Below are 88,867 nucleotides of genomic sequence, written 5' to 3'. Positions count from 1 at the left end.
GGGGCGGATGCTGCCGGTGATGGTCCACGTGCTGGGCGCCGTCACCGAGTTGCGCCGCGCGCTGCCCGGAGCGGAGTGGCGTGTGCACATGGACGACCTCGACGTCCCGTGGGACGAGCAGGACGGCTACGCCTTCCCCGGCATGCACGACGCGGATCTCGCAGCCGCCTTCGGCGACTTCTGACGGCCGCTCCTGCGGTGTCGGGGAGGGTTCCCCGACACCGCAGGGCGCGCGACGCGGAGCGGGCCGTCAGCCGGTGAGGCGGTCGGCGGCCTCGTCCTCGCTCAGGGCCTCGATCTCGGCGATCAGCAGGTCCTCGACGCGGGCGGCGAGGGCGGCTGCGGTGGAGAGTTCGAAGGCGTCGCGGATCGGTACCTCCAGGCCGACCCCGGCGCGGATGCGGGCGACGACCCGGGTCACCAGGAGCGAGTCCCCGCCGAGGGTGAAGAAGTCGTCGAGCACCCCGACCCGGGGCAGGCCGAGGACCTCCTGCCAGAGCTGCGTGACGAGGTGTTCGGCGTCGGTGCGCGGGGCCAGGTACTCGGCCCCCGCGGTCGGGTCGGGGGCGGGGAGGGCGGCGGTGTCCAGCTTGCCGTTCAGGGTCAGCGGCAACCGGTCGAGCAGGACGACGGTGTCCGGGACGGCGTAGGCGGGCAGGCGCCGGGCGAGGTGTTCGCGCAGGGCGTCCGGTGCCGGCTCGGCGCCGGACGCGGGGACGGCGTAGGCGACCAGACGACGGCCGGCCAGGACGACGGCCGCCGCCCGGGCGACCTCCGGGTGGTCGGCCAGGGCGGCCTCGATCTCGGCCGGTTCGATCCGGTAGCCGCGCAGCTTGACCTGCTCGTCCGTGCGGCCGAGGTACTCCAACCGCCCGTCGGAGCGCCAGCGGGCACGGTCCCCGGTGCGGTACATCCGCGTCCCGGTGAACGGGTCGGGGCGGAAGGCTGCGTCGGTGAGGTCGGGGCGGCCCAGGTAGCCGCGGGCGAGGCCGGTGCCGCCGATGTGGAGCTCGCCCTCGGAGCCGCGGGGGAGCAGGGCGCCGCGCTCGTCGAGCACGTACAGCCGCACCCCCGGCAGGGGCCGGCCGAGCGGCGGGCGCCGGGCGGCGTCCGGGGCGGTGAGGTCGCCGGCGGTGGCGATGACGGTGGCCTCGGTCGGGCCGTAGGTGTTGACCAGCCGGACGGTGTCGCCGTGCCGGTCCCGCCAGCGTCCGACGGCGTCGGCGCGGGCCTCGGAGCCGCCGAGCACCACCAGGCGCAGGGCGGCCGGCCACGGGGTCTCGCCGTCGAGCGAGACCAGCTCCTCCCAGTACGCGGTCGGCAGGTCGAGCACGGTGACGGACGGCCCGTGCGGTCCGCGCAGCAGCTCGGGCAGGGTGCGTCCGCCACCGGGCAGCAGCACGACGCACGCGCCGGTGGCGAGCGCCGGCCACACCTCCTCGGCGTGGGTGTCGAACCCGATCGAGGCGAACTGGACGATCCGGTCGGCGGGCGTGAGCCGGTAGCCGTCGGGCCCCGCCATCCAGTCGACCCGGGCGGCGAGGGCCGCGTGGTCGACGGCCACCGCCTTGGGGGTGCCGGTGGACCCGGACGTGTAGAGGACGTACGCGAGCCCGGCCCGCTCGTCGCCGGGGGCGGGGTCGGAGACCGGCCGGACGCGGAGTCCGTCGCCGTCCTCGTCGGTCAGCAGGAGGACGGCGCCCGATTCGCGGAGCATCAGCCGCCGCCGCTCCTCCGGGTGGGCCGGGTCGAGCGGGAGGTAGCCGGCGCCGGCCTTCCAGACCGCCAGCAGCGCGACCACGAGGTCGAAGGACGGCGCGATCCGCACCGCCACCAGCTGCCCGGCGACCGGGCCGAGCCGGCCGGCCAACTCGTCCGCCAGGCGGTTCAGTTCGGCGTAGGAGAGGGTGTGGCCCCCGCACTCCAGCGCCGGCGCGTCCGGCGCGGTGGCGACCCGCTCGGCGAACCGCTCCAGGACCGGCGGCACCGGTCCGGACGCCGGCCCGGTGCCGAGCGCGAGCAGCTCGGCGCGTTCGTCCGCGCCGATCAGCCAGTCGCCGTGCAGCGGCAGCACCGCGTCCTCGACCACGGCGACGAGCAGGGCCCGGCACCGGTCGCCGAGCGCAGTGACGGTGGCCTCGTCGAAGACCTCCCGGTCGAAGCAGAAGGAGAGCGTCAGCCCGCCGTCCGGGGTGCGCCAGCTGTCGAGCAGCAGGTCGGTCTTGGCGCGTTCGAACCCGGAGTCCATCGAGGCGGTACGCACCCCGGCCGGCAGGTCGGACCCGCCGTCGCCCCCGGCCAGGTCGTACTGGCTCTGGTGGACGAACACCGCCTGGTAGAGCGGCGCCGCGCCGGCCTCCGCGGGCAGGCCCAGGTGGGCGGCGAGCCGTTCGACCGGCACGTCCTGGTGGCTCAGCGCGCCCAGGGTGGCGGCCCGGGCCCGGTGCAGCACCGTCCGGAAGTCCGGCTCCCCGGTGAGGTCCGCGCGGATCACGCCCGTCCGGGTGAAGTAGCCGACCAGCGCCTCCTGGGCGGCCTCGGTGCGGCCCGCCAGCGGGGTGCCGACCAGGAAGTCTCCGGTGCCGGTCCAGCGGGCCAGCACGCACTGGTAGGCGGCCAGCAGCACCATGAACGGGGTGCAGCGCTCCCGGCGCGCCAGCGCGTCCAGGGCGGCGGTGAGGCCGGGGTCCAGGCGCACCGTGGCGAACCCCGCCGGGTGCAGCGGCTCGGCCGGACGGGGACGGTCCAGGGGGAGCCGCAGCCGGCCGGTGCCGGCCAGCTTCTCGGCCCAGTAGCGGAAGGCCGCCTCGGCCCCGCCGTTCGCCGCGCGGTCCTGCTCGGCCCGGGCGACGTCGCCGTACCGCAGGCCGAGCGGTGCCAGGCCGGCCGGCCCCTCGCCGGTCTCCTCCCGGTAGAGGGCGAGCAGCTCGCTCCAGAGGATCCGGAAGGACCAGCCGTCCGACACGATGTGGTGCACCACCACGGCCAGCGCGTGCTCGTCGGGCCCGGACGAGATCAGGACGGCGCGCAGCGGCGGGCGGGCGGCCAGGTCGAACGGCGCGTTGACGGCCGGACGGCAGGCCTCGGTGAAGTCCCGCTCCCCGGCGCCGGGCGCAAGCTCGACCAGGTCGAGCGGGACCGGCGCGGGCGGCTCGACGAGCTGGACGGGCGCCTCGCCGTCGAGGGCGAAGCGGGTGCGCAGGGTCTCGTGCCGGTCCGTCAGCCGGGTGAGCGCGGCGCGCAGCGCCTCCCGGTCGAGCGGGCCGCTCCAGCGGCGGCAGAGGTACATGTTGAAGCCCGCGTCGGCGGGGTGGAGCTGCTGGAGGAACCAGAGGCGCCGCTGCTCCTCGGTGAGCGGGTGGGCCGCCCCGGTGGGGCGGTCGGCGCCGGTCGTGCGGTCGGTGGGAGTCATCGGGCGGCGGCCTCGGTTCCGGTACGGCGCGCGGCCGCGACGGCTGCGGGCGAGGTGAGGACGGGAGCGGGAGCGGGGGCTGGTGCGGTGCCGGGTGCGGCGTCGGTCGCGACGGTGCCGGGTGCGACGGCGTCGGCGCGGCCCGAGAGGGTGGCGAGACCGATCAGGTCGTCGGGCTCGGCGTCCGGGACGTCGCGGTCGAAGTGCCGCAGGGCCGGGACGGCCAGGCAGACCAGCACGAGCAGGGCCATGGCCAGGCCGAACAGCAGGTAGAGGAGACCGATGCCGCGTCCCTCGCCGGTGCCGATCAGCCGTCCCACGGTGCCCGCGAGCGGGCCGTCCTCGTCGACCCACGGCTGGACCAGGCGGGGGCCGAGCGGAGCCACCAGGGCGAAGCCGACCGGCAGGGTGGACCAGGCGACCATGGTGTTCACCGCGATCACGCGGCCGTGGAACCGGAGCGGCACCTTGGTCTGGACGATGGTCGCGTAGACGCCGTTGACCAGGCCGAGTCCGTAGGCCATGCCGAACGCGCCGATCGAGACCGTGAGGACCGAGGGCCGCAGGCCGGTCACCAGGCAGGCGACGGCCAGGCCGAGGGTCGCGACCAGGACGCCGCGCAGCCGCAGCCGTCGGGGACCGCCCCAGACGAGCAGGGTCAGGCCGCCCAGGACGGCGCCCAGGCCGGCCGCGACGGAGACCCAGCCGGCCGCCGCGAGCGGGGCGAAGGAGAGCACCAGCGGGGTGGTGAGCAGGAACAGCGGCGAGAGGAAGATGTTGAGCACCGCGAAGAACAGCAGCATCGCGCGGAAGTGCCGGCTGCCGAGCGCACGCCGGAACCCGGCGCGGATCTCGGCGGCGACGCTCTCCCGCCGCCGCGCGGCCATCACGTCCGGGAAGCGCACGGCGAGGGTGACCGCGGTGGCCACGACGTAGCTGGCGACGTCGAGCGCGAGGATGCCGCCGAGGCCGAGCACGGAGAGCAGGCCGACCGCGAACAGCGGCACCAGGAACTGGGCGAGTCCGAAGGCCATCTGGACGATGCCGTTGGCCCGGCCGAGGAAACGTTTCGGTACGAGCTGCGGGACGGCGGAGTTCCAGGCGAGCCGCTGGAACGTGAGCGCCGTGGAGAGGAGCGCGATCAGCACGTACGCGTGCCAGACCTCCAGACCGTCGGTCAGGTACAGCAGCAGCATCACCGCCTGGGTGAGGCCGGCCGCCACGTCGCCGTACAGCATGATCCGGCGCCGGTCGCCGCGGTCCACGACGGCGCCGGCGATCGGCGCGGCCAGGATGCCGGGCACCAGCCCGCAGGCGGCCAACAGGCCGAACTGGGCGAGCGATCCGGTGGTCAGGTAGATCCACACCGGCAGGGCGAACTCGGTGAGCGCGGAGCCGATCATGGAGATCTGCTGGCCGGCGGCGACGCCGAGGAACCGCCGCATGGTCGGCCGGGTCGACGGCGCCTTCGGGCCCCGGGAGGCAGGCGAGGTGCCCGCGGCGTTCGGCGAGGCGTCCGGGACGCCGACCGGCTGCTCCGCCCCGTCCCGGGAGAGCCCGGCCAGCCACCAGGTGGCGCCCTCGCTCCGCCGGTGCCGTTCCTCCTCGCCGGCCGCCACCGAGCGGTGCACGGTGGTCAGGATCTCGGCGAGCTCGGCGGCCCGGTACTTGAGGTAGAAGTGGCCGGCCTCGTCGAGCACCACCACGCCGGTGGTGTCGCTGAGACGGTGCCACTCCCGGTACCGCTCCTCGTAGAACTCGGTGGCCGGGTCCCGGTCACCGCAGACGGCGATCACCGGTGCGGCGATCCGGCCGTCCTCGCTCTCGAAGAGCCGGGTGAAGTACTGCTCGGCCTCCTTGGTGCCGATCCGGCGGTTGCCGACCATCAGGCGCAGCTGCTCGGTCCCGACCTCGTCGGTGTCCAGACCGGCCGCCGCCAGGGCGTTGATCATGCCCTGGTCGCTGCGGAGCCGGTCGGCGACCCTGGCCCACCACTCGCCCACGGCGGCGCCGCGTCCGCGCGGCCGGGCGAACGGGAAGATCCCGCCGAGGTGGACGGCCTCGATCTCCCGTCCGGCCGCCTCCACCCGCCGGGCGATCTCCACGGCCAGCCGGACGCCGACGCCGCAGTGGCCGTAGAGGACGATCCGCCCTTCCACGGTGTCGACGATCTCCTGCGCGCAGAGGGCGGCCACCTCGTCGATGTCCATCGCCTCCTCGCCCAGCTCGTGGCCGGGGACGGCGAGCGAGTGCAGTGCCCAGTCGGCGGGCAGGGCGTCGGCGAGCGGTTTGTAGATGAGCGCGCTGCCGCCGCCGTACGGGGTGCAGACGATGCTGGCGGTCGTCCGCCGGCCCGCCGGGGTGAGCCGGTGCAGCAGGCTGCGCGGTCCGCGGTCCGCGTGCGGGTCGCTGAGCAGGGCGGCGAGGCGCCGGACGGTCGGGTACTTGAAGAGGTCCATCACCCCGACCGGGGTGGGCAGTTCGGGGTAGGTGCGGCGCAGCCGGGCGACCACCTGGGTGGCGAGCAGCGAGTGGCCGCCGAGTTCGAAGAAGTCGTCCAGCGCCCCGACCCGCGGGACGGCCAGGAGTTCGGCCCAGAGTCCGGCGAGGTACTGCTCCTCCTCGCCCTCCGGTTCGACGTACTCGCCGGTGGCTGCGGGCTCCTCGGGCTCGGGCAGCGAGCGCCGGTCGACCTTCCCGTGGGCCAGCAGCGGCAGCCGGTCCAGGACGACGAAGCGGGCCGGGACCATGTAGTCGGGGAGGACCTCGGCGAGGGCCTCGCGCAGGTCGGCGGGTGCCGGGGCGGGACCGCCCCCCGGGTGTTCGAGGTAGCCGACCAGGGCCTGGCGCAGCCCTTCGCCGCGGGCCAGCACGACGGCCTGGGTGATGCCGGGCAGGGCGGTGAGGGCGGCCTCGATCTCCCCGGGCTCCACCCGGTAGCCGCGGACCTTGATCTGGTCGTCGGCGCGCCCCAGGTAGTCGAGGGTGCCGTCGGGCCGCCAGCGGGCGAGGTCGCCGGTGCGGTAGAGCCGGTCGCCGGTCGCGCCGAACGGGTCGTCGACGAACCGCTCGGCGGTGAGGTCGGGGCGGCCCAGGTAGCCGCGGGCGAGCCGGTCGCCGCCGAGGTACAGCTCGCCGGTGACGCCGGGCGGCACCGGTTGCAGCGTCTCGTCCAGGACGTGGCAGCGGGCGCCGGCGAGCGGGGCGCCGATGGGGGTGCTGCCCGGGCCGTGGGCGCCGGCGGTGACCTCGTGGACGGTGACGCCGACGGTCGCCTCGGTGGGGCCGTAGTGGTTGAAGACGGCGCACCGGCCGAGGGCGGCCAGCTCGGCGGCCCACGGCCAGGCCGAGGCCTCCCCGCCGAGCACCAGCGCCCGGCGCGGCAGCAGCCGCTCCATGGGGGCGTCGGCGCCGAGCGCGGCCAGGTGGGAGGGGGTCATCTTGAGGTAGTCGAGCTCCAGCGCCTCGATCTGGTCGGCGAGTTCGGCGCCGGCGATCCGGCGCGGCAGGAGGTGGACCCGGCCGCCGGTGGTCAGGGCGAGGTAGAGCATGGTGATGCTGAAGTCGAAGGACAGCGACTGGAGCAGCCCGTACGCGGCGCCCGGCTCGATCCGCAGCCGTTCCCGCACGCCGGCCAGGTAGTTGAGGATCTGGCGGTGCTGGACGGCGACGCCCTTGGGCGCGCCGGTCGAGCCCGAGGTGTAGATCACGTAGGCCAGGTGGTCCGGGCCGGAGACCTCGTCGAGCGGTTCGGCGTCCGGGGCGAGCGGATCGGGGCCGGGCGCGGCGCCGTCGGCCGGTCCGGTGTCGAGCAGCAGTTCGGCGCCCGCGTACCCGGGGAACCGCTCCCGCAGCACCGAGTCGGTGACCAGGACCCGCACCTCGGCGTCGGCCACCAGGTGGGCGAGCCGGGCGGGCGGCTGCTCCGGGTCCAGCGGCAGGTAGGAGCCGCCGGACTTCAGGACGCCGACCAGGGCCGCCGCCAGCTCGGGGGACTGCTCCAGGCAGACCGCGACCCGGTCGTCCGGGCCGACGCCGAGTGCCCGCAGGCGGCGGGCGAGGCCGGTGGCGCGCTGCTCCAGCTCGCGGTAGTCGACGGTGCGGTCCTCGAACACCAGGGCCGGGCGCTCGGGGTGGGCCCGCGCGGTGGCGGCGAGCAGCGCGGTCAGCGTGTCGGTGGCGGTGGCACCGCTGTCGGCGCCGGTTCCGGCAGCGGTGACGGGCAGCGGCGGGCCGGCGGCCCAGGTCTCCAGGACGTCCCGCCGCTCGCCGGGGGTGAGCAGCGGCAGCCGGGAGACCGGCCGGCCCGGGTCGGCCGAGGCCGCCGCGACCAGCAGTTCGAAACGCTCGACCAGCCGCCGGACGGTGGCCGCGTCGAAGAGGTCGGTGCGGTAGGTGAGCAGCCCGTACAGGCCGCCGTCGGACTTCTCCCGCATGTAGAGCGCGAGGTCGGTGCGGGTGGTGGCGGCCTCGTGGCCGAAGCTCTCGCCGGTCAGCGCGCCGGTGGCGGCGTCGGCGCCGGTACCGGCGCTGCGGTCGCCGTAGTTCTGGAAGGCGAAGGTGACCTGGAAGACGGCGGACCGGCTGACGTCGCGCTCGATCTCCAGGTCGGCCACCATCTGCTCGAACGGCACCTCCTGGTGGGTGTACGCGTCGAGGGTGGTCTCGCGGACCCGGCCGAGCAGCTCGCCGAAGGTCGGGTCGCCCTCCAACCGGGCCCGGATCGGCAGCATGTTGACGAACAGGCCGACGACGTCCTCCAGTTCGCGGTGGAGCCGGCCGGCGACCGCCGAGCCGACCGCGAAGTCCCGCCGTCCGGAGTGCCGGCCGAGCAACACCTGCAGGGCGGCCATCAGCACCATGTAGGCGGACGCGTTCGACGACCGGGCCAACTCCTTGACACCGTTGCCGAGTTCGGTGCCCCAGTGGAATTCCAGGGCGGCCCCGTCGAAGGTGAGCACCGGCGGGCGCGGCCGGTCGGTGGGCAGGTCGAGTGCGGGGACGTCCCGGAGCGCGGTCCGCCAGTACGCGCGGGAGGAGGCCAGCGCGTCGCCGTTCAGGCGCTCGCGCTGCCAGTGTGCGTAGTCGCCGAACCGGACGGCGGGGGCGGCCAGGTTGTCCGGGGTGCCGTGGGCGTGCCGGGCGTAGAGCGCGTCCAGCTCGCGGTGGAGGATGTCGAGGGACCAGCCGTCACTGACGATGTGGTGCATGACCAGCGCGAGCACGTGCTCCTCGGCCGCGGTGCGGACCAGCAGGGCGCGCAGCAGCGGACCGCTGGTCAGGTCGAACGGCTCCCCGACCAGGGCGGCGAGCTCGTCGGCGGCCTGCCCGGCCGGGTCCGGTGCGGCGCAGGCGTCGACGAACCGGACCGGGCAGGGGGCCGGTTCGGCGACTCGGACCTCCGCGGTGCCCTCGGGGGTGCTCGGGAAGGTCATCCGCAGCGCCTCGTGGCGGGCGACGAGGTCGGTCAGGGCGGCGTCCAGCGCCGGACGGTCGAGCGGGCCGCGCAGCCGGCGGGCCGGCGCCAGGGTGAAGGCGGTGGACTGCGGGGCGAACTGGTCCATGAACCAGAGCCGTTCCTGCCCGCTGGAGAGCGGGGGCGCGGTGTCGGACGGCCGGGCGGGCACGGTTCTGGCGGGGGCCGAGGCGGCGCGCAGCCGCTGGGCGAGCAGCGCGCGCTTGGTCGCGGACAGCCCGGTGGCAGGGTCCTGGGTGTCGGTCATCGGTGTTCCATTTCGGCGCACGTCGGTGGCGGAGGTGCCGGTGGGGCGGATCCGTCGCGGGAAGGGGAGGGCGGCGCGCGGTGGAGCGCGCGCCGCCCGGGAAGGTCAGCGCAGTTCGCGGACGGCCGCGGCGATGCCGAGCGGGGTGGGAGTCGCGAAGAAGACGTCGAAGTCGAGCTCGACGCCGAGCAGGTCGCGGATCCTGGCGGTGATCTGAATGATCGTCAGGGAGTGTCCGCCGAGTTCGAACAGATCCTCCTCGGGCCCCAGGTCGGGCAGCCCGAGGACCTCGGCCCAGACGCCGAGGACGGCCGTGAGCACCTCGTCGCGCTCCTCGGACCCTGCTCCCTCGGCCGTGCCCGCGGCCCCGGCGGGCGTGCCGACCGGCACCGGCGGGACGGGCAGGGCCCGGCGGTCCAGCTTGCCGTTGGGCGTCAGGGGCAGCCGGTCGAGCACCGCGAAGCGCTGGGGGACCGCGGCGGCGGGCAGCAGCCTCTGGAGGAAGGCACGCAGCTCGGCGGTATCGGGCGCGGTGTCCGGGGTTGCGGCGTCCGGGGCGGCGGTCCCGGTCGCGGGGACGAGGTAGCCGGCCACGAACGGCTCGCCGTCGTCCCCCTGGCGGACGGCCGCGGCGGCCTCGGCGACGCGGGGGTGGGCCAGCAGCGCCGCCTCGATCTCGCCGAGCTCGATCCGGTGGCCGCGGATCTTGACCTGGTCGTCGAGCCGCCCGAGGAACTCCAGTTCGCCGTCGGCGGTCCAGGCCGCGAGGTCCCCGGTCCGGTACAGCCGGCCGCCGGTGCCGGAGGTGCGGGCGGCATCGAACGGGTCCTCGACGAAGCGTTCGGCGGTCAGCCCGGGGCGGCCGAGGTAGCCCTCGGCCACCCCGTCCCCGCCGAGGTGCAGCTCGCCCGGCACGCCGATCGGGAGCGGCCTGCGCCGCCGGTCCAGCACGTAGGCCCGGGTGTTGGCGATCGGCCGGCCGATCCGGACGGCCTCCGGACCGGCGGGTATCTCGGCGCAGGTCGACCAGATGGTGGTCTCGGTCGGCCCGTAGACGTTGAACAGGCGGTCCGTGCCCGCCCGGAGGTCCCGGGCCAGCGGCAGCGGCAGGGCCTCCCCGCCGGCCAGGCCGGTCAGGCCGGACGGCAGCGGTCCGGCGCCGAGCAGGACCCGCCAGCCCGAGGGGGTGGCCTGGACGTGGGTGACGCCCTCGCGCTCGATCAGGGCCCGCAGGCCCGGTCCGTCGACGGCGAGGCCGTCCGGCGCCAGCACCAGCCGCCCGCCGGTGACCAGCGGCAGCAGCAGTTCGAGGGCGGAGATGTCGAACGAGAGGGAGGTGAGGCCGAGCCAGACGTCCCGGGGCGCGGAGCCGAGCCGGTCGGCGAAGGCCGAGAGCAGGTTGACCAGTGCGCGGTGGCCGATCTCGACGCCCTTGGGGCGGCCGGTGGAGCCGGAGGTGTAGAGCACGTAGGCGAGTCGGCCCGGCGCGGTTCCGCCGTCCGTGGCCGCCCCGCCGGCCGGGCGTGCGCGGTCGGCCCCGGCGCCGGGCGCGGGGTGGGCCCCGGGCGCGGACGCGGCTTCGGCCGGCCGGAGCACCCGGGGTGCCGCTGCCGCGACCTCGGGGGCCGGTTCGCGGTCGGCCAGGAGCAGGACGGCGCCGGAGTCGGCCAGGACGAACGCGAGCCGCTCGGCCGGGTAGCCGGGGTCGAGCGGCAGGTAGCCGGCGCCGACCGCGTGCACGGCGAGCAGGGCGGCGGGCAGGTCGGCGGTGCGGCTCAGGTGCAACCCGACCAGGTCGTCCCGGCCGACGCCCGCGGCGGACAGGGCGTCGGCCAGCCGGTCGGCGCGCCGCAGGAGCTCCCGGTAGGTCAGGCGTTCCACGCCGGCCACCACGGCGACGGCGTCCGGCGTGGCGGCGGCGCGCTCGCGGACCAGGTCGAGCACGGTCCGGTCGGCGGGGTAGGCGCAGGCGGTCTCGTTCCACCCGGTGGTGACGAGGTGTTCCTCGGAGGCGTCGAGCAGCGGCAGGTCGCCGAGCACGGTGGCGGGGTCGGCCGTGGCGCCGGCGAGCAGGCAGGCCAGGTGTCCGGCGATCCGCCGGGCGGCGTGCGGTGCGAGGACGGCCGGGTCGTACTGGAGGGAGAACACGACGGCCTCGGCGTCCTCGACCGCCTGGAGGTGGAGCGTGTTGCGGGACGCGTGGTGGAACACCGTCCAGTCGATCCGGGTGGCGCTGTCCGGGAAGACCGGGTCGGCGGCGGTGCGCCGGCGGTAGCCGAACGACACCGGCGCCAGCCCGACCCGGGGGGTGAGCCCGGGCACGGCCTCGCCGAACGGGACGGCGCGGTGGGCGGAGGTCAGCCGGACCTCGGCGCGGACGGCCTGCGCGTACTGCGCGAACGTGCTCTCCTCGCCGGCGTCGGCCGGTGCGTACACCGGCAGCTCGTTGACGAAGAGGCCGATCTCGCCGGGCCGGTCCGGACGGCGGGTGGCGAAGGGGACGGCGACCGGCACCGACTCGCCGCCGTAGCGCCGGAGCAGGCCGTGCAGGGCGGCGAGCAGGAACTCGAAGACGGTGACCCCGCTGTCGCGCGCGGCGTCGGCCAGGGCGGCGCGGCCGGGGCCGTCGAGCCGCCAGGTGACGGCCTCGCCCGGCCCGGCGTCGGTGGTGGCCCGCGGACCGTGGGGCAGGACCGGCTCGGTGGCGGCGGCCCAGCGGGGGCCGTGGAACGCGGCGGCCCGACGGACGAGGTCGGGGTCGGGGCCGGCCGGAGCGCCGTCGGCGACCGCGGCGGCGTCGGCCGTGCCGGGGCCTTCCGAACCGGTGCCGGCGGCCGGGCCGGGCGCCCCGCCGTGCCGGGCGGCGTGCTCGGCGGTGTAGGCGGCGGCGAGGTCGGCGGCCAGCACGTCCTTGGAGTTGCCGTCGAACACCGCGTGGTGGGCCACCACCAGCAGCTCCGCCGCGCCGTCGGGCCGCCGGTGCAGGGTGAAGCGCGCGAGCGGTCCGGTGGCGAGGTCGAACGGGAGGGTGATCTCCTCGGTCAGCCGCTTGGCCAGGCCGTCACGGGTGTCGGCCGTCGTGTCGACGACGGTGAGGGCGGGCGGGCTTGCGGCCGGGACCAGTCGGACCAGGCCGTCCCGCTCCACCAGGGCGGAGGCGAGGGCCGGACGGCGGCCGACGGTGGCGGTGACCGCCCGTTCCAGGGCGCCGGTGTCGACCCGGTCGAAGGAGAACCGCAGCGCGAGGTGGAAGGTCTCCGGCGTGCGGGTCAGCCGGCTGGTCAGCCAGATCCCGTGCTGGGCCGGGGAGGCGGGGCGCCCGGTCGGTGCCGGGGTGTGCGCCGTTCTCGCGGGTTCCTCCGAGGTGGCGACAGGGCCGGGTGCGGCGGGGGAGTCGGACATGGCGTGCTCGATTCGGGAGTCGGAGACGGAGCTGCGTGACACGCGTCCGAGCGGGGCCGCGACGGTGCGGCCCGGGTGGACGGCGCGGCTGCCGAGTGGTGCCCGGCCCGCTCCTCGGACCGGTCGGCAGGCCGCTGTGGCAAGGCCGACCCGACTCCCAGGTTTCCCCCCTGATGCGTCAGGCGGTTCGATCCCCTCCCCCGTCGGAAGATCATTGGCCTGGACCTGCCGAGAGATTTCCACAGACCACATGCCTCGTCAAGGGTTGTCCACGACCTGGCCCGGACAGTCCAACGGTTCGTCAACTACCTTCTGTGACGTGCCAGCTGGGCCGCGCTCCGGGCGGGGTGCGGAGGCCCCTGCGGAGGCGCCCGCGGGCGCCTCCGCAGGGGGTGTCAAGTCGTGTCAAGTTGTCTGTACAGCTCTGGGTTCACTGTCCGTCATCGAAGCGCCATCGAACGGGTCCGTTCCCGTCCATCTCGGGGCCATAGACATAACGGGTCTGGGCCGAACGGAGGCCCAGTGCCCGTGTACAAGGAGTCACCCCCGATGAGTCCGAAGCCCGAACTGTCGCGCCGCACCCTGCTCGGTGGCGCGGCGGCCGCCGCCGTGCTGTCCGCCCTCCCCCTCAGCGTCCGCGAGGCGCTGGCCGCGCCGGCCAAGCCCGGCCGCCTGGCGGACATCCAGCACGTCGTGGTGTTCATGCAGGAGAACCGCGCCTTCGACCACTACTTCGGCACGCTGCCCGGCGTGCGCGGCTTCGGCGACCGGACGGCGGTGCGCGGGGTCAACGGGCGCTCGGTGTTCCACCAGCCCGACCCGAGCCGCAAGGAGGGCCACCTGCTGCCCTTCCCGATGAACGCCGCGCACACCAACGCGTACCAGCAGGGCGCCCCCGCGTTCGGCTTCGTCGACTCGATGAACGCCTGGAACGACGGCCGCGCCGACGGCTCGGTCACCCGCCGCTCCGGCGGCTGGCTCGGCCAGGGCTACTACGAGTCCGCCGACATGCCGTTCTACAACGCGCTCGCCTCGGTGTTCACCACCTGTGACGCCTACTACGCGTCGGTGCAGTGCAACACCAACACCAACCGCGAGCACCTGATGACCGGGACCAGCGGCGGCACCGTACGGGACACCCCGGTGACCGACAACACCGAGATCCCCGGCGGCTACGAGTGGACCACCTACGCCGAGCGGCTGGAGCGGGCCGGCATCAGCTGGAAGACCTACCAGGCGCTGGACAACTTCGACGACAACGCGCTCGCCTGGTTCGCCCCCTTCGTCAAGGCCAAGCCCGGTGAGCCGCTGTACGAGCGCGGCATGCGCGCCGTCGGCGACCCGGCCAAGAAGAGCGACCCGTTCGCGATGGGCGACGCCCTGGTCGAGGCCTTCGCCGCCGACATCCAGGCCGACACGCTGCCGCAGGTCTCGTGGATCGTCGCCCCCGCCGCGCTCTCCGAGCACGCCAACTACGCCCCGCCGAACGGCGAGCACCTGACGGCCCGGCTGCTGGCCGCGCTGGCCGCCAAGCCGGAGGTGTGGGAGAAGACCGTCTTCATCCTCAACTACGACGAGCACGGCGGCTTCTTCGACCACCAGCTGCCCCCCGTCCCGCCGCTGGCCGCCGGCCGCGGCAAGTCCACCGTGTCGGTCGACGGCGAGGTGGTCGTCCGGGTGAGCAAGGGCGGCTCCACCTACCACCGGGTGGTCAGCCAGGAGGGCAAGTACCGGGTGAAGGCGGCCGACGGCTCGCTCGCCTGGTCCGACACGCTGCCCGCCGGGGAGACCCTGGTCTCCGGCCCGTACCCGATGGGCCTCGGCGTCCGGGTGCCGATGATCGTCGTCTCGCCGTGGACCCGTGGCGGCGTGGTGGACTCCACCGTCTACGACCACACCTCGGTGCTGCGCTTCCTGGAGCAGCGCTTCGGCATCCAGGAGCCCAACATCAGCCCCTGGCGCCGGTCGGTCTGCGGCGACCTCACCAACCTCTTCGACTTCTCGGGGCGCGACCCGCGCTGGCCGCAGCTGCCGGACACCAGCGGCAACCGGCAGAAGGTCGTCGACACCGGCAAGCTGCCCGCGCCGACCGTGCCCAACCCGCAGACGTTCCCGCAGCAGCAGCGCGGCACCCGCGCGGCCCGCCCGGCCCCGTACAACCTGCTGGTCAAGCCCCGGCTGAAGGGCGACCAGCTGACCGTCGACTTCGTCAACCAGGGCAAGCAGGGCGCCGTCTTCGCCGTCTACCCCGCCCCCGGTGCCGCGCCGCGCCACTACACGGTCGGCGCGAAGAGCCGCCTCTCCGACGTGTGGACGGTCGGCCAGGACGGCTACGACCTGCGGGTGCACGGCCCCAACGGCGCCTTCTGGCACCTGCGCGGCGACCTCGCCTCCACCTACGAGATCTCGCTCTCCGAGGAGCAGAACGGCAAGGTCCTGGAGGTGGACGTGATCAACCGCTCGCGCACCGCCCAGACCTTCCTGGTCGGCGACCTCGCCTACGGCGACGGGCTGCGCGAGGTCCGGGTCGCGGCCGGCGACGACAAGACCGTCAACGTCAAGGTCGGCCCCGAGGGCTGGTACGACGTGGCGGTGGGCCTGCGCGGCGACGTCTCCTTCCGCCGCCGGATCGCCGGCCGCTTCCCCTGGGACGGCGAGCACCTGTTCACCGACCCGGCGATGGGCCTGACCGACCCGCTGGCGCTGGACGTCGCCCTCAAGGCCGCGTCGACCACCATCGACGAGGCGATCCTGCTGCCCGGCCGCCCGGCCCGGGTCACCGCGCGCTTCACCGCCACCGCCGCGCTGACCTCGATCGAGGCGCAGCCGGTCGTCCCGGCCGGCTGGACGGTCGCCGCCGTCACCGCGCCGCCGGCCGCGCTCGCGGCGGGCGCCACCGCCACCGCGGAGTGGGACGTCACCCCGCCGGCCCAGCTGCCGGACGGTGCCACCCACCGGATCCTGGTCACCGCCCGGGCGCTGGCCGACAACCGGTTCGCCGTCGCCGACGGCGAGATCGCCGCCCGCACCGCGCCGGTGATGGCCGGCCACCTGCTCGGCGAGGACTTCGAGTCGCTGGCCGGCGCGCTCCAGCCGATCTCCGGTGTCCTCGGCTGGACGCCGCAGGCGCCGCAGGGCTGGTCGGTGGTCAACGCGCCGGCGATGCCGCAGGGCACCACCCGGCTCCAGGGCTGGACCTTCCACACCAAGCGCGCCTGGTCCACCCCGGCCGGCCAGGACCGCGGCAACTTCACCCGCGGCCTCGGCATCCTGGCCGTCGCCGACCCGGACGACTGGGACGACACCGGCTCGCCGTCGCGCAAGGGCGTCTTCGACTCCACCCTGGTCTCGCCCGCCGTGCCCGTCCCGGCCGGCACCACGACCCTGCACCTGGCCTTCGACTCGCACTACCGCCAGGAGGCGCCGCAGAAGGCCGCGGTCAGCGCCGTGTTCGACGACGGCTCCGAGGTCCGGCTGGTCCACTACAGCTCGGACGCGACCGGCAACGACAACGCCGGCAAGGACGTCCAGAACACCTTCGTGACCCGGAAGTTCGCCGTCCCGGCGGGCGCCCGCACGGTCACCCTGAAGTTCCGGATGTACGACGCCGGCAACAACTGGTTCTGGGCCGTCGACCACGTCCGTCTCGACACCAAGCCCATCACCGGCTGACCTCTCCCCGCAGGCCGGCTTCCCGGCCGCGGGCCCGACGGCCCGTCCGCACCCCCGCCCCGGGGCGCGGGCGGGCCGTCCGCCGTCGCCGGGCGCTGTCAACAGGCGGAAACCCGTCCCGGGGCGCGGCGGACCGGACCGGAAAGTCACTGTCCGCAGCCGCCCCCTCACCGGTAGGAAAGGGGGGCCGGTGCGGACCGCCCGCACCCGCGAGAGGAGCCGCCTCGTGTCCCGTCTCCGCGCCGCCGCCCTGACCCTCGGCGCCGCCGCCGCCGCGCTCACCCTGACGGCGACCACCGCGCACGCCGCCCCCGGCGACACCCAGGACGTCTGCAACAGCCAGTTCACCCCGAGCGGCTGGGCCGACGTCCAGTGGTGGAACAGCTACGCCTGCGGCCCGGGCTTCAACCCGAACAGCCGAAGGATCATGCAGCTGACCGGCTACCCGATCGGCACCACCGTGAACGTCTGCTCCTCGGCGCTGCCGCCGTCCGGCTGGGTCGAGGTCAGCGCCTTCTACAGCAGCAGCTGCCGCTACTCGGTCACCCCGAGCTTCAACAACAACTCCTGGCAGCTCAAGCGCATCGCCTGACGACCGCCCGCGTGCGAGCGGCGACGGCCCACCGGTGCGGGACCGGTGGGCCGTCGCCTGTCCGGGGCGGACCGGCCCGCGCCGGGCCGCCCCGGGCCGGGTCGGGGGCCGGGTCGGGGCGACGTGGTTGCAGCCCGGACGGCGCGGCGCCGGGGGACACTGCTCCGGACGGGCCGCAGCGGGCTCCGGTCCGTCCGGACGGCCGGCGATCCGACCCGTCCGGGCGGCCCGCCGCTCCGAACCGCCGGGTGGGCCTGCGTGCCGCGCAGCCCGACTCGCCCCTGATCCGCCCCCGAACCGCCCCCGAACCAGCCCCGAGCGCCTCTGTCGCCGACCCGGGAGGTCCCGCCATGAACCAGCGCCTGCTCCGCCTCACCGGCGCCGCCACCGCCGTCTACGGTCTCGCCGTCGCCCGCCGCCCCGCCCTGCTCGCCCGCCCGTCCGGCCTCACCGCGCCGGACGGCTCGGTCCCCGCCGCCGTCGCCGCGTGCGTGCGCCCGCTGGCCTTCCGCGACGCCGCCTGCGGCCTCGCCATGGCGCTGGCGCCGAACGACTCGGCGCTCCGCGCCGCCACGGCCGTCCGGATCGCCTCGGACTTCGGCGACGCCGCCCTGCTCGCCACCGCCCTCCCGACCCGCCGGCACCGCGTGATGGCGGTCGCGGTCTCGGTCGGCTGGGGCGCACTCTCCGTCGCCGGCCTGCTGACGTCCGGCCGGGATCTCTCCATGCGTCAAGTCTCTTGATGATCGAGAGATAGGATGCGGGCTGTCCACCACCCGCCCCTTGTCCGGAGGGCGCCCCGCCATGCCCACTGCCCGTCCCGCCGCCCCGCCGAGCGCGCCGTCCCCCGTCACCCCCGGTGGCCGGCGGCGCCTGCGCCTGCTGGTCCCGCTCGCCCTGCTCGTCGTCTGGCTCGGCCTCGGCGGGGCCTTCGGCTCGTACGCGGGCCGGCTCGGGGAGGTCGCCACCAACGACCGCGCCGCCTTCCTGCCGCGCAGCGCCGAGTCCACCGAGGCCGCGCGCCTCGGCGAGGCGTTCCGCACCACCGACGCGATGCCGGTCGTCATCGTCTGGGAGAGTCGCACCGGCCCCGTCGACGACACCCGCCGCGCCGCCGCCGAGCAGGCCCTCCGGGCCGCCGCGGCCCTGCCCGGAGCCACCGGACGGGTCTCGCCCGCCGTCCCCGCCGAGGACGGCCGAGCCCTCCAGGGCGTCGTCCAGCTGCGCGCCGACCTCGGCCGGGAGACCGCGGACACCGTCCGGGCCGTCCGCGACCTCGCCGCCCGGGTACCCGACACCACCGTCGGCCTGACCGGGCCGGCCGCCATCCTCGCCGACCTGGGCGGAGCCTTCGCCGGCATCGACGGCCTGTTGCTCGGCGTCGCCCTCGGCGTCGTGCTGCTGATCCTGCTCGCCGTCTACCGCAGCGTGCTGCTGCCGCTCCTGGTCATCCTCGGCGCGGTCTTCGCCCTCGGCGTCGCCTGCGCGCTGGTCTACCTGCTCGCCGACCACGACCTGGTCACCGTCGACGGCCAGATCCAGGGCCTGCTGTCGATCCTGGTCATCGGCGCCGCCACCGACTACGGCCTGCTGCTCGCCGCCCGCTTCCGCGAGGAGCTGCACCTGCACGGCGACCGGTTCGCGGCCATGCGCACCGCCTGGCGGCAGTCGGTCGAACCGATCGCCGCCTCCGGTGCCACCGTCGCCCTCGGTCTGCTGGTGCTGCTCCTCTCCGACCTCACGAACAACCGGGCCCTCGGTCCCGTCGGCGCCATCGGCATCGGCTGCGCCGTACTCTCCGCGCTCACCTTCCTGCCCGCCGCGCTGGTGCTGACCGGCCGCGCCGCCTACTGGCCGGCGCGGCCCGCCGCCGACGGCCGGCCACCGGTGCACGCCGTCTGGGGGCGGATCGCGGCGCTGGTCGCCCGCCGCCCGCGCGCCCTGTGGGCGGGCAGCCTCGCCGTCCTCGCCGCACTGGCCGCCTTCGCCCCGGGACTCGACGCGGGCGGCGTCCCGCAGACCGAACTGTTCGTCAAGGCCCAGCCCTCCGTGGCCGGCCAGCGGCTGCTCTCCGCGCACTTCCCCGGCGGCAGCGGGAACCCCGCCGTGGTGATCGCCGCCGCCGACCGGGCCGAGGCGGTCGCCACGGCCGCCGCCGTCCCCGGCGTGGCCGCCGTCCGCACCGTCACCGCCGGCGCCCCCGGCGGCCCGCCGCTGGTGGTGGACGGCCGGGTCCGCCTGGAGGCGACGCTCGGGGACCCGGCCGACAGCGACGAGGCGATCGCCACCGTGCAGCGCCTGCGGCAGGCCGTGCACGCCGTCCCGGGCGCGGACGCGCTGGTCGGCGGGTACACCGCCCAGCAGTACGACACCCGGGTCACCGCCGACCACGACCGCACACTGATCACCCCGGTGGTGCTGCTCTGCGTCCTAGCCGTGCTGGTCCTGCTGCTGCGCTCGCTGCTCGCGCCCGTGCTGCTCGCCGCCACCGTGGGGCTCTCCTACCTGGCGACGCTCGGTGTGAGCGCGGTGGTGTTCCCGCACGTCTTCGGCTTCTCCGCGGTCGACCCGTCGGTGCCGCTCTACGGGTACGTCTTCCTGGTCGCGCTGGGCGTCGACTACAACATCTTCCTGATGACCAGGGTCCGGGAGGAGGCGCTGCGCATCGGCACGAGGGAGGGGGTGCTGCGGGGGCTCACCGCCACCGGCGGGGTGATCACCTCGGCGGGCGTGGTGCTCGCCGCGACCTTCGCCGCGCTGGGGGTGATCCCGCTGGCGTTCCTCGCCCAGATCGCCTTCATCGTGGCCTTCGGCGTGCTGCTGGACACCCTGCTGGTGCGCTCGCTGCTGGTGCCGGCGCTGGTCCGGGACCTCGGCGACCGCGTCTGGTGGCCCGCCCGGATCGGCCGGCCGGCCTCGCGTCCGGCGACGCAGGATCCGACGGTGGAACGGGTCTGACGGCGGGCCCGTCGGGAGGCGGAACCCCCCGGCCGCCCCGGCGCGCGTCCGAGAGCGTGCGCCGGGGCGGCACCGTTAGGCTGAACGGATTGTCACCCCGTACGCCGGGCAACCCCCGTACCGGCTCGTACCCGACCGGAAGAAGAGCCCTTGCCCGAGCAAGAGGAACAGCAGGGGCGGGAGAGGCCGGAGCCCGGCACGGCGCCGACCGGTGACCACCCCTCGGCCGGCGACCGCTCCTCGCCCGGCACCCCGGCGCTCGGCCGGCTGCTCCAGGACCTCGCCTCCGAGATGAACCTGCTCGGCCACGGTTTCGCCGCCGCCAGCGGTCTGCACACCACCGACGTCCAGGCGCTGCTGGCGGTCATGCGGGCCGCGCCCGGGCCGGGCGGCGACCCGGGCGGGATCACCCCCGGGAGGCTCGGCGAGGAACTGGGCCTCAGCTCCGGGGCGGTCACCGCCGTCCTGGACCGGCTGGAGCGGGCCGGGCACGTCCGGCGGACCAGGGACGCCGCCGACCGCCGGCTCGTGGTGGTGCACTACCTGCCGGGCGCGGGACGGATGGCGGCCGAGTGGTTCGCGCCGGTCGCGCGCCGTACCGAGGAGGTACGGGGGGAGTTCACCCCGGACGAGCTGGCCGCCGTGGCGCGCTTCCTCGGGCGGATCACCGGCGAGCTGGAGGAGCTGCGGCACTCGCGCTGAACGGCCCCCGGCCCCCGGGCGGCCCCCGGCCGGGAGGCCGGGGGCCGGACGGCGGGCCGGGATCAGCGCGGAGGGGCGATCCGGGCCCCGCCGTCCAGGACGGCCTCCACGGTGACGGCGCTCCGGGCCGGGCGTTCGACGGCGACGGCGCGGTCCGGCGCCGGCCGGTCGGCCGACCAGTCGGGGCCCTTGACGGCGATCCGGGCGGTCCGGCGGCTTCCGGCGGCCAGCAGGTACTCGGTGCCCTGCGGGGAGCGCCACCACGTCCAGCCGACGGTGTCCTGTTCGAACCGGCTGCACGCCCGGCCGGGCCCGCCGCCGGTCCGCTGCGCCGTCCTGGCCCCGGGCAGCAGGACGGCGGTCGCGGCGCTGCCCTCGCCGTCCCAGCGGTCGGCGCGCAGGCAGACCCAGGCCGCCGTCCCCGCGTTCTGCGGCAGCTGCTGCACGGCGAAGGTCCAGAGGTTGACCTGCCGGACGCCGGGCGTGCCGTCCGGCGCGGCGCACCCGGCGCGCGCCCAGGCCCGGAGCGCGTCCGGGCCGACCGCCTCGCGCGGTGACCCGGCGGGCTGGGTCCGGTCCGGCGGCGGCGTGTAGGTGAGGTGGGCGGGGAGGAGACCGCCGACGTCGGCGAGGAGGAAGGCGTGCTTCTCGGCGATCGCCGGGGAGGAACGCAGTTGGAGCACGGTGGCGCCCTGACAGGTGGCGGTTCCCGGTCCGGCGGCCGGCGGGACGGCGGGGGCGCCGGGCGGTGAGGCCGCCGAGGTACCCGTCGGCCGGGCGGTCGGGGAGACGGCCGGCGCCGTGTCCGGTGCGGACAGCGCCGCGGTCACGCCGTCCGACCGGTCCACCGGGCGGGCGGGGGAGTCGGGCTGGTCGAGCCGGCGGCTGTCGGCCGCCTCGACCCAGGGCGCGAGCAGGTAGCGGGCGGTGGCGCCCCGGCGGCGCAGCACCACCGCCGCCGTGGTGACCGAGGAGCCGTCCGCCCGGGCGAGGTCCAGCCCGCCGCCGCGGCCGTCGGTCCACCGGGCCAGCGTCCGGCCGTCGAACAGCACCACGACGGCGGCGCCGTCGACGGTGCCGGCGAACAGCAGCTGGGGCGGTCCGGCCGGCGGGGCGGCGACGGTGCCCGGTTCCGCCCGGCGCTGCGGGCCCGGCTGGGCCCAGGCGGTGAGCGCCCGGCCGAGCAGGGCGGCGTCGGCGAGGCGGTCACCCCGGACGGGCCAGGCGGAGAGGTCGATCCGGGCGGTGCGCCGCCAGCGGTCCGCGGCCACCCGGACCAGCCGGGCCGGGTCGGTCGTCGCGGCCCCGGCCGGTCCGGCCGCGTCGCCCGCGGGCGGGCCCGGCAGGGCGCGGGCGGCCGGGGCGCGGTCGTCGGCGGGGGCGCCCAGGACGGCCGCCGTGGTGGTGAGCGCCAGTGCCGCGACGGCGAGCACGGCGCCCAGCGTGCGGCGGCGCCGGATCAGGTCGGTGGGCTGGACGCGGACCGCGCACGGGTCGAAGGCGGCCGGCCCCGCCGTGCCCCCGGCGTCCGCGGCGGACCCGTGCTCGGCGAGCAACCGGGCGGCCCGGTCCACGGCCCCGTCGGGGTGGTCGACCCCGGCGCGTTGCAGCACCGCGGCGGCCCGGCCCGGGGCGACCCCCTCGACGGCGAGCAGCGCGAACGCCGCGCGGACGGGCGCCCCGGTCTCGGCGAGGGCCCGGTCGAGTGCCGCGTCCTCCTCGCCGCCGGTCGGCGTGAACAGCCGCAGTCCCCAGACCCGTGGTGCCAGCAGCCGGCCCGCCGGGCGCGGGCGCAGGGCGGCGCGCAGCACCGTCAGCCGGAGGGCGTCGTACAGCGGGTCCCCGCCGTCGGCCGTCCCGTCCTTGGCCGTCCCGCCGTCGACGGGGTCGGCACCGGGCTCGTCGGGGGCATCTGCGGGGTCGACGGGCCGCGTGCGACGGTACGGCAGGGCGTGCTGGACGGCGGTGTGCGCGGCGAGGACCCGGCTGTGCCGGTCCCGGTCGGCCGGCAGGGCGAGGTAGGCGAGCCGGACCAGTCGGCGGTAGTGCCGGACCAGCGCCGCCTCGGCCAGTGCCACCGGTCGAGGGGACGCGCCCGGTCGCCCCTCCCGGGCCGGCTGCGGGTGGCCGTCCGGCTGCGGGTGGGGTCCCGGCCGCACCGGCCTCCCGGGCTGCGGGTCCCGGTCGGGCCGCCGGCTCCCGCTGCGGCCCCCGGTCCCGCCCCGGACGCGGCCCGGTCGCCGGATCCGGTCAGGTCCCGCGGGTTCGTCCGGCCGGGCCGGTCCGCCGGCGTTCCGTCGCAGCAACGTGCCCTCCCGAGCCGTGAGATGGATGGTGGCGGAGGGTCCAACGAGTCGATCATGTGATGGTTGCGCCGATCGGGGGAGCCGTCCGTGCCCGTCCCGCCGGGTGGCGGCTCACCCGCCGTGGCCCTGGGTGCCCTCCAGCTGCGCCCGCTCGGTGATCCGGCGCGCCATGCCGCCGAAGACCACGGCGTGGAACGGCGCCACCGACCACCAGTACGCGTGCCCGGCCAGCCCGTGCGGGTGGAACAGCGCCCGCTGCCGGTAGTGGCTGCCGTCCCCGTCGGGACCGACCGACAGCTCCAGCCAGGCGAGGCCGGGCAGCCGCATCTCGGCCCGCAGCCGCAGCAGCCGGCCCGGTACGAGCTCCTCGACCCGCCAGAAGTCCAGCGAGTCGCCGACCCGCAGCCGGTACGGGTCCCGGCGGCCCCGGCGCAGGCCGACCCCGCCGACCAGCCGGTCCAGCCAGCCGCGCAGTGCCCAGCCCAGGGGGAAGGAGTACCAGCCGTTCTCCCCGCCGATGCCCTCCACCACCCGCCAGAGGGCGGCCGGTCCGGCGTCCACCCGGAGCTCCCGGACGTCCTCGTAGAGGCTCCCGCCCGCCCAGTCCGGGTCGGTGGGCAGCGGGTCGCTGGGCGCCCCGGGCAGGGAGGCGGAGGACCAGCGGGTGACGACCTCCGCGTCCTGGATCCGGCGCAGCGCCAGCCGGACCGCCTCGTCGAACCCGGTGGCGCCGCCGGGAGGGTCCGGCAGGTAGCGGACGAGGTCGTGTTCCGCGCAGACCACCTCGTACCGCAGCGACTCCACCAGCGGGCGGGCGATCCGGTTCGGCACCGGTGTGACCAGGCCGACCCAGTGGCTGGAGAGGCGGGGCGTCAGGACCGGCACGGCGACGATCAGCCGCCGCGGCAGCCCGGCGACGGCGGCGTAGCGCTCCATCATCCGGCGGTAGGTCAGGACCTCCGGGCCGCCGATGTCGAACGCCCGGTTCACCTCGGGGGGCAGCGTGGCCGACCCGGTCAGCAGCCGCAGCACGTCCCGGACGGCGATCGGCTGGATCCGGGTGTCCACCCAGCTGGGGGTGACCATCACCGGCAGCCGTTCGGTGAGGTGACGGAGCATCTCGAACGACGCCGAACCGGAGCCGATGATCACGGCGGCCCGCAGTTCGGCCGTCGGTACGCCGCTCTCCCGCAGCATCCGGCCGACCTCGGCGCGCGAGCGCAGGTGCGGAGAGAGCCGGTCGGGGTCCACCCCGGCGGGGACGAGCCCGCCCAGGTAGACGATCCGCCGCACGCCGGCCCGGGCCGCCGCCTGCCCGAAGGCCCGGGCGGCGTCCCGGTCGGTGGCCTCGAAGCCGGGGCCGGTGCCCAGCGAGTGCACCAGGTAGTACGCGACCTCGACGCCGGCGAAGGCGTCCGCGAGGCTCTCCGGCCGGGTGACGTCCCCGGCGACGGCCTCGACCCGGGCCCGCCAGGGGTGGTCGCGCAGCCGTCCCGGGTCGCGGGCCAGGCAGCGGACGGAGTGCCCGGCGGCGAGCAGTTCCGGTACCAGCCGGCCGCCGATGTAGCCGGTGGCGCCGGTGACCAGGCAGAGCCGGCCGGGTGCGCTCCGGCCGCCGTCGGCGGGGTCGGGGGCCGGGTCGGCGGCGTCGGCGGTGGTCCCGCCGCCGACGGGGCCGGTGCCGCCGGTGGATCGCGGGTCGGCGGGGGTGCTGTCGGCGGCGTTCACGGTGGCTCCCGGGAGGGCGGGGACAGGGGTCAGAAGGCGTACCTGACGCGCAACCAGGGCGCGTGCCGCCCGATGAGCGTTCGCAGCTCGTCGAGCGCGGCGGCCTTGGTCCCGAGGCGGTAGCGGACGTTCAGGTCACCGTTCTGCGACCGCTTGGGCTCCTGGAGGGCGGGGCGCCACAGCACCTCCTCGGCCCGGGGGTGCCAGCCGAGGTTGACCTCGTGGAGCGCGCGGTTGTGGGTCAGCATGATGATCTCCGCCGCCGCCTGCGCCTTGACCGCCGCGGGCAGGGTGTCGTCCATCCGGCGCAGCAGCTCGGCCCAGTCGGCCTGCCAGCCGGCGCGCAGCACGACGGGCGACAGGTTGAAGTGCACCTCGTAGCCGGCCGCGAGGAAGTCGCCGGTCGCCGCGATCCGGTCCGGCACGGGTGCGGCGCGGACGTCGAGCAGCCGCGCGTCGGCCGGGGGCATCACCGAGAAGCGGATCCGGGTCCGGCCGCGCGGGTCCAGGTCGAGCAGCGCGGGGTTGACCCACTTGGTGGCGAACGAGGCCTTGGCGGTCGGCCAGTGCCGGAAGGCGCGGACCAGGTCGGCGGTGTTCTCGCAGAGCAGGGCGTCCACCGCGCAGTCGTTGTTCTCCCCGATGTCGTAGACCCAGGCGGCGGGGTCGCACTGGTTGGGTGCGGGCTTGCGGCCCTGGCGCCGGACGTGCCCGGCGAGGTACCCGATGATCCTGTCGATGTTGGTGAACAGCGTGACCGGGTTGGCGTAGCCCTTGCGGCGGGGGACGTAGCAGTACGCGCAGGCCAGGGCGCAGCCGTTGGCGGAGCTGGGCGCGATCCAGTCGGCCGAACGCCCGTTGGGCCGGGCCGCCAGCGACTTCTTCACCCCGAGCACCAGGACCTCCCGCTTGATCCGGGCCCACCGCTCGACGTTGCCGGCGTTGCCGTGCAGGTGCGGGATCTGCCAGTGCGAGGGCACCTCGATCACCTCGGCCTCCGGGAAGCCGGCCAGCACCTCGCGGCCCCGGACGGAGGCGGCGGCCTCGGGCTCGGCGTAGACGTAGCGGATGTCGAAGGGCTGGGGCGGCCGGGGCGGCCTGACGGCGGGTGGCACGGGCGGGGACCTCCTGACAGGGTGATGCTGTTCGATCTTCGGAGCCGGCGCCCCCGTGGACGGGTCCGGCCCCGCAGGGTCTGTCCGGTCAGGTCCGCCCGTGCGTTTCGGTCCGCCCGGCGCGGGCCCGTCCGGTGCGGGCCCGTCCGGACGGCCGGTGGCGGGCCGTGGCGGGCCGGACCGCCGTGCGTCCCCTCGGGGCCTGGACGGATCCGCCCGCCGCGTCGCGCCGGGAAGCGGGAAGGCCGTTCCGGAAAGTCGGGGCAATCCACCGGGCACGCGGCCTCGAAGACCCGGTGCCCCAACCGTACGACCGTCCCGGCCGCCCCCGCGCCGCCGGGGCACTGGAGGAACGATGCCGACCAACCGCCCACCGGGCGGCCAGCCCGTCCGTGCCACGCGACCGGGGGTGGCCGCGTGAGCAGCGTCGTGCCCCTGCCGATGCCCGGACGGCGCGGTCCGGACCTCGGGGACCTGGTGGCCCGGACCGCCCGGGGCGACCAGGACGCCTTCTCGGCCCTCTACGACGCCGTGGCCGGCCCGGTCCTGGGCCTGGTCCGCCGGGTGCTGCGGGACGCGGCACAGTCGGAGGAGGTGGCCCAGGAGGTCCTGCTGGAGGTCTGGCGGACGGCCGCCCGCTACCAGCCGGAGCGCGGCGAGGTGATGACCTGGGTGCTGACCATGGCCCACCGGCGCGCCGTGGACCGGGTGCGTGCGGCCCAGGCGGCGGCCGACCGCGACCGGCGGGACGCCGCCCGGTCGCACACGCCCGCCTTCGACGAGGTGGCGGAGCAGGTCGAGAACCGGCTGGAGCGCGAGCTGGTCCGGCGCTGCCTGCGCGCGCTCACCGAACTGCAGCGCGAGGCCGTCACGCTCGCCTACTACCGCGGCCTGTCCTACCGCGAGGTGGCCGACCTGCTCTCCGCCCCGCTCGGCACGGTGAAGACCCGGATGCGGGACGGCCTGATCCGCCTCCGCGACTGCTTGGGGGTGGCGTCATGACGACCGGAGCGGACCTTCACACGCTGACCGGCGCCTACGCGGCGCACGCGCTGCCGGATCCGGAGCGCGAGGCCTTCGAGGAACACCTCGCCCGGTGCGCGTCGTGCGCCCAGGAGGTCGCCGAGTTCGCGACCACCCTGGCGCGTCTCGGCGCGGCCGAGACGGTGACCCCGGCGCCGGAGCTCAAGGCGCGGGTGATGAGCGGCATCGGTTCCGTCCGTCAGGTCCCGCCGCCCGCCCGGGCCGCCGTGGCGCGGCCCGGCCGGGCCGGTCGGGTGCGCCGCCACTGGCCGAAGCTCGCGCTGGCGGCCTCGGTCGCCGTGGCCGCCACGCTCGGCGGGGTCGCCGTCCACCAGCACGACGAGGCGCGGCAGGCCCGGGCACGGGCCGACCGGCTGGTCGAGCAGCAGGCCGCCCTCGGCTCGCTGTTCACCGCGCCGGACGTCCGGACCACCTCGGCGACGGCGGGGACGGGCAAGGCCACCGTGGTCTGGTCGGAGAGCCGAGGCCGGGCCGGGCTGCTGGCGGCCGGCATGCCCGCGCTGCCGCCGGACCGGACGTACGAGCTCTGGTTCGACGACGCGGGCACCATGCGGCCGGCCGGGCTGTTGCCCGCGGGCACCGGCGCGGTGCTGCTCGACGGTCCGATCGCCGGGGCTGCCGGCGTCGGTGTGACGGTCGAACCCGCCGGTGGCTCGCCGCACCCGACCGGGGCCCCGGTCATGCTGCTGCCGTTCGTCTGACGACGGCCCGGGACCGCCGCCGCCCCGTTCGTCCACGAGGGGCGGCGGCCCTTCACCGCCGCCCGGCGGTCCGGTTCGGCTCCGGTCCCCGGCCGGGCCAATCCGGGCGGGCGGCGGCTCCGAAGCACGGGTGAACCCGACGTCCGGCCGGCCCGGACACGACGGGTGAGCCCGAGAGGACACCAGTGCACATGACCGGAGCAGTCACCCGCAGGACGGCCACCGTGGGACCGCCGCGAACCGGCGACCGCCGGCGGATCGCGGTCGTCGGCGCCGGGGTGGCCGGTCTCACCGCGGCGTACGAGCTCGGGCGCGGCGGCGCCCACGTCGAGCTGTTCGACGCGGCCGACCGGCTCGGCGGCCACGCCCACACCCAGCACGTCAAGGCCCTGGACGGCCGGACCGTGCCGCTCGACACCGGCTTCCTGGTGCACAACCGGCGCACCTACCCCGAGCTGACCCGGCTCTTCGCCGAACTCGGCGTCCGCACGCGCGAGAGCGACATGAGCATGTCCGTCAGGTGCGGGGGCTGCGGCCTGGAGTACGCCGGAGCGCGCGGCCCGGCCGGTCTGCTGGCCCAGCCCGGCAGCCTGCTGCGCGGCCGCTACCTGAGGATGCTCGCCGAGATCCCGCTCTTCCACCGCCGGGCCCGCCGCCTGCTCGCCGGCCCGCCCGGCGACGAGCCGACCCTCGCCGAGTTCCTCCACCGGGGCGGCTTCACCGGCTACTTCGCCGCCCACTTCATGCGCCCGCTGGTCTCGTCGGTCTGGTCCTGCGCCCCGGACCTCGCGGGCGACTACCCGGCCCGCTACCTCTTCACCTTCCTCGACAACCACGGCCTGCTCGGCGTCACCGGCTCCCCGACCTGGCGCACCGTCGTCGGCGGCTCGCACACCTACGTCGACCGGATCGCCGAACGCACCGCCGCCGTCCACCGCGGCGCGCCCGTCCGCGCCGTCCACCGCCACCCCGACGGCGTCACCGTCACCACCGAGGACGGACGCCGCACCGAGGCCGACGCCGTGGTCGTCGCCACCCACGCCGACCAGGCGCTGCGCCTGCTCGGCGACCCGACCCCGGCCGAGAGCCGCGTGCTCGGCGCGTTCCGGTACTCCCGCAACCCCACCGTGCTCCACCGCGACGCCGGGCACCTGCCCCGCGCCGTCTGGGCCCGCGCCTCCTGGAACTACCTGACGCCCGACTGCCACGGCCGCTCCGGGACGGCCCGGGTCAGCTACCACCTCAACCGCCTGCTCGGACTCGACACCCCCGAGGACTACCTGGTCACCCTCAACGAGGACCTGCACCAGCCCGTCCCGGAGGCCCTCGTCGTCTCCCGGACGGTCTACGAGCACCCCCTCTACACGACCGAAACCGTCGCCGCCCAGCGCCGGCTGCCCGAGCTCACCACCGCCCGCACCGCCTACGCCGGCGCCTACCACGGCTGGGGATTCCACGAGGACGGCTGCCGCTCCGGACTCGCCGCGGCCCGCGCCCTGCTCGGGGCGGCGGCGCCGTGACCGGGCCCGCCCGCACCCGCCCGGCGGAGCCCCGCCCCGCCGCCGCCGTCCCGCTGCCCGGGCCCTGGGGCGCCGCCCTGTACGAGTGCCGCATCACCCACGTCCGGACCACCCCGCTCCGGCACGCCTTCCACCACCGGACCCGTCTGTGGCTCACCGACCTCGACCACCCGCCCCGGATCCCCGCACCGCTGCGCCCCCTGGCCGCGATCCGCGCCGCCGACCACCCCGGCGACCCCCGGCACGGCCTGCGCCGCACCCTGGACGCCTACCTCGCCGGCCGGGGGATCCACCTCGACGGCGGGCAGGTACTGATGCTCACCCAGGCCCGCTCGCTCGGCCACGTCTTCAACCCCCTCACCGTCTACTGGTGCCGTGACCGGACCGGCCGCCCGGTCTGCACCGTCGCCGAGGTGCGCAACACCTACGGGCAGGCCCACCGCTACCTGCTGCGCCCCGACCAGGACGGCGCCGCGACCGCCGCCAAGGAGTTCCACGTCTCGCCGTTCTTCCCCGTCGACGGCGCCTACCGGCTGCACCTGCCGGAGCCGGACGAACGGCTCCGCCTCACCGTCCACCTCGATCTGCCCGCCGGCCGCGCGTTCACCGCCACCGTGCGGGGCACCCGCGTCCCCGCGACCGCGTGGACGGTCCTGCGCGCCGCCCTCCGGCACCCGCTGGCCACCTACGCGGTCAGCGCGCACATCCGGTTCCAGGGCATCCGGCTGCTGCTGCGGGGACTGCCCGTCCACCCGCGTCCGGACCGCCCCCGGCCGCCCGCCCACCGACCCGACCGACGAGAGGCGCACCTGCCGTGACCGCCCCTGCCCACCCACCCGCCGTCCGGCCCGCGGCCGTCGACCCGCTCCGCTGGCCGGACGTCGCCGCCCGCCCGCACAGCCCGGTGCGAGCCGCCGTCGCCGGCCGGCTGCTCCGCCGGGCCGCCCGGCTGCGCGGCGTGCGCGTCGACCTGCCCGGCGGCCGCCTGCCGGTCCCGGCGCCGCGCGACGCCCCGGTCCTGCGGCTGCACCACCCCGAGGCCTTCCTGCACCGGATCGGTGCCGCCGGGCTGATCGGCTTCGGCGAGTCCTACCAGGCCGGGGAGTGGGACTCGCCCGACCTGGTCCGGCTGCTCACGGCGCTCGCCGCCGACCCCGCCGCCCTGGTCCCGCCCGGCACCGCCCTGCTGCGGCCCCTGGTGTGCCGGCGCCGGCCGGCCCACGACCTCGGCACCGCCGACAACGCGCGGCAGAACGTCCACCGCCACTACGACCTCTCCAACGACCTCTTCGCGCTCTTCCTCGACCCGACCATGACCTACTCCTCGGCGCTCTTCCCCACCGGTCCCGACGGCGCCCCGCACGCCACCCGGCCGGACCTCCCGGCGGCCCAGCACCGGAAGATCGACCGGCTGCTCGACCTGGCGGCCGTCGGGCCGGGCAGCCGGGTCCTGGAGATCGGCACGGGCTGGGGCGAACTGGCCCTGCGCGCCGCCGCCCGCGGCGCCACGGTCGTCAGCCTGACCCTCTCCCGGGAACAGCTGGTGCTCGCCCGCCACCGGATCGCCGCAGCCGGGCTCGCCGACCGGGCCGAGGTGCGGCTGTGCGACTACCGCGAGGCCGAGGGCCGGTACGACGCGGTGGTCAGCGTCGAGATGGTCGAGGCGGTCGGGAGGCGGTTCTGGCCGGACTACTTCCGCGCCCTCGACCGCGCCCTCGTGCCGGGCGGCCGGGCCGCCGTCCAGTCGATCACCATGCCGCACGAGCGGATGACGGCCGCCGCCGACACCTACACCTGGATCCTCAAGTACGTCTTCCCCGGCGGGCTGATCCCCTCGGTCCGGGCCCTGGGCGAGGCGGCGGCCGGCCACAGCAGACTGCTGCTGGCCGACTCCGCGGGCTTCGGCCCGCACTACGCCGAGACGCTGCGGCTCTGGCGCGAGCGGTTCACGGACCGGGCCGCGGAGGTGGCCGACCTCGGCTTCGACGAGGTGTTCCGGCGGACGTGGGAGTTCTACCTGGCCTACTCGGAGGCCGGCTTCCGCAGCGGCTACCTCGACGTGCGGCAGCTGCTCTTCACCCGGCCCGGCGAGGTCCCGCCGCCGCGCCGGGAGGCCGGGGGCGACCGATGAACGCGGCGGCCTCCCAGGGCGCCGCCGGCCTCGGGGACCTGTCGGCCTTCGCGGTCGGTACCGCCGGCGCGGCCGGTGCGGCGCTCGCGGTCATGGCCGTCGCCGCCGCGGTCGGGATCCGGACCGGCCGGCACCGCGTGGTGGACGTCGCCTGGGGCCTCGCCTTCACCGCCGTCGCCCTCACCTGCTTCGGCCTCTCGGCCGGCCACGGCGATCCGGTACGGCGGGCTCTGGCGGCCGGACTCACCACCGTCTGGGGCGTCCGGCTGGCCGTCCACCTCGCGCGCCGCGCCCGTGGCGCACCGGAGGACCCGCGCTACGAGCGGATGCTCGGCCGGGTCCCGGCCGAGCGCCGCACCGGCTACGCGCTGCGCAAGGTCTACCTCCTCCAGGCGGCCCTGGTCTGGTTCGTCTCGTTGCCGGTGCAGGCGGCCGGGTACCTCCCGGGACCACCCGGGCCGGTGGTCTGGGCCGGCGCCGCCCTGTGGGCGGTCGGCCTGGCCTTCGAGGCGGTCGGCGACCACCAGCTCGCCCGGTTCCGCGCGGACCCCGCCAACCGCGGCCGGATCATGGACCGGGGACTGTGGGGCTGGACGAGGCACCCGAACTACTTCGGCGACGCGTGCGTCTGGTGGGGCCTGTTCCTGCTCGGCGCCGACACGGCCGTCGGCTGGGCGTTCACGGGCAGCCCGCTGCTGATGACCTGGCTGCTGGCCTACGGCAGCGGGCGGCCGATGCTGGAGCGCCAGCTCGGCGCCTCGAAGCCGGGCTGGGCCGCGTACGCCGCCCGGACCAGCTCCTTCCTGCCGCGCCCGCCGCGGCGGACCCGCCCGACCGGACCGGCGCGCTGACGGATCCGGGCCGGAAGCAGGCCCCGCTTCCGGCCCGTTCGGGGTACGTTCGATGGCAGGGCCATTGGTCCCCGGCTGTCAGCCCCTTGGCCCCTGGCGGTTCCCCCGCCCGGGGGAGATGCTCCAGGTGTACCGGCCGGACGTCCGGCTGTCCGGCCGAACGACGCTCGTGGACGAGGTGAACCGGCGTGCACCACGCCAACGTCGCATCAGTGATGACCACCCCCGTGGTCCGGATCGCCCCCGAGACCGGCTTCCGGGAGATCGTCGCGCTGCTGACCGAGTACGACATCACCGGTGTGCCGGTGGTGGACGGGGACGGCCGGCCGCTCGGCATCGTCTCCGAGGCGGACCTGCTGCTCACCCTGGCCGCGCAGGAGGACCAGGGCAGCCTGCTGCCGCCCCCCGAGTTCTCCCGCACCGGTCCCGGCGGCGCGGTGACGGCCGTCGACCTGATGACCGGCCCCGCCGTCTGCACGACCCCCGACACCAGCGTGGTCGCGGCGGCCCGGCTGATGAGCCGGCACGGGGTGAAGCGCCTGCCGGTGCTGGACGAGGACGGCCGGGTCTTCGGGATGGTCAGCCGGGGCGACCTGCTCCGGGTCTTCCTGCGGGAGGACCGGGTGATCCGCCGGGAGATCGTCGAGGAGGTGCTGGGCGTGGTCGAGGGCGTCAGCCCGGCCGAGGTCGGCATCGAGGTGGACCAGGGCCGGGTGGTGCTCAGCGGCACCGTGCCGGAGCCCCACCTCATCCCGATCGTGCTGAACCTGTGCCGCTCGGTCGACGGCGTCGTCTCGGTCACCGACCGGTTGAGCGCCGAGACCTTCGGCGGCGAGCCGGCGAACGGTGAATCCGCCGGGGACGAGCCCTCCGGGGAGCCGCCGGTCGGCGACGGGCCCTTCGGTGGCGGATCCGTGTCCGCCGGTAGGGGCGTGCGCGGTGGCAACGCGCGCGGTAGTGGTGCGCCCACGCCCGTCGGCTGATCCCGTGCGCCGGCGCACCCGGCCCGCCCCGCCCCGACCGGGGGGCGCCAGGTCTGGACCCGGAGCCTCCGGTTCGCATACTGCGCTTCGTGCCGGGTAAATCACTCTCCGTGTGCGGCGGTATCCGGCCGCCGCGCCGCCGGGGCACCGGGGAGGCAACCGTGGCCGTCGTGTTCGACGCCGACTTCACATCGACCAGCCAGTGGATCGCGGGCCGCAGCAGCGCCTATCCCCGGATGGGGCCGACCAACCGGGGCGATCACAAACTCGACTTCCTCAGCCGCGCCCACTGCCCCGGAGGGGTGTTCGCCGCCACCCGGCGGCACGGCGGTGACCTGTGGACCTGCAACCTGCTGACCACCGAGGGGAGCCCGGAGGGTTTCCAGGCCCGCACCGGTGACACCCTCACCGCGCGGGTCACCCTGCCCGTCGAGCTGGGCGCCTGGCCCGCGATCTGGACCTGGCGGGAGGGTGGCAGCGAGGTGGACGTCTTCGAGTACCACCCGAACCACCCCGACCTGCTGGAGATCTCCAACCACGTCCGGGGCGGGTACCGGTACTGGCACGGCGCCGACGCCGGGATAGCCCCCGGCGCGACCTTCGACCTGCGGACCGTCTTCGGCGCTCACTCGGTGGACTGGTTCGTCGACGGCACGCTCATCCACGCCGACCGGCGCGGTGTCGGGCCGAACTGGCACGCCTTCCTGATCGTCAACCTCTCGGTCGCGGACGGGACCTACCACGACCGGCCGCCGGTCCTCGGGCCGGACCGGCTCAGCTGGGTCTGCCACAGCCTCCGCGTCGAGCGCTGAGCGGCGAGGCGGTGAAGCGGCGGGTGTCGAGCCGTGCCGCGAGCCGTCGGGCTGTGCCGCGAGGCGTCGGGAGGCGTCGTCCGCGGGTCAGGACTCGGGCGGGAACATCGCCGTGATCAGGCCGCGCGGGCCCGAGCGCTGGAACCAGACCACCCGGCGGTACGGGCCGATGTACGCCGGGTACGCGACGTACAGATCGTCCCGCGGGGCTCCCTCGTTGCCGGGCGCGAGCGCGGCGTCGACCGCGTCGGCGGCGATGGTGCGCAGCAGTGCGTGCGCCGTCGGGGCGGCCGCGGCGGGCGCGATGGCGAGGGCGGTGAGTTCGAACCAGAGCGCGGTGGAGACGTAGCTGACGGGGGAGTGGCGCAGGGTCGGGTGCGGCTGCGGGTCCTGGTAGCGGAGCAGCACCCCGGCCGCGACCTGGCGCTCGCGGTCGTCGGCCGGTGGGTGGTGGTTCATGGGTTGCCACGCTACCCCTCCGGGCCCGGGCGGGCAGCGCCCCGGCGGTGGCGGTGGCGGTGGGTGACGGGTGCCGGCATGCCGACGGGCCCGCCGCACTCGCGTGCGGCGGGCCCGTCCCGTTCCCTGCGTCCCGTTCCCCGCGTCACCGCGTTTCGCGGCGGTGTGCCCCGGGGGCTGCGGCGCCTCTGGGTGTCGGCGCTCCGGGGCCCCGTTGCGGAGGCCCCGCCCGGCTACTCGACGACGAGCTCGACCGGGATGTTGCCGCGGGTGGCGCGGGAGTAGGGGCAGACCTCGTGCGCCTGCTTCACCAGCAGCTCGCCGGTCTCGCCCGCCAGCGAGTCGGGCAGCTCGACCCGGAGGACCACCGAGAGGCCGAACCCGGCGCCGTCCTTGCCGATGGAGACCTCGGCCGTCACCGAGACCTCGCCGGTGTCGACCCGCGACTGCCGGCCGACCAGGCCCAGCGCGCTCGCGAAGCAGGCGGCGTAGCCGGCGGCGAACAGCTGCTCCGGGTTGGTGCCCTCGCCGTTGCCGCCGAGCGCGGGCGGCATCGCCAGGGCGAGGTCCAGCCGGCCGTCGGAGCTGACGGTGCGGCCCTCCCGGCCGTTCGCGGTGGCGGCTGCGGTGTAGAGCGCGTCCATGGTCCGTTCCTTCCGTCCTGCTGTGGTCGGTGTCTTAGGTGTCCCGGTGTCGGGTCGGCTGCCGTTTCCGGGCGTCCCGACGAGGACAAGTAGAGCACGCAATTAAGTTGCGCACAACTCAATGGCGTGGGAGGCATCGCTACCATGGAGACATGACCACGCTCCCCGACCGGCCGGACGCCGAGTTGCTCCGCCTCGACCAGCAGATCTGCTTCTCGCTGAACGCGGCCTCGCGCGCCTTCGGCGGCGTCTACCGGGTGCTGCTCAAGGACCTCGGGCTCACCTACCCGCAGTACCTGGTCATGCTCGTCCTCTGGGAACAGGGCGAGCTGCCCGTCAAACGGATCGGCGAGCGCCTCCGGCTGGACTCGGGCACCCTGTCCCCGCTCCTCAAGCGGCTGGAGGCGGCCGGCCTGGTGCGCCGCGAGCGCAGCCCGGAGGACGAGCGATCGGTCACCGTCAGCCTCACCGAGGACGGCGCCGCCCTGCGCGAGCGGGCCGGTCAGGTGCCGCGCCGCCTCCTCACCGCGACCGGCCTTCCGGTCGACGACCTCGCCGAACTCCGGGCCCTGCTCGACCGGGTCACCGTCGCCCTCGACGCGGCCGTCCCCGACCTGACCGAGGGGTGACCGAGGGCTGACCGGCACCGACGTCCGGCAGCGACGTCCGACCGGCCACCGCAGTCCGGCCGGGCTGCGGCGGCCGGTCGCCGCAGCCGGGCGCGGGCGCACGGCAGCGGTCCCCGGCCGGGGGGTGTCGGCCGGGGACCGCGGTCGGTGGGGACCCGTCAGGAGGCGGGCATCAGGACGGTGTCCACGATGTAGACCGTCGCGTTGGCGGTCTGCACGTCACCGCAGAGGACCTTGGCCGCGCCGTTGACGGTGAACTCCGGGACGGCGCCGGTCACCGTGACGTCGTGGGTCTCCAGGGTCTTGTGGCCGCCGGTCAGCGCGGTGGGGGCGAGGCGCTGCGGGACCACGTGGTACGTGAGGATCTTGGTGAGCTTCTCCTTGTCGGCGAGGACGGCGTCGAGGTCCTTCTTCGGGAGCTTGGCGAAGGCGTCGTTGGTCGGCGCGAACACGGTGATGTTCTTCGCCGAGTTGAGCGTGTCGACCAGGCCGGCCTGCTTCACCGCCGTGACGAGCGTGGACAGCAGCGGGTTGTTGGAGGCGGCGGTCGCGACCGGGTCCTGTGCCATCCCGTCGAAGGAGCCGGCGCCGTCCTTCGGCACGGCGGAACACGCGGCACCGAACGGCCGGCCGGCCGCCGCCTGGACGGCCGGGGATCCCATCCCCGGGTCGGGGCTGGTGGCGGCGGACGTGGAGCCGGCGGCGGTCGTCGCGGGCGCGGCGGACTTGGCCGTGTCGGACGCCTTGGTGCCGTCGTCGCTGCCGCAGGCGGAGAGGGCCGCGGCGAGGAGGCCGGCGGCGAGCAGGGCGGTGACGGGCTTGCGGCTCAGGATCGGGTTCATCGGACGGACTTTCTGTGAGGTGTGCCGGCCGGTTGCCGGCGACGGTCGAGGTGGTCCCGCAGGGGACCGGGGTTGGGACGGTGGGGGTCGGGTGGGGCCGCCGTTCGGGCGGCCGGGGAGTGGTTCAGACGACGGTGACGACCGTGCTGTGCCAGCCGGTCGCCCCCGACGGGTAGGGCGGTCGGCGGGCCTCGTCCTGGACGGCGCCGGCGGCGTCGGTGGCGCGCACCTCCAGGCGGTGCGTGCCGGGCGCGGCGCCCGTCCAGCGCAGGCTCCACTGCCGCCACACGTCGGGACCGGCGTCGACGGCGAGTGACGCCTGCCGCCACGGGCCACCGTCGACGCGGACCTCCACGGCGGCGACGCCCCGGTGGGTGGCCCAGGCGGTGCCGGCGACCGTGACGTCCCCGGCCGGGACGCGGGCGAAGGCGGCGGGAACGTCGATCCGCGAGGCCGTGCGCACCTCGCCGGTGCGGTCCCAGCCGCGCCGCACCCAGTACGGGTCGTGGGCGGCGAAGGTGGTGACCTCCAGGTCGACCAGCCACTTGGTGGCCGAGGCGTAGCCGTAGAAGCCCGGCACCACCGTCCGGCAGGGGAAGCCGTGCTCGACGGGCAGCGGCTCGCCGTCCATCGCGACCGCCAGCAGCGCCGTGCGGCCGTCCAGCACCGGGTCCAGCGGGGTGCCGATGGTCATGCCGTCCTTCGAGGTGCCCAGCAGCTGGTCCGCCCCGGCGCGCACACCGGCCCGGCGGAGGAGGCCGGGCAGGGAGGCGCCGAGCCAGCGGGTGGTGCCGACGTACGGGCCGCCCACCTCGTTGGAGACGCAGGACAGCGTGTGGTCGAACTCGTCCAGAGGCAGCGCGAGCAGGTCGTCGAAGTCGAGGAGAAGCGGTCGGTCGACGAGGCCGTGGATGCGCAGGGCCCAGTCGCGCGGGTCGATCCGGGGCAGTGCGAGCGCCGTGTCGACGCGGTAGAAGTCGGCGGTCCCGGTCCGGAAGCCCGGCATTCCGGGGAGCCGGAGGTCGGCGCCGGCCGGGAGCGGCGGCGCGGGGCGGGCCGGTGCCGGGAGCCGGACCGCGCGGCGGGCGGTGGTGACGTCGTTGCGGCGGTCGGACAGCGTCCGGCCCCCGGTTGCGAGTCCTGCGGAGACGGCGATCACGGCGCCGGCGGCGAGGACGGTCCGGCGGGCGGGTGGTGCGGGGTCGGGTCCGGCGGCCGTGGCGGTGTCGCGTGCCCGGTCGGGGCCGTGGCCGTCCGCCCTCTCCCGGTCCGTGTCCTGATCGGGGTCCGGTTCGGAGTCCTGCTCGGCGCCGGACCCCTCACGCGCCGTGCCGGTCCCTTCTCCGCCCCGCTCGCCGCCGCGTCCGTCGGTCCGTCCGTCGTCCGCTGCGTCTCCGCCGTCGCCTGCCCGGCCCTGTCCGTCGCCGGCCCGCGCTTGCGGGACGGACCGGACCGGCGGGGCGGGCCTGCGACGCAGGAGCGCGAGGAGTACGGCGGCCCCGGCCAGTGCGGCGGCCGACGACGGTAGCACGTCGGCGGGTCCGGCGTCCGGCCGGGCGAGTGCCGCCCAGACCCCCAGGGCGCCGAAGCCGACCGGAAGGAGGATGCCGAGGGCGCGGCGGCGGGCCGCGACCGGTCCGAGTGCGGCGGCGAGCACGGCGAGCACGGTGAGGATCCCGGACAGCAGCACCGTCTTGTCGGCGGTGCCGAAGGACCGCACCGCCCACTCCTTGACCGCCGTGGGGGCGAGGTCGATGGCGGTGGAGCCGATCGCGAGCACGGGCGCCGCCGCCGGCCGGCCGAACGCGGCCACGGCCTCGCCGACCCCGACGGCGGCGGCTGCGGCGGCGAGGCCGCACAGCATCGGAACCGCTGTCCGGCCGGGGCCGCGGGTGCTTCCCTCCGCTCCGCCGGGCGCTCCGCCGTGCACCGCGTCGCGCGCCTCGCCGCTCGCGTCGCGGTCGCGGCCCGGCGGCCGGATCCCTCGGGTGCTCGTCGTGTTGCTCACACCGCGCATTCGGCCCAGCCGCCGTGGCGGATGGGTGAGATCGGCACACTCACCCGATCGGGTGAATCGGGACCTCTGGAGCGACCCCCGGGAACTCTGCGGCCCCAGGGGCCTCCTGAGGCTCCTACAGCTTCTTGGCGCTGTGTGCCGGGCGGCTTCCGCTTCCGTCGGAGGCGCCGTTCAGGCATAATAAACGAACGTTCATTTACTAATGGTGGAGGTGGCCGGTGGCCGGTCGACCGAGAGGCGTCGACGACGCGGTGATCCTGCGTGCGGCGGTGGAGGTGATGGGCCGGGTCGGCCCCGCCGGGCTGACCCTGGCGGCCGTCGCGGGCGAGGTCGGGCTGGTGCCGGCCACCCTCGTCCAACGGTTCGGCTCCAAGCGCGGCCTGCTGGTCGCGCTGGCCGAGCACTCCGTCCGGGAGGCGGAGGCGCGCTACGGCGAACTGTCGGCCGAGCACACCTCACCGCTGGCCGCGCTGACGGCGCTGGCCGTGGACTCGACGGCCGCCATGGAGACGCCGGACGGCTACGCCAACCACCTGGCGTTCCTCTGTGCGGACCTCACCGACCCGACGCTCCGCGAGCACGCCCTGGCCGTCCACCGGAAGCAGCGCGAGGCGCTGGAGAGGCTCCTGGCCGAGGCCGTCGCCGCGGGCGAACTGCGCGCGGGGACCGACCCGGCGGCGATGGCCGGATCCGTCCAGGCGGTCGCCGCCGGCGCCGGACTGGCCTGGGCCCTGGACCGCGAAGGCACGCTGCCGCAGCGGATCGAACGGGAGATCGACACCCTGCTGTCGCCCCGCACGCCGTCGTGGGGCGGCACCGAGACGGAGGGATCATGACGCACGACACGCAGCCGCTCGCGGGGAAGGTCGCCCTGGTCGCCGGAGGCACCCGGGGCGGCGGGCGGGGGATCGCCGTCGAACTGGGAGCGGCCGGGGCCACGGTCTACGTCACCGGGCGGTCCAGCTCTGCCGGACGGTCCGAGCTGGACCGCCCGGAGACCATCGAGGAGACCGCCCGCCGGGTCACCGAGGCCGGCGGCACCGGGATCCCGGTCCGCACCGACCACAGCCGCCCCGAGGAGGTCCGGGCCCTGGTCGACCGGATCGCCGCCGAGCAGGAGGGTCGGCTCGACCTGCTCGTCAACTCCGTCTGGGGCGGCGATCCACTGACCGACTGGCAGCACCCGCTGTGGGAGCAGGACCTGGACACCGGCCTGCGGCTGGTCCGGCAGGCCGTGGAGACCCACGTCATCACCAGCCGGTACGCGCTCCCGCTGATGGTGGCGCGCGGCAGCGGCCTGGTCGTGGAGGTCACCGACGGCAACACCGCCCGCTACCGCGGCTCGTTCTTCTACGACCTCGCCAAGTCGTCGGTGATCCGGCTCGCCGTCGCCCAGGCGGCCGAGCTGAAGCCGCACGGGGTCGCAGCGGTCGCCCTCACCCCCGGCTTCCTCCGCTCGGAGGCGATGCTGGAGCACTTCGGCGTCCGCGAGGAGAACTGGCGCGACGGGGCCGCCGCCGACCCGGACTTCGCCCACTCCGAGACCCCCGCCTACCTGGGCCGGGCCGTCGTCGCGCTGGCCGCCGATCCGCACGTGATGGCCAGGACCGGCCGTGCCCTGGCCACTTGGGGCCTCTACCGGGAGTACGGGTTCACCGACGCCGACGGGACCACGCCGGACTTCGCCGCCCACTGGGCCGACGCCCTGGAGGCGGAGCACGGCCCGCTCGGCGAGCCGCTGTAGCGCCGGGCGCAGGCGGCGGCGGGGCGCCGGACATCCGGCGCCCCGCCCCCGGCCCGCTTCACCGGGCGGCGTCCCGCCCGTTCACCTCGGCCCGCCCTGCGTCGGCCCGCCCTGCGTCGGCCCGCTTCACGTCCGCTCGTTCACGCAGAGGATGTTTCCTTCGCTGTCCTTGAACCAGGCGGCGCGCATGCCGTCGGCCTCCACCACGCCGTCGACCGTCTTCAGCCCCGGCAGGTCGTACTCCTCGAACGTGACGCCGCGGCTGCGCAGCGTCGACATCTCGGCATCGAGGTCCGCGACCTTGAAACTGGCCAGGGTGTGCGCGGCCTGCCCGGCGGTCGGGGTCTCGTAGAGGCCGAACTCCGTGCCGCCGCACTCGAATGTGACGTCGTGCGAGCCTTCCTCGCTGAGCTTCACACCGAGGGTTTCGGTGTAGTAGCGCTTCGCCCGGTCCAGGTCGGCCGCCGGGATGATGGGGATCAGCGGTGCGTTTCCAAGCATGTCCATCGCCTCCTACTACCACCAGGCTAGTTCTCCGACCCGGCACGGCCACCTGGTGGTGCGGCGAGGGTCCCGGCCGCCCCGGCACCGTGGACGTCCGGCCCCTGCCTCCGCCCCTGCCTCCGCCCCTGCCTCCGCCCCTGCCTCCGCCCCTGCCTCCGCCCCTGCCTCCGCCCCTGCCTCCGCCCTCGGCTTCGGCCCGGCCGTGACCCCGGGGCGCGAGCGGTCGACGACCGCCGGTCACGATGCGCCGAGACGCCAGAGGGAGGTCACCTCGGCGGCGCGGGCGGCCCGGAGCGGGTCGCTCGGCCGGGTGCCGTCGGAGCCCCGGGTGGTCCCGGCGGGCTCGGTGGCCCCGGCGGGCCAGGAGGGTTCGGCGGCGCGGGCGGCCTCGACGGCCCGGCGGTGGCGGGGGCGGGTGTCGAGACGGCCGAGGACACGCAGACCGGCCTTGGTGAACGCCGCGTTCAACTCGTCACGGGAGCGCAGGCCCAGGTGCTCGGCGAGGTCGGAGAGGATCAGCCAGCCCTCCCCGCCGGGTACGAGCCGGTCCGCCAGGCCGTCGAGGAATCCGGTCAGCATGCGCCCGTCGGGATCGTAGACACCCTGGTCGAGGGGAGAGCTCTGCCGGGCGGGCAGCCAGGGCGGGTTGCAGACCACCAGGCCGGCCCGTTCACCGCCGGGTGGGTAGAGGCCGGTGCCGACCGGCCGGACGCGGTCGGCGAGCCCGAGCCGGTGCGCGTTGTCGAACGCGCAGGCGAGCGCGCGCGGGTTGACGTCGGTGGCGAGCACCCGGCCGATCCCGCGCCGGGCCAGCACGGCCGCCAGGACCCCGCTGCCGGTACCGAGGTCGAACGCCGTGCCGTGACCGGGGCCCGCAGCACGGACGGCGGAGGGCAGCGGAGCACGGGCGACCAGGTCGACGTACTCGCCGCGGACGGGGGAGAACACGCCGTAGTGCGGGTGGATGCGTGCGCCGAGCGCGGGCACGTCCACGCCCCGCTCGCGCCACTGCTGCGCGCCGAGGACGCCGAGCAGCTCGCGCAGCGCGACGACCCTGGGTCCGTCCGGCGGGCCGTAGGCCTCGCGGCAGGCCCTGCGCACATCCGGCGCGCGTCGCAGACGGAGTGAGTGATCGGCTTCCAGCAGCACCAGGAGCGAGCCGGCCACCCGGGCGGTCCGGGCGCGTTCCTCCCGGTGGAGCCGGAAGGCCTCGGCCGCGGTGGTCGGCGCCCTACCGCCGGGCACCTGCGGGCGGTGCGGGTCGGCGCCGGCCCGGCGAGCCAGGGCGGAACACAGCTGGCGGGCCCCGTGGTAGTCGCCCTGCCAGAGCACGGCGGTACCGCGCACCGCCCACGCGTGGGCGGCGTCGGCCCGCAGCCGGTCGTCGGCGACGATCACTCCGCCGGGCGGCGGCGCACCGTTCTCGGAATGCCAACGGGCGGGCAGGGCGGGAAGGGCGGCGCCGGTGATGACGCCGGGGGTGTCGGTCCGGTCGAGCTCGGACACCGGTACTCCTCGTGGTCGAACGTGCGGATGGGCACGAAGAGCACTTCGACGAGGAGGGGGAGCTGACAGCAGGTCAGGACGGGCGCGGCTCCCCGGTCGAAGTGCGGACCGTGGAGTCGCCGAGCACCATGCCGGGCACCGCGCAGCCTGTCATGAGCAGCCCTTTCCGGAAACGGGTGGATCCCGCCGTGGGTGGGCGGAACGCGGCGAGGGTGTCACGTCGTCGGGCTGCTCCGCAAACGAATTGCCACCCGCCGTACCGGACACGCAGGCGCTCTCCGTCCGCCAGCCGGCCCTCGGGCGGCCGGGTGGAGGGGGCGCGGGGAGGAGAGACACGGTGCTCCACCTCCCCGCGCCCGTTCACCCGTCACGGTCGGCCACGCCCGTCATCCGGCGGTGAGGAAGTCGGCGACCAGGGCGGCGAAGTCCTCGGGCGAGAGGACGCGGATGCCGAGCTCCTCGGCCTTGGCCAGCTTGGAGCCGGCCTTCCCTCCGGCGACCAGCAGCGTGGTGCGCTTGGACACGGACGAGGACGCCTTGCCTCCCGCCCGTTCGATCAACTCGTTCATCTCGTTCCGGGACAGCGCGGCGAGGGGCCCGGTCATGCTTCCCGTCACGACGACGGCCTCGCCCGCCAGCGGTCCTTCGCCCTGCGTCCCCTCCGTTCCCTCCGTCTCCGCCGTGGCCACGGCGGCCCGCACCGGCTCGGTCGTCGCGGTGCCGACGTTCTGCGCGATCAGCTTGTCCAGGACGGGCGCGAGTTCGACGAGCTCGGCGACGATCACCCGGGCCTTCTCCGGGCCGATGCCGTCGACGGTGGCCAGGGTCTCGGCGTCCGCACTGCGGATGGCGGCCATCGACCCGAAGTGGGCGGCGATGCGCCGGGACATGGTGCGTCCGGTGCCTCTCACTCCCAGGGCGCAGAAGACGCGGTTGAGCGGGCGGGCCCGGGCGGTCTCGATGGCGGCGAGGAGGTTGTCGGTGCTGGTGTCGCCCATGCGTTCCAGACCGAGGAACTGCTCGCGGGTCAGGGCGAACAGGTCCGCCACGTCGGTGACGAGCCCGGCTTCGACGAGCTGGACGGCGCGGGTGCCGCCGAGGCCCTCGATGTCCAGCTGGTCACGGCCTGCGGCGTAGCGGATCGAGGCGACCGCCTGGCAGTTGCGGCCGCGTGCGCAGCGCCAGCGCTGCTCGGTGGTGTCGATCGCGTCGCCGCAGCGCGGGCAGCTCTCCGGGAAGACGATCGGCTTCTCGTCTCCCGTGCGCTCGTCCACCAGCGGCGCCTCGACGCGCGGAATGACGTCGCCCGCGCGGTAGACGAAGACGCGGTCGCCGATCATCAGGTCGCGGCGGGTGATGTCGGCGGGGTTGTGGAGGGTCGCGTAGGTGACGGTGACGCCGTCGATGACGACGGGTTCGAGAACGGCGCGCGGGGCGATGATGCCGGTGCGGCCGACGTTCCACTCGACCTCCAGCAGACGCGTGACGCTGTGCTGGGCGGGGAGTTTGCGGGCGATCGCCCAGCGCGGGGCGCGCGAGCCGGAACCGGCCAGGGCCCGGTCGGCGGGGGAGTCGGCCTTGACCACGATGCCGTCGATGCCGAACGGCAGGGCGGCGCGCAGGGCGGCGATCTCCTCGACGCGCCGCTGGACCTCCTCGATCGTGGCACAGCGGGCGGGGCCGACGGCGGTGGAGGCCGCGGTGTTGGCGCCGAGGGCCGCCAGTCGCTCCAGGAGGGCGCTGTGGGTGAGCTCCTCGCCGAGGCCGGGGCCGAGGGCGTCGTAGGCGAAGAAGGTCAGCTCGACGCGGTAGGGGCGGTCCTTGGCCCGCAGGGTGCCCGCGGCGCCGTTGCGGGGGTTGGCGAACGGCGTCGCGCCGTGTGCGGTCCGGACCGTGTTGGCGTGCTCGAACTGCTCGGCGGTGAGCAGGACCTCACCGCGCAGTTCGACGTCGACGGGGGCCGCGAGTTCGGCGGGCAGACCGAGGATCGCGCCGGCGGCATGGGAGATGTCCTCCCCGGCGAGGCCGTCTCCACGGGTGAGGATCCGGTGCAGGCGGCCGGCGCGGTAGCGGGCGGCCACCGCGAGCCCGTCCAGCTTGGGCTCCACGCACCAGCCGTCGACGGGGTGGCCGAGGCGGCGCTCCAGCCCGGCCGCCCAGTCCGCGAGTTCCTCCGCGGTGAAGACGTTGTCGAGGGACAGCATCGGCACGCTGTGCGGGACGTCGCCGCCGACCGCGCCGCCGGCGACCTTCCCGGTGGGGGACTCCGGCAGGGCCTGGTCGGGGTGTGCGTCCTCGAACGCGGCGACGGCGCGGAGCAGTGCGTCGTACTCGTCGTCGCCGAGCGGTGTCGAGCCGTCCGTGTAGTACGCGGCGGAGGCCTGGAGGGCCGTCCGGACGGCGGTGGCGTAGTCGGCGGGGGAGAGCACTGCGTCTGTCATGTGGCCATCCTGACCTGTGCCACTGACATCTCCGGTCGGCGCCGCGGACGGCCGTCCGCGCCGTCGGGGCGGGCCGGCGCAGTGCCCGGGACGGTGGCCGGGACAGCGGCCGAGGGGGCGTCCGAGGAGGCCCGGAAAATTCCTCGCAACCGACCTGCAACCCGGGGCGCCGCCACACGTCTGTACGGATGAGAGGCGGGAAGCCGCCTCGGTGAGGGTTCGGGCCGAGCGCGGGCCCGCACCCGAAGCACCGCCACCCGGGGCCGGCCGGCGCAGCCGCGCACCCGTGGAACACCCACCCGCACCGCCGATCGCTGCTGACGCCTGCCCGCAGCCGGAAACCAGAGGACCCTGCCATGCTCTCCGCCGTCCGTCTCCCGCACCGCCTGCGCCGCTCCGTCGTGCGCACCGCCACCGCCGTCGTCCTGGGAACCGTCCTGGCCGCCGGGCCGGTCCTGCTGTCGGCGCCCGCGGCGTCCGCCGACGCGCCGCCGTCGGCCGTCCTCACCGTTCAGCCCCCGGCCTCGGTCGGCTTCGCCGGCCAGCCGGTCGAGTTCACCGAGACCGTCACCAACACGGGCACCGAGACCACCTCGTACGGCCTGTCCCTGAGCACCACCAGCGAGGCGGGCACGCCGACCCCGGACGCCATCACCATCGACTACCGGGACCCGGCCGACGGCGCCTGGAAGCCCGTACCGCTGGAGACCGGCACCACGGGCGGGCGGGTCGGCTACCAGGGCACGCTCCCCGGCGACCTGACCGTCGCGCCCGGGGCCACCGCCACCGTCCGGCTGCGCATCGGGGCCCCCATGGGCCGGCCCCACAACGGGTACAGCAACGGCGGGTTCCGGTCGATGGACCTGCGTTCCGCGGTGGCCGCCCTCGACGGGTCCTGGGTCGCGCTGGCCCAGGAGACCCGGACGATCGGCGTCGACTCGATCTCCGCCTCGCTGGGCCCGGTGCCGGCCACGGCCGTCGCGGGCGGCGAGCCGATCGAGTTCGACGCCGTCCTGGCCAACCCCACCCCCTCCGCGTACGCCAACCTCGGCCGCGTCCTGTTCACCGACCCGCACGCCACCGTCCAGGTCCGCCGGGCCGACGGTTCCTGGAACACCCTGGCGCCGGTCCGCGGGAGCGACCCCGACGGGAAGCCGGGTGTCTACCTGGAGGGCCGTGACTCCGGTATCGGCGCGGGTGCCACGACGACCACCCGCGTCCGGGTGTCCTACGACGCGACCACCCCGGTCGGTGCGACCCCGCTGACCCCCTGCACCTTCGTCAACGAGCCTGCGGCCCAGCCGTTCCAGGGGACGACCATGTGCGTCCGGGGCGCCGTCGTGGAGATCACCGCCCCGAAGGCGACCGCCTCACCCGAGCCGACCGCCACCGCCACGGCCACCGCCACTGCCACCGCCACTGCGACGGCCACGCCCGTGCCGACCGCTCCGGCCCCGGCGAGCAGCAGCGCCACTCCTGCGGCGGCCGTCCCGTCCGCCACGAGTTCCCCGGCCCCGGTCCGTGCTGTCGCCCCGGCCCCGGCGGTCCCGGTGGCGGTGGCCCCGGCGGCGGTGGCCGCCCCGGTCGGAGGTGAGCTCGCCAGCACCGGTTCCGACGGGTCCGCGGCTCTCCTGGGCACGGCCGGCGGCCTGTCCGTGATCGGTGGCGGCGCCCTCTGGCTGGCCCGCCGCCGACGCGCCTGAACCCCGGCGACACGGGGAGCGCCGGAACACGGCTCCCCGGTGGCCGGGCCCGCTGACGGCGCGCTCGGTCACCGGGGCCTCCCGGCGGTGGGCGCGGGCGGCTCCGCCGCCGATCGGTCGGGCGTGCCGCCGGATTCACCGGTTCCGTCCGTCAACCAGCGTACTTAATAGCCGAGTTGGCGCCCGGTGTGCCGGTTTGGCCGGGCGCGGACACCATGGCGGCCAGGTGTTCGACGAACTCCTCCCGGCCGAAGAAGCAGTCACCGTCCTCGGACCGGAGGGATTCCTTGCCGGGATAGGAGGAGCCTGCCTCGTCGACCGGGCGCGCCTCCGGCCCCGTCGACCGGCTTGCCGTGCGAGGTCCGGGGTCCGCCGCTCGCGGCCTGCGGTCCGCCCTCAGGCGTCGATCCGCCGGACGACGACCTCGTACTGGTCGACCGAGCCGTCCCAGCGGGCCACCAACGGCCCGCCGTCCTGCTCCTCCTCCATCTCGTAGAGGCAGAGGGCGAGGTCGTGCGACTCCGGGTCGCAGAAGGCCGCCAGGTAGTCGCGCAGGCGGTCGTCCTCGACGGCCGCGATCCGGTCGTGGGCCTCGCCGTCCACCTCGTCGGCTGAGTCGCCGAGACCGGCGGGCACGTCGCCCGGGCCGGTGGCGCCCAGGAGGCCCGTGGCGGCGCGCAGCGCGTCGAGGAGGGTGTCGGCGGAGGCTATCCGGCCCTCCCACAGCCTCCACGCCCCGCCTGGCAGGTCGGCCGAGGCGAGGTCGAGCCCGTGACGGTCCGCCAGCCGACCCAGGTCGGCTCCCAGGACCGCGCCGGTCCAGGACGGCGACAACGCGACGAGGTCGTCGGCGAAGGCGTCGGGAAACTTCGTCGGCTCGACCAGGAAATAGGAGCGGCTCGCGTCGAAGACCAGCTCCGTGGCGTCGAGGTCGCCGGGCGGGGTGAGCAGCAGGTGCGCCGTGACGACGGGTTCCCTCCCCGCCAGCGCGGCCCCGCCCACCCAGACCGGATCCCGGTCCAGCTCGCTTTCCAGGATGAAGTTGCCGCTGAAGTAGGCGCCGTAGCGGGCGGCGGGGTCGTACGCGGAGAGCGGTCGGCCGAGGACCTGGCCGAAGGAGTGGGCGAGTACGGCCTCCCAGTCGTCGGGGGCGGCGGGGCGGGTGGTGTCCTGCGTCATGGTCGGGGCTCCAGGGGCAAGGCGGGGTAGCGGTGCGTCGGAGGAATTGAACCGCACGGGTCCGACAATCGGGCCGAGGAACCGGACGGGCCAACCGGCGTGCGGACGGGCGGCTTTGGATGATGTCCGGCACGGCAGGGGCTCGCCGGGAACCGGCGCGCGGACGGTCTCCTCGCGCCGAGAGAAGGGCGTTGTCGTCGACCGACGCACTGTGAGCGCGGCCCGGTGGGTGGTTGACTGGACCGTATGGACCACGCGCGAGCGCTTCCTGGACGCACCGCCCTCGTTCGACGGGGCGCCGCGTCATGACCGCCGGTGGTGTGCCGTCCCGTTCCGGCCCTGCTCCCGAGGCCGGCGGCGCTCCCCCTTTCGATCCCGAACTGAGCGCGGCCCTGGCGGCTTTGGGAGCCGGGGTGAAGGATCCGTTGACCCCGGAGAACCTGACGGCCCGGCAGGAGGCGGACGTGGCGGCGCGGCCCGCGCCGACGGACCGGGAGCTCGGCGCCGGCGGCCGCTTCGAGGTGGACGAGCTGCGTGTGCCTGGCGCGCCGGGCGGCCCGGACATCACGCTCGTGCGTGTGAGGCCCACCGGGGTCGCCGGGCCGCTGCCGTTCCTGTACTACATGCACGGCGGCGGGATGGTCATGGGCAACGCCCGGTCCGTGCTTCCTCCGCTGCTCGGTGAAGGGGCCCTCCCGCCGGAGCTGGCCGTCGTCTCGGTCGAGTACCGGCTGGCCCCGCGGACGCCGTACCCCGGGCCGGTGGAGGACTGTTACGCCGGATTCGCCTGGACGGTCGAGCACGCGGCCGAACTGGGCCTCGACGCGGACCGCGTGGTCGTCGGGGGCAAGAGCGCCGGCGGCGGGCTGGCTGCCGCGCTCGCCCTCCTCGCGCGCGACCGGGGCGGGCCCGTACCGATCGGGCAACTGCTGCTGTGCCCGATGCTGGACGACCGCAACGACACCTTCTCCGGCCACCAGATGGCCGGCATCGACACCTGGGACCGAACCTCCAACGCGACCGGGTGGCAGGCGCTGCTGGGGGACCGGTGCGGCGCCGCCGACGTGCCGCCCTACGCGGCTCCCGCCCGCGCCACCGATCTCTCCGGGCTGCCCCCGGCCTACCTCGAGGCCGGGTCGGCCGAGACCTTCAGGGACGAGGGCGTCGCCTACGCCGATGCCATCTGGCGGGCCGGCGGCCAGGCCGAACTCCACGTCTGGTCCGGTGCGTTCCACGGCTTCGACACCCTCGCTCCGCAGGCGGCGCTCAGCCAGGACGCCCGGAACGCCCGCGCCCGCTGGCTCCGGCGCATCCTGGCGCAGCCCCGTCCGGGCGGCGGATCCGGCGGCTGAGCAGGGTGGACGGCGGCCGGGCGGTCCGCCCCCGGAGGCCCCGACGGGCACCACCGGCCTCCTCCGCCGGAGGAGTGGACGTGACGGTGCGGGACCCGGCGCCCCGACCCACGGAGGGCTCCGACCCGGCGGTCCGGCACGGGGCCGCCCTGGGGCGTCCCGTCGGGGAGGACGCGGTGCTGTCCGGCGAGCCCCGGCGACCCGGGGTGTCCGGCGAACTCCCCCGGCCGACCCGTTGACGAGGCCGGCGGGCGGGCCGCGGTCACCAGCCGTGCGGCACGCGTTCCAGGACGCCGCCCGCGAACACGTCGTACAGCGGCAGGGTCTCCAGGTGCACGTATCCGATGTGGCAGTCGCAGACCGGGAGCGGGCAGGCGCGGGGACCGAGCCGGGCCCGGTAGGAGTCGTCGTAGAGGTTGCCGAGCTCCTCACGGACGAAGTGGCAGCGGCGGACGGTGCCGTCGCCGTCCACCGAGAGGACGGACTCGCCGGTGCGGCAGGGGCGGCCGGCGCTGGGGTGGGCGTGCCGGCTGTAGCCGAAGTGCGGATCGACGGCGGCCCAGCGGGCGGCCTCGGCGTCGGTGTAGGTCAGGCCCTCGGCGGCGTTGATCCACAGGTAGACGGCCGGCGACAGCTCGGCGCGCAGCCGCCGGGCCGCCTCCAGGTGCTCGGGCTGCCCGACCACTCCGACGCTGTAGCGCACGCCCAGCGCGTCCAGTTCACGGCACTTGCCGAGGAAGCGGTCGTGGTCCGTCTGCCCGGGGTGGTAGGTGACCCAGAGTGCCAGGGTGGCGAGGTCGGCCTCGGCCAGCCAGCCGGTGCGGCAGCTGAGGTTGGTCTGGATCGCGACCCGTCGGACGTGCGGCAACCGGCTCAGCTCGACCAGCGCCCGCCGGTACCAGGACCGGACCAGCCCCTCGCCCCAGGGGGTGAACAGTACGGAGAGGGTGTCGCCGGTGCCGGCCCGGCCGGTGGCCCAGGCGCTGAACCGCTCCAACGCGGCGCGGTCGGAGCGCAGTTGTCCGGGGGTGTCGCGCTGCTTGGCGAACGGGCAGTAGGGGCAGTCGTAGTCGCAGGAGGAGAGCGGGCCGCGGTAGAGGAGGGTGAGGTCGAGCCCGGTCGCCGGCCCTGCTGAATTCCCGGCCGCCGGCTCGGGCTTGGGGCCGGTCGTCGGGCCGGTCGCCGGGCGGGCGGAGGGCATGCCGAGGAAGGTCATTTCGCCTCGTACGCGGCCATCAGCGTGCGGACCTCGGGCGAGAAGAGCATCGGACCGACCGCGTCCGAGTGCGCCAGCCCCTCGGGGGAGAGCGCCAGCCGGCCGGGGGCGTCCACGCCGGTGGAGAGCCAGCCGCGGGCCTCGAAGTCGGCCAGCTCGACCGGGAAGTCCTCGGCGGGGGTGCTGCCGAACCGGGCCCGGTACTCGGCCACCGGGAGGCCGTCGGCCTGGAGCAGCGACTGGACGAGGTGCCTCCGCCGTGCCTCGTCCGGGGTCATCGCCCGGCCGACCACGGCGTGCCGGAACTCCTCGGTGGCGACGTAGTCGTCGATGATGCGGCGGACCTCGGTGGCGTCGACCGCGTAGTCGAAGGAGTAGTGCAGCCGGGAGGTGTAGGAGCGGGCCCCGCAGCCGAGGCCGACCATGCCGTCGGTCTGGCAGGCGTACTCGCCGCTGCCGGCCTGCGGGGAGGCGGCGCGGCGGAACATCCGCATCGACACCTGCTGGTAGCCGTGGGCGAGCAGGTGGTCGCGGCCGGCCCGGTAGAGCGCGAGCCGCCGGGCGTCCCACTGGGCCGTGCTCTCCGGCTCCGCGCGTCGGGCCAGACCGGTCAGCGGGCGGACGTAGAGCGGGTAGAGGTACAGCTCCTCCGGCTGCCAGACGAGTGCGGCGTCCAGTGAGTGGAGCCAGCTGGCCTCGGTCTGACCGTCGATGCCGTAGATGAGGTCGATGTTGAGGACGGGGAATCCGGCGGCGCGGATCCGTCCGAGCGCGGCTTCGACGTCGGCGCGCTTCTGCGGGCGGACCGCCGAGCGGGCCTCGGCGTCGACGAAGGACTGCACGCCCAGACTGAGCCGGGTGGCGCCCCGGGCGGCGAGCACCTCCAGGCGGTCGGCGGTGGCGGTCGCGGGTGAGGCCTCCACCGAGAGCGGGATCGCCCGCAGGTCGGCGCCCATCCGGTGCTCGGCGATGTCGCAGAGCCGTTCCAGCTCCGCCGCGTCGAGGTAGGTGGGGGTGCCGCCGCCGAACGCGGCCAGCGCGAACCGGGCCCCGTCGTCGAGCGCCGCGCGGACGGCGTCGGCCTGGCGGTCGAGGGCGTCCAGGTAGGCGGTGGTCAGGCCGTCCGGGCCGCCGATCCGGGTGAAGAGGTTGCAGAAGCCGCAGCGCACCTCGCAGAACGGGATGTGGAGGTAGAGGGAGAGCGCGTGCTGGGGCTCGCCGGCCCACAGGTCACGCAGCGCGGGGCGGTCCGACAGCGTGCGGTACGCGGTCTTGTGCGGGTAGGCGTAGACGTAGGACCGGTACGGCGATTCGGGTGCCACGGGGCTCGAAGGAGTCGCGGGGGAGGCCCGGTGCGACGGTCCGGCGGGCCGGGCGGGGGCGGTGGTCATACGGTCTCCTCGGCGGCGTCGTCGTCGGTGGTGGCGGCCGTGGTGGCGGCGTCGGTGGCGTCGACGCGGGCGTCGGCCGCCTCGGTGTGCGCGGGGAGCGTGAAGTGCGCGTACGGGACGGTCCAGACCACCTCGTGGCCGATCCGGTGCCCGGTGTAGCCGTCCTCGCCGTAGGCCGTGCCGTGGTCGGAGCAGACGATCGCGAAGCAGGGGCGGCGTGCGCTCATCGCCGCGAAGAGGCGGCCGATGTGGGCGTCCACGTAGGTGAGGGCGGCGGCGTGGCTCTCCCGGCTGTCGCCGTGTTCGCGCGTGGCGCCGGGCAGGTGGAACCAGTTCGGCTGGTGCAGTGCCGAGACGTTGAGGAAGAGGAAGAGCGGCCGGTCGGCGGGCTGTTCGGCGGCCACCTGCTCGGCGCGGGCGACCTGTGCCTCGAAGGAGGTGGGCGAGGGGACTCCCATCTCCGGTGCCCAGTGGCTCTCCTGGAAGAGGCCGGGCAGTACCGAACCCAGCGGTCCCTGTTTGTTGAAGAAGCCGACCCCGCCGATGCAGACCGTCCGGTACCCGGCGGTGCCGAGCGCACCCGGAAGGTCCGCGGCGTCGAACACCCAGGTGAGCGGCGCGGTGGTCTCGGAGCCGGCGAACCGGGCGGCGAACAGACGCGGGTGCGGCCCGTCCGGCGAGGCCGGGGTCGGCAGGAACCCGGACAGGATCGCCTGGTGGGAGGCGTAGGTGAAGCTGCCGGGGGAGTGCCGCTTCTCCCAACGCCCCCCGGGGAGGTGGGCGGCCAGGTTCGGGAGCCGCCCCGCGGCGGCCAACTCCTCGGCGACGTCGAACCGCAGGGTGTCCAGGGTGACGAGGAGCAGGTCGTGGCTGCCCACGACGGCGTTCATGTCCGGGCCGCCCGCCGGAGCGTCTCCGGGCACGACGACGGGCGCGGGGGCGACGGGCGCGGGCATGGTGGGCGTGGGCGCGGTGGGCCGGGTGGTCCGGTGGTTCATCGGGGCTGTTCCGTACCTGGGTGGTGCGTCGGATCCTGCCCGGGGCCGGGCAGGAGGAGGGCGGCGAGCTGGGCGGCGTAGGTGTCCAGGCCCTCGGCCGGCCCGCCGGGCAGACCGGTGAGGTTGGGCAGCAGGTCACCGAAGGCGTTGACCTCGCCCACCAGTGCCCGCCGCCAGTCGGCGACGGGAAGCACGTCGACACCGACCATCGGGGAGTTCGGGAAGCACCGGGCCGCCCGCTCCGCCGTCTCCAGGAGCGCGGGCCACGCCGGGCCGGCGGCCTCCCGGGCCAGCGCCAGGCTGCCGCGGGAACCGCCGAGGTGCAGGTTGGTCATCGGCTGCGGGCTGGTGCGGACCACCACGTGGGTGGCCCGTCCGGCGATCACGACGACCCGGAGGTCGGCGGAGCGGCCCGACTGGGCGGCCTTCGGGACCCACTGCTCGACGTGCAGTCCGTCCGGGGCGAGCCGGTCCACCAGCTCGGCCACCACGGGCTCGTCCCGGTAGCGGCGGACCTGCAGCGAGTTGTGGAGCTCCCCGCCGGCCAGCTCCACCGAGGTGGTCGCCTGCACCTGGCCGCGGGGGCCGAACTCCAGCGCCACCACCCCCGAGGCGGAGGAGCCGTGGGAGGGCTTGAGGAAGACCCGCCGCAGCCCGGCGACCGCCAGCCGCTCGCGCAGGTCCTCCCAGCCGGTGACGGCGGCGCCGCCGAGCGCCCGGGGCACCGGTACGCCGGCCGCCGACAGCAGCGCGTGCGTGCGCCGCTTGTCGAACATCACGGCGATCTCCCCGGGGTCGCCGAGCAGCCGGACACCGGGTGCCTGCTCCAGCGCGCGCAGTGCGGTCGTCACCCGCGCGTACCAGGCCGCTCCGCCCTCGACCCTGGTCGGCGCGTAGCCGTCGCCGAGGGCAGGCCCGCGCAGCAGCGCGTCCACGGCCTCGTCCTCGCCGGGCGACTCGATCCGCACCAGGCTCCCCCCGGGCAGCCGGTGGGTACCGTGCAGCACGTCGATCCAGGGCAGCACGGTGGGTTCCGGCAGCCCGGCGGCACGTGCGGCGGCGGCGAACAGCGTCACCCGGCGGTGGCCCGGGTTGCCGAGCACGGTCAGTCGCCCGGACGCCGGGAGCCGGTGGCCGCCCCGGGCGGGGCCGGTGGTGCCCGCCGGGCGGGTAGCCGCGGCGTCGATGCCCGTGCCCGTGGCGATGCCGCCGCCCGTGGCGGTGTCCGTGTGCGCGGTGGGGGCCGCGGCCGGAGGCGGGGGCCCGGGGCGGGAGGTCGTCATCGCCGCCCGCCTACTCGGCCACCGCGACGTAGCGCCACTCGCTGTCCGGATCCTCCGGCTCGGAGAGGTCGATCGCCACGCCGGGCAGGGAAGCGCGAATCCGTTCCTGCATCGCGTCGGTGAGGTAGTGGTGATGCAGGTCGAGCGTCTTGAGGTGGGTGAGCGGCTGGCCGTCCAGGAGCGCGGCCGCGCCCTCGTCGGTCAGCGTGCCCATCGAGAGGCCGAGCGTCCTCAACCGGGCCACCACGGGGGCGTGGGCGACGGCGGCGGCGATCTCGTCCTGGAACATGCTGTTCTGCAGCCGGAGGTGGCGCAGCGCCGGCAGCCGGGTGCCGTCGAGGAACGGCGTCAGGTCGTCGACGTCGGAGCTGCCGCCGTGGTCGTCGACACCGAGCCAGAGCTCCAGCCCCTCCAGGGCCGGCAGCTCGCTCGCCGCGACCCCCCGGACCAGCTCGGCCGACAGGCCGCCGGCCTCGAAGCGGAGGTCCACCAGGCGGTCGTGCCGGACGGGGCTGAGCCGCAGCCCGTTGCCGCCGCGCACCACCAGCTCGGTCAGCTGCGGGAACGCCGTCACCACCGGAGTGATGTCCGACATCTCCAACCAGGAGATCTCGCAGTCCTCGTACGTCACGTCGGCGATGAAGAGCGCCTCCAGCGCGCTGAGCCGCGTGGCGTCACCGACCAGGGTGGCGAGCATCTGCTCAGCCGGTCCGTGGTCGTGCGGCCACCACGTACCGATGACCAGTGCGCGCACGGAGGCCGGGTCGACGGTGGCCAGGAAGTCCGCCCAGAGCGCGTCGAACCCGCCCTCCGCGGCGTACTCCACCGACAGCCGCCACGCGACGGCGCCGGGCTCCGGGAGGGTGTCCGGGCCGCTCCGGTCGGTGGGGAACCCGACGACCGGCAGACCGTGGAACTGCTCGTTGGTAGAGGTGATCATGGTGCCCCCCTGGGCTGGACGACTGACGGGTGGTGGGGAGGTGGTCCTTCCGCGGCCGGGTTACTCGGAGACCGCCACGTAACGCCACTGGTCGTCGGGCTTGCCGCCCCCGGAGAGGTCGACCGACACCCCGTGCAGCGCCTCGCGCAGCCGCTGCTGCATCGCGTCGGTGAGGTAGTGGTGGTGCAGGTCGAGCGTCTTGAGGTGGGTGAGCGGCTGGCCGTCCAGGAGCGCGGTGGCGCCCTGGTCGGTGAGCACGCCCATCGAGAGGTCGAGCGACTCCAACCGGGCCACCACGGGGGCGTGGGCGACGGCGGCGGCGATCTCGTCCTGGATCGCGCTGTTCTGGAGGCCGAGGTGGCGCAGCGCCGGGAACCGGGTGCCGTCGAGGAACGGCGCGAGGTCGTCGAGGGCGGTGTCGCCGCCGTAGTTCGGCACGCCGAGCCAGAACGCCAGCCGCTCCAGCGCGGGCAGCTCGCTCGCCGCCACCGCCCGCGGCACCCCGACCGGGAGCCCGCCCGACTCGAAGCGCAGCGCCCGCAGGTGCTCGTGGCGCACCGGCTTCAGCGACACCCCGTCCCCGTCGACGCTCTCCCCGGAGGCGCCGCGCACCACCAGCTCGGCGAGCAGCGGGAACGTCGTCAGCAGCGGCGTGACGTCGACCATGTCGATCCAGGAGATCTCGTTCTCCTCGTACGTGATGTCCCCGACGAACAGGCCGCGCAGCGCCGGCAGCCGGTCGGCGGCGCCCAGGATCGCGGCCAGCGGCTCGGCGAAGCTCTCCGGTCCGTCCTTCGACCACTCGCCCACCACCACCGCGCCGACCCGGCCCGTGTCGACGGCGTCCAGGAACTGCTGCCAGCGCTCGACCCAGCCCGTGGAGGCGTCGAACTCGACGGCGACCTTCCAGGCCACCGCGCCGGGCTCCGGCAGCTCGCCGCCCTCGTCGACGGCCGCGACGAAGTCGAAGACCGGCAGACCGTGGAACTCCTCGATGTGCTTGTTGACCGTCATGCGCTGCTCCTGGAGGTGTCGGTGCGGGCCGAACAAGTGTCTACCAGGCGGGTCGGACAATCCGGTGGCCGGGGCGGAAACCGGGCGCGTCACGGCGCCGGCGCCGGCCGCCGGCGGGCCCCGCGCCCGGCCCGGACCGGCCGTTGTCAGTCCCCTGTCCTAAGGTCCGGGGCGTGGGATTCCGATGGTCCGTCGGACCGGTCGAGGAGGACTGATGTACCGCCAGGGTGACGTGCTGATCGTGCTGGTGGAGGAGTCGGCGGTGCCGACACGGGTGGGCTCGCTGGCCCCGCAGCCCCGGGACGCGCGGGGCAGGCTGGTCCTCGCGCTGGGCGAGGTGACGGGCCATGCCCACGCCGTGGTCGGCCCGGGGGAGCTGCGTCGCGAGGCGGGGCCGTTCGGCGCGGCCTGGCTGCACCTCGTCGAGGGCGGCCGGGTCGTGCACGAGGAGCACGCGGCGATACCGCTGCCCAAGGGCTGGTACCGGGTGGTCCGCCAGCGCGAGTACGTGCCGGGATCGGTCCGCGTCGTCGCGGACTGACGGCGGTCGGGCGGCCGGGCCGCCGGGTCCACGGTGCCCGCGACCTCGGCGGGGCCCGGGGTGCACGGCGGTACAGGGCGCTGAACGCAACGGAACGACGGAACGGAACGGACGTGGGGTGCCCGGGTCGGGTGCCCGGCCCGGGATCGGAGTGTGTGATGACGGCGGCGGAAGCGGTGGAGACGGTGCGGACGGCAGTGGACCGCGGGGTGGCCGGACCGGCCGAGGTGACGGCCCGTTGGCGGGCGGGAGCGGCGGCCACCGGCCCGGCCGACCGGGACGGGGTCGAGCGGGCCGTGCGGGCCGCGTACCGGGCCGTGGGGCTGGCGGAACCGGCCGACATCCGGTGGTTCGGCTCGCCGCTGGCGGCTGCGGCGACGGCGCTGGAGCTGCACGGCTCCGGCGCGGTCACCGTGCGCGAGACGGTCCGGACCAGGCCGTGGGACGCGGTCCGGGGCCGCGCGGTCGAGCGGGTCGGCGCGGGCGGCTGGGCACCGCTCTGGGCGCTGACCGGCGGTGAGCTCGGCCCGGTGACGAACGCGCTGGCCGACCGGATCCGCAACGCCGTGCTCGACCGGCTCGCCCCCGAACCCGACACGGAGGAGGAGCCGGACGAGGTGGTCGATGCGGCCCTGCAGCGCCGCACGGCCGCCCGGCTCGCCCTGCTGGAGGCCGTCCGCGGCCAGCACGACGCACCGTGGTTCGCCGCGTTCGAAGCGGCCGGTGTCCTGGGACCGGCTCCGGCCGATTCGAGCGATTCGGGTGATTCGGGTGATCCGAGCGGTGCGGCGGACCGGGACGGCGCCGGTGGGGCGATCGCCGCGCTGGCCGAGGTGGCGCTCGGTGTCGGCTGGTGGTGGCCGTACGAGGACGTGGTGCTGATCAGCGAGCGGCCGGTCGAACTGCACCGTGACGAGGCCGGCCGCCCGGACCGGGCCGACGGACCCGCCGTCGCGTACGCCGACGGCTTCGCCCTGCACGCGTGGCGCGGCATGCCCGTCCCGGCCGAGTTCCTGGCGGGTCTCGGCTCCGTCACCGTCGAGCGGATCCGCACCGAGGAGAACGCCGAGCTGCGCCGTGTCCTGCTGGAGCACTACGGCTACGAGCGGTACCTCGCGGACTCCGGCGCCGAGCCGCTGCACCGTGACGGGACCGGGGTGCTCTGGCGGATCCAGCTGCCCGACGACGAGCCGGTGGTGATGGTGGAGGTGGTCAACTCGACCGCCGAGCCCGACGGCACCTTCCGGACGTACTGGCTGCGGGTCCCGCCCGGCACCCGCACCGCCCGGGCCGGGGTGGCGTGGACCTTCGGGGTGCCCGAGGAGGAGTACCACCCGCAGCGCGAGACCTGATCGGGCTGGGGGAGGGACTCCAGGTCGGTCGAGTACCGGCGCGAGGCCCTGCGGACGCTCCACCGGCTCCGGAAGCCGGTGCCGGCCGAGTGAGGTCCCGGCGCACACGACACCGCCCGCGCCGGAGGGGGGCGCGGGCGGTGTCGTAGGTCAGAGTGGGGGAGTCAGGAAACGTTGTTGGCGTTGAAGGCGCCGATGATGGCGTCGCCGCCGGTGTTGTAGATGTCGCCGCCGGCGAGCTGGTTGCCAGTGCCGATGACGGTGATGGTGGTGACGGTGACGGTGTCGCCGCCGTCGGCGAAGGCCTGGGTCGGGACGGCGACGGCGCCGACGGCGGCGAGGAGAACGGCGAAGGTGCGGACGGTGCGGTACATGGTGGTATCCCTTCGTAGACCAACTGTGTGGTGAACACTAGGGACCCGGGTCGGGCCACCGGAGGGAATGTCACTCGAATGGGGTGAGCTGCGTGTCGTCCAGGCCCTTCCGGCGTTGTCGGCGGTCGCAGCGCCGCCGCACGCGGGCCGCACGTGGGCCGGGCGCGGGGCCGCTGCGACGGTCCCCGACTCAGTCCAGGGCCGGCCGGTACACGGTGAGCGCCTGGCGGGCCTTGGCCAGCCGCAGCGCACCGGCCGCGGGGACGGACTCGCCGTCGACCGCGATCCGGTCGGCGCTCCCCAGCGCGTCGAGGTCGAGGGCGCCGAGACGGGCGGAGTGGTAGACCCGGGAGCGGGAGAGGGTCCCGGAGAGGAAGGCGGCGGCGAGCCTGGTCCGGCCGAACGGGCTACCGCCGTCCACGATCCGGATGTCCAGCAGGCCGTCGGCGAGACCGGTCCGGTGGGTGGGGGCGAAGCCCGGCGGGTCGTACGCGCCGTTGCCCGCGAACAGCAGCCAGAGCCGCCGGTCGCGGCCGCCCGCCCGGACGGTGACCGGTTCGGCGGCGGCCAGCACCCGGACCACCGCCACCGCGAGCGCCGGCCACTTGCCCAGCCGCCCCTCCAACGACTCCCGCACCCTGACCAGCTCGGGGTAGACGCCCAGACTGAAGGTGTTGAGGAAGTGCCGCCGCTCGGTGTCGTCGGCGGCGATACCCAGGTCCACCCCGCAGGCGGTCCCGGCGGCCACGGCCGCCGCGGTCGCCTCCGGCCCGTCGATGCCGAGGTCCAGGGCGAAGTGGTTGAGCGTGCCACCGGGGAACACCGCGAGCGGGAGGTTCCGCTCGACCGCGAGCCCGGCGGCCAGGTTCACGCTGCCGTCGCCGCCGCAGACCCCGAGCGCCCCGCCGGCCGCTGCTGCGCGGTCGGCCGCCTCGGTCAGCAGCGTGGGAAGGTCGTCGTCGGGTCCGCAGACCCGGACGTCGGCCCGCGTCAGGAGCGTGCGCAGCAGCTCCGCGGTCTCCTCCGGTCCGGCGGGCGTCAGGGCGCCGCTGCCGGAGCCGCTGTTGACCACGACCGACAGCCCGGCTCCCTCGGGCAGCGCCGGGGCCGCGCGGCGGGGCGGGCCCGCGGGCGGCGGCACGTCGGACGACCTGGGCCACCATCGCAGGGTGAGCGCGGCGAGCGCGGAGCCGAGCGCGAACCCGGCCAGCACGTCGCCCGGGTAGTGCGCACCGGTGTAGACCCGGGACGCCCCGACGGCCAGCGCCACCGGCACCACCACGGCTGCGGCCGCCGGGGACTCGATCGCGACCGCGGTGGCGAAGGCGGCGGCGGAGGCCGAGTGGCCCGAGGGGAACGAGGTGGTGATCGGCTGGCGCAGCAGGCGGCGGGCGGCCGGCACCGGGTCCAGCTGCGGGCGCGGACGCCGGGTCAGCTGTTTGGCGGCGATGTTGGCCACCGTGGAGGCGAGCGCCAGCGAGCCCACCCCGCGCAGGGCCGCCCGCCGGCCGGCCCGTCCGCCGACGGCCCCCAGCACGGCGGCGGTGCCGAACCAGAGCACGCCGTGGTTGGCGGCCCGGCTCAGTCCGCGCATCCACGGCGCGGTCCGCCGCCCGGTGCCGCGCGAGCGGGCCGTGGCGATCCGCGTGAACAGGGCTTGGTCGAGTACGTCCAGTCGCCTCATCCACGTGAGCCTAGACAGGGTCGGCCCGGAATGCGAGGTCGGGACCTGTTCCGGAGCGTCTCGCAACCGGAGGTGGACCGGGGGAGTCGTTCGGGGAACGCGCCCGGACGGCCGGGGCACCCCACCGGCGACGGCCGGTCGGATCCGTCCCGGTCGAAGCTGAGTACGGGTACTCAGGCGCACCGCAGCGGGCTCCCGCAGACTGGCCGACAACACTGCGAAACCGTCACAAGGACCACGCCACCGCCATGATCAGTCGCACCGCAGCGTTCCTCGTCCCCGCTCTCGGCCGTCTCCAGGTCACCGCCGAAGGCTCCGAACTCCCCGCCCCCGGCAGCATCGTCGCGGCCAACCACACCTCGCTCGCCGACCCGGTCGTCGTGTTCGCCGCCCTGCACCGTCTCGGCATCCGGCCGGTCGTGCTGGCGACGGCCGGGCTCTGGCGGATCCCGGCGCTCGGGCAGCTGCTGCGCCGCGAGGGGCACATCGCCGTCCACCGGGGTACCGCGCGGGCCTCCGAGGCCCTCGACGCAGCCGCGGAGGCACTCGCCGCCGGGCGGGTCGTCCTGATCTACGGAGAGGGCGGGCTGCCCCGCCGCCGGGACTCCGGTGAGCAGCCGCCGGGGCCCTTCCGCAGCGGCCTGGCGCGGCTCGCCCGCGCCGCCGACGCTCCGGTGGTCCCGCTCGGGCAGGCGGGCTCCCGGCGGCTCACGTCGGGCGGCTCGTTCAAGCAACTGGCGGGCCTGGCCACCGCACCGGTCCGCCGTCCGACCCTCCACGTCCACCTCGGTGCGCCGGTCCGGCTGGCCGGCGACGCCGTCGAGGCGACGGCCGCGGCCCACCGTGCCGTCACGGCGGCCTGGACCGTTGCCGCGCGCCGGGCCGAGGCCGCCTGAGCCGGCGGGGTCCGGGGGCGGTTCCGGGCGGTTCCGGTCGGGCGGGTGACGGGCCGTCGACGGCCGGGGACCGGCGCGGGAGCGGCAGTGTCAGTGTCGGTGCCCTACGGTCGCGGCACGGCCGGGGGGCGCAAGGAGACGAACGGACTGTTCTCGGCGATCGCCCGCACGGTGGTGGTGGTCGACGACACGGAGGCGGCGCCGACCTTCTACCGCGACCTACCGCGACGGGCTGGGCCTCACGGTGCTCCTCGACGGTGCGGCCGACGGCCACCGTCCGCCGCACGCGGGGCTGCCGGACGGGGCGGGGCTCTGGCTGATGCCGGCGGAGTCGCCCGAGGCGCGGGCGGCGGCGGGGCGGCAGACCGGCGGGCTGCCGTTGCCGGTCCTCCACACCGCGGACCTCGACCGCGTGAGGCCCGGCTCGCCGAGCTCGGGGTGTCCACCACACCCGGGGTACCGGACGGTGGCCCGGACCGTTCACTGCACTTCCGGGACCTCTCCGGCAACGAGCGGGTCGCCGCCCGGCTCGCCTGAGCCGGAGGCGGCCGGTCGGGAACCCTGCGGTCCGGAACTCCGCCGTCGGGAGCCGCGCGGGCGGTGACGATCCGGCGGCAACGATCCGGCGGCGACGATCCGAGGCCGGGGCGGGGTCGGACGCGGCCGGGGGAAGCAGGGCGGACCGGAGCGGGGCAGGATGGGCCCATGGAGCGGACGTTCGAGGAACTGGTGGCCGAGGCCGAGGCGGTGTCGGTCGACGGGTGGGACTTCTCCTGGCTGGACGGCCGGGCGACCGAGGACCGCCCGTCGTGGGGGTACCAGCGGCTTGTGGGGGAACGGCTGGCCCGGGTGTCGGCGGCCCTGGACGTGCAGACCGGCGGCGGTGAGGTGCTGGCGGGTGTGGCCGGGAGCTTCCCGGCCACGATGGTGGCCACCGAGTCCTGGCCGCCGAACGTGGCCCGCGCGACCGGGCTGCTGCACCCGCTGGGCGCCGTCCTGGTCGCCGATCCGGACGAGCCGCCGCTGCCGTTCGCCGACGGCGCCTTCGACCTGGTGACCTGCCGGCACCCGGTGACGGTCTGGTGGGAGGAGATCGCCCGGGTCCTGCGTCCGGGCGGCAGCTACCTGGCCCAGCACGTCGGGCCGGCCTCGGTGTTCGAACTGGTCGAGTACTTCCTCGGGCCGCAGCCCGAGGCACGCCGGGCCCGGCGACCGGAGGACGAGGCCGGGGCCGCCCGGGCCGCCGGACTGGAGGTCGTCGACCTGCGCTCGGAGCGGCTGCGGACGGAGTTCCGCGACATCGGTGCGGTGGTCTACTTCCTGCGCAAGGTGGTCTGGATGGTTCCGGGCTTCACGGTCGGCGCGTACCGGGACCGGCTTCGTGAGCTGGACGCCCGGATCCGGGCGGAGGGGCCGTTCGTCGCCCACTCCGCCCGGTTCCTGATCGAGGCCCGGAAGGCCCGGGACCCCGGCCGGCCGAGTGCCCCGGACGACCGGGGCGGGCCGGTCAGCCTGCCGTGACCAGGTCGAGGTAGCCGTCGTTCCACAGGTCCTCGTCGCCGTCCGGCAGCAGCAGGACCCGGTCCGGGCGCAGCGCCTCGACGGCCCCGGGGTCGTGGGTGACCAGCACGATCGCGCCGGGGTACGTGCCGACCGCGGCCAGGACCTCGGCGCGGGAGGCGGGGTCGAGGTTGTTGGTGGGCTCGTCCAGCAGCAGGACGTTGGCGCCGGAGTGGACCAGTCCGGCCAGGGCGAGCCTGGTCTTCTCGCCGCCGGAGAGGACTCCGGCGGGCTTGTCGGCGTCGTCGCCGCGGAAGAGGAACGCGCCGAGCACGTGCCGCAGTTCGCCGTCGGTGAGGTCGGGCGCGGCCCGGGAGAGGTTCTCCCGGACGCTGTGGGCCGGGTCGAGGGTGTCGTGTTCCTGGGCGAAGTAGCCGAGCCTCAGCCCCGGGCCGGGGACGACCCGGCCGCCGTCGGGGTGCTCGTGACCGGCCAGGATCCGCAACAGGGTGGTCTTGCCGGCGCCGTTGTGGCCGAGCACGACCAGCCGGGTGCCCCGGTCGACGGCGAGGTCGAGGCCGGCGAGCACGCGCCGCCCGTCGTAGGACTTGGCGAGGCTGACGGCGCCGAGCGGCATCCGGCCGCAGGGCGCCGGGTCGGGCAGCCGGATCCGGGCCGTGCGCTCGGCCCGCCGGGCCGGTTCGAGGGCGGCGAGCATCCGGTCGGCGCGGCGGGCCATGGAACGGGCGCTGACGGCGGTCGCGACGTTGGCCCGCATCCGGTCGGCCTGGGCGTGCAGCGCGGTGGCCTTCCGCTCGGCGTTGGCGCGTTCGCGGACGCGGCGGCGTTCGTCGGCGTCGCGTTGGACGAGGTAGGCGGCCCACCCGGTGTTGTGGACGTCCACGGCGGCACGCTGCGGGTCGAGGTGGAAGACCCGGTTGACGGTGGCGGCGATCAGCGGCACGTCGTGGCTGATCAGCACCACGCCGCCCGGGTAGCCGGCCAGGAAGTCCCGGAGCCACTCGACGGCGTCGGCGTCCAGGTGGTTGGTGGGCTCGTCGAGGAGCAGGGTGTCGTGGCCGGCGAAGAGGATCCTGGCCAGCTCGACCCGGCGGCGCTGACCGCCGGAGAGCGCGCCGAGCGGGCCGTCGAGGACTCGGCCGGGCAGGCCCAGGCCTGCCGCGACCCGGGCGGCCTCGGCCTCCGCCGCGTAGCCGCCGCGAGCCTGGAACTCGGCCTCGGCCGTGGTGTAGGCGGCCATGGCCCGGCGTTGGGCCCGTTCGGGAGCGGGAGCGGCGGTCCCGGTCGCGGGATTCCTCGCTGAACGGCCCGTCGCCGCGACCACGGCGGTGGCGGCCTCGGCCAGCGCGGTCTCGGCGGCGCGCAGGGCGCGGACGGCGGAGTCCAGACCGCGCGCGGACAGGATCCGGTCCGTGACGGTGACGGCCGGGTCGGCGGCCCTGGGGTCCTGCGCCAGGTAGCCGACCGGGCCGGTGCGGGTGACGGTCCCGGCGGCGGGCCGGATCCGGCCCGCCAGGGTGGAGAGCAGGGTGGTCTTGCCGGCGCCGTTGCGGCCGACGAGGCCGATACGGTCGCCGGGCGCGATGTGGAGGGTGACGTCGGACAGCAGCAGACGGGCGGCGACGCGCACGTCGACACCACGGGTGGTGATCATGGGATGACGCTCCGGAACAGCGGACGGACACACGGGTGGCGTGGAGGCGGGTCCGTCAGCTAGGAGATGCGGGGCGTCGACATGGGGCCGACGGTAGCGCGGGAGGCCGGTGCTTCGCATCCGGATTTCCGTCCGGCCGGGGCGGAGGGGGCGTGCGTGCGGGACACGGTCTTGCCTGACCATGTCCGCGACATGTTCCATGGCTCCATGGGGCGCAGCGAGCTCGTTCTGATGACCGATCACAGTTCGTCCGAGGGCAGTCGGGAGGCGCTGGCCTCCGCCGTGCACAGGCTCACCGGCCGGGCACCCGTGCTGCTCGACGCACGGCACTTCATGGCCGGCGGTCCCGGCCTGGTGCGCGGCGTCGACGGCGGGGTCAGCCTTGAGGTGCCCAACGAGGGCCTGGCCGTGGCCGCCACGGCGGTGCTCCTCTACGAGATACCGCCGCACCGGCGGACGGAGCTCGCCGACTGCCAGCGCGCGCTGCGCGAGCACGGTGTGCGCTCGCTGGGCACCGCCGTGGACGGCTGGCGGGTGGCCACCGACAAGCGCCTCGCGGTGGAGCGGTTCGCCCGGGACGGCGTCCGCCAGATGGCCACCCTCACCCTCTCCCGGCCCACGCCCGAGGAGGCGGCCGAGGTCTTCGACCGGCTCGGCGGCGACGTCTGGGCGAGGCCGGCCGTCGGGATGAGCGGCCAGGACGTGTTCCACGTCACCACCCGGGCCCAGCTCGCCGACGCCGCCCGGTGCTACGCCGAGGCCGGCACCGACTGGCTGCTCGCGAGTGACGCCGGCAACTTCACCGCCGACGGACGGCGTCACCAGTTCCGGGTGACGGTGCTGAACGGGCGGGCGATCCGCGCGGTCGAGCACGTGCAGGCAGACCCGGACGCACCGTGCAACCTCGCCCGGGGTGCCGTCTCCACCCCGCTTCCGGTCGACGACCTGCCCGCCGGACTGGCGGAGCTGGCGGTCGAGGCGACCGGAGCGGTGGGGCTACCGTTCGCCGCCGTGGACCTGGCGGCCCAGAGCGGCGGTGTGGTCTTCGAGGTCAACGTCCACCCGGCGTTCGGTTCGCCGGGCGCGCTGGAGGCGGTCGCGGTCCCGTACGTCGCCGCCCACCTCGAACCGTCCCTCTGAGTCGTCCCTCTGAACGGTCGCACTGAACGGTCGCACCGAAGTCCCGGTCGAACGGTCCCACCGAGCCGCCGTACCGAGCAGCCGCGGACGGCTGCCGTCCGGTCGGCATCCCCGCCGGCCCGTCGCCGATCACCGCCGCCGTGCCCCGTTCGGGAGCCGTCCGGCGGGTCGTGCCGAAGGAAGCCGCACTACCGAGCGTAGTCGACCGAGTGTGGATCCACTTCGGCGTCACGAGGTTCGCCCATCGTCTCAACGCTGCTACAACACAAGAATGCTGACGTTTCGAAAGGTGTGAAGGGAGGGTCGCGCGGAAGGGCTTTCGCCGCCGTCGCGCGCCCCTTCGGGCGTGTTCCGCCGGATCGGGCGCGGGCCCCCTGGTCGAAGGGAGTCCCCGGTGGGTACTAGACTCATTGAAGTTGTGAAGGCACCTCGTTCGGTGAGGCGTCGCCACGGACACAGGCCACTGACCCCACGACGTCGAGAGACGCCCAGGGTCAGGACAGGTCTCCCCGGCCTAAGGGGTGACCCCAAGTGGCTGCACCCCCGGGTGCTACGCCGTGGCGTGCCAAAGCTCTGACGAGATCAGGGGTGCCCACCCGTTTCTGTCGCGGGCACGTGTGCGTGCGGCCGGACGGTGTGGATCCTCCTGGTGGCCCGGTCACGGTGACCCTGCGCGGGCGCCCCGACGGCGAGGAGGTGAGATCGGTGGAGAGCGGTAGCCCGGGTCGAAGTCGGCCCTGCCCCAGGACGTCCCCCCCATCTCCTGGCCCCCGGCACTTCTCCTCCCGCACCGCTTCCGGCTCCCGTCGTCGCACCGCCCGCCGCTGATCCCGGCAGGCGGCACCGCGCGGCCGGGCGCCGTGCGTGGTGGAGGGCGGCCGGGCGTCTCCCGCCTGCCCCGCCCCGAGCCTTCCGGCCGGGTGCGGTGGCCCCCGAACAGCGGAGGTACCCCGCCATGTCCGACTGGCGTGTGCGCGCCGTGCGCGCAAGCAAGCGTCCGTTCTCCCGTTCCGCCGTCCCGACCCGCTCCACCGACACCCAGCCCGCCCCCGAGCACTCGATGGACCCGCGCCCGGACCAGCCGGCCGAGGACGTCAGCCTGGAGCGTTCGGTCGTCGACGCCGCCGTCTACCGCGAGGGCCGCCGGATGCCGACGCCGGCCAACCTGGCGGACGTCTACCGCGAACTGCCCGGCAAGCCCGGCACGATGGCCTGGATCGGGCTCTACCGCCCGGCCGAGGCACAGCTGCTGGAGGTCGCGGAGCGGTTCAACCTGCACGAGCTGGCGGTCGAGGACGCCATCGTCGCCCACCAGCGGCCGAAGCTGGAGCGCTACGGCGACACGCTGTTCGTCGTGCTGAGGGCCGCCCGGTACCTCGACGACGTGGAGGAGGTGGACTTCGGCGAGATCCACCTCTTCGTCGGCCCCGACTTCGTGTTCACCGTCCGCCACTCGCAGGCCCCCGACCTCTCGGCGGTGCGGCGGCGCCTGGAGGCCGACCCGGAGCTGCTCGCGCTGGGCCCGGAGGCCGTCCTGTACGCGGTACTGGACGCGGTCGTCGACGGCTACGCGCCGGTCATCGCGGGCCTCCAGCACGACATCGACGAGATCGAGACCGAGGTGTTCGGCGGGGACCCGCAGGTGTCCCGGCGCATCTACGAACTCTCGCGCGAGGTCATCGAGTTCCAGCGCGCCACCCGACCGCTGCTGGAGATCATGAAGAGCCTGGAGGCCGGCTTCGGCAAGTACGGCACCGACGACGAGCTCCAGCGCTACCTGCGGGACGTCGCCGACCACGCGACCTACGCCGCCGAGCGGGTCGACGGCTTCCGGCAGATGCTGCAGAACATCCTCACCGTCAACGCGACCCTGGTGTCGCAGCGGCAGAACGAGGAGATGAAGCAGCTCGCGGAGGCCGGGCACGCGCAGAACGACGAGATCAAGAAGATCTCCTCCTGGGCGGCCATCCTCTTCGCCCCGACGCTGATCGGCACCGTCTACGGCATGAACTTCGACTCGATGCCCGAACTCAAGTGGGCCTTCGGCTATCCGTTCGCGATCGCCCTGATGGCGTTGGTCTGCACGAGCCTCTACCTGGTCTTCAAGCGCCGCAACTGGCTCTGACGGCCGCGGCGCAGGCTCTTCGTCCCGCGCGCGTCCGCCCCTGCGCCGTCCGCCGCGTCGCTGCCCGCCCCTGCGCCGTCCGCCGCGTCGCTGCCCGCCTCGGCGTCGTCCACCGTGCCGCCGTCCGCCGCATCGCTGCTCGCCCGGCCGTCGGCCGGTGGGCGGAGCCAGAGGAGGACGGCCAGGGTCAGGGCGGCGACGCCGAGGAGCCAGCGGGGCGGTCCGGCCGGGAGCACCCCGAGGGCGAGGCCGGCCAGGGCGCCGACCAGTTGCAGGGCGAGCGACTGGACGGAGAGCGCGGTGGCCCGGGCGTCCGCCGTGACGGCCCGGTGGAGCAGGGCGCCCTGGCTCGGTCCGGCCGTGCCCAGCCCCAGGTAGGCCAGGCCGTACCCGATCGCGGCGGACGCGGCGGCGGCCGGGCCCGCGGTGTTCGCGGTGACGGCGAGCAGCAGGAGGCCGGTGGCGCAGAGCACGAGGCCGACCGGAACGGCGCGGGCGTCGCCGAACCGTTCGGCGGCGCGCGGGGCGATCCTGGCGCCGAGCGCGGAGCAGAGGAAACCGGCGCAGGCCAGCCCGCCGACCAGGACCGCGCCGGACTCCACGGTCCCGGTGAGGTCGGCGGCCCGCCCGGGGGTGAGCAGTTCGACCACCGCCAGGCCGGCCCCGGTGGCGGCGGCGGTCAGCACCACGCGCCGGACCACGGCGTTCCGCCTGCCCAGCCGCAGGCCGGTGGCGATGGTGGTGGGGACGTCGGCGACCACCGTGCGCAGCGTCGCCGGCGGCCGTGGGGGTTCGGCGAGGGCGGCCAGGACGTAGCCGGCGAAGACGGCCGCGACGACGGCGCCCAGGAGGACCGGTACCGCGAGCGGCAGGACCAGGCCGCCGGTCGCCAGGGTGAGGCGGTCGCCGAGGTCACCGGAGAGCAGCCACGGCACGGCCCCGCCGACCAGGGTGCCGACGGCCAGGGCGACGGAACCGGTGGCGCTGCCCCGGGCCAGCCCGGGTCGGAGGTCGCCGTCGGCACCGGTCCGGGCGTGCACGGCGTCGACGTACCAGGCTTCGGCCGGGCCGCTCGCCAGCGCGCGCGAGGCACCGAGCAGCACCATGCCGGGGAACAGCAGCGCGGGGGAGTCGCCCAGGGCGAGCAGGGTGAAGGCGGCGACGCCGACCAGACCGGCGGCGGCCAGGACGGGTCGGCGGCCGAGGACGTCGGAGAGCCCGCCGGTGGGCAGCTCCAGGGCGGCGGTGGTGAGCGAGTGGGCGGCGAACAGCCCTGCGACGGTGCCGAGCGGGAGGCCGCGTGCGGTGAGTAGCAGCACCAGGGGGGCGGTGGCCAGGCCGAGCGGTAGCCAGTAGAGCAGGCAGGTCGTCAGGTATCGGCGGCGGGCCGCGTGTTCGTCCGGCGGAACGGTCATGCGGGATCGTCCTGGCCGGTGGATGCGGGCGCGGGCGCGGGTGCGACCGTGGGCGCGGCCACGGACACGGGCGCGGCTGCGCGGGCGGCCGTGGGGACGCCCCCGTCGGTGGGTGCCGGGGTGGGTGCCGGGGCCGGGGCGAGCGGCCCGGCGGCGGTGATCGACGCGACCATGGGAGGAGGGTAGACCGCTCCGGGCGCTCTGCAGAAGGAGTCCCGCAGCGCCGGTTCCCTCCCGTCAGGGTCACAACTCGGTTGCACCACAGGTGATCTGACGGTCCGGAGGGAATGGGTGCGAGGGACTGTTCGGAACGAGGGGGCGGGCCGTGGGCGGGCGGGGGCGGCTGCTGTGGCGGCTGGTCGGGGCGGCGGTGCTGTTCGGAGTCCTGGCGGGACTCGCGGCATCGCTGGTGGTGCTGGCGCTGACGGGGCCGGTCGACGGGATCCGGGAATACACGAGAGAGCACTGCGTCGTGATCTGGGGGCGGAACTGCTGACGCTCCCTCAGGGGCGGTCGAACAGCGGGGCGCCGCCGGCCAGACGGGACCATTCGGCGTCCGGATCGCGCTGGGTGCGGTAGACGAGGTGCAGCCGCACCGCGCCGTCGGGGGAGGCGAAGCGTGCGAGCGGCCCGTCGGCACCGGGCAGCGCGCGCGGCTCGGCCCACTGCTGGGCGAGAACGGCCAGGGGCGCGCCTCCGTCCACGGTCAGCACCCAGGTGGCACGGCCGCCGGAGACGGACGCGGGGTAGCGGGCCGCGAGCAGCGCGAGGCCGGCCTCGTGCACCGTCGCGCCCTCCCGGAGGGCGAGTTCGGCGGCGTGCGGGGCATCGGTGTCGTCGCCCATCGCGACGCTGTCCCGGGTGAGTCGGACCATCACGAGGATGAGAATACGCTGCTCCGACCCCTCCCAGAGGCGGATGCCGAACCCTCCGTCAGGCGCATGGGAGGGTGGTGGGTATGCATGCTAGCTTCCGGCGCATGGGATCACGTGGGGCACGTGGAGCAGCGGCACAGCAGGCGATCGAGGGGCTGAAGGAGCTGGTCGGGGAGGGTCTGGCGGTCGAGGAGCTGTTCCGCCGGGCGGACGAACTCCTGCGCGGCGTCCTGGAGTACGACGCCGTCTGCTGGCACTCGGCGGACCCGGCGACGGGCCTGGTGACGTCCGTGCTGAGCGACGACCTCAGCCTGGCGACCTTCGAGGACGCCGTCCGGCTGGAGGTGTGGGAGGACGACTACGCGACCTTCCCCAAGATCCGTCTCAGCGGTGTCCGGGCGGAGACGCTCAGCCGGGCCACGCGGGGGGAGCTGAGCGAGAGCATCCGGTTCCGCGAGCTGATCAGCCCCGCCGGGTTCGGCGACGAGCTGCGCGCGGTGTTCGACGCGCACGGCGGGATGTGGGGCTGCGCGGCGTTCATGCGGGGCGCCGACCGGGGGCCGTACCTCGGCCAGCAAAGGGAGTTGGCCGACCTCGCGGCGCGGCACCTGGGCAACGCGCTGCGCGCGTGTCACCTCCCGGCCGTCGGCGAGACCGGTCCGGGGGCCGGCCCGGGAGAGGGGGAGCCCGGTCCGGCCGTGGTCGTGCTCGGCCCGTCCAACCGGCTCCTCGCGATGGCGGGACCGGCCGAGGACCTGCTGCTCCGGCTCGCGGACCCGAGCCGGACGTCGCTCGGCGTCCCGACCGCATTCGCGATCGCGGCCGAGCAGGCGCGTCGGACCGCCTGCGGGCTGCCGGTGCCGCAGACGAAGATACGGGTGCAGGACCGGGACGGTCAGTGGTACGTGCTGCACGGGTCGGCGCTGAAGGGCGGCGCGGCCGGCGAGGTGACGGTGGTGGCGGCCCCGGCGACACCCGCCGACGCCATGCCGCTCTACCTCTCCGCCTACGGGCTGACGGTGCGGGAGCAGGAGGTCGCGCTGCTGCTGGTGCGCGGGTGCGACACCCGGGACGTCTCGCGGCTGCTCGCGATGACGCCGTACACGGTGCAGGACCATCTCAAGTCGGTGTTCGCGAAGGCGGGCGTGGCCAGCCGCCGCGAACTCGTCGCCCGGATCATGCTCGGAGGCGGGGCCCCGTAGGGGCGTGAGCGGGTGTACGTTCTGACGGGTCGGCAGGCGCCGGACCGGTGACCGTGACGGGAACCACCGTTCGTTAGCTGACCATGGGGGGTTCCGCACCGGGCCCGCCGGGCCGTCCGGAGGGGGCCAGGAATGAGCATGGACGAGACCGCAGGTCCGGCGGGAACCGGTGGTGGCGGCGGAAGCGCCGGAGGCGTCGGGGGAGACGGCACCTCCACCACGCCCGGAACGGCGACCGCCGTCGACGGCCCGGGCGGCCCGGGAGGCCCGGGCACGCCGGAGCAACCGGGCGGTGACGGCGGCCCGGGCGGAGGCGACGTCGGTGACGGCGGGGCCGGCCGCCGGGCGGGGAAGGAACGGCGGAAACGTCCGCTCTGGCAGGAACTGCCGCTCCTGATCGGCATCGCGATCCTGCTCTCCCTGGGCATCAAGACCTTCTTCGTCCAGGCTTTCTCCATCCCCTCGGGCTCGATGCAGCACACCCTGGAGAAGGGTGACCGCGTCCTGGTCGACAAGCTCACCCCGTGGTTCGGCGCCGAGCCGGAACGCGGCGAGGTGGTGGTCTTCAGGGACCCGGGCGGCTGGCTGGGCCCGGTGCCCAGGTCCGAGGGCAACGGCTTCGTCGAGGGCATCCGTACGGCGCTCAGCACCGTCGGCCTGCTGCCGTCGGACGACGAGCAGGACCTGATCAAGCGCGTCATCGCGGTCGGCGGCGACACCGTCGAGTGCAAGGAGGGCAGTCCGGTCAGGGTCAACGACGTGGCGCTGGACGAGCCCTACCTCTTCCCCGGGGCGACACCCTGCGGGGACGCGCCCGTCGGCACCGTCACCGTCCCCAAGGACCACCTGTGGGTGATGGGGGACCACCGGAACGACTCGCGCGACTCGCGTTTCCACGTCAACGAGCCGAGCGGCGGCTTCGTCCCGGTGAAGAACGTGATCGGCCGGGCGTTCGTGATCGCCTGGCCCCTGACGCGCTGGGACACCCTGCCCGTGCCGGACACCTTCGACCAGCAGGGCCTCGCCGCCGGCAGCACGTTGGGCGGGTCGGCGGGTGACCCGCTCGGAGGGCCTCCGGCGCCGGAGGCCGCCGTGACGGCCGTCGCCGTTCCCCTCGCCCTGTGGGCGCGCCGGCGCACCGCCCGCAGGGGGCGCTGACCCCCTCGCACCGCCGGCCCGTCCGGCTCGCCCCGGTCAGGCGCGGCGGGCGCCGTAGCGGGCGAGGAAGAGGTCGATCCCCGCCTCGATCACCACGGCGAGCTCCGCGTCGTCGACCGGGGTTTCGGGGGCGAAGGTGTGCGCCAGCTGCGGGATGCCGACGGTGATGGCCACCAGTTGCTGGACGGCGAGTCTGGGATCGGGCACGTCCAGCTCGCCCCTGGCGGTCAGCTCGGTGAGCGCCTCGACCAGGGGGCCGTTGTTCATGTCGTAGGTGACCTGGTACCAGAGCCGGCCGAGCTGGGGGAACCGGTCGATCTCGCCGATCACCAGGCGGCGCAGCGACATGATCTCGGGGCGCAGCAGGATCCGGGCCAGCTCGGTGGCGTGCCGGACCAGCGCGCCGCGCAGGTCCGGGGAGTCGGTGACGGCGCGGCCGGCCGGCGTCAGATCGGCGTAGGTCCTGGGCAGGACGCCGCCGACGACGGCCAGGAACAGGCGTTCCTTGCTGCCGAAGTGCTTGTAGATGGTGGCCTTCGAGACGCCGGACCGGCCGGTGATGGTGTCCATCGAGGCCGCCGAGTAGCCCTCGGCGAGGAACTCGGCGAGCGCGGCGTCGATGATCGCCCGACGCTTGCGGGAGGCGGCGTCGGAGGGGTCCGGGATGATCGGGATGCCGTACTGGTCGGTCGCGTCCTGGGGGTCGGCTCCCATGGCTGTCCTTCGCGCGGTGGTGGGGGGTGCGGGGCGGGGTGGCGGCGTCGGACCGCCGGTGGCGTCCGGTACCGGGCACCGAGGCCGGAATCAGGAGGAACCGGGCACCGGGAACGGGCGCCCAGTATATGAACTGAACCGTTCGGTCGGCAAAGGAGGGCGCCGGTCGTACCGGTGGCGACGCGGGCCGGGAGGGCCGGGTGCCGTCACGTCCCGAATGAACTACACCGCCCGGCGCACTGTCAATACTGAACTGTTCAGTTGACACTCTGAACTGATCGGTTTAGTTTTCTCGGTGTCGGCAACGACGAGCACGAAACGACCACCTCCACCGAAGGAGCCCGCCATGACCGCCTCCAGGATCTTCGCCATCTCCGGCTCGCTGCGTGCCGACTCGCACAACACCCGACTGCTGCGCGCCGCACAGAAGTTCAACCCGGGCGGCCAGGAGATCGAGATCTACGAGGGCCTGCGCGACATCCCTCCGTACGACCTGGACCTCGACACCCCCGAGCTGCGGCCCGCCGTCGTCCAGGACCTGCGCCGCCGGGTCCAGGAGGCCGACGGCCTGCTGATCGCCACGCCGGAGTTCAACTACTCCATCCCCGGCGTGCTCAAGAACGCCATCGACTGGCTGAGCACCGACTGGACCCGCACCGAGGGCCTGCCCCTGCACCGCAAGCCGACCGCCATCCTCGGGGCCGCCCCGACCAACTTCGGCACCGTCCGCGCCCAGCTGGCCCTCCGTCAGGTGTTCGTCTGGACCGAGACCGACGTCGTCGTGAAGCCCGAGGTCATCGTCTTCCGGGCGCACGAGCGCTTCGACGGGGACGGCAACCTCACCGACGAGACCACCGTCGGACTGCTCCAGGGCCTGCTCGCCGCGCTCCAGGAGAAGATCGACGCCCGCGCCGCCCGCCCGGCGAGCTGACCACCGGCGCCGACGACGGCAACGGGACCGGCGCCGAAGACGGTTCGAAGCAGGATCCGTCCCTCATACCGTCGGCGCGGGCGCCGGGTTGCCCTGGTGGGTGAAGGCGGCCCAGTGGTGGAGGTGGTGGAGGTCCGACCGGGTGGCCTCGTGGCGGAGGGGACCGTCGAGGGCGGGCGGGAACGCGCGGCCGGGGTCGATCATCCACATCTGGGCGGCGCGCAGGGCGTCGGGCGGAGCCAGTCCGCCGGCGGTGAGGTGGTGGTGGAAGACGGCCGTCATCACGGCGGTCGGACCGTCGCGCACCGCCCAGCGGGATCCCACGACGTCCGCGGCGCCACCCGTGACCAGCGCGGTGGAGAGGGTAAGCGCCTCGTCGTGGTGGCGCGTACTCAGATCGGTCTCGCAGGCGCTCAGCACGACCAGCGGGCCGGCGTCGCCCGGCCGGCGGCGGGCGGCGCAGTCGAGGATGCCGGCCACGGTGAGCCGGCCTGATCCCGGGGCCGCACCGGGAGGGTCGGCCAGCCACAGCGCGGAGTCGGTGGGGCGCGGTGCGGCCAGGGCGTGGCAGGACAGGTGGACCACGGAGGCCGGTAGGTCGCCTCCGGGCAGCGCCGCGAGGATCTCCGCCGGTGTGCCCGCGGCGTCCGGTGCCTCGTCCGCGGAGAAGAACTCGCCGTAGCGGAGCGCGTCGGGGTAGCAGGCGGCGCGCAGCGCGGCCGTCTCGATCTCGGCCCACGGGAGGCTCAGCCCCGGGTCGGCGACCAGTACCTGCCGGCCGGCGGCCGGGGGCATCCGGCGCCGGGTGGTCGCGGCCAGGAACCGGGCGCCGGACGGGGCGTAACTGAGGACGGCCTCCTGGCAGGCGTACCGGTGACCGTGCTCGCCGTGCCCCCGGACGTACGCGGCGTGCCACGGCACGGCGCCGAGCCGCTCGCAGGGCACCAGCACGATCCTGGGCGGCTGGGGCGCCGTACCCTCGGGCACCGGCCCCCGGGGCTCCGGCGGAGGGGGCACCGCCGCGAGGACCGGGCCCATCACGGCCCGCCCGGCCCACTCGCACAGCGCGCGCAGCGCGTCCTGCCACCGTCCCTCGCAGGCCGCCCGCGACGACGCGTCCGCCGCCGGATCGGCGAGCGCGCGGGAGCGCTCTGCCGCGGCGTCGAGGTAGCGTTCCAGCGGCGGGCTGCCCGTGGCCAGCAGCTCCGGCAGGGGGAGCAGGACGGGACCGGTGGAGGGCCGCAGGATCAGTGCGAAGCCCGGCAGCGTGCGGTCGGGCAGCGGCATGCCGGGCACCAGGTAGACCAACGCGTCCGTGTCCGTGGCCGCGAGGCCGGCGACCAGATCGGCCACGTCGGCGGTGTCCGCCGGCTGCCCGGTGCGGGGGGCGTCGGGGGTTGCGCGACGGACGAGGCCGAGCACGGCCAGCGCCTGGCGCCGCAGGCTGCCGGGGATCGGCGGGCCGTCGGTCGCTGTCGACGGCCCGCCGGCGTCCTCCGGCCGCAGCGGGCCCGCGGTGACCTGGGCGCGCCACCGCCGGGCCAGGTCGGGACGGCCTGCGGCGTCAAGGCGTTCGGGGATGCCCCGGGACGCGTCGGCGGCCTGGAGCACCAGGGTGCGCCCCTTCTCCAGGTCGGCCACCGCGTCGGCGGGCCGCCGGGTGAGGAAGGCGGCGAACGCCAGCCGCCGGGCCAGCACGGCACCGGCGAGGGCCGCCGACAGGCCGTGGTCGGCGCCGATCTGGAGCAGGACGTCGGCGGCCAGCTCGTCCAGCGCCTCGCGGGTGATCTCCACGAACGCCCGGGCGTCCTCGCGCCCGCCCGGGCCGCCCCGGGCGGCGCGCATCATGTGGGCCTCGGCCAGCTTCGTCAGGACGTCCACGCGATGCGTCCCGCCGCGCCCCTCGGCGAGCAGCGCGCGGGCACCGGACAACTCCGTGACGGCCTCGTCCAGGAGCGCCGGATCGTTCTCGCCGCGCATGACGGCGAACAGCAGACGCAGGCCGAGCGTGGCACGGCGGCCGTACTCGTGATCGTGATACCGCTCCGGTTCGTCGAGTGCCCGGCGGAACGCGGCGAGTGTGCGGTCCAGGGCGGTGCGGTCCTCGGGCCCGGCGAGCCCGGGCACCCCGGGCGTGCCGGCCTGCCCGGGGTCGGCGAGCAGGTCGTCGATCCGGCCGAGCCGCTGCGTCAGTTCGCCGCGCAGGCCGCTGTCCGGTGGCAGCGCGTCGTACCGGCCGCGGAGCTCCTCGACCAGGCGCGGCAGGGCCTCGTGGTCGCCGGTGCGCTGCGCGTACTGCAGCTCACGGTCCGCGGTGGAGAGCGCGATGTCGACGGCGAACGGTGAGTCGGGCGGCACCGAGCCGTCGCGTTCCAGCGCGGCGCCCAGCCCGCGCAGGGTGACCAGCGAGGCGTCGGCGTCCTGGAGACTCCCGCCGTACGTGGCGGCCTGCTCCAGCACCGCGACCAGGTCCGCCTTCAGGACCAGGGACCACCAGGACCCTGCGGCGGCTGCCCCCACTGCCTCCCCGAGCAGGGTGGCGGCGTCCTCCAGATAGCCGGGATCGCCGGTCCGATAGGCCAGCAGCCGGTCGAGAAGGGCGGCCTGGCGCCGCTCGCGCAGCCCGACATGGGTGACGAAGTCCATGACGTGGCCGGGGAGATGGGCTGCCAGGCCGGGCTCCGGGATGACGCCGGCCGGCCACTCCGTCAGACGGATGCGGTCGTCGTCCGGATCCGGTGCGGGCCGTTCCGTGGTGCCGAAGTCGACCGATCCGGGTTCCCGGATCTCCGCGGCCAGGAGCAGGTAGGCATGGAGTCTGGCGACCCGGGCCCGCTCGGGTGCGTTCGACGGCAGCGCGCGGAGCGCCCGCAGCGCTACGTCGGCGACCCGGCGAACCCCGGCGGCGCCGGTGCCCCCGCCCGTGGCGGCCAGGCACAGCAGCGACGAGGCCTCCGCGTCGATCCCCAGCTCCGTGTGCGACCCGCCGTTCGCTCGGGTGTGCGTCGCGACGGGCAGCCAGCACAGGAGACGGGTGAACTGCGGCGTGCTGCGCGCACCGGCCAGGGTCACCAGGCCGCGGACGGCCTTGAGCAGCGCGTGCTCGGCGCGGTCGACGTCGTCGGCCGCGCCGCCGGTGTCCCGCTCCCGGTCCCGGTCGGATGCGGCAGCGTCCGCGGCCCCACCGCCCGCCGACGGTTTGGCGTCCGCCGCGCCGGCGGTGAGCATCCGCTCGACTTTCCCCTTGATCCTTGCGTACATCCGTTCGAGCTCCGGGTCTAGCGACGCCGCCGTGATGCGGTCGACCACGTCCCGGGCTTCGACGAGGTCCCGGCGCGCCGCATCGGTCAGCACCCGTCCGTCCGTCGCGTCGAGCAGCGCGTGCAGCAGGGCGGTGCGGGTGCCGTCGGTGCGGAGCAGGGCCCAGGGCGTGAGCAGGAGGAACAGCACCATGCGGGCCTCTGCGGCGAGCATGCCGGTCGGCGGCCCGTCGCGGTCCACGAGCCGCAGGCGCCGCAGCGCCTCCGCCCGTTCCGCGGAACTCGCGGGCGAGGCCCCGGACGTTCCGCACCCGGTCGTGTTCAGCCAGCGGATGCCGAGCAACATGCCCAGGTGTACGAAGACGATGGCGAAGTCCGCCCCGTCCTGCGCCAACGCGACCTCGACGCGGGCCAGACGGTCGATCACCGGCCCCAGGGTCTCGGCGGTCTGCCCGTCTCGCGACCGGTGTAACAGCCGTCGGGCCTCCAGGACGGCGTCTGCCGCGATCTCCGGCAGTCCCGCCGACCCGGTGCCGTCGTCGTCCCGTACGTCCTCGCCGACCATCGGTTCCCCTACCGTTGCGCGCGCCCCGTCCCCGTTCTCCAGGGGCCGGTGTGCCGCGCGCGTCGGCCGACGCTCCGACGGTATCGGGCGGGCCGTGGCTCCTGGTCGAACGGGCAGATCCGCATCATGCACGTCACGCGGCCGGTTGACCACCGTGGCCGCGCGTCGGGGCGGCGCGGTGTCGGTGACGGCGGCCGGTCGTCGGTCTGCGGTCCGCGGCCGGACGTCTCAGCCGGCGAAGCGCGGGACGACCAGGCCGGACTCGTACGCGATCACCACCGCGTGGGTGCGGTTCTGGGCGCCGAGCTTGCTCAGCACGTTCCCGACGTGGGTCTTGACCGTCTCCAGGCTCACCGTGAGCGAGTCGGCGATCTCCGGGTTGGACAGGCCCGTGGCCATCGACCGCAGCACCTCCTCCTCCCGGCCGGTCAGCGCCGCCCTGGGCAGCGCCTCGGAGGAGTCCAGCGGGCGCGCGGCGACCATCCGGCGCAGCGCCGCCGGGAAGAGGATCGCCTCGCCCGCCGCCACGACCCGCACCGCTTCGGCGATCTGCCGCACCGGGAGCCGCTTGAGCACGAAGCCGCTGGCGCCCGCACTCAGCGCGGCGGTGACGTAGTCGTCGTTCTCGAAGGTGGTGATCACCACGACCTTCGGGGGTTCGGCCGACTCGGCGAGCAGCTGCCGGGTGGCGTCGATCCCGTTGCGGCGGGGCATCCGCACGTCCATCAGGACCACGTCCGGCCGCAGCCGCTGCGCCAGCTCGACCGCCTCGACGCCGTCGGCGGCCTCCCCGATCACCGAGATCCCCGGTTGTACCGACAGCAGCGTGCGCAGTCCGCTGCGGGTCACCTCGTCGTCGTCCGCGATCAGGAGCGTGACGGCGGTGACGGCGGTGACGGCAGTGTCGGTGGGGCCGGCCGGGCCGGTGGTTCCGGTGGCTCCGGTAGTGGAGGAGGGGGAGGCGGTGCCGTGGCCCGCGTCGGCCGCCCCGGCCGGGTGTGGGGCGGGGCCGGTCGGGCCGGCCGCGCTCGCGTCGGAGCCGATCATGCGGACAACCGTACCGGCAGCCGGACCGCCAGCCGCCAGTGCTGCGGACCGTCCGGGCCGGTCTCGATCTCACCGTGCAGCAGCCGAACGCGCTCGGCCAGTCCCGGCAGGCCGTGTCCGGAGGTGGGGAAGGAGCCCGGGCTCCGGCCGCTGCCGGCCCCGGTCCCCACGGCGGTCCGGTTGACCACGCTGAGCTCCAGGCCGTCCGGAGCGGCCGCCACCCGGACCTCGATCGGGCCGCCGGTCCCGTGCCGCAACGCGTTCGTCAGACCCTCCTGGAGGATCCGGTACGCCGCCCGGGAGAGCGTCCCCTGCACCTGCGTCAGCTCGCCGGACAGCTCCGGCTCCACCAGGGCGCCGGCGTGCCGGATCCGGTCCAGGAGCTCGGGCAGGTCGGCCAGGGTCCGGGTCGGCGCGGTGCCCGCCTTCTCCTCGCGCAGCACGCCCAGCACGTAGTCCAGGTCCTCCAGGGCGGCCCGGGTCGACTCCTCGATGCTGCGCATGGCGGCCCGCGCCGCCACCGGGTCCGCGGCCAGTACCTCGCCCGCCACCGCCGCCTGGACGGTGGCGGCCGTCAGGGTGTGCCCGATCGAGTCGTGCAACTCGTGGGCCAGTCGGTTGCGTTCGGCGAGTCGAAGTTCGCGCTCGGCCGCCAGGGCGAGTCGCTCGGCCGACGACGGACCGAGCAGCCTCGGCGCCGACCACCGCAGAGCGCTCGTCACGGCCCCGCACACGACCGCCGCCAGGAGCAGGCAGACGGCCGCCAGCACCCAGCTCCAGACACCCGTCACGCGTATCGACCGGTCGAGCAGCGTCAGCTTCGCGTCGGTGCCGGTCCAGTTCTCCGGCATGGCCACGGCGGCGGCGACCAGCACGGTGCTCGCCAGGCCGCCCGTCCACCCCAGCGTGACGTGCAGCAGCAGCCAGGCCGGAGTCCGCCAGCGGTCGGCCCGCGACGGTGCGGCGGGGGCCGGTGCGGGAGAGGGCTGTGCGGCGGACGTCGGCGCGGTGCCGGCCGGGCGCGCGGGCCGGGGGGCGGCCACGGGATCGGGCAACGGCACCTTCAGGAGCCGGCGGGCACCCGCGATCAGCGCCCGCCGCGTGGTGCGGAGCAGCCCGACGGCACCGACCAGGACCGCCCAGACCAGCAGGCAGAGAGCGGCCTGCACGCCGAAGGGCGCGGACGGCCAGGCCAGCGCCGGCAGGATCGCGAAGGGCAGCAGGGGGAGGCTCGCCAGCGCGCCGCAGTAGGCGAACAGCACACCCGAGTACGTGGAGCCGCGCAGGAGCGGCCGGAGTCCTTTGATCATGGTCGTCAGTATGGCCGCGCAGCTCACAGGGGACCTCCCCCGATCGGGGGAGCGCTCTCTCCCACCCTCCCGGGGCCTGTCGTCCCGACCTCCCGCCGTCCGGCGGTGTGCGACCGCGACCGCGACCGCGACCTCGGGGATCGGGATCGTGTCCCGACCGACCGTCGGATCGCCGGCCCGCCACGTGCGTCGGAGTCGGGGTCGGAGTCGGAGGGGGAGGGGACGGGGGCGGGGGTGGCCGTCCGAACCGCGTCGATTATATTTCTACACGCCTGTAGAAGTTTGTCGAGGGGGCGGCCCGTGGGTCGACGACGTGACGCTCCCGCGCCTGGATCGAGGAGCACGATGACGCACCGGATCGCCCGTTGGACCGCCGGATTCCTGGTGGCGCTCGTCGCCGCCGCCGGACCGACCGCCCTGGCCGCCGGCACGGCGGAGGCCGCGCCCCGGAGCTCCGCGCCGGTGGCGTCGGTGACGGACCCGGCTGCCGGATCGGACCGGCTGCCGCAGTCGACGCACGTGACCCTGGCGGATCGGGCGGCGCGGACGGATCCGGCGGACCAGGGGGATCGGACGGTTCGCGCGGCCGGGGTGTCGCAGGCGGGTCCGGTGGCGGCCGAGAAGGAGAAGAAGAAAGGTTTCTTCGCCAAGCTGGGCAAGTTCCTGCTGGTGGTGGTCATCCTGGTGATCCTCTTCTTCGTCCTGCTCGTCGTCGCGATCGTCTACACCGCCAAGCGCATCCTCGGTCGCCGCCGCTGACGGGCCGTAGCGCCCGCACCACCGGTGGTGGGCCGGCCGGGGACGACCCCGGGCCGGCCCGCGACCGTACGGACCGCGGCCGTTTCGGCCCGCCACCGTTTCGCGCCGCCGCCGTTTCGGGCCACCGGGGTCGAATTGGCCCTGGCCGGGCCCGTGCCCGCCCGGTGAGGATGGGCGGCATGAGCGACTTCCACCACGCGCTGCACCCTGAGAGCCGGATCGTCCACCCGCCCGTCGAGGAGGTGACCGGCAGCCGGCCGCTGGGGGTGCCGCTGCACCAGGGCCACGTCTTCGCCTTCCCCGACAGCGACGCGCTGGCGCACGCGTTCACCGGCCCCGGTCAGGCCTTCCTCTACAACCGCTACGGCAACCCGACGGTCCGCTCGCTGGAGAACGCGGTGGCCGACCTGGAAGGCGGTGCCGGCGCGCTGGCCACCGCCTCCGGGATGGGCGTGATCAACACCGTGCTGCTTGCGCTGCTCCGCTCCGGCGACCACGTGATCGCCCAGCGGAGCCTGTACGGCGGCACGTTCGCCACGCTCGCCGACCTGGCGGAGCGCTGGGGTGTGGAGGTCACCCACGTCGGGGGCGACGACCCGGAGGAGGTACGCGCCGCCCTGCGGCCCACCACCCGGCTGCTGCACCTGGAGACCGTCTCCAACCCGACCACGCGGGTCACCGACCTTCCCGCGCTGATCGGCGTCGCCCGGGAGGCGGGCGTGCTGAGCGTGGTGGACAACACCTTCGCGACCCCGCTGATCTGCCGGCCGATCGAGCACGGCGCCGACATCGTGGTGCACTCGGCCACCAAGTACCTGGGCGGTCACTCCGACGTACTGGCCGGTGTCGCGGTCTTCGCCGACGCCGAGCTGCACCGGCGGGTCTGGCAGCACGCGATCGAACTGGGCTCCTCCCTCGACCCGTTCGCCGCCTGGCTGACGCTGCGCGGGATGCAGACCCTCGGTCTGCGGCTGCGCCGGCACTGCGAGACGGCGTCCGACCTGGCCGGCCGGCTCGCCGCGCACCCGGCCGTCACCACCGTCCACTACCCGGGCCTGCCCGCCCACCCCGACCACGAGCTCGCCCGCCGGCTGCTGCCCGACGGACAGGGCGGCGTGCTCGGCGGCGGGGTGCTGGCCTTCGACCTGGCCGGTGGACGGGACGCCGCCCGCACCTTCACCGAGTCGGTCCGGCTGGCGGCGCTCGCGCCGTCGCTCGGCGGGGTGCACACGCTGGTCATGCACCCGGCGAGCACCTCGCACCGCCAGCTCGACGACGCCGAGCTGGCCGCCGCGGGGATCAGCCCGGGCACCGTCCGGGTGGCCGTCGGCATCGAGCACCCCGAGGACCTCTGGGCCGACCTGGAGCAGGCGCTGGCCAAGCTCTGAGGTCCGCCACCGGCCGGGCCCGGCGCGGCGGTCGGGACGATGGGAGGGGCGGCGGGAGGGGCGATGGGAGGGGCGGCGGACGGGGCGGTGGGTGAAGCGGCGCGGGGTCCGGCCGGGCACACCCCTGGAGCGGGGTCACGGCCGGGCCCGGGGCCGCGCGGCCAGGACGGCGACGTCGTCCTCGGCCGGGCCGGCGCCGGGGGAGTAGGGGCCGAGCGCGTGCAGCACCGCGTCCAGCAGGTCGTCCAGGTCCCCGGCGGTGGGGAGCCGTAGTGCGGCGAGCCGGGCGAGCGAGGCGTCGATGTCCTCGCCGCGCCGCTCCACCAGGCCGTCCGTGTAGAGCAGGAGGGTCTCGTCGGGCAGGAGCTCCCGGCCGACCTGTTCGTAGCCGCCGACGCCGGTCCCGAGCGGTGGACCGGTCGGGATCCGCAGTAGTTCGGTCGGCCGGTCCGGAGCGATCAGGGCCGGCGGCAGGTGGCCCGCACTGGAGAAGGTCCAGCGGCGCCGGCCGGGGTCGGCCAGCGCGAGCAGGCAGGTGGCGGGGCGGGCGGACTCGTTGGCGGCGATGACGGTGTCGAGCTGGCGCAGGATCCGGTGCGGCGGCAGGTCCGTGCCCGCCACGTCGCGCAGCGTGGAGCGGTAGTTGCTCATGTCGACGGCGGCCTCGACGCCGTGGCCCATCACGTCGCCCATCACCAGCAGGGTCCGGCCGAACGGCAGCCGGACCGTCTCGTACCAGTCGCCGCCGACCACCGAGCTGGTGCCGGACGGCAGGTAGCGGGAGGCGAGTTCCAGGTTCTGGTGCGGGTGGCCGGGCTCGCTCAGCAGGGCGCGCTGGAGGTCGAGCGCGATGCCCTGCGAGTGGCTGTACCGGCGGGCGTTGTCGATGCCGGTGGCGGCCCGGGCGGCGAGGTCGCCGACGAGGACGGCCTCGTCCGTGGTGAAGACGGGGGCGGTCGGGGGTGCGGTCGGCGCCGTGGCGTCACCGGTGCCGGCCGTGCCGGCCCGGGCCAGGGTCATCAGCCCGACCAGCCGGCCGCGCGCGGTCAGCGGGACGACGAGGACCGACGTCACCCCGGCGGCCCGGTACGCGGCGAGGCTCGCCGGGTCGGGTGCGGCGTCGGCCAGCTCCTCGGGGGAGCGCGGCCCGACCAGGACCGCTACGCCGGAGGCGAGGGCGCGGGAGGCGGCCGAGCCGTCCCGGTGGCGGACCGACTCGCCGGGGTGGGCGAGGCCGGCGACCGCGCCGCGCAGCCGGTCCGCGCAGCCGACGGCGGCGCGGCGCAGTCGCAGCCCGGACGCGCCGTGGCCGTGGACGGCGGTCTCCGTCGGCAGGAGGTCGACGGTGACCAGATCGGCGAGTCGGGGCACGGCGAAGGCGGCCAGTTCGGCGCACGTGGTGTCGACGTCGAGGGTGGTGCCGATCCGCTCGGCGGCGGCGTCCAGCAGCGCCAGCCTGGTGCGGGTCTGCGCCAGGTCGCGCCGCAGTTCCTGCACGGGGTCGGGGTCGTCCAGGACGACGACGACCACGCCCGTGACGTGCCCGGCGGCCGACAACGCCCGGTAGCGCACGCGGAGCCCCGGCGGTACGGGGGCGCCCGGGCCCTCCGGGCTGCCGGTGGTGTGCTCGCGGTCCCGGCCGTCGGCGACGATCCGGCGCAGCGTGCCCGCCGCGCCCCCGAACGACGTCGACTCGACCGGCCGGCCGAGCAGGTCGGCCCGGCGCAGCCCGGTGGCGGTGGCGAACGCCGCGTTGAGGTACTGCCAGCGCAGGTGCTCGTCCAGGATCGCCACGCCCGCCGGCAGCACCGCCAGGAGGTCACGGAGCAGGTCGGGCATGTCACCTTCGGTGAGGTCGCCGCCGCTCCCGGCGAAGGCCGCCGCCGCTGCCGCGAACGCCGTGGCGTCCGCGCCTGCGGGTGTGGCGCCCTCTCCTCCGCCGCCGTTCCGGAACCGCATGCCCCCATGATCACCCGCCCGGGCGCGGCACGCCCACGGTCGGTCGATCCTTGACCGATCGGGGGTGGGTGTTGTAGGAGGCCGCGACCGCTGCCGCGGAGGCGCGGCCGGCTCCGGGGCCCGCCGCGGGCTCAGGCGGTCGGCGGCTGCTTGAGCTTGGCCCAGACGGCTTCCAGGGCGGCGATGTCGGCGTCGTCCAGCCGGTCGTCGAAGGCCTCGGCGAGCGCGGTGCGGCGGGTGGCGTCGGCGGCGGCGAAGAGCGAGCGGCCCTCCGGCGTGAGGGCGATCCGCACCGAGCGGGCGTCGGTGGGGGAGGGGACGCGCTCGACGAGAGCGCGGGCCTGGAGCGAGTCGGCGACCCGGGAGACCTGGCTGCGGCTGAGCAGGGTCTTGGCGCCGAGGTCGGAGGCGGCGACCGGGGTGTCCTGGGCGTGCAGCCAGAGCATCACCTCGAACCAGGAGAGCGGCAGGTCGTGGGCCCGGGTGAGGGCCTGGTCGACGAGGGTGCTCAGGGTGGTGCCGGCCCAGACCAGGCCGTAGAAGGCGTGGTCGCGGGCGGTGAGGTCTCCCAGGGTGAGGTCGGTGCGCGCCATGCCGGCCACTCTACCGGTGTGCGTGTGCGTGCACGCATCCTGCTATGGTGTGTGTGCACGCACACAAACTCCAGGGAGTTTCGATGGCCACTCCGACGACCGGCCCGGCGACGGGCCCGGCGACCACTCCGGCGATCACTTCGGCGACCGGTCCGGCGACCGGTCCGGCGACCGCCGACCGCACCGTCCTGATCACCGGCACGTCCTCCGGCATCGGTCTCGCCGCCGCGGTGGGGGCGGCCCGCGCCGGCTACCGCGTCGTCGCGACCATGCGGGACACCGGCCGCTCCGGCGCGCTGACGGCCGCCGCCGCCGACGCCGGGGTCGCCGACCGGGTCGAGGTCGCCCGGCTCGACGTCACGGAGCCCGGATCCGTCGCCGCGTGCCTGGACGCGCTGATCGCCCGGTACGGCCGACTCGACGCCGTGGTCAACAACGCGGGCGCCGGCCGCGTCGGCACCGTCGAGCAGGACGGCCTCGACCCCGTCCGGGCGGCGATGGAGGTCAACTTCTTCGGTGTCGTCGAGGTCACCCGCGCCGCCCTGCCGCACCTGCGGGCGAGCGGCGGCCGGGTGGTCACCGTCACCAGCGTCGGCGGCGTGGTCGGCCAGCCCTTCAACGAGGCGTACTGCGCCGCCAAGTTCGCCGTCGAGGGCTTCATGGAATCCCTCGCCCCGGTCGCCGCGACCGTCGGCGTCCACGTCACCGTGGTCGAACCCGGCGCGGTGGCCAGCGAGTTCGTCGCCAGCCAGGCCATCGACCTGCCCGCCCTGCTGACCGCAGCCGGCCCGTACGCCCCCGCCCTGCAGTCGTACGCCGAGCGCACCCTCGCGGCCTTCGGCCAGGCCCAGAGCTCGGAGGAGGCCGCCGCGACCGTCGTCGAGGCGCTCACCGCCGAACGGCCGCCCTTCCGGGTACAGACCTCCGAGCGGGCCCGTGCCTTCGTCGGCGCCAAGCTCGCCGACCTCGACGGCTCGGCCGTCCAGCGGCTCACCGGCAGTTGGGTCGGCTGAGTCCCGACCCGGGCGGACGGTTCCTGGACGGACGGCCCCCGGCCCTTCGGTGCCCGGCCCGCCGGGGGAAAACCCGCCGGTGAGGGGGTTGACGACCGGTCATACTGGGCGGTGCCCAGGCCGGGGCGCCGACCGGGTGCTCCGCGCAGCGTCCGGACCGGAGGATGATCCGATGAACAGCCACCCACCGACCGCCGTTCCGGTGGCCGGGACGCAGCCGCAGCCGTGGAACCGGCAGCGGCTGCGCAGCAACAACGAGTGGCTGCTGCTGGAACTGCTGCGCACCGGCGGCCCGTCCTCGCGGGCCCAGCTCGCCCGTGACACCGGCCTCTCCAAGCCCACCGTCTCGACCGCGCTCGCCACGCTGGAAGCGGCCGGGCTCGCCCGGGAGGCGGGCCGCTACGTCCCCGAGCGCGGTCGCACCGCCGTCCTGTACGAACCGGACCCGACGGCCGGGTACGTGCTCGGCGTCGACATCGGCCGGGCCCGGCTGCGGGTGGCGGTCGCCGACCTCGCCGGCACGATCGTGGCCCGGCGCGACGTGCCCAACAGGGGCCGCACCGCCGACGCGGTGGCCGACGCGGTCGTGGCGGCGGCCCGGGAGACCACGACCGAGGCGGGCCTGACGGCGGGGGAGATCGTCCACGCGGTGATCGGCACACCCGGCGTCTGGGACGAGGAGCAGCGCGGCGTGCGGTACGCCACCAGCCTGCCCGACTGGGGCAGACCCGGGCTGTTCGACCGGATAGCCGCCGGTCTGGAGACCGGGATCACCGTGGGCAACGACGCGAACCTCGCCGCCCTAGGCGAGTACACCCTGGGGGCGGGCCGCGGGAGCGGCAGCCGGATGTTCGCCTACCTGCTGGTCGGTACCGGGCTCGGGGTGGGGGTGGTCAAGGACGGCGAACCGCTCACGGGAGCGCACGGTGCCCTCGGCGAGGTCGGCCTCGTCCCCCTGCCGCCGGGGCCGGACGGCGAGCCGGGCGGCACGATCGAGGAGGCGACGGCCGCCGACGCGATCGTGCGCACGGCACTGGACCTGGGCATGCCGGGGCCGCTCACGGCGCGGCAGGTGTTCGAGGCGGCTCGGGGCGGTGACCCGGCCGCCGCTGTCGCCGTCCGCCGCGCCGCCGGGCAACTCGCCTACGCGACCGCCGTGCTGTCGGCGGTCCTCGACCCCGATCTGGTCGTCCTCGGTGGCGGCGTCGGCGCCAGCGCCGACCTCCTGCTCGAACCGTTGGAGCACGCCCTCCGCGGGCTCACGGTGATGCGTCCGGCGCTCGCCCCGAGCCTGCTCGGCGACGAGGCCGTCCTGCTGGGCGCCGTCGCCACGGCGCTGGACATCGCCCGCCCCGAGGTCTTCGAACGCCGCTCCGCCCCGGTCGACTGACCGTCGGTCGGGCGGCGGCCGGACGCGCCGTCGGCCGGATCGCCGCACCCGGGCGGCGACCTGGCCACCGGAACCTCGGGTGGTCAGATCCCGGGGCCGTAACCGGGGTCCGGCCGGTGGCGGGGGGCGTACCACTCGGCGAGTCCCCACGCCGCGAGCGCGAGCACGGCCACGGCCGCGAGTGCCGCGAGCCAGGGACGGGGCACCCACCTCGCGACCAGCGCCCGGGCGAGGAGCGGTACCAGGACGCCGCCGAGCACGATGAGTGGCAGATCGACGAGGAGCACGCCCAGATCGCGGGCATGACCCTCGAATCCGCCGTCGACACGGAGGGCGGCCCGCGGTGCCCACACGAGGGCCCCGGTCGTCGCGCCGAGGCCGGCGAGAAGGCATCCGGTGCAGCCCCCGGCCCTGGGGTGCACCCGGGCGGTCCGTCCTGCGGGGCTTTCGCTCATGCCCACGACGGACGCGGTGGCGCGCTGCGCGGTTCCGGCGGAGCCACCTGGCCGGCGCGCGGTCGCTCGTCCTCGCGCGGTCGCTCGCCCTTGCGCGGTGGCTCGTCTCCGCAGGTCGGGGGCGACCGATCCACGATCACGGGCCGGCTGCCAACCAGGCGGTCACGGCCGCGGTGACGACGAGTCCGACGTTGAGTGTGATCCGGCGGTCTCCGCCCGTCAGGTGAACGGCGATCGCACCGGTCTGCAGGAGTACGAAGCCGATGGCCGCGGCCGGCGCCAGCCAGGGAGCGGTGCCGGTCAGCGGTGGCAGGACCAGACCGGTCGCGCCCAGTACCTCGATCGTCCCCAGCGCCCGCAGGGCCGGCAAGGGCGTGCGGTCGACCCAGGCCATCATCGGGCGGAGTCGATCGCGGCTGCGGATCACCTTCAGCGTGCCCGCGTAGAAGTAGAAGAGCGCGAGCAGTCCCGCGACGATCCAGTAGGCGATGTTCATGGTTCCCGTTCATGGCCCCCGGTTCGCGGGGGCCTGTCGATTGCGTCGATCACGTCGATCACGTCGATCACGTCGATCACGTCGATCACGTCGATTGCTTCGATTGCCAGGGAAGCCCTGGAGTGGGGCGGCTGGGCGGCTCCGTCCCGTCGGGTTCAGACGGGGTCGGTGGCGGGCTGTGTCGCGTAGCGACTCATCGCGTCGACGTTGGCCTGCGGCGTCAGCGGCCGGCCGTCGGCGAGCGACTCCTGAAGGTCTCGGAAGTACTGCACGTACAGGTCGGGCGTGAAGGTGCTGAGCATGACAGCGGGTTGGTCCGTCAGGTTGGCGAAGGTGTGCGGGGTGCCGGGCGGAACCATCACGAGCGTGCCCGCGGCGGCGTCGTAGTCCTCCTCCCCGACGGTGAACCGCACGGTGCCGGACAGCACGTAGAAGCCCTCGTCGTGTCGGCCGTGGCGGTGCTGCGGCGGGCCCTGCGTGTGCGGGGCGAGGACGGACTCGGCGATCGCGAGGCGGTGGCCGGTGTGGCTGCCGTCCTCCAGAACGCGCATGCGCGTGGTACCCAGAACGATCGTCTCGCCGTCCAGGGGACCCACCACCGAGATGACGGGGTCGGCCTGCGGTTCGGTGCCCTTCGCTTCTTCGGTCATGTTCACGAGTGCACCGCCGGGAGCCCGCCGGTGTCCAAGACCCGTTCCGCGGCACCGATACCTGGTGGGTATCGTTGCAGCGTGGAGCTACGGACCTTGCGCTACTTCGTGGCGGTCGCCGAGGAACTTCACTTCGGCCGGGCCGCCACCCGGCTGCACATGAGCCAGCCGCCGCTGAGCCGCGCGATCAAGCAACTGGAGGCCGAGGTCGGGGCTCTGCTCCTCGCCCGCTCGACCACCGGCGTCACGCTCACTCCGGTGGGCGCGGTGCTGCTCGACGAGGCGCGAGCCCTGCTCGACCACGCCGACCGCGTCCGGGTACGCGTGAGCGCGGCAGCCGGCGCCGAGACCATCACCGTCGGCATCCTGGGCGACGGCACGGACCCGGGAGTGGCCAGGCTGGCTGCGGCGTACCGCCGTAACCACCCCGGCCTGGACATCCACATCCGCGACACCGATCTGACCGACCCGACGTGCGGACTGCGCGCCGGACTGGTCGACGTCGCCCTCACCCGGGCGCCGTTCGACGAGACCGCCCTGACGGTGCGTACGCTGCGGGCCGATCCGGTCGGCGTCGTGCTGCGCGCCGACGACCCGCTGGCCCGCCGCGACCGGCTGCGGCTGGCCGAGCTGCGCGACCGCCGCTGGTTCCAGTTCCCGCAGGGCACCGACCACGTCTGGCAGGAGTACTGGAACGGCGGCAGGCCGCGTGAGGGACCAGTCGTGCGCGCCGTCCAGGAGTGCCTGCACGCGGTGCTGTGGAACGGCACTGTCGGCCTGGCGCCGCTCGGACACGACCTGCCCGCAGAGTTGACCGTGGTGCCGCTGATCGACATGGCGCCGAGCCGGGTGGTGGTGGTGTGCAACAGAGGGGAAACCAGCCCGT

68 protein-coding genes, 1 pseudogene and 1 riboswitch (1 of these 70 cut by a window edge) are annotated in these 88,867 nt (G+C 75.5%); of the genes and pseudogenes, 34 read left to right on the top strand and 35 right to left on the bottom strand.

The genetic code is table 11. The annotated features are described in order from the left end of the window. A pseudogene (locus PUR56_RS41720) lies at window positions 1–184 on the top strand (hypothetical protein); the annotation flags it as partial. Between the two features lie 66 nt (window positions 185–250). On the opposite strand, the gene PUR56_RS41715 reads toward PUR56_RS41720, so the two are convergent. From PUR56_RS41715 to PUR56_RS41705, 3 genes are all read right to left on the bottom strand, one after another. After that, window positions 251–3,412: an amino acid adenylation domain-containing protein gene (locus PUR56_RS41715; protein ID WP_329952823.1), complete on the bottom strand. Its 3,162-nt coding sequence runs from the start codon at window positions 3,410–3,412 to the stop codon at window positions 251–253. After that, window positions 3,409–9,135, bottom strand: a complete 5,727-nt coding sequence (locus tag PUR56_RS41710) for a non-ribosomal peptide synthetase/MFS transporter (protein WP_329952822.1) — start codon at window positions 9,133–9,135, stop codon at window positions 3,409–3,411. The genes PUR56_RS41715 and PUR56_RS41710 overlap by 4 nt, the downstream gene beginning before the upstream one ends. A gap of 105 nt (window positions 9,136–9,240) precedes the next feature. After that, window positions 9,241–12,579, bottom strand: coding sequence for a non-ribosomal peptide synthetase (locus tag PUR56_RS41705; protein WP_329952821.1), 3,339 nt, complete (start codon window positions 12,577–12,579; stop codon window positions 9,241–9,243). Window positions 12,580–13,086: 507 nt separating this feature from the next. Between PUR56_RS41705 and PUR56_RS41700 the strand changes: the two genes are divergently transcribed. The 5 genes from PUR56_RS41700 (at window position 13,087) to PUR56_RS41680 (ending at window position 20,461) form a co-directional block, all read left to right on the top strand. Beyond that, window positions 13,087–16,209 carry a phosphocholine-specific phospholipase C gene (locus PUR56_RS41700; protein WP_329952820.1) on the top strand — a complete coding sequence of 1,041 codons (3,123 nt, stop codon included), beginning with the start codon at window positions 13,087–13,089 and terminating at the stop codon, window positions 16,207–16,209. A 226-nt stretch (window positions 16,210–16,435) separates the two neighbouring features. Beyond that, window positions 16,436–16,801, top strand: coding sequence for a hypothetical protein (locus PUR56_RS41695; protein ID WP_329881155.1), 366 nt, complete (start codon window positions 16,436–16,438; stop codon window positions 16,799–16,801). 350 nt (window positions 16,802–17,151) lie between these two features. Next, window positions 17,152–17,544 carry a hypothetical protein gene (locus tag PUR56_RS41690; protein ID WP_329952819.1) on the top strand — a complete coding sequence of 131 codons (393 nt, stop codon included), beginning with the start codon at window positions 17,152–17,154 and terminating at the stop codon, window positions 17,542–17,544. 61 nt (window positions 17,545–17,605) lie between these two features. Then, on the top strand, window positions 17,606–19,759 hold the full coding sequence (locus PUR56_RS41685) for an MMPL family transporter (RefSeq protein ID WP_329952818.1): 2,154 nt from the start codon (window positions 17,606–17,608) through the stop codon (window positions 19,757–19,759). A 150-nt stretch (window positions 19,760–19,909) separates the two neighbouring features. Next, window positions 19,910–20,461 carry a MarR family winged helix-turn-helix transcriptional regulator gene (locus PUR56_RS41680; protein ID WP_329881151.1) on the top strand — a complete coding sequence of 184 codons (552 nt, stop codon included), beginning with the start codon at window positions 19,910–19,912 and terminating at the stop codon, window positions 20,459–20,461. Window positions 20,462–20,523: 62 nt separating this feature from the next. Here PUR56_RS41680 and PUR56_RS41675 read toward each other — a convergent pair whose 3' ends face one another. The 3 genes from PUR56_RS41675 to PUR56_RS41665 all read right to left on the bottom strand — a co-directional run bounded on the left by PUR56_RS41675 (window position 20,524) and on the right by PUR56_RS41665 (window position 25,610). Further along, complete coding sequence (locus PUR56_RS41675; protein ID WP_329952817.1) at window positions 20,524–22,539, bottom strand: hypothetical protein; 2,016 nt, start codon at window positions 22,537–22,539, stop codon at window positions 20,524–20,526. 339 nt (window positions 22,540–22,878) lie between these two features. Beyond that, window positions 22,879–24,354 carry an SDR family oxidoreductase gene (locus PUR56_RS41670; protein WP_329952834.1) on the bottom strand — a complete coding sequence of 492 codons (1,476 nt, stop codon included), beginning with the start codon at window positions 24,352–24,354 and terminating at the stop codon, window positions 22,879–22,881. A 170-nt stretch (window positions 24,355–24,524) separates the two neighbouring features. Next, the gene (locus PUR56_RS41665; RefSeq protein ID WP_329952816.1) at window positions 24,525–25,610 is read right to left on the bottom strand and encodes a spore photoproduct lyase family protein; all 1,086 of its coding nucleotides are present in this window, start codon (window positions 25,608–25,610) and stop codon (window positions 24,525–24,527) included. Between the two features lie 441 nt (window positions 25,611–26,051). On the opposite strand from PUR56_RS41665, the gene sigK reads away from it, so the two are divergent. The 8 genes from sigK to PUR56_RS41625 all read left to right on the top strand — a co-directional run bounded on the left by sigK (window position 26,052) and on the right by PUR56_RS41625 (window position 33,652). After that, window positions 26,052–26,612, top strand: a complete 561-nt coding sequence (gene sigK, locus PUR56_RS41660) for an ECF RNA polymerase sigma factor SigK (protein WP_329952833.1) — start codon at window positions 26,052–26,054, stop codon at window positions 26,610–26,612. Next, window positions 26,609–27,355: an anti-sigma factor gene (locus PUR56_RS41655; protein ID WP_329952815.1), complete on the top strand. Its 747-nt coding sequence runs from the start codon at window positions 26,609–26,611 to the stop codon at window positions 27,353–27,355. The genes sigK and PUR56_RS41655 overlap by 4 nt, the downstream gene beginning before the upstream one ends. 191 nt (window positions 27,356–27,546) lie before the next feature. Beyond that, window positions 27,547–28,875: an NAD(P)/FAD-dependent oxidoreductase gene (locus PUR56_RS41650; protein ID WP_329952814.1), complete on the top strand. Its 1,329-nt coding sequence runs from the start codon at window positions 27,547–27,549 to the stop codon at window positions 28,873–28,875. After that, window positions 28,872–29,693, top strand: coding sequence for a DUF1365 domain-containing protein (locus PUR56_RS41645; protein ID WP_443034631.1), 822 nt, complete (start codon window positions 28,872–28,874; stop codon window positions 29,691–29,693). Before PUR56_RS41650 ends, PUR56_RS41645 begins: the two co-directional genes overlap by 4 nt. Beyond that, on the top strand, window positions 29,690–31,006 hold the full coding sequence (locus PUR56_RS41640) for a cyclopropane-fatty-acyl-phospholipid synthase family protein (protein WP_329952813.1): 1,317 nt from the start codon (window positions 29,690–29,692) through the stop codon (window positions 31,004–31,006). The genes PUR56_RS41645 and PUR56_RS41640 overlap by 4 nt, the downstream gene beginning before the upstream one ends. Next, window positions 31,003–31,857 (top strand): DUF1295 domain-containing protein, encoded by an 855-nt coding sequence (locus tag PUR56_RS41635; protein ID WP_329952812.1) that lies wholly within the window; start codon window positions 31,003–31,005, stop codon window positions 31,855–31,857. The genes PUR56_RS41640 and PUR56_RS41635 overlap by 4 nt, the downstream gene beginning before the upstream one ends. Before the next feature lie 188 nt (window positions 31,858–32,045). Continuing rightward, window positions 32,046–32,840 (top strand): CBS domain-containing protein, encoded by a 795-nt coding sequence (locus tag PUR56_RS41630; protein WP_329952811.1) that lies wholly within the window; start codon window positions 32,046–32,048, stop codon window positions 32,838–32,840. 161 nt (window positions 32,841–33,001) lie between these two features. Further along, entirely contained in the window at window positions 33,002–33,652 is a 651-nt protein-coding gene (locus PUR56_RS41625; protein WP_329952810.1) for a beta-glucanase, read from the top strand. Between the two features lie 87 nt (window positions 33,653–33,739). Here PUR56_RS41625 and PUR56_RS41620 read toward each other — a convergent pair whose 3' ends face one another. Both PUR56_RS41620 and PUR56_RS41615 read right to left on the bottom strand, forming a co-directional pair. Then, on the bottom strand, window positions 33,740–34,111 hold the full coding sequence (locus PUR56_RS41620; RefSeq protein ID WP_329881139.1) for a hypothetical protein: 372 nt from the start codon (window positions 34,109–34,111) through the stop codon (window positions 33,740–33,742). A 233-nt stretch (window positions 34,112–34,344) separates the two neighbouring features. Continuing rightward, the gene (locus PUR56_RS41615) at window positions 34,345–34,755 is read right to left on the bottom strand and encodes an organic hydroperoxide resistance protein (RefSeq protein ID WP_329881137.1); all 411 of its coding nucleotides are present in this window, start codon (window positions 34,753–34,755) and stop codon (window positions 34,345–34,347) included. A 152-nt stretch (window positions 34,756–34,907) separates the two neighbouring features. On the opposite strand from PUR56_RS41615, the gene PUR56_RS41610 reads away from it, so the two are divergent. Continuing rightward, window positions 34,908–35,384, top strand: coding sequence for a MarR family winged helix-turn-helix transcriptional regulator (locus tag PUR56_RS41610; RefSeq protein ID WP_329881136.1), 477 nt, complete (start codon window positions 34,908–34,910; stop codon window positions 35,382–35,384). Between the two features lie 158 nt (window positions 35,385–35,542). Here PUR56_RS41610 and PUR56_RS41605 read toward each other — a convergent pair whose 3' ends face one another. Together PUR56_RS41605 and PUR56_RS41600 are read right to left on the bottom strand one after the other, a co-directional pair. After that, window positions 35,543–36,226, bottom strand: coding sequence for a fasciclin domain-containing protein (locus PUR56_RS41605; RefSeq protein WP_329952809.1), 684 nt, complete (start codon window positions 36,224–36,226; stop codon window positions 35,543–35,545). Window positions 36,227–36,350: 124 nt separating this feature from the next. Further along, window positions 36,351–38,234, bottom strand: a complete 1,884-nt coding sequence (locus PUR56_RS41600) for a molybdopterin-dependent oxidoreductase (RefSeq protein WP_329952808.1) — start codon at window positions 38,232–38,234, stop codon at window positions 36,351–36,353. A gap of 227 nt (window positions 38,235–38,461) precedes the next feature. Between PUR56_RS41600 and PUR56_RS41595 the strand changes: the two genes are divergently transcribed. Both PUR56_RS41595 and PUR56_RS41590 read left to right on the top strand, forming a co-directional pair. Next, a complete protein-coding gene (locus tag PUR56_RS41595) occupies window positions 38,462–39,079 on the top strand; it encodes a TetR/AcrR family transcriptional regulator (protein WP_329952807.1) in 618 nt (205 codons plus the stop codon). Continuing rightward, window positions 39,076–39,987, top strand: coding sequence for an SDR family oxidoreductase (locus PUR56_RS41590; RefSeq protein ID WP_329952806.1), 912 nt, complete (start codon window positions 39,076–39,078; stop codon window positions 39,985–39,987). The genes PUR56_RS41595 and PUR56_RS41590 overlap by 4 nt, the downstream gene beginning before the upstream one ends. A 126-nt stretch (window positions 39,988–40,113) precedes the next feature. Here PUR56_RS41590 and PUR56_RS41585 read toward each other — a convergent pair whose 3' ends face one another. From PUR56_RS41585 to ligA, 3 genes are all read right to left on the bottom strand, one after another. Then, window positions 40,114–40,488: a VOC family protein gene (locus PUR56_RS41585; protein WP_329881126.1), complete on the bottom strand. Its 375-nt coding sequence runs from the start codon at window positions 40,486–40,488 to the stop codon at window positions 40,114–40,116. 240 nt (window positions 40,489–40,728) lie between these two features. Next, window positions 40,729–41,961 (bottom strand): class I SAM-dependent methyltransferase, encoded by a 1,233-nt coding sequence (locus tag PUR56_RS41580; protein ID WP_329952831.1) that lies wholly within the window; start codon window positions 41,959–41,961, stop codon window positions 40,729–40,731. Window positions 41,962–42,383: 422 nt separating this feature from the next. Next, the gene (ligA, locus tag PUR56_RS41575; RefSeq protein WP_329952805.1) at window positions 42,384–44,438 is read right to left on the bottom strand and encodes an NAD-dependent DNA ligase LigA; all 2,055 of its coding nucleotides are present in this window, start codon (window positions 44,436–44,438) and stop codon (window positions 42,384–42,386) included. Window positions 44,439–44,794: 356 nt separating this feature from the next. Between ligA and PUR56_RS41570 the strand changes: the two genes are divergently transcribed. Beyond that, entirely contained in the window at window positions 44,795–46,141 is a 1,347-nt protein-coding gene (locus PUR56_RS41570; protein WP_329952804.1) for an LPXTG cell wall anchor domain-containing protein, read from the top strand. A 396-nt stretch (window positions 46,142–46,537) separates the two neighbouring features. On the opposite strand, the gene PUR56_RS41565 is transcribed toward PUR56_RS41570, so the two are convergent. Then, the gene (locus PUR56_RS41565) at window positions 46,538–47,320 is read right to left on the bottom strand and encodes a hypothetical protein (RefSeq protein ID WP_329952803.1); all 783 of its coding nucleotides are present in this window, start codon (window positions 47,318–47,320) and stop codon (window positions 46,538–46,540) included. Window positions 47,321–47,625: 305 nt separating this feature from the next. Between PUR56_RS41565 and PUR56_RS41560 the strand changes: the two genes are divergently transcribed. Next, window positions 47,626–48,672 carry an alpha/beta hydrolase gene (locus tag PUR56_RS41560; RefSeq protein ID WP_329952802.1) on the top strand — a complete coding sequence of 349 codons (1,047 nt, stop codon included), beginning with the start codon at window positions 47,626–47,628 and terminating at the stop codon, window positions 48,670–48,672. Between the two features lie 262 nt (window positions 48,673–48,934). Here PUR56_RS41560 and PUR56_RS41555 read toward each other — a convergent pair whose 3' ends face one another. The 6 genes from PUR56_RS41555 to PUR56_RS41530 form a co-directional block, all read right to left on the bottom strand. After that, window positions 48,935–49,873, bottom strand: a complete 939-nt coding sequence (locus PUR56_RS41555) for an STM4011 family radical SAM protein (RefSeq protein WP_329952801.1) — start codon at window positions 49,871–49,873, stop codon at window positions 48,935–48,937. A gap of 11 nt (window positions 49,874–49,884) precedes the next feature. Further along, window positions 49,885–51,279, bottom strand: a complete 1,395-nt coding sequence (locus tag PUR56_RS41550) for an STM4012 family radical SAM protein (protein WP_329952800.1) — start codon at window positions 51,277–51,279, stop codon at window positions 49,885–49,887. Next, complete coding sequence (locus PUR56_RS41545) at window positions 51,276–52,169, bottom strand: STM4013/SEN3800 family hydrolase (protein ID WP_329952830.1); 894 nt, start codon at window positions 52,167–52,169, stop codon at window positions 51,276–51,278. Before PUR56_RS41545 ends, PUR56_RS41550 begins: the two co-directional genes overlap by 4 nt. A gap of 104 nt (window positions 52,170–52,273) precedes the next feature. Beyond that, window positions 52,274–53,560, bottom strand: coding sequence for an STM4014 family protein (locus PUR56_RS41540; protein ID WP_329952799.1), 1,287 nt, complete (start codon window positions 53,558–53,560; stop codon window positions 52,274–52,276). A gap of 10 nt (window positions 53,561–53,570) precedes the next feature. Beyond that, complete coding sequence (locus tag PUR56_RS41535) at window positions 53,571–54,500, bottom strand: STM4015 family protein (RefSeq protein ID WP_329952798.1); 930 nt, start codon at window positions 54,498–54,500, stop codon at window positions 53,571–53,573. 60 nt (window positions 54,501–54,560) lie between these two features. Beyond that, a complete protein-coding gene (locus PUR56_RS41530; RefSeq protein ID WP_329881117.1) occupies window positions 54,561–55,514 on the bottom strand; it encodes an STM4015 family protein in 954 nt (317 codons plus the stop codon). A 214-nt stretch (window positions 55,515–55,728) separates the two neighbouring features. Here PUR56_RS41530 and PUR56_RS41525 point away from each other — a divergent pair, with 214 nt between their 5' ends. Both PUR56_RS41525 and PUR56_RS41520 read left to right on the top strand, forming a co-directional pair. Beyond that, window positions 55,729–56,055 carry a hypothetical protein gene (locus PUR56_RS41525; protein ID WP_329952797.1) on the top strand — a complete coding sequence of 109 codons (327 nt, stop codon included), beginning with the start codon at window positions 55,729–55,731 and terminating at the stop codon, window positions 56,053–56,055. 158 nt (window positions 56,056–56,213) lie between these two features. Further along, window positions 56,214–57,407, top strand: a complete 1,194-nt coding sequence (locus PUR56_RS41520) for a DUF6745 domain-containing protein (RefSeq protein ID WP_329952796.1) — start codon at window positions 56,214–56,216, stop codon at window positions 57,405–57,407. Between the two features lie 164 nt (window positions 57,408–57,571). On the opposite strand, the gene PUR56_RS41515 is transcribed toward PUR56_RS41520, so the two are convergent. Then, the gene (locus PUR56_RS41515) at window positions 57,572–57,781 is read right to left on the bottom strand and encodes a hypothetical protein (protein WP_329881113.1); all 210 of its coding nucleotides are present in this window, start codon (window positions 57,779–57,781) and stop codon (window positions 57,572–57,574) included. Between the two features lie 190 nt (window positions 57,782–57,971). Continuing rightward, on the bottom strand, window positions 57,972–59,465 hold the full coding sequence (locus tag PUR56_RS41510; RefSeq protein WP_329952795.1) for a bifunctional phosphatase PAP2/diacylglycerol kinase family protein: 1,494 nt from the start codon (window positions 59,463–59,465) through the stop codon (window positions 57,972–57,974). A gap of 248 nt (window positions 59,466–59,713) precedes the next feature. On the opposite strand from PUR56_RS41510, the gene PUR56_RS41505 reads away from it, so the two are divergent. Both PUR56_RS41505 and PUR56_RS41500 read left to right on the top strand, forming a co-directional pair. Then, window positions 59,714–60,361: a lysophospholipid acyltransferase family protein gene (locus tag PUR56_RS41505; protein WP_329881110.1), complete on the top strand. Its 648-nt coding sequence runs from the start codon at window positions 59,714–59,716 to the stop codon at window positions 60,359–60,361. Window positions 60,362–61,066: 705 nt separating this feature from the next. Then, window positions 61,067–61,882 carry a class I SAM-dependent methyltransferase gene (locus tag PUR56_RS41500; protein WP_329952794.1) on the top strand — a complete coding sequence of 272 codons (816 nt, stop codon included), beginning with the start codon at window positions 61,067–61,069 and terminating at the stop codon, window positions 61,880–61,882. Here the strand turns inward: PUR56_RS41500 and PUR56_RS41495 are convergent. Further along, a complete protein-coding gene (locus PUR56_RS41495) occupies window positions 61,869–63,536 on the bottom strand; it encodes an ABC-F family ATP-binding cassette domain-containing protein (protein ID WP_329952793.1) in 1,668 nt (555 codons plus the stop codon). The two genes, PUR56_RS41500 and PUR56_RS41495, sit on opposite strands and share 14 nt — an antisense overlap. Before the next feature lie 231 nt (window positions 63,537–63,767). Here PUR56_RS41495 and PUR56_RS41490 point away from each other — a divergent pair, with 231 nt between their 5' ends. Continuing rightward, window positions 63,768–64,676: an ATP-grasp domain-containing protein gene (locus PUR56_RS41490; RefSeq protein WP_329952792.1), complete on the top strand. Its 909-nt coding sequence runs from the start codon at window positions 63,768–63,770 to the stop codon at window positions 64,674–64,676. A 421-nt stretch (window positions 64,677–65,097) separates the two neighbouring features. Then, window positions 65,098–65,271, top strand: a riboswitch (M-box (ykoK) riboswitch). 360 nt (window positions 65,272–65,631) lie between these two features. After that, window positions 65,632–66,801: a magnesium and cobalt transport protein CorA gene (locus tag PUR56_RS41485; RefSeq protein ID WP_329952791.1), complete on the top strand. Its 1,170-nt coding sequence runs from the start codon at window positions 65,632–65,634 to the stop codon at window positions 66,799–66,801. Here PUR56_RS41485 and PUR56_RS41480 read toward each other — a convergent pair. Then, a complete protein-coding gene (locus PUR56_RS41480; protein WP_329952790.1) occupies window positions 66,768–68,216 on the bottom strand; it encodes an MFS transporter in 1,449 nt (482 codons plus the stop codon). The genes PUR56_RS41485 and PUR56_RS41480 overlap by 34 nt on opposite strands. Next, a complete protein-coding gene (locus PUR56_RS41475) occupies window positions 68,213–68,389 on the bottom strand; it encodes a hypothetical protein (protein WP_329952789.1) in 177 nt (58 codons plus the stop codon). Before PUR56_RS41475 ends, PUR56_RS41480 begins: the two co-directional genes overlap by 4 nt. Window positions 68,390–68,541: 152 nt before the next feature. Here PUR56_RS41475 and PUR56_RS41470 point away from each other — a divergent pair, with 152 nt between their 5' ends. Next, entirely contained in the window at window positions 68,542–68,712 is a 171-nt protein-coding gene (locus PUR56_RS41470; protein WP_329952788.1) for a hypothetical protein, read from the top strand. A 7-nt stretch (window positions 68,713–68,719) separates the two neighbouring features. On the opposite strand, the gene PUR56_RS41465 is transcribed toward PUR56_RS41470, so the two are convergent. Continuing rightward, window positions 68,720–69,094 (bottom strand): hypothetical protein, encoded by a 375-nt coding sequence (locus PUR56_RS41465; RefSeq protein WP_380353711.1) that lies wholly within the window; start codon window positions 69,092–69,094, stop codon window positions 68,720–68,722. 101 nt (window positions 69,095–69,195) lie between these two features. Here PUR56_RS41465 and PUR56_RS41460 point away from each other — a divergent pair, with 101 nt between their 5' ends. Together PUR56_RS41460 and lepB are read left to right on the top strand one after the other, a co-directional pair. Then, window positions 69,196–70,293: a helix-turn-helix transcriptional regulator gene (locus PUR56_RS41460; RefSeq protein ID WP_329952787.1), complete on the top strand. Its 1,098-nt coding sequence runs from the start codon at window positions 69,196–69,198 to the stop codon at window positions 70,291–70,293. Window positions 70,294–70,431: 138 nt separating this feature from the next. Next, window positions 70,432–71,451, top strand: a complete 1,020-nt coding sequence (lepB, locus tag PUR56_RS41455) for a signal peptidase I (RefSeq protein WP_329952786.1) — start codon at window positions 70,432–70,434, stop codon at window positions 71,449–71,451. A 36-nt stretch (window positions 71,452–71,487) separates the two neighbouring features. On the opposite strand, the gene PUR56_RS41450 is transcribed toward lepB, so the two are convergent. Continuing rightward, the gene (locus tag PUR56_RS41450; protein WP_329952785.1) at window positions 71,488–72,165 is read right to left on the bottom strand and encodes a TetR/AcrR family transcriptional regulator; all 678 of its coding nucleotides are present in this window, start codon (window positions 72,163–72,165) and stop codon (window positions 71,488–71,490) included. A gap of 346 nt (window positions 72,166–72,511) precedes the next feature. Between PUR56_RS41450 and PUR56_RS41445 the strand changes: the two genes are divergently transcribed. Further along, entirely contained in the window at window positions 72,512–73,096 is a 585-nt protein-coding gene (locus tag PUR56_RS41445) for an NADPH-dependent FMN reductase (RefSeq protein ID WP_329881097.1), read from the top strand. Window positions 73,097–73,159: 63 nt separating this feature from the next. Here the strand turns inward: PUR56_RS41445 and PUR56_RS41440 are convergent, their stop codons facing one another. The 3 genes from PUR56_RS41440 to PUR56_RS41430 all read right to left on the bottom strand — a co-directional run bounded on the left by PUR56_RS41440 (window position 73,160) and on the right by PUR56_RS41430 (window position 79,278). Then, window positions 73,160–76,921 carry a CHAT domain-containing protein gene (locus tag PUR56_RS41440; protein ID WP_329952784.1) on the bottom strand — a complete coding sequence of 1,254 codons (3,762 nt, stop codon included), beginning with the start codon at window positions 76,919–76,921 and terminating at the stop codon, window positions 73,160–73,162. Between the two features lie 228 nt (window positions 76,922–77,149). Further along, complete coding sequence (locus tag PUR56_RS41435; protein WP_329952783.1) at window positions 77,150–77,968, bottom strand: response regulator transcription factor; 819 nt, start codon at window positions 77,966–77,968, stop codon at window positions 77,150–77,152. Beyond that, a complete protein-coding gene (locus tag PUR56_RS41430; RefSeq protein ID WP_329952782.1) occupies window positions 77,965–79,278 on the bottom strand; it encodes a sensor histidine kinase in 1,314 nt (437 codons plus the stop codon). Before PUR56_RS41430 ends, PUR56_RS41435 begins: the two co-directional genes overlap by 4 nt. A 345-nt stretch (window positions 79,279–79,623) precedes the next feature. On the opposite strand from PUR56_RS41430, the gene PUR56_RS41425 reads away from it, so the two are divergent. Both PUR56_RS41425 and PUR56_RS41420 read left to right on the top strand, forming a co-directional pair. Beyond that, window positions 79,624–80,037: a hypothetical protein gene (locus PUR56_RS41425; protein WP_329952781.1), complete on the top strand. Its 414-nt coding sequence runs from the start codon at window positions 79,624–79,626 to the stop codon at window positions 80,035–80,037. Between the two features lie 179 nt (window positions 80,038–80,216). Beyond that, window positions 80,217–81,425, top strand: a complete 1,209-nt coding sequence (locus PUR56_RS41420; protein WP_329952780.1) for a trans-sulfuration enzyme family protein — start codon at window positions 80,217–80,219, stop codon at window positions 81,423–81,425. A gap of 135 nt (window positions 81,426–81,560) precedes the next feature. Here PUR56_RS41420 and PUR56_RS41415 read toward each other — a convergent pair whose 3' ends face one another. Next, window positions 81,561–83,384 (bottom strand): SpoIIE family protein phosphatase, encoded by a 1,824-nt coding sequence (locus PUR56_RS41415; RefSeq protein ID WP_329952779.1) that lies wholly within the window; start codon window positions 83,382–83,384, stop codon window positions 81,561–81,563. A gap of 131 nt (window positions 83,385–83,515) precedes the next feature. Next, the gene (locus tag PUR56_RS41410) at window positions 83,516–83,977 is read right to left on the bottom strand and encodes a MarR family winged helix-turn-helix transcriptional regulator (protein ID WP_329952778.1); all 462 of its coding nucleotides are present in this window, start codon (window positions 83,975–83,977) and stop codon (window positions 83,516–83,518) included. A gap of 83 nt (window positions 83,978–84,060) precedes the next feature. On the opposite strand from PUR56_RS41410, the gene PUR56_RS41405 reads away from it, so the two are divergent. Both PUR56_RS41405 and PUR56_RS41400 read left to right on the top strand, forming a co-directional pair. Then, the gene (locus PUR56_RS41405) at window positions 84,061–84,990 is read left to right on the top strand and encodes an SDR family NAD(P)-dependent oxidoreductase (protein WP_329952777.1); all 930 of its coding nucleotides are present in this window, start codon (window positions 84,061–84,063) and stop codon (window positions 84,988–84,990) included. Between the two features lie 172 nt (window positions 84,991–85,162). After that, window positions 85,163–86,380 (top strand): ROK family transcriptional regulator, encoded by a 1,218-nt coding sequence (locus tag PUR56_RS41400; protein ID WP_329952776.1) that lies wholly within the window; start codon window positions 85,163–85,165, stop codon window positions 86,378–86,380. A gap of 83 nt (window positions 86,381–86,463) precedes the next feature. Here PUR56_RS41400 and PUR56_RS41395 read toward each other — a convergent pair whose 3' ends face one another. The 3 genes from PUR56_RS41395 to PUR56_RS41385 form a co-directional block, all read right to left on the bottom strand. Beyond that, the gene (locus PUR56_RS41395; RefSeq protein ID WP_329952775.1) at window positions 86,464–86,667 is read right to left on the bottom strand and encodes a hypothetical protein; all 204 of its coding nucleotides are present in this window, start codon (window positions 86,665–86,667) and stop codon (window positions 86,464–86,466) included. A 304-nt stretch (window positions 86,668–86,971) separates the two neighbouring features. Beyond that, window positions 86,972–87,331, bottom strand: a complete 360-nt coding sequence (locus tag PUR56_RS41390; protein WP_329952774.1) for a DoxX family protein — start codon at window positions 87,329–87,331, stop codon at window positions 86,972–86,974. Between the two features lie 155 nt (window positions 87,332–87,486). Next, window positions 87,487–87,981 (bottom strand): cupin domain-containing protein, encoded by a 495-nt coding sequence (locus tag PUR56_RS41385; protein ID WP_329952773.1) that lies wholly within the window; start codon window positions 87,979–87,981, stop codon window positions 87,487–87,489. A gap of 81 nt (window positions 87,982–88,062) precedes the next feature. On the opposite strand from PUR56_RS41385, the gene PUR56_RS41380 reads away from it, so the two are divergent. Next, a protein-coding gene (locus PUR56_RS41380; RefSeq protein ID WP_329952772.1) for a LysR family transcriptional regulator crosses the window boundary here: on the top strand, window positions 88,063–88,867 show its 5' portion. It continues 47 nt past the right edge of the window; 805 of the gene's 852 nt are visible here — the first part of the coding sequence; its start codon is at window positions 88,063–88,065; its stop codon lies off the right edge, out of view.

It is taken from the genome of Streptomyces sp. BE303 (assembly GCF_036290945.1).
Classification (GTDB): domain Bacteria; phylum Actinomycetota; class Actinomycetes; order Streptomycetales; family Streptomycetaceae; genus Kitasatospora.
The sequence above is the reverse complement of the archived record's forward strand: the minus strand, read 5'-3'. Positions and strand labels throughout refer to the sequence as shown.

What these genes read in the sequence shown, in the direction of transcription:
- PUR56_RS41715 (WP_329952823.1), bottom strand. Translation starts at nt 3,412, where the DNA reads ATGACTCCCACCGACCGCACGACCGGCGCCGACCGCCCCACCGGGGCG.
- PUR56_RS41710 (WP_329952822.1), bottom strand. Translation starts at nt 9,135, where the DNA reads ATGACCGACACCCAGGACCCTGCCACCGGGCTGTCCGCGACCAAGCGC.
- PUR56_RS41700 (WP_329952820.1), top strand. Translation starts at nt 13,087, where the DNA reads ATGAGTCCGAAGCCCGAACTGTCGCGCCGCACCCTGCTCGGTGGCGCG.
- PUR56_RS41690 (WP_329952819.1), top strand. Translation starts at nt 17,152, where the DNA reads ATGAACCAGCGCCTGCTCCGCCTCACCGGCGCCGCCACCGCCGTCTAC.
- PUR56_RS41685 (WP_329952818.1), top strand. Translation starts at nt 17,606, where the DNA reads ATGCCCACTGCCCGTCCCGCCGCCCCGCCGAGCGCGCCGTCCCCCGTC.
- sigK (WP_329952833.1), top strand. Translation starts at nt 26,052, where the DNA reads ATGCCCGGACGGCGCGGTCCGGACCTCGGGGACCTGGTGGCCCGGACC.
- PUR56_RS41655 (WP_329952815.1), top strand. Translation starts at nt 26,609, where the DNA reads ATGACGACCGGAGCGGACCTTCACACGCTGACCGGCGCCTACGCGGCG.
- PUR56_RS41650 (WP_329952814.1), top strand. Translation starts at nt 27,547, where the DNA reads ATGACCGGAGCAGTCACCCGCAGGACGGCCACCGTGGGACCGCCGCGA.
- PUR56_RS41635 (WP_329952812.1), top strand. Translation starts at nt 31,003, where the DNA reads ATGAACGCGGCGGCCTCCCAGGGCGCCGCCGGCCTCGGGGACCTGTCG.
- PUR56_RS41620 (WP_329881139.1), bottom strand. Translation starts at nt 34,111, where the DNA reads ATGAACCACCACCCACCGGCCGACGACCGCGAGCGCCAGGTCGCGGCC.
- PUR56_RS41615 (WP_329881137.1), bottom strand. Translation starts at nt 34,755, where the DNA reads ATGGACGCGCTCTACACCGCAGCCGCCACCGCGAACGGCCGGGAGGGC.
- PUR56_RS41610 (WP_329881136.1), top strand. Translation starts at nt 34,908, where the DNA reads ATGACCACGCTCCCCGACCGGCCGGACGCCGAGTTGCTCCGCCTCGAC.
- PUR56_RS41605 (WP_329952809.1), bottom strand. Translation starts at nt 36,226, where the DNA reads ATGAACCCGATCCTGAGCCGCAAGCCCGTCACCGCCCTGCTCGCCGCC.
- PUR56_RS41590 (WP_329952806.1), top strand. Translation starts at nt 39,076, where the DNA reads ATGACGCACGACACGCAGCCGCTCGCGGGGAAGGTCGCCCTGGTCGCC.
- PUR56_RS41585 (WP_329881126.1), bottom strand. Translation starts at nt 40,488, where the DNA reads ATGCTTGGAAACGCACCGCTGATCCCCATCATCCCGGCGGCCGACCTG.
- ligA (WP_329952805.1), bottom strand. Translation starts at nt 44,438, where the DNA reads ATGACAGACGCAGTGCTCTCCCCCGCCGACTACGCCACCGCCGTCCGG.
- PUR56_RS41570 (WP_329952804.1), top strand. Translation starts at nt 44,795, where the DNA reads ATGCTCTCCGCCGTCCGTCTCCCGCACCGCCTGCGCCGCTCCGTCGTG.
- PUR56_RS41565 (WP_329952803.1), bottom strand. Translation starts at nt 47,320, where the DNA reads ATGACGCAGGACACCACCCGCCCCGCCGCCCCCGACGACTGGGAGGCC.
- PUR56_RS41560 (WP_329952802.1), top strand. Translation starts at nt 47,626, where the DNA reads ATGACCGCCGGTGGTGTGCCGTCCCGTTCCGGCCCTGCTCCCGAGGCC.
- PUR56_RS41555 (WP_329952801.1), bottom strand. Translation starts at nt 49,873, where the DNA reads ATGCCCTCCGCCCGCCCGGCGACCGGCCCGACGACCGGCCCCAAGCCC.
- PUR56_RS41550 (WP_329952800.1), bottom strand. Translation starts at nt 51,279, where the DNA reads ATGACCACCGCCCCCGCCCGGCCCGCCGGACCGTCGCACCGGGCCTCC.
- PUR56_RS41545 (WP_329952830.1), bottom strand. Translation starts at nt 52,169, where the DNA reads ATGAACGCCGTCGTGGGCAGCCACGACCTGCTCCTCGTCACCCTGGAC.
- PUR56_RS41540 (WP_329952799.1), bottom strand. Translation starts at nt 53,560, where the DNA reads ATGACGACCTCCCGCCCCGGGCCCCCGCCTCCGGCCGCGGCCCCCACC.
- PUR56_RS41535 (WP_329952798.1), bottom strand. Translation starts at nt 54,500, where the DNA reads ATGATCACCTCTACCAACGAGCAGTTCCACGGTCTGCCGGTCGTCGGG.
- PUR56_RS41530 (WP_329881117.1), bottom strand. Translation starts at nt 55,514, where the DNA reads ATGACGGTCAACAAGCACATCGAGGAGTTCCACGGTCTGCCGGTCTTC.
- PUR56_RS41525 (WP_329952797.1), top strand. Translation starts at nt 55,729, where the DNA reads ATGTACCGCCAGGGTGACGTGCTGATCGTGCTGGTGGAGGAGTCGGCG.
- PUR56_RS41520 (WP_329952796.1), top strand. Translation starts at nt 56,214, where the DNA reads ATGACGGCGGCGGAAGCGGTGGAGACGGTGCGGACGGCAGTGGACCGC.
- PUR56_RS41515 (WP_329881113.1), bottom strand. Translation starts at nt 57,781, where the DNA reads ATGTACCGCACCGTCCGCACCTTCGCCGTTCTCCTCGCCGCCGTCGGC.
- PUR56_RS41510 (WP_329952795.1), bottom strand. Translation starts at nt 59,465, where the DNA reads ATGAGGCGACTGGACGTACTCGACCAAGCCCTGTTCACGCGGATCGCC.
- PUR56_RS41505 (WP_329881110.1), top strand. Translation starts at nt 59,714, where the DNA reads ATGATCAGTCGCACCGCAGCGTTCCTCGTCCCCGCTCTCGGCCGTCTC.
- PUR56_RS41500 (WP_329952794.1), top strand. Translation starts at nt 61,067, where the DNA reads ATGGAGCGGACGTTCGAGGAACTGGTGGCCGAGGCCGAGGCGGTGTCG.
- PUR56_RS41495 (WP_329952793.1), bottom strand. Translation starts at nt 63,536, where the DNA reads ATGATCACCACCCGTGGTGTCGACGTGCGCGTCGCCGCCCGTCTGCTG.
- PUR56_RS41490 (WP_329952792.1), top strand. Translation starts at nt 63,768, where the DNA reads ATGACCGATCACAGTTCGTCCGAGGGCAGTCGGGAGGCGCTGGCCTCC.
- PUR56_RS41485 (WP_329952791.1), top strand. Translation starts at nt 65,632, where the DNA reads ATGTCCGACTGGCGTGTGCGCGCCGTGCGCGCAAGCAAGCGTCCGTTC.
- PUR56_RS41480 (WP_329952790.1), bottom strand. Translation starts at nt 68,216, where the DNA reads ATGACCGTTCCGCCGGACGAACACGCGGCCCGCCGCCGATACCTGACG.
- PUR56_RS41475 (WP_329952789.1), bottom strand. Translation starts at nt 68,389, where the DNA reads ATGGTCGCGTCGATCACCGCCGCCGGGCCGCTCGCCCCGGCCCCGGCA.
- PUR56_RS41460 (WP_329952787.1), top strand. Translation starts at nt 69,196, where the DNA reads ATGGGATCACGTGGGGCACGTGGAGCAGCGGCACAGCAGGCGATCGAG.
- lepB (WP_329952786.1), top strand. Translation starts at nt 70,432, where the DNA reads ATGGACGAGACCGCAGGTCCGGCGGGAACCGGTGGTGGCGGCGGAAGC.
- PUR56_RS41450 (WP_329952785.1), bottom strand. Translation starts at nt 72,165, where the DNA reads ATGGGAGCCGACCCCCAGGACGCGACCGACCAGTACGGCATCCCGATC.
- PUR56_RS41445 (WP_329881097.1), top strand. Translation starts at nt 72,512, where the DNA reads ATGACCGCCTCCAGGATCTTCGCCATCTCCGGCTCGCTGCGTGCCGAC.
- PUR56_RS41440 (WP_329952784.1), bottom strand. Translation starts at nt 76,921, where the DNA reads ATGGTCGGCGAGGACGTACGGGACGACGACGGCACCGGGTCGGCGGGA.
- PUR56_RS41435 (WP_329952783.1), bottom strand. Translation starts at nt 77,968, where the DNA reads ATGATCGGCTCCGACGCGAGCGCGGCCGGCCCGACCGGCCCCGCCCCA.
- PUR56_RS41430 (WP_329952782.1), bottom strand. Translation starts at nt 79,278, where the DNA reads ATGATCAAAGGACTCCGGCCGCTCCTGCGCGGCTCCACGTACTCGGGT.
- PUR56_RS41425 (WP_329952781.1), top strand. Translation starts at nt 79,624, where the DNA reads ATGACGCACCGGATCGCCCGTTGGACCGCCGGATTCCTGGTGGCGCTC.
- PUR56_RS41420 (WP_329952780.1), top strand. Translation starts at nt 80,217, where the DNA reads ATGAGCGACTTCCACCACGCGCTGCACCCTGAGAGCCGGATCGTCCAC.
- PUR56_RS41415 (WP_329952779.1), bottom strand. Translation starts at nt 83,384, where the DNA reads ATGCGGTTCCGGAACGGCGGCGGAGGAGAGGGCGCCACACCCGCAGGC.
- PUR56_RS41410 (WP_329952778.1), bottom strand. Translation starts at nt 83,977, where the DNA reads ATGGCGCGCACCGACCTCACCCTGGGAGACCTCACCGCCCGCGACCAC.
- PUR56_RS41405 (WP_329952777.1), top strand. Translation starts at nt 84,061, where the DNA reads ATGGCCACTCCGACGACCGGCCCGGCGACGGGCCCGGCGACCACTCCG.
- PUR56_RS41400 (WP_329952776.1), top strand. Translation starts at nt 85,163, where the DNA reads ATGAACAGCCACCCACCGACCGCCGTTCCGGTGGCCGGGACGCAGCCG.
- PUR56_RS41390 (WP_329952774.1), bottom strand. Translation starts at nt 87,331, where the DNA reads ATGAACATCGCCTACTGGATCGTCGCGGGACTGCTCGCGCTCTTCTAC.
- PUR56_RS41385 (WP_329952773.1), bottom strand. Translation starts at nt 87,981, where the DNA reads ATGACCGAAGAAGCGAAGGGCACCGAACCGCAGGCCGACCCCGTCATC.